Annotated in this window: 123 protein-coding genes, 3 tRNA genes and 2 pseudogenes (1 of these 128 running past the window's edge); 82 read left to right on the forward strand and 46 right to left on the reverse strand. The window is 41.7% G+C overall.

Features of this window, described 5'->3' with window-relative positions; genetic code table 11:
- The first annotated feature begins 129 nt into the window (after positions 1–129).
- The 12 genes from ispH (at position 130) to rplS (ending at position 11,359) form a co-directional block, all read left to right on the forward strand.
- Positions 130–1,080: a 4-hydroxy-3-methylbut-2-enyl diphosphate reductase gene (gene ispH / locus M5E07_RS01325; RefSeq protein WP_252221264.1), complete on the forward strand. Its 951-nt coding sequence runs from the start codon at positions 130–132 to the stop codon at positions 1,078–1,080.
- A 165-nt stretch (positions 1,081–1,245) separates the two neighbouring features.
- Positions 1,246–1,752: a GspH/FimT family pseudopilin gene (locus M5E07_RS01330; RefSeq protein ID WP_252221266.1), complete on the forward strand. Its 507-nt coding sequence runs from the start codon at positions 1,246–1,248 to the stop codon at positions 1,750–1,752.
- Complete coding sequence (gene pilV / locus M5E07_RS01335) at positions 1,752–2,255, forward strand: type IV pilus modification protein PilV (RefSeq protein WP_252221268.1); 504 nt, start codon at positions 1,752–1,754, stop codon at positions 2,253–2,255. The genes M5E07_RS01330 and pilV overlap by 1 nt, the downstream gene beginning before the upstream one ends.
- A 1-nt stretch (position 2,256) precedes the next feature.
- Positions 2,257–3,324 carry a PilW family protein gene (locus tag M5E07_RS01340; protein WP_252221270.1) on the forward strand — a complete coding sequence of 356 codons (1,068 nt, stop codon included), beginning with the start codon at positions 2,257–2,259 and terminating at the stop codon, positions 3,322–3,324.
- The gene (locus tag M5E07_RS01345; protein ID WP_252221272.1) at positions 3,321–4,106 is read left to right on the forward strand and encodes a pilus assembly PilX family protein; all 786 of its coding nucleotides are present in this window, start codon (positions 3,321–3,323) and stop codon (positions 4,104–4,106) included. The genes M5E07_RS01340 and M5E07_RS01345 overlap by 4 nt, the downstream gene beginning before the upstream one ends.
- 14 nt (positions 4,107–4,120) lie before the next feature.
- Positions 4,121–8,074: a pilus assembly protein gene (locus tag M5E07_RS01350; protein WP_252221274.1), complete on the forward strand. Its 3,954-nt coding sequence runs from the start codon at positions 4,121–4,123 to the stop codon at positions 8,072–8,074.
- Positions 8,075–8,084: 10 nt separating this feature from the next.
- Complete coding sequence (locus tag M5E07_RS01355) at positions 8,085–8,582, forward strand: prepilin-type N-terminal cleavage/methylation domain-containing protein (RefSeq protein ID WP_252221276.1); 498 nt, start codon at positions 8,085–8,087, stop codon at positions 8,580–8,582.
- Entirely contained in the window at positions 8,576–9,037 is a 462-nt protein-coding gene (locus M5E07_RS01360) for a type IV pilin protein (RefSeq protein ID WP_252221278.1), read from the forward strand. The genes M5E07_RS01355 and M5E07_RS01360 overlap by 7 nt, the downstream gene beginning before the upstream one ends.
- Positions 9,038–9,183: 146 nt before the next feature.
- Entirely contained in the window at positions 9,184–9,441 is a 258-nt protein-coding gene (gene rpsP / locus M5E07_RS01365; RefSeq protein WP_016168678.1) for a 30S ribosomal protein S16, read from the forward strand.
- Positions 9,442–9,469: 28 nt separating this feature from the next.
- Positions 9,470–10,018 (forward strand): ribosome maturation factor RimM, encoded by a 549-nt coding sequence (gene rimM / locus M5E07_RS01370; protein ID WP_116761012.1) that lies wholly within the window; start codon positions 9,470–9,472, stop codon positions 10,016–10,018.
- A 43-nt stretch (positions 10,019–10,061) separates the two neighbouring features.
- On the forward strand, positions 10,062–10,796 hold the full coding sequence (trmD, locus tag M5E07_RS01375) for a tRNA (guanosine(37)-N1)-methyltransferase TrmD (RefSeq protein WP_252221280.1): 735 nt from the start codon (positions 10,062–10,064) through the stop codon (positions 10,794–10,796).
- Positions 10,797–10,984: 188 nt separating this feature from the next.
- On the forward strand, positions 10,985–11,359 hold the full coding sequence (gene rplS / locus M5E07_RS01380) for a 50S ribosomal protein L19 (protein ID WP_004691454.1): 375 nt from the start codon (positions 10,985–10,987) through the stop codon (positions 11,357–11,359).
- A 60-nt stretch (positions 11,360–11,419) separates the two neighbouring features.
- Here rplS and M5E07_RS01385 read toward each other — a convergent pair whose 3' ends face one another.
- From M5E07_RS01385 to M5E07_RS01395, 3 genes are all read right to left on the reverse strand, one after another.
- A complete protein-coding gene (locus M5E07_RS01385; protein ID WP_252221282.1) occupies positions 11,420–12,391 on the reverse strand; it encodes an esterase/lipase family protein in 972 nt (323 codons plus the stop codon).
- A gap of 166 nt (positions 12,392–12,557) precedes the next feature.
- Entirely contained in the window at positions 12,558–13,541 is a 984-nt protein-coding gene (locus tag M5E07_RS01390; RefSeq protein ID WP_252221284.1) for a lipase family alpha/beta hydrolase, read from the reverse strand.
- Between the two features lie 35 nt (positions 13,542–13,576).
- On the reverse strand, positions 13,577–14,608 hold the full coding sequence (locus tag M5E07_RS01395) for a lipase secretion chaperone (RefSeq protein ID WP_252221286.1): 1,032 nt from the start codon (positions 14,606–14,608) through the stop codon (positions 13,577–13,579).
- 153 nt (positions 14,609–14,761) lie between these two features.
- Here M5E07_RS01395 and truB point away from each other — a divergent pair, with 153 nt between their 5' ends.
- Positions 14,762–15,667, forward strand: a complete 906-nt coding sequence (gene truB, locus M5E07_RS01400; RefSeq protein WP_252221288.1) for a tRNA pseudouridine(55) synthase TruB — start codon at positions 14,762–14,764, stop codon at positions 15,665–15,667.
- 13 nt (positions 15,668–15,680) lie between these two features.
- A complete protein-coding gene (locus tag M5E07_RS01405; protein WP_252223642.1) occupies positions 15,681–16,451 on the forward strand; it encodes a sulfite exporter TauE/SafE family protein in 771 nt (256 codons plus the stop codon).
- Between the two features lie 74 nt (positions 16,452–16,525).
- On the opposite strand, the gene M5E07_RS01410 is transcribed toward M5E07_RS01405, so the two are convergent.
- The 4 genes from M5E07_RS01410 to serA form a co-directional block, all read right to left on the reverse strand.
- Positions 16,526–17,611, reverse strand: coding sequence for a tetratricopeptide repeat-containing glycosyltransferase (locus M5E07_RS01410; protein ID WP_252221290.1), 1,086 nt, complete (start codon positions 17,609–17,611; stop codon positions 16,526–16,528).
- Positions 17,612–17,793: 182 nt separating this feature from the next.
- Entirely contained in the window at positions 17,794–18,684 is an 891-nt protein-coding gene (locus tag M5E07_RS01415; RefSeq protein ID WP_252223644.1) for an EamA family transporter, read from the reverse strand.
- 83 nt (positions 18,685–18,767) lie between these two features.
- Positions 18,768–19,673: an EamA family transporter gene (locus M5E07_RS01420; protein WP_252221293.1), complete on the reverse strand. Its 906-nt coding sequence runs from the start codon at positions 19,671–19,673 to the stop codon at positions 18,768–18,770.
- Positions 19,674–19,958: 285 nt separating this feature from the next.
- On the reverse strand, positions 19,959–21,191 hold the full coding sequence (serA, locus tag M5E07_RS01425) for a phosphoglycerate dehydrogenase (RefSeq protein ID WP_116761030.1): 1,233 nt from the start codon (positions 21,189–21,191) through the stop codon (positions 19,959–19,961).
- Between the two features lie 356 nt (positions 21,192–21,547).
- Between serA and M5E07_RS01430 the strand changes: the two genes are divergently transcribed.
- The 5 genes from M5E07_RS01430 (at position 21,548) to craA (ending at position 27,688) form a co-directional block, all read left to right on the forward strand.
- Positions 21,548–22,957, forward strand: coding sequence for an FAD-binding oxidoreductase (locus tag M5E07_RS01430; protein WP_116761032.1), 1,410 nt, complete (start codon positions 21,548–21,550; stop codon positions 22,955–22,957).
- Positions 22,958–23,065: 108 nt separating this feature from the next.
- On the forward strand, positions 23,066–24,061 hold the full coding sequence (locus M5E07_RS01435) for a hypothetical protein (RefSeq protein WP_252221295.1): 996 nt from the start codon (positions 23,066–23,068) through the stop codon (positions 24,059–24,061).
- Positions 24,062–24,244: 183 nt separating this feature from the next.
- Positions 24,245–24,616: a hypothetical protein gene (locus M5E07_RS01440; protein WP_116761034.1), complete on the forward strand. Its 372-nt coding sequence runs from the start codon at positions 24,245–24,247 to the stop codon at positions 24,614–24,616.
- A 92-nt stretch (positions 24,617–24,708) separates the two neighbouring features.
- Entirely contained in the window at positions 24,709–26,163 is a 1,455-nt protein-coding gene (locus tag M5E07_RS01445; RefSeq protein ID WP_252221297.1) for an AbiH family protein, read from the forward strand.
- 295 nt (positions 26,164–26,458) lie between these two features.
- On the forward strand, positions 26,459–27,688 hold the full coding sequence (craA, locus tag M5E07_RS01450) for a chloramphenicol efflux MFS transporter CraA (protein ID WP_252221299.1): 1,230 nt from the start codon (positions 26,459–26,461) through the stop codon (positions 27,686–27,688).
- A 79-nt stretch (positions 27,689–27,767) separates the two neighbouring features.
- On the opposite strand, the gene M5E07_RS01455 is transcribed toward craA, so the two are convergent.
- The 5 genes and pseudogenes from M5E07_RS01455 to M5E07_RS01475 all read right to left on the reverse strand — a co-directional run bounded on the left by M5E07_RS01455 (position 27,768) and on the right by M5E07_RS01475 (position 33,205).
- The gene (locus tag M5E07_RS01455) at positions 27,768–28,052 is read right to left on the reverse strand and encodes a DUF3817 domain-containing protein (protein ID WP_116761114.1); all 285 of its coding nucleotides are present in this window, start codon (positions 28,050–28,052) and stop codon (positions 27,768–27,770) included.
- 159 nt (positions 28,053–28,211) lie between these two features.
- Positions 28,212–30,366: pseudogene (yccS, locus tag M5E07_RS01460) on the reverse strand (YccS family putative transporter).
- A gap of 251 nt (positions 30,367–30,617) precedes the next feature.
- Positions 30,618–31,166 (reverse strand): superoxide dismutase [Cu-Zn] SodC, encoded by a 549-nt coding sequence (sodC, locus tag M5E07_RS01465; RefSeq protein ID WP_252221301.1) that lies wholly within the window; start codon positions 31,164–31,166, stop codon positions 30,618–30,620.
- A 145-nt stretch (positions 31,167–31,311) separates the two neighbouring features.
- On the reverse strand, positions 31,312–32,442 hold the full coding sequence (locus tag M5E07_RS01470) for an AI-2E family transporter (protein WP_116761042.1): 1,131 nt from the start codon (positions 32,440–32,442) through the stop codon (positions 31,312–31,314).
- 118 nt (positions 32,443–32,560) lie between these two features.
- The gene (locus tag M5E07_RS01475) at positions 32,561–33,205 is read right to left on the reverse strand and encodes a ParA family protein (RefSeq protein WP_252221303.1); all 645 of its coding nucleotides are present in this window, start codon (positions 33,203–33,205) and stop codon (positions 32,561–32,563) included.
- Between the two features lie 111 nt (positions 33,206–33,316).
- On the opposite strand from M5E07_RS01475, the gene M5E07_RS01480 reads away from it, so the two are divergent.
- Entirely contained in the window at positions 33,317–33,787 is a 471-nt protein-coding gene (locus M5E07_RS01480) for a Holliday junction resolvase-like protein (RefSeq protein ID WP_116761046.1), read from the forward strand.
- Between the two features lie 36 nt (positions 33,788–33,823).
- Here M5E07_RS01480 and M5E07_RS01485 read toward each other — a convergent pair whose 3' ends face one another.
- On the reverse strand, positions 33,824–34,456 hold the full coding sequence (locus M5E07_RS01485) for a class I SAM-dependent methyltransferase (protein WP_252221305.1): 633 nt from the start codon (positions 34,454–34,456) through the stop codon (positions 33,824–33,826).
- A 190-nt stretch (positions 34,457–34,646) separates the two neighbouring features.
- Between M5E07_RS01485 and M5E07_RS01490 the strand changes: the two genes are divergently transcribed.
- Positions 34,647–35,168 carry a GAT domain-containing protein gene (locus M5E07_RS01490; RefSeq protein ID WP_252223646.1) on the forward strand — a complete coding sequence of 174 codons (522 nt, stop codon included), beginning with the start codon at positions 34,647–34,649 and terminating at the stop codon, positions 35,166–35,168.
- Between the two features lie 87 nt (positions 35,169–35,255).
- Here M5E07_RS01490 and M5E07_RS01495 read toward each other — a convergent pair whose 3' ends face one another.
- Positions 35,256–35,588 carry a HopJ type III effector protein gene (locus tag M5E07_RS01495; RefSeq protein ID WP_252221307.1) on the reverse strand — a complete coding sequence of 111 codons (333 nt, stop codon included), beginning with the start codon at positions 35,586–35,588 and terminating at the stop codon, positions 35,256–35,258.
- 163 nt (positions 35,589–35,751) lie between these two features.
- Between M5E07_RS01495 and crcB the strand changes: the two genes are divergently transcribed.
- Complete coding sequence (crcB, locus tag M5E07_RS01500) at positions 35,752–36,135, forward strand: fluoride efflux transporter CrcB (RefSeq protein WP_116761116.1); 384 nt, start codon at positions 35,752–35,754, stop codon at positions 36,133–36,135.
- Between the two features lie 88 nt (positions 36,136–36,223).
- Here crcB and M5E07_RS01505 read toward each other — a convergent pair whose 3' ends face one another.
- The 4 genes from M5E07_RS01505 to M5E07_RS01520 all read right to left on the reverse strand — a co-directional run bounded on the left by M5E07_RS01505 (position 36,224) and on the right by M5E07_RS01520 (position 40,042).
- Complete coding sequence (locus tag M5E07_RS01505) at positions 36,224–36,478, reverse strand: type B 50S ribosomal protein L31 (RefSeq protein WP_116761055.1); 255 nt, start codon at positions 36,476–36,478, stop codon at positions 36,224–36,226.
- Positions 36,479–36,575: 97 nt separating this feature from the next.
- Positions 36,576–37,880: an ABC1 kinase family protein gene (locus M5E07_RS01510; RefSeq protein ID WP_252221309.1), complete on the reverse strand. Its 1,305-nt coding sequence runs from the start codon at positions 37,878–37,880 to the stop codon at positions 36,576–36,578.
- Positions 37,881–38,189: 309 nt separating this feature from the next.
- A complete protein-coding gene (locus M5E07_RS01515; RefSeq protein ID WP_286675274.1) occupies positions 38,190–39,488 on the reverse strand; it encodes an MATE family efflux transporter in 1,299 nt (432 codons plus the stop codon).
- Positions 39,489–39,580: 92 nt separating this feature from the next.
- Complete coding sequence (locus M5E07_RS01520; protein ID WP_116761061.1) at positions 39,581–40,042, reverse strand: DMT family transporter; 462 nt, start codon at positions 40,040–40,042, stop codon at positions 39,581–39,583.
- A 124-nt stretch (positions 40,043–40,166) separates the two neighbouring features.
- Here M5E07_RS01520 and hemW point away from each other — a divergent pair, with 124 nt between their 5' ends.
- Entirely contained in the window at positions 40,167–41,321 is a 1,155-nt protein-coding gene (gene hemW, locus M5E07_RS01525; RefSeq protein WP_252223648.1) for a radical SAM family heme chaperone HemW, read from the forward strand.
- 623 nt (positions 41,322–41,944) lie between these two features.
- Positions 41,945–42,814 (forward strand): glyoxalase III HchA, encoded by an 870-nt coding sequence (gene hchA / locus M5E07_RS01530; protein ID WP_252221313.1) that lies wholly within the window; start codon positions 41,945–41,947, stop codon positions 42,812–42,814.
- Positions 42,815–42,881: 67 nt separating this feature from the next.
- Here the strand turns inward: hchA and M5E07_RS01535 are convergent, their stop codons facing one another.
- Entirely contained in the window at positions 42,882–44,705 is a 1,824-nt protein-coding gene (locus M5E07_RS01535; protein WP_116761067.1) for an acyl-CoA dehydrogenase C-terminal domain-containing protein, read from the reverse strand.
- 333 nt (positions 44,706–45,038) lie between these two features.
- Here M5E07_RS01535 and M5E07_RS01540 point away from each other — a divergent pair, with 333 nt between their 5' ends.
- Complete coding sequence (locus M5E07_RS01540; protein WP_252221315.1) at positions 45,039–47,399, forward strand: hypothetical protein; 2,361 nt, start codon at positions 45,039–45,041, stop codon at positions 47,397–47,399.
- Between the two features lie 67 nt (positions 47,400–47,466).
- Here M5E07_RS01540 and aroE read toward each other — a convergent pair whose 3' ends face one another.
- From aroE to hemF, 3 genes are all read right to left on the reverse strand, one after another.
- Positions 47,467–48,255, reverse strand: coding sequence for a shikimate dehydrogenase (gene aroE / locus M5E07_RS01545; RefSeq protein ID WP_252221318.1), 789 nt, complete (start codon positions 48,253–48,255; stop codon positions 47,467–47,469).
- Positions 48,256–48,351: 96 nt separating this feature from the next.
- On the reverse strand, positions 48,352–48,558 hold the full coding sequence (locus tag M5E07_RS01550) for a hypothetical protein (RefSeq protein ID WP_116761073.1): 207 nt from the start codon (positions 48,556–48,558) through the stop codon (positions 48,352–48,354).
- A gap of 285 nt (positions 48,559–48,843) precedes the next feature.
- A complete protein-coding gene (gene hemF, locus M5E07_RS01555) occupies positions 48,844–49,785 on the reverse strand; it encodes an oxygen-dependent coproporphyrinogen oxidase (protein ID WP_252221320.1) in 942 nt (313 codons plus the stop codon).
- 234 nt (positions 49,786–50,019) lie between these two features.
- Here hemF and hemN point away from each other — a divergent pair, with 234 nt between their 5' ends.
- Entirely contained in the window at positions 50,020–51,390 is a 1,371-nt protein-coding gene (hemN, locus tag M5E07_RS01560) for an oxygen-independent coproporphyrinogen III oxidase (protein ID WP_252221322.1), read from the forward strand.
- A gap of 57 nt (positions 51,391–51,447) precedes the next feature.
- On the opposite strand, the gene ribA is transcribed toward hemN, so the two are convergent.
- A complete protein-coding gene (gene ribA, locus M5E07_RS01565; RefSeq protein WP_016168634.1) occupies positions 51,448–52,050 on the reverse strand; it encodes a GTP cyclohydrolase II in 603 nt (200 codons plus the stop codon).
- Between the two features lie 302 nt (positions 52,051–52,352).
- Between ribA and dxs the strand changes: the two genes are divergently transcribed.
- The 8 genes from dxs (at position 52,353) to M5E07_RS01605 (ending at position 61,181) form a co-directional block, all read left to right on the forward strand.
- Complete coding sequence (gene dxs / locus M5E07_RS01570) at positions 52,353–54,260, forward strand: 1-deoxy-D-xylulose-5-phosphate synthase (protein WP_252221324.1); 1,908 nt, start codon at positions 52,353–52,355, stop codon at positions 54,258–54,260.
- A gap of 116 nt (positions 54,261–54,376) precedes the next feature.
- Entirely contained in the window at positions 54,377–55,207 is an 831-nt protein-coding gene (locus tag M5E07_RS01575) for an inositol monophosphatase family protein (protein WP_116761081.1), read from the forward strand.
- A gap of 440 nt (positions 55,208–55,647) precedes the next feature.
- Positions 55,648–57,567 carry a DEAD/DEAH box helicase gene (locus M5E07_RS01580; protein ID WP_252221326.1) on the forward strand — a complete coding sequence of 640 codons (1,920 nt, stop codon included), beginning with the start codon at positions 55,648–55,650 and terminating at the stop codon, positions 57,565–57,567.
- A 402-nt stretch (positions 57,568–57,969) separates the two neighbouring features.
- Positions 57,970–58,788 carry an ABC transporter ATP-binding protein gene (locus tag M5E07_RS01585; RefSeq protein ID WP_116761085.1) on the forward strand — a complete coding sequence of 273 codons (819 nt, stop codon included), beginning with the start codon at positions 57,970–57,972 and terminating at the stop codon, positions 58,786–58,788.
- Positions 58,785–59,564 carry a lipid asymmetry maintenance ABC transporter permease subunit MlaE gene (mlaE, locus tag M5E07_RS01590; RefSeq protein ID WP_116761088.1) on the forward strand — a complete coding sequence of 260 codons (780 nt, stop codon included), beginning with the start codon at positions 58,785–58,787 and terminating at the stop codon, positions 59,562–59,564. The genes M5E07_RS01585 and mlaE overlap by 4 nt, the downstream gene beginning before the upstream one ends.
- Positions 59,564–60,232, forward strand: a complete 669-nt coding sequence (gene mlaD, locus M5E07_RS01595; RefSeq protein WP_252221328.1) for an outer membrane lipid asymmetry maintenance protein MlaD — start codon at positions 59,564–59,566, stop codon at positions 60,230–60,232. The genes mlaE and mlaD overlap by 1 nt, the downstream gene beginning before the upstream one ends.
- 19 nt (positions 60,233–60,251) lie before the next feature.
- The gene (locus M5E07_RS01600; protein WP_252221330.1) at positions 60,252–60,884 is read left to right on the forward strand and encodes an MlaC/ttg2D family ABC transporter substrate-binding protein; all 633 of its coding nucleotides are present in this window, start codon (positions 60,252–60,254) and stop codon (positions 60,882–60,884) included.
- A 12-nt stretch (positions 60,885–60,896) separates the two neighbouring features.
- Positions 60,897–61,181 (forward strand): STAS domain-containing protein, encoded by a 285-nt coding sequence (locus tag M5E07_RS01605; protein WP_116761093.1) that lies wholly within the window; start codon positions 60,897–60,899, stop codon positions 61,179–61,181.
- 102 nt (positions 61,182–61,283) lie between these two features.
- On the opposite strand, the gene M5E07_RS01610 is transcribed toward M5E07_RS01605, so the two are convergent.
- The gene (locus tag M5E07_RS01610) at positions 61,284–62,297 is read right to left on the reverse strand and encodes a CorA family divalent cation transporter (RefSeq protein WP_116761095.1); all 1,014 of its coding nucleotides are present in this window, start codon (positions 62,295–62,297) and stop codon (positions 61,284–61,286) included.
- A 154-nt stretch (positions 62,298–62,451) separates the two neighbouring features.
- Here M5E07_RS01610 and M5E07_RS01615 point away from each other — a divergent pair, with 154 nt between their 5' ends.
- Complete coding sequence (locus M5E07_RS01615) at positions 62,452–63,051, forward strand: LOG family protein (RefSeq protein WP_116761097.1); 600 nt, start codon at positions 62,452–62,454, stop codon at positions 63,049–63,051.
- Complete coding sequence (locus tag M5E07_RS01620; RefSeq protein WP_252221332.1) at positions 63,051–63,452, forward strand: NUDIX hydrolase; 402 nt, start codon at positions 63,051–63,053, stop codon at positions 63,450–63,452. The genes M5E07_RS01615 and M5E07_RS01620 overlap by 1 nt, the downstream gene beginning before the upstream one ends.
- 39 nt (positions 63,453–63,491) lie before the next feature.
- Here the strand turns inward: M5E07_RS01620 and M5E07_RS01625 are convergent, their stop codons facing one another.
- Positions 63,492–64,130, reverse strand: coding sequence for a ComF family protein (locus M5E07_RS01625; protein WP_252221334.1), 639 nt, complete (start codon positions 64,128–64,130; stop codon positions 63,492–63,494).
- Entirely contained in the window at positions 64,117–66,162 is a 2,046-nt protein-coding gene (recG, locus tag M5E07_RS01630) for an ATP-dependent DNA helicase RecG (protein ID WP_252221336.1), read from the reverse strand. The genes M5E07_RS01625 and recG overlap by 14 nt, the downstream gene beginning before the upstream one ends.
- A gap of 33 nt (positions 66,163–66,195) precedes the next feature.
- Here recG and M5E07_RS01635 point away from each other — a divergent pair, with 33 nt between their 5' ends.
- Together M5E07_RS01635 and M5E07_RS01640 are read left to right on the forward strand one after the other, a co-directional pair.
- Complete coding sequence (locus tag M5E07_RS01635; protein WP_252221339.1) at positions 66,196–67,005, forward strand: NAD(P)H-binding protein; 810 nt, start codon at positions 66,196–66,198, stop codon at positions 67,003–67,005.
- A 196-nt stretch (positions 67,006–67,201) separates the two neighbouring features.
- Positions 67,202–67,429 (forward strand): DUF6500 family protein, encoded by a 228-nt coding sequence (locus M5E07_RS01640; RefSeq protein ID WP_165815699.1) that lies wholly within the window; start codon positions 67,202–67,204, stop codon positions 67,427–67,429.
- A gap of 453 nt (positions 67,430–67,882) precedes the next feature.
- Here M5E07_RS01640 and M5E07_RS01645 read toward each other — a convergent pair whose 3' ends face one another.
- Genes M5E07_RS01645 through M5E07_RS01665 form a run of 5 tightly spaced genes read right to left on the reverse strand, consistent with a single transcriptional unit; the run spans position 67,883 to position 70,350 of the window.
- Complete coding sequence (locus M5E07_RS01645; protein ID WP_252221341.1) at positions 67,883–68,299, reverse strand: NF045616 family extracytoplasmic (lipo)protein; 417 nt, start codon at positions 68,297–68,299, stop codon at positions 67,883–67,885.
- 3 nt (positions 68,300–68,302) lie between these two features.
- A complete protein-coding gene (locus M5E07_RS01650; RefSeq protein WP_252221343.1) occupies positions 68,303–68,971 on the reverse strand; it encodes a zinc protease in 669 nt (222 codons plus the stop codon).
- On the reverse strand, positions 68,964–69,485 hold the full coding sequence (locus tag M5E07_RS01655; RefSeq protein ID WP_252221345.1) for a PAAR domain-containing protein: 522 nt from the start codon (positions 69,483–69,485) through the stop codon (positions 68,964–68,966). Before M5E07_RS01655 ends, M5E07_RS01650 begins: the two co-directional genes overlap by 8 nt.
- A 51-nt stretch (positions 69,486–69,536) precedes the next feature.
- Entirely contained in the window at positions 69,537–70,007 is a 471-nt protein-coding gene (locus M5E07_RS01660) for a transposase family protein (RefSeq protein WP_252221353.1), read from the reverse strand.
- The gene (locus tag M5E07_RS01665) at positions 69,955–70,350 is read right to left on the reverse strand and encodes a transposase family protein (RefSeq protein WP_252221355.1); all 396 of its coding nucleotides are present in this window, start codon (positions 70,348–70,350) and stop codon (positions 69,955–69,957) included. Before M5E07_RS01665 ends, M5E07_RS01660 begins: the two co-directional genes overlap by 53 nt.
- A gap of 207 nt (positions 70,351–70,557) precedes the next feature.
- Here M5E07_RS01665 and M5E07_RS01670 point away from each other — a divergent pair, with 207 nt between their 5' ends.
- Positions 70,558–70,782 (forward strand): SMI1/KNR4 family protein, encoded by a 225-nt coding sequence (locus M5E07_RS01670; protein WP_252221357.1) that lies wholly within the window; start codon positions 70,558–70,560, stop codon positions 70,780–70,782.
- Between the two features lie 358 nt (positions 70,783–71,140).
- Here M5E07_RS01670 and plsB read toward each other — a convergent pair whose 3' ends face one another.
- Entirely contained in the window at positions 71,141–73,723 is a 2,583-nt protein-coding gene (plsB, locus tag M5E07_RS01675; RefSeq protein WP_252221359.1) for a glycerol-3-phosphate 1-O-acyltransferase PlsB, read from the reverse strand.
- 290 nt (positions 73,724–74,013) lie between these two features.
- Between plsB and M5E07_RS01680 the strand changes: the two genes are divergently transcribed.
- The 3 genes from M5E07_RS01680 (at position 74,014) to M5E07_RS01690 (ending at position 76,957) form a co-directional block, all read left to right on the forward strand.
- Positions 74,014–74,886, forward strand: coding sequence for an acyl-CoA thioesterase (locus tag M5E07_RS01680; RefSeq protein ID WP_116761987.1), 873 nt, complete (start codon positions 74,014–74,016; stop codon positions 74,884–74,886).
- A 63-nt stretch (positions 74,887–74,949) separates the two neighbouring features.
- Complete coding sequence (locus M5E07_RS01685; RefSeq protein WP_252221361.1) at positions 74,950–75,588, forward strand: ComEA family DNA-binding protein; 639 nt, start codon at positions 74,950–74,952, stop codon at positions 75,586–75,588.
- Between the two features lie 124 nt (positions 75,589–75,712).
- Positions 75,713–76,957 (forward strand): dicarboxylate/amino acid:cation symporter, encoded by a 1,245-nt coding sequence (locus M5E07_RS01690; RefSeq protein WP_116761982.1) that lies wholly within the window; start codon positions 75,713–75,715, stop codon positions 76,955–76,957.
- Here M5E07_RS01690 and M5E07_RS01695 read toward each other — a convergent pair.
- The 7 genes from M5E07_RS01695 to M5E07_RS01725 all read right to left on the reverse strand — a co-directional run bounded on the left by M5E07_RS01695 (position 76,954) and on the right by M5E07_RS01725 (position 84,211).
- Entirely contained in the window at positions 76,954–77,373 is a 420-nt protein-coding gene (locus M5E07_RS01695) for a VOC family protein (RefSeq protein WP_252221363.1), read from the reverse strand. The genes M5E07_RS01690 and M5E07_RS01695 overlap by 4 nt on opposite strands.
- A gap of 95 nt (positions 77,374–77,468) precedes the next feature.
- Positions 77,469–78,413, reverse strand: a complete 945-nt coding sequence (locus tag M5E07_RS01700) for a metal-dependent hydrolase (RefSeq protein ID WP_252221365.1) — start codon at positions 78,411–78,413, stop codon at positions 77,469–77,471.
- Between the two features lie 123 nt (positions 78,414–78,536).
- Positions 78,537–79,403 (reverse strand): ribosome biogenesis GTP-binding protein YihA/YsxC, encoded by an 867-nt coding sequence (gene yihA / locus M5E07_RS01705; protein WP_252221374.1) that lies wholly within the window; start codon positions 79,401–79,403, stop codon positions 78,537–78,539.
- An 87-nt stretch (positions 79,404–79,490) separates the two neighbouring features.
- A complete protein-coding gene (locus tag M5E07_RS01710; RefSeq protein ID WP_252221376.1) occupies positions 79,491–79,937 on the reverse strand; it encodes an RrF2 family transcriptional regulator in 447 nt (148 codons plus the stop codon).
- An 85-nt stretch (positions 79,938–80,022) separates the two neighbouring features.
- Positions 80,023–81,231: an NO-inducible flavohemoprotein gene (gene hmpA / locus M5E07_RS01715; protein ID WP_252221379.1), complete on the reverse strand. Its 1,209-nt coding sequence runs from the start codon at positions 81,229–81,231 to the stop codon at positions 80,023–80,025.
- 210 nt (positions 81,232–81,441) lie between these two features.
- Positions 81,442–82,992: a helicase HerA-like domain-containing protein gene (locus M5E07_RS01720; RefSeq protein ID WP_252221381.1), complete on the reverse strand. Its 1,551-nt coding sequence runs from the start codon at positions 82,990–82,992 to the stop codon at positions 81,442–81,444.
- 19 nt (positions 82,993–83,011) lie between these two features.
- Positions 83,012–84,211 carry a PLP-dependent transferase gene (locus tag M5E07_RS01725; RefSeq protein ID WP_116761968.1) on the reverse strand — a complete coding sequence of 400 codons (1,200 nt, stop codon included), beginning with the start codon at positions 84,209–84,211 and terminating at the stop codon, positions 83,012–83,014.
- Positions 84,212–84,357: 146 nt separating this feature from the next.
- Between M5E07_RS01725 and M5E07_RS01730 the strand changes: the two genes are divergently transcribed.
- The 30 genes and pseudogenes from M5E07_RS01730 to M5E07_RS01875 all read left to right on the forward strand — a co-directional run bounded on the left by M5E07_RS01730 (position 84,358) and on the right by M5E07_RS01875 (position 100,585).
- Positions 84,358–85,092, forward strand: a complete 735-nt coding sequence (locus tag M5E07_RS01730) for a type 1 glutamine amidotransferase (RefSeq protein ID WP_116761966.1) — start codon at positions 84,358–84,360, stop codon at positions 85,090–85,092.
- A 260-nt stretch (positions 85,093–85,352) separates the two neighbouring features.
- Positions 85,353–85,664, forward strand: coding sequence for a 30S ribosomal protein S10 (rpsJ, locus tag M5E07_RS01735; RefSeq protein WP_000070912.1), 312 nt, complete (start codon positions 85,353–85,355; stop codon positions 85,662–85,664).
- A 59-nt stretch (positions 85,665–85,723) separates the two neighbouring features.
- Positions 85,724–86,362, forward strand: coding sequence for a 50S ribosomal protein L3 (gene rplC, locus M5E07_RS01740; RefSeq protein WP_116761964.1), 639 nt, complete (start codon positions 85,724–85,726; stop codon positions 86,360–86,362).
- Positions 86,363–86,373: 11 nt separating this feature from the next.
- Positions 86,374–86,976, forward strand: coding sequence for a 50S ribosomal protein L4 (rplD, locus tag M5E07_RS01745; RefSeq protein ID WP_016168601.1), 603 nt, complete (start codon positions 86,374–86,376; stop codon positions 86,974–86,976).
- A complete protein-coding gene (rplW, locus tag M5E07_RS01750; protein WP_131325405.1) occupies positions 86,973–87,293 on the forward strand; it encodes a 50S ribosomal protein L23 in 321 nt (106 codons plus the stop codon). Before rplD ends, rplW begins: the two co-directional genes overlap by 4 nt.
- A gap of 11 nt (positions 87,294–87,304) precedes the next feature.
- The gene (gene rplB / locus M5E07_RS01755; protein ID WP_116761960.1) at positions 87,305–88,129 is read left to right on the forward strand and encodes a 50S ribosomal protein L2; all 825 of its coding nucleotides are present in this window, start codon (positions 87,305–87,307) and stop codon (positions 88,127–88,129) included.
- Positions 88,130–88,142: 13 nt separating this feature from the next.
- Complete coding sequence (gene rpsS, locus M5E07_RS01760; protein WP_116761958.1) at positions 88,143–88,418, forward strand: 30S ribosomal protein S19; 276 nt, start codon at positions 88,143–88,145, stop codon at positions 88,416–88,418.
- Positions 88,419–88,427: 9 nt separating this feature from the next.
- Positions 88,428–88,757: a 50S ribosomal protein L22 gene (rplV, locus tag M5E07_RS01765; protein WP_004691320.1), complete on the forward strand. Its 330-nt coding sequence runs from the start codon at positions 88,428–88,430 to the stop codon at positions 88,755–88,757.
- Between the two features lies 1 nt (position 88,758).
- A pseudogene (gene rpsC, locus M5E07_RS01770) lies at positions 88,759–89,578 on the forward strand (30S ribosomal protein S3).
- Entirely contained in the window at positions 89,518–89,931 is a 414-nt protein-coding gene (rplP, locus tag M5E07_RS01775) for a 50S ribosomal protein L16 (RefSeq protein ID WP_016168597.1), read from the forward strand. The pseudogene rpsC and the gene rplP overlap by 61 nt, the downstream one beginning before the upstream one ends.
- Positions 89,931–90,128 (forward strand): 50S ribosomal protein L29, encoded by a 198-nt coding sequence (gene rpmC, locus M5E07_RS01780; RefSeq protein ID WP_004650482.1) that lies wholly within the window; start codon positions 89,931–89,933, stop codon positions 90,126–90,128. The genes rplP and rpmC overlap by 1 nt, the downstream gene beginning before the upstream one ends.
- On the forward strand, positions 90,125–90,382 hold the full coding sequence (rpsQ, locus tag M5E07_RS01785; protein WP_016168596.1) for a 30S ribosomal protein S17: 258 nt from the start codon (positions 90,125–90,127) through the stop codon (positions 90,380–90,382). The genes rpmC and rpsQ overlap by 4 nt, the downstream gene beginning before the upstream one ends.
- Positions 90,383–90,471: 89 nt before the next feature.
- Entirely contained in the window at positions 90,472–90,840 is a 369-nt protein-coding gene (gene rplN / locus M5E07_RS01790; RefSeq protein WP_001982634.1) for a 50S ribosomal protein L14, read from the forward strand.
- A 9-nt stretch (positions 90,841–90,849) separates the two neighbouring features.
- Entirely contained in the window at positions 90,850–91,167 is a 318-nt protein-coding gene (gene rplX, locus M5E07_RS01795) for a 50S ribosomal protein L24 (protein ID WP_116761954.1), read from the forward strand.
- Positions 91,168–91,182: 15 nt separating this feature from the next.
- A complete protein-coding gene (rplE, locus tag M5E07_RS01800; protein ID WP_116761952.1) occupies positions 91,183–91,719 on the forward strand; it encodes a 50S ribosomal protein L5 in 537 nt (178 codons plus the stop codon).
- 9 nt (positions 91,720–91,728) lie between these two features.
- Positions 91,729–92,034: a 30S ribosomal protein S14 gene (gene rpsN, locus M5E07_RS01805; protein WP_004754234.1), complete on the forward strand. Its 306-nt coding sequence runs from the start codon at positions 91,729–91,731 to the stop codon at positions 92,032–92,034.
- A 13-nt stretch (positions 92,035–92,047) separates the two neighbouring features.
- Entirely contained in the window at positions 92,048–92,443 is a 396-nt protein-coding gene (rpsH, locus tag M5E07_RS01810) for a 30S ribosomal protein S8 (RefSeq protein ID WP_116761950.1), read from the forward strand.
- A gap of 13 nt (positions 92,444–92,456) precedes the next feature.
- On the forward strand, positions 92,457–92,990 hold the full coding sequence (gene rplF, locus M5E07_RS01815; RefSeq protein ID WP_131264509.1) for a 50S ribosomal protein L6: 534 nt from the start codon (positions 92,457–92,459) through the stop codon (positions 92,988–92,990).
- A gap of 14 nt (positions 92,991–93,004) precedes the next feature.
- Positions 93,005–93,355, forward strand: coding sequence for a 50S ribosomal protein L18 (gene rplR, locus M5E07_RS01820; RefSeq protein ID WP_016168591.1), 351 nt, complete (start codon positions 93,005–93,007; stop codon positions 93,353–93,355).
- 2 nt (positions 93,356–93,357) lie between these two features.
- Positions 93,358–93,855 (forward strand): 30S ribosomal protein S5, encoded by a 498-nt coding sequence (gene rpsE, locus M5E07_RS01825; protein ID WP_004657688.1) that lies wholly within the window; start codon positions 93,358–93,360, stop codon positions 93,853–93,855.
- 6 nt (positions 93,856–93,861) lie between these two features.
- Entirely contained in the window at positions 93,862–94,038 is a 177-nt protein-coding gene (rpmD, locus tag M5E07_RS01830) for a 50S ribosomal protein L30 (protein ID WP_000849088.1), read from the forward strand.
- Positions 94,039–94,041: 3 nt separating this feature from the next.
- Positions 94,042–94,482 (forward strand): 50S ribosomal protein L15, encoded by a 441-nt coding sequence (rplO, locus tag M5E07_RS01835; RefSeq protein WP_016168590.1) that lies wholly within the window; start codon positions 94,042–94,044, stop codon positions 94,480–94,482.
- Positions 94,483–94,527: 45 nt separating this feature from the next.
- Complete coding sequence (gene secY / locus M5E07_RS01840) at positions 94,528–95,847, forward strand: preprotein translocase subunit SecY (RefSeq protein WP_252223650.1); 1,320 nt, start codon at positions 94,528–94,530, stop codon at positions 95,845–95,847.
- A gap of 20 nt (positions 95,848–95,867) precedes the next feature.
- Complete coding sequence (rpmJ, locus tag M5E07_RS01845; protein ID WP_000867907.1) at positions 95,868–95,984, forward strand: 50S ribosomal protein L36; 117 nt, start codon at positions 95,868–95,870, stop codon at positions 95,982–95,984.
- Between the two features lie 107 nt (positions 95,985–96,091).
- Positions 96,092–96,448: a 30S ribosomal protein S13 gene (gene rpsM / locus M5E07_RS01850; RefSeq protein WP_016168588.1), complete on the forward strand. Its 357-nt coding sequence runs from the start codon at positions 96,092–96,094 to the stop codon at positions 96,446–96,448.
- Between the two features lie 19 nt (positions 96,449–96,467).
- Positions 96,468–96,854, forward strand: a complete 387-nt coding sequence (gene rpsK / locus M5E07_RS01855) for a 30S ribosomal protein S11 (RefSeq protein ID WP_004281491.1) — start codon at positions 96,468–96,470, stop codon at positions 96,852–96,854.
- 12 nt (positions 96,855–96,866) lie between these two features.
- Positions 96,867–97,490: a 30S ribosomal protein S4 gene (rpsD, locus tag M5E07_RS01860; RefSeq protein WP_016168587.1), complete on the forward strand. Its 624-nt coding sequence runs from the start codon at positions 96,867–96,869 to the stop codon at positions 97,488–97,490.
- A 17-nt stretch (positions 97,491–97,507) separates the two neighbouring features.
- The gene (locus M5E07_RS01865; protein ID WP_116761944.1) at positions 97,508–98,515 is read left to right on the forward strand and encodes a DNA-directed RNA polymerase subunit alpha; all 1,008 of its coding nucleotides are present in this window, start codon (positions 97,508–97,510) and stop codon (positions 98,513–98,515) included.
- An 18-nt stretch (positions 98,516–98,533) separates the two neighbouring features.
- The gene (rplQ, locus tag M5E07_RS01870) at positions 98,534–98,899 is read left to right on the forward strand and encodes a 50S ribosomal protein L17 (protein WP_116761942.1); all 366 of its coding nucleotides are present in this window, start codon (positions 98,534–98,536) and stop codon (positions 98,897–98,899) included.
- Positions 98,900–99,094: 195 nt separating this feature from the next.
- Positions 99,095–100,585, forward strand: coding sequence for a flavin-containing monooxygenase (locus M5E07_RS01875; RefSeq protein WP_252221384.1), 1,491 nt, complete (start codon positions 99,095–99,097; stop codon positions 100,583–100,585).
- A gap of 54 nt (positions 100,586–100,639) precedes the next feature.
- Here M5E07_RS01875 and M5E07_RS01880 read toward each other — a convergent pair whose 3' ends face one another.
- Positions 100,640–101,812 (reverse strand): acyl-CoA dehydrogenase family protein, encoded by a 1,173-nt coding sequence (locus M5E07_RS01880; protein WP_252221393.1) that lies wholly within the window; start codon positions 101,810–101,812, stop codon positions 100,640–100,642.
- 186 nt (positions 101,813–101,998) lie between these two features.
- Between M5E07_RS01880 and M5E07_RS01885 the strand changes: the two genes are divergently transcribed.
- The 6 genes from M5E07_RS01885 (at position 101,999) to M5E07_RS01910 (ending at position 107,442) form a co-directional block, all read left to right on the forward strand.
- The gene (locus M5E07_RS01885; protein WP_116761936.1) at positions 101,999–102,256 is read left to right on the forward strand and encodes an FAD assembly factor SdhE; all 258 of its coding nucleotides are present in this window, start codon (positions 101,999–102,001) and stop codon (positions 102,254–102,256) included.
- Positions 102,249–102,632, forward strand: coding sequence for a hypothetical protein (locus tag M5E07_RS01890; protein ID WP_252221395.1), 384 nt, complete (start codon positions 102,249–102,251; stop codon positions 102,630–102,632). The genes M5E07_RS01885 and M5E07_RS01890 overlap by 8 nt, the downstream gene beginning before the upstream one ends.
- A 130-nt stretch (positions 102,633–102,762) precedes the next feature.
- Positions 102,763–103,068: a hypothetical protein gene (locus M5E07_RS01895; RefSeq protein WP_252223882.1), complete on the forward strand. Its 306-nt coding sequence runs from the start codon at positions 102,763–102,765 to the stop codon at positions 103,066–103,068.
- 221 nt (positions 103,069–103,289) lie between these two features.
- The gene (locus M5E07_RS01900; protein WP_252221397.1) at positions 103,290–104,354 is read left to right on the forward strand and encodes a hypothetical protein; all 1,065 of its coding nucleotides are present in this window, start codon (positions 103,290–103,292) and stop codon (positions 104,352–104,354) included.
- A 58-nt stretch (positions 104,355–104,412) separates the two neighbouring features.
- Positions 104,413–104,994, forward strand: a complete 582-nt coding sequence (rrtA, locus tag M5E07_RS01905) for a rhombosortase (RefSeq protein ID WP_116762001.1) — start codon at positions 104,413–104,415, stop codon at positions 104,992–104,994.
- Positions 104,995–105,156: 162 nt separating this feature from the next.
- Complete coding sequence (locus M5E07_RS01910; protein WP_252221399.1) at positions 105,157–107,442, forward strand: TRAP transporter large permease subunit; 2,286 nt, start codon at positions 105,157–105,159, stop codon at positions 107,440–107,442.
- A 37-nt stretch (positions 107,443–107,479) separates the two neighbouring features.
- Here M5E07_RS01910 and M5E07_RS01915 read toward each other — a convergent pair whose 3' ends face one another.
- The 6 genes from M5E07_RS01915 to rnr form a co-directional block, all read right to left on the reverse strand.
- Entirely contained in the window at positions 107,480–108,355 is an 876-nt protein-coding gene (locus M5E07_RS01915; RefSeq protein ID WP_252223652.1) for a DMT family transporter, read from the reverse strand.
- A gap of 58 nt (positions 108,356–108,413) precedes the next feature.
- Positions 108,414–108,857, reverse strand: coding sequence for a hypothetical protein (locus M5E07_RS01920; RefSeq protein WP_252221401.1), 444 nt, complete (start codon positions 108,855–108,857; stop codon positions 108,414–108,416).
- A gap of 16 nt (positions 108,858–108,873) precedes the next feature.
- Positions 108,874–109,080 (reverse strand): YheV family putative metal-binding protein, encoded by a 207-nt coding sequence (locus M5E07_RS01925; RefSeq protein WP_016168574.1) that lies wholly within the window; start codon positions 109,078–109,080, stop codon positions 108,874–108,876.
- 38 nt (positions 109,081–109,118) lie between these two features.
- Positions 109,119–111,158 (reverse strand): M3 family metallopeptidase, encoded by a 2,040-nt coding sequence (locus tag M5E07_RS01930; RefSeq protein ID WP_434087791.1) that lies wholly within the window; start codon positions 111,156–111,158, stop codon positions 109,119–109,121.
- Between the two features lie 82 nt (positions 111,159–111,240).
- A complete protein-coding gene (locus M5E07_RS01935; protein WP_252221405.1) occupies positions 111,241–112,104 on the reverse strand; it encodes a VanW family protein in 864 nt (287 codons plus the stop codon).
- 53 nt (positions 112,105–112,157) lie between these two features.
- The gene (rnr, locus tag M5E07_RS01940) at positions 112,158–114,593 is read right to left on the reverse strand and encodes a ribonuclease R (RefSeq protein ID WP_252221407.1); all 2,436 of its coding nucleotides are present in this window, start codon (positions 114,591–114,593) and stop codon (positions 112,158–112,160) included.
- A gap of 265 nt (positions 114,594–114,858) precedes the next feature.
- On the opposite strand from rnr, the gene M5E07_RS01945 reads away from it, so the two are divergent.
- From M5E07_RS01945 to M5E07_RS01960, 4 genes are all read left to right on the forward strand, one after another.
- Positions 114,859–114,948, forward strand: a tRNA-Ser gene (locus M5E07_RS01945).
- Between the two features lie 14 nt (positions 114,949–114,962).
- Positions 114,963–115,039, forward strand: a tRNA-Arg gene (locus tag M5E07_RS01950).
- A 48-nt stretch (positions 115,040–115,087) separates the two neighbouring features.
- A tRNA-Arg gene (locus M5E07_RS01955) sits at positions 115,088–115,164 on the forward strand.
- Between the two features lie 72 nt (positions 115,165–115,236).
- Positions 115,237–115,343 carry the beginning of an HAD-IB family hydrolase gene (locus M5E07_RS01960; RefSeq protein WP_252221409.1) on the forward strand. It continues 508 nt past the right edge of the window, so the window shows 107 of its 615 coding nt (coding positions 1–107); it begins with the start codon at positions 115,237–115,239; its stop codon lies beyond the right edge, outside the window.

The raw sequence follows: 115,343 nt of genomic DNA on the forward strand, positions 1-115,343 counted from the left end.
TTTCCTGATATGATAAAATATCCTCTCTATTTTAGAGTAGATATGTTGCAAACTAAATAGCTAGTCGAATTTTAGTTTGCATAAATTTAGTTTCGCATGACGTGCATTTAAGTGAGCAATGAGGGTCTTATGGAAATTGTATTGGCTAATCCGCGTGGTTTTTGTGCAGGGGTCGATCGAGCCATTGCGATTGTAAATCGTGCACTTGAGTGTTTTCAGCCACCAATTTATGTACGCCATGAAGTGGTACACAACAAATTTGTGGTGGATGATTTACGTCAGCGTGGCGCGATTTTTGTCGATGAGTTAGATGAAGTACCTGATGACAATATCGTGATTTTTAGCGCGCATGGTGTATCTAAAGCGGTACAGCAAGAAGCAGAGCGTCGCGGTTTAAAAGTTTTTGATGCAACGTGTCCTTTGGTCACCAAAGTACATATTGAAGTCACTAAATATGCCCGTGAAGGGGTAGAAGCCATTTTGATTGGTCATGAAGGTCATCCTGAAGTGGAAGGCACGATGGGACAATATGACAAGAAAAATGGTGGTGATATTTATCTGGTTGAAGATGAAGAAGACGTCGCTCAGTTGGATGTGCGTCATCCTGATAAAGTGGCTTTTGTAACACAAACGACGTTGTCGATTGATGACACCGCTAAAGTGATTGATGCACTGCGTAAAAAATTTCCGAAGATTCAGGGTCCTCGTAAAGATGATATTTGTTATGCCACGCAAAACCGCCAAGATGCTGTGCGTGATTTGGCTGAGCAATGCGATGTGGTCTTGGTCGTCGGGTCTCCAAACTCATCAAATTCGAACCGTTTACGCGAACTGGCTGAGCGTATGGGTAAAGCGGCTTATTTGGTCGATAATGCGGAACAGCTGCAGCAAGATTGGTTTGATACGAATACTAAAATTGGTGTGACGGCTGGTGCCTCTGCGCCTGAAATTCTGATTAAACAAGTCATTCAGCGTCTGCAAGATTGGGGTGCGAAAGTTCCTGAAGAGCTTGCGGGGCGTGAAGAAAACATTACGTTTAGTTTGCCGAAAGAGTTACGTATTCCTGTAACACAGGCTTAAAGTGTTGCAGACTTAACATTATATTTTTATTAAAGATTTGACAGATGGTTGCTTTTTGGCAATCATCTGTTTTTTTATGCCATTTATCCTTTTGTGTGTTCGTTTTGTAAAAAAAAGAAATATGATTTTAAATAGGGTAAAGAGAAATTGCCTTGGGGAGGGCGTATGCGAACAAATCGAGGGTTCACCTTAATAGAGCTCATGGTGACAATTGCTGTGTTGGCAATTATTGCCATGATGGCGGCACCTTCTTTTGGGGACATGATGACTGAGCAAAATCTTAATAAAAGTACTCGAGATTTAACCATATCATTAAATGAAGCGCGTTCTCAGGCTGTTACAACGCGTTCACTTGTACAAGTTTATTTTGCTGATGATGTATCTGATAAATATGAAGAAGATATTTTCAAGGCATTACCTTCTGATGCTGATGTAGATAAAGTAAAAGATAAATTGTCCCAAAGAACAGCTTTTATATGGATTCCTTCAGGGAGTGCACAATTGAAGTCAGGCTCTCCTCGCTCTATTACGTTTGATATCACGGGTGTTGTGTCAGGAGCAAATGCCGATACTAAATTTGAAATTTGTGAAAAATCAGGTGGCAAAAAATCAAGAATCATTAGCATTTCAAGAATGGGTACAATTCAACAAATAATAGAGGGGATTTGCTAATGAACTTGGCTATTAATCAAAAAGGTTTCGGTCTAGTCGAGATTCTGGTGGCTCTTCTAATTCTTGCTATTGGTATTCTGGGCTTTGTTGGATTGCAGTATCGTGCAGTTGAGGCAACATCAGAAGCTGGTTCTAGAATTCAGGCAATTAATATTGCGCGAGATTTGTCGGACAGAATTCGAGTAAATCGTTCAGTATTCAATGTTTATCAATCTCAAATAGAAACACCATCCAATCAAAAAACTTATGAAACAAATTGTTTTACATCTAATTGTTCTGAAACAGATTTGGCTGATTTTGATGTTGCTCAGGTTGTAAATAAAGCAGCTTCTTTGGGAATGACAATGAATATTATGGATTGTCAGGATAATAATAATGGTCGTAGTTGTATTTATGTGGCTTGGGGGGATTCAAGTGCTACTAATGGTACAGGCACAGGGGATTGTACTAATGGGACGGCATATAATCCAAATTCAACCTGTGTGATTATGGAGGCATATTAAAATGATAAGACAATCTGGTTTTACCCTGATTGAACTTGTGCTTTCATTGGCATTGGGTTTAATTATTACTGCTGCTGCAATCTTATTATTTCTTACGAGTCAAAGAAGTTTATCCTTGCAACAAGGATTATCTGATGTTCAGGATAATGCCAATTTTGGGTTGAATTATTTGACGAAAGATATTCGGTTGGCAAACTTAAATAATCCTAAATCAATTTTAAATGACGAGACTGCTTACGGTGGAGTAGTTTTAACATCCTCCATTAATGCAACGAAAGACACACAAACAACTCCTCCAACACCATTAAGTAATTTAGTGCATACAATTATTGGTACAACAGCAAATGTCAATTTGGTTTCTAGAAGTAGCGGAATGACAGTTGGCACAGTGCCAGCATGGTCTGGTGTATCGAATGTTCAAGTGAATGGCAGTGATATTTCAAGTGACCAACTGGTTATTCAGTACGTTCCTCAATATTTGACAGATGATAAAGGAACGGCTTCAACAAGTGATGATGTGTTGGTGGGGGGGTATGATTGTGAAGGGAATAAATTAGAATTTCCTGTGAATGACCCTTTGGATGGTAAGCCATTTGGTCCTCAAGTTGTTGTCCAGCGATATTTCTTACGAGCAGATGATAATAATGTGAAAACTGAACCTAATCAGCCATTGGCACTTGCATGTGATGCTGGGCATTACGCCACAACGGGTGATCCTACTGTAGTAACACGTTATGGTGATGCTGGTGAAATTGTAATGAAGCGGGTGGATTATTTTCGCGTACTTTTAGGTGTTCAAAATGACAACCAGCGAAGATATATTTCTGTAAATGATTATATGACACTTGCAACCCCGAGACCGAGAATAGTGTCTCTTCAACTGGGATTATTAACACGTTCAGCTCAAAATGTGGGTAATGATACAGTTACTAAAGATGATCAAGAGTTTGTGGTACTTGATCAAACTGTAAAAGTTAAAAAACCATCGGTTGCTACAACTAAATATGTTCGCCAAGTTGTTTCACAAACAGTTGCTCTAAGAAACTCAGTAGGGGAGCGCGGAGAATGAAAAAGTTTCAATCTGGTGCAGCGCTTATAGTTGTACTTATATTTCTGGTCGTGATTACGGTAATCGGAACAATTGCTATTCGACAGAGTCTTGTTGGATTAAGTGTGGCGACGAATGGGCAAGTTCAACAGCTTCTATCTCAAAACTCAGATTCAGCTTTTTTTAGCACAGAAGACACTAAAAATTTAATTCAGAGTTTAAGTGGTAGCGGGATGTTCGGCTATGTAAGCAATGCCAATGATAAAAACAAGGAGTTGGTATTTTGTTATCGAGGTGATCAGGCTGATTTCTTTGATATTGCAAGAGCCAATATTATGCAATGGGAATCGGGAAAAGCAAAACCAACAAATGATTTGTTTGGTATTGATGGATATTGTGATGCTAGTCAGTCAAGTACAAACTGGTTTACCAGCGGGCGCCGAGCTGTTATGACACAGGTTTCTGTTAAGTTTTCAACAGTAGAAGAGCTAGACCCATTTTATGATCGTACACGTGCGACTGATACCAAAACAGGGCAAGTTGAAGAGACCAAGCGAGTGAAGGTATTTGCTGTTTCTCTTATGCCAAGCTTGAGTAGTGCTTCCTCCACTGACATAAATACTTGTTTAAATAGCCATATGAATGAGGTCACGGTTCCTAGTGATACGACAAAACCATCTATTTCTTCTGGGACTGCTGTGAAAGACAATCCTTTAATGAGTGTTACAGAGTGTTTAACTAGTTTAAGCGTTCCTTTCACAACGCAGGTGAGTGAATACACCATTGCGCAGAACTTTACATAATGGGAGTAAGGAAAATGACTAGATTAAATAATAAAATAATGCTCCAAAAGTATTGTAAAAAAGTATTGGCAACCAGTCTTTCTGCACTATGTAGTGGCTTAGTAATTAGCAGCAGTGTACAGGCAAGTGATATTGATATTTATCAACAGGCGAAGTCGGGGACGATTAGCTTAATGATGATGCTAGATATTTCGGGCAGTATGGGTTATCCGCAATTAGTGGGAAGTCGTAGTGCATGTGATGTACCTTCAGGTGCTACCATTGAGAGTAATGGTTCTGATACCTCGACTAATGGTACGCCAACGTATAAGCGCTCTTATTGTAATGTTATAGAGACAAAGACATATAGATATCGAAGTTACCGCAGCAATAAAACTACGTATTATCAATCATGTACAAATGCTGCGACAAGTATATCAGCTTGTTCATGGGGGAATGCAACAACGTCAACACCGTCTTTGAGTGGGTTGAATAATGAATCCTCGAGTTCTTATACTTATTATTATGAGGGGATGACTCGTAAGTATTATGATCGTATTACGCGTTTAAAAGATGGGATGTTCGATCTTTTGTATGGAAATACGACTAAAGGTATTACTCGAATTGATGATGATAAAGTCATTGGATTAAGCACATTTTCAAGACCCACAAGTTTTAACAGTAGTGGTGAACCTACAGCAGCGGATAATGTGAGTGGACAAGTCCGAATTCCAGCAAGACGATTAGATGCTGTTGTTAACGGGGTAACTCAGCGACAAATATTGCTTAATGAAATTGCAAAATTAGGTGCTAGAGGAGGAACACCTACTGCGGATGCTTACGCGGACACGGCTGCATATTTATTTGGCACGACCACTGGGGGAACTGAAAAAGGAATTATCGGATATACGACAACAACATATCCTAATCGTTTCTATTCATGCGTTACACCAACACTAACTGGTGGATGTAATGGTTATTCTTCAAGTTATACGACAACAATTCCTGCTTATGATACGCTCACACTAAATAACGGTTACTATTATTATTATAAAAACAATATTGCGAGTTCAGCTTCGAGTGGATTCTATTATTCCTATGATGAAACCAAGAATGCAGCAAAAACATTGTATGCAAAACCTGCATCTTTAACTCAGGCTGACGATATTAAAAAATGTAGTGGACAGGGAATTTATGTCTTAACAGATGGTCAGCCAAATAATAATGATTCTGCAAAACTTCTAATGCAGACAGCTTTAACTTCAACATATAGCTCAACTCTAAGTTGCACAGACTCTGACTCAGGTTGGGAGTGTATGCATAATTTTGTCCAAAATCTTTTAACGCCGACTAAGAATCCACTAGGTTTAAAAATTAAAACTGCAGTGGTCGGTTTTGGGCAAGATTTTAATGGTGTGGCATCTTATGATAAGAATAAAACACAAGAGGAGAATATTGCTGCTTTAGGGACAATTGATACTGATGTAAAAAAAGCAGCTTATTGGGGTATTATTGGTGAAGGTGGCTGGTATTCAGGCAGTGAATCTGAAGATGTTGTGAACAGCGTTAATGATTTTATTAGTAGTTTGGGAAGTACGATCCCTGCTGTAACTACAGGCTCTCCTACTGTACCTAAAGATAGTCTGAATCCATCTGTTTTACAGCAAGTGGCTTATTATCCGCAATTTCAACCGACACCAGACAAAACCTATCAATTATGGGCAGGTAATCTAAAAAAATATAACGTAGTTGCTGGGGTGCTGAAAGACAAGGGTGGAAGTAGCATTGTTGATAGTGATGGACGTCTTGTTGATAATTATGATTTATGGGCACCAGCAGTTGATGCAGCTGTTAAAGATTCCGATGAATCTATTTATGGTAGTACTAAATATGCCTTGATGGGCGGTATGAAATCTCAACTTAAATTGCGTACAGATGCAAATACTGAAAACCGTAAGTTATTAACCAATCGTGTAGCGGAAGGCACAGGAGCTTCTGCTGTATTTGTGAATAGTACTAGCCTTCGTCAGGTTAAAATAAGCGATTTAACGGATAGTACTTATCAGAATGATGCAAACAGAGGTTATTTAATTAGTTTACTGGGTTATGGGATTGATGCTACTAATCCGAGTGCAATTAATTTAGCAACCGCCCCTGAACTTCGTCAAGTTGGGGCAGTCATGCACTCATCTCCTATATTATTAACAAATAAAGGTAAGATTACCTATACCGACAATGTTTTAGGTTCCATAAATCGTGAAGACTACGTTTTATTTGGAACAACGCAAGGGCTTTTACATGTTGTTGATGCTGTGACAGGTAAGGAGAAATTTGCATTTGTACCAAATGAAATGGTTGAAAATCAAAAACAAGCATTCTTGAAATACGACAGTACGAGTGGTGGGTTAAGTAAATTATTTTATGGTGTAGATGCACCATGGGCCACTTATACAGAATATGTAGTAGATGCCAATGGTAATTTAACCGTTGGCACCGGACGTAACTCTCAGAAAGGTAAACAAATTGCCTATGGCGGTTTACGTATGGGGGGAAGAAGCTATTACGCTTTAGATTTAGCAAATATAAATGATCCTAAATTGCTTTTCCAAATTTCGCCATCCGACCAAAAAGTGTATTACAACGGTAGCAGTAAAACTTTTTCTCAACTTCAATACATGGGACAGAGTTGGTCTAAACCTGCAATCGCGTGGGTAAAATGGGGTAAAAGCCGAAAACGGGTGATGTTTGTTGGTGGTGGTTATGATGCCGGTGGTGATGATGGTGATGCACATACCAATGGCGTTAAGGGGGCATATGCGGGTTATGAAAGTGATACTTATAATCAAACCAATGCTAAAGGCGGTGGCGTTTATATGTTCGATGCGGATAATGGGGATTTACTCTGGTGGGCGAGCAAGAATGCAACAACGAGTTCAGCAACAACAAATACTGGTGTGATTGGTTTAAATGACGATAATTTGAAATACAGTGTGACCAGTGAAATTCGTACTGAAGACCGAAATAGTGATGGTTTGGTTGATCACTTATACTTTGGTGATTTAGGTGGGCAATTATTCCGTATTGATTTAGATAATAGTGCAGCGACTTTAGGTGCATTTGCGAAAACACCACACCGCTTACTGAATCTTAATGCTAGTGAGAAAAGCCCAAGATTCTATGAAATGCCAGGTTTTTCAATTTATGATTATGCTGGAAAAGCCTTTGCCGTAATCTCTATAGGAACGGGTAACCGAAGTCTGCCTTTAAAAGACTATACAGTTGGTACAACAGGTTATGATTATGATGCGGTCTATAATATTTACGATAAAGACGTAACACGTAAAGACTTATATACCACTACAACCTTTACTAAAACTTTAGTCAAAGCAGACTTGGGTGAAATCACACAAGACAATCGGAATGATGACACGACCTTAGTTGCACCATATACAGCTTATGGTTGGTTCTACCGTTTTAAATCTTCAGGCTCTGCTGCCAAACTACAAAGTGCCAAGGTGTTAGCGACTCCTATTGTTTTAAATTCTCGGATGTTTGTGTCTACTTTTGATGGTAGTAAACCGGGTTTATCTGGTGATTGTGGAGCTGGGGTTAAAGGTGAAAGCTTCCTACAACAATTCTGTATGCCATATGGGCAGTGTGCGAAAGCAATAGCAATTGAATGTACATCTGCTGATGGTTGCTCGGAGGGTCCAGGGATTCAAACACCCGCTGTTGTAGATGAGGAATGTAATCCTGCTATAGAAGATTGTACGAAATGTGATCCATCTGTGGAGAAGTGTGATCCAGATCCAAATTGTGATCCATCCGTGGAAAATTGTGGTGGCGGTGGAGTCACGAATAATTTGAATTACTGTATTTCTACGGGGAACCGTGGTGTGACTAAAATAGGCGGTATTATTAGCGCTGGCAGCAGTAAAATTTGTTTGGTGCCACAGCGTTGGTATGAGCTTTCTGGGCTTAAGCAATAGGGGGGGCTCAATGACTACTAGATTTAAAAAAAAACCAAATAATGCTGGTTTTACCCTCATTGAGTTGATGGTAGTTGTCGTAATTGTTGCAATCATTGCAGCAATTGCGATCCCGAGTTATCAGGAATATGTACGACGTAGTCTTGCTTCGCAGGCTCAGCAGCAGATACAGCAAATATCCAATTCGCTTGAGAAAAATAAAGCACGAAATTTTAACTATTTGGGTTTTACATTGTCGCCAAATCCAACAGTTTTGCCTGTTGGGGCGACTGGAGCATCAATAAAGTATTCTATCACTGTCCAAGATGGTGCAAATACTGCAAGAGCTTTAACAGATAGTTCTGCAGCTGGGCAAAGTTGGGTAATTCGTGCAGAATCTACCGATGCTAAAAACTTTAGTTATCTTATGACAAGTTTAGGGTTTCGTTGTAAAACTAAAACAACTGCGAATATTTCAGCCACCAGTGTAACAAATGCGACTTGTGGAACTGGAGGCGAGTCATGGTAGTGAAAATTAAAGGCTTCACACTTGTTGAGCTTATGATTGTCGTAGCGATTATCGGGATTCTAGCGATGATAGTTTACCCTTCTTATCAAGAGTTTGTTCGTAAAACAAAGAGAGCGGACACTGAAAAGGAGATGATGGAAATTGCATCAAGAATTCAGCGTTATAAAATTGCTAACTTTACTTTTCTGAAAACAGATGGTAATCCAATTGGTTTAACTGATATAGGACATAAGAGCGTAAGTCCTCAGTCAGGTACAGTTTTGTATAATTTAGCATTATCCAATGTCACAGCTGGGACTTGGACATTAACGGCTACACCAGTCACGAGTGCTGGCCAGTATGGTGATGGACACATAGTTTTGAATCATAGAGGTGAGCGTTGTTGGGAAAAAGGATCTGACAAAACAGGCTCAGCGTGCGTACCATCCTCAACCACAAATTGGGGCGGCAAATAAAAGCTAAATTCAAAACTGTGGATAAATCATTTTTTGATCTTTCCCTCATGCTGAATTTAGCGTAGAATGTCGCCCTCTATCAAAGGGGTTTGAAATGTATCGATGGTCGGTACAGGGAAAATCCGTAAAAACTATAAGGTTGTATCATGGTAGTTATTCGTCTTGCACGCGGTGGTGCTAAAAAACGTCCGTTTTATCAAATCATTGTGACTGATAGTCGTAATGCACGTGACGGTCGTTTCATCGAACGTATTGGTTTCTTCAACCCAACAGCTCAAGGTAAAGCAGAAAAACTTCGTTTAGATGCTGACCGTTTTGCTCATTGGGTAGCACAAGGTGCTCAACCTTCTGATCGTGTTGCTTCTTTAGCTGCTCAAGCTAAGAAAGCTGCAGCTACTGCATAATTTTAGATTAAGTAGTAGGTATAAGCCCATGACACCAACACAGAATGTTCCCGAAGATCGTATTCAGATTGGACAGTTACGTTCAGCATATGGATTAAATGGGTGGCTCTGGGTCTATTCCAATACAGAACCTATGAGCAACATATTTGACTACCTGCCTTGGTACATTGAGACCAAAGCAGGTTGGCAAATTGTAGATGTAAAACGTTGGAAACCACATGGCAAAGGTTTGGTTGTTTGGCTGAAAGGTGTGAGTGATCGCACAGCAGCAGATAATCTGGTCGGTGCAAATGTCTGGATCTCAAAATCTCAACTGCCTCAAGCAGGCGTGGACGAGTATTATTGGTCGGATTTAAAAGGCTTAACTGTGTTAGGTTTGAATGATGAAGAGCAAGAAGTGAATCTCGGTCAAATCCATGAACTGTTCGAAACAGGCGCTAATGATGTGATGGTGGTTCGCGCAACTGCTGAAAGCATCGATAGTGAAGAGCGTATGATTCCATGGCATAAAGATGTGATACAACGCGTTGATCTCGAAGCTGGTCGTATCTACGTCAATTGGGGCGTAGATTATTAATCCTGTTTAGGATTCACACAGCAGGAAAATAGAGGAGTCTGCGGTGTTTTTTGCAGTCATTACGCTTTTTCCTGAAATGTTTGAAGCGATTACAGCCTACGGTATTAGCGGGCGCGCAGCAAAGCGTGACATTGTACAAGTCCATTGTATTAATCCACGTGAATTTGCTGAGGGCAACTACAAAAGAGTGGATGAACGTCCCTTTGGTGGTGGTCCAGGTATGGTGATGATGGCGGAGCCTCTGGCAAAGGCCATTCAACGTGCCAAACAGCTTGCAGAGCAAGCAGGAGCCGTTCATGTTCCAGTGGTGTATATGTCGCCACAAGGGAAAACCTTAAATGAGCCTGCGGTACAACAGTTTGTCGAATATGATGGATTGATTGTGTTATGTGGGCGTTATGAAGGGGTAGATGAACGTTTAATCCAAAAATATGTTGATCAGGAATGGTCAATTGGGGATTACGTTTTATCAGGTGGAGAGCTTCCTGCGATGGTGTTGTTGGACAGTATTATTCGACGTTTGCCGAATACGATGTCTGATGAGCAATCGGCTGTGCAAGATTCTTTTGTGGATGGTCTGTTAGATTGCCCACAATATACCAAGCCAGACCATTTTGAAGGTTTGGATGTGCCCGATATATTGAAGTCGGGACATCATGCCAACATTGAAAAATGGCGGTTTTTGCAGCGTTATCAGCGGACTCTTGAACGCCGACCTGAGTTGGTGGAAAAGGTGGAGTTGACCAAGCAGCAAAAAAAATGGCTTAAAGATTTATAAGGCAGATAACGTCAAGTTATTTTCCAAATCCAATACTTGAACGGTTGTGTTGAAGTGTTGTTTATTAGGCTCTTTATGTCTTGAAGCGGTCAAGTATAAAGGGAAAGTCAATCGGGTCTATGCGATTTTAGCCTCTATACCCAGTGGATATCAGACCTCTTCTGACCCACACATATTGGAGATACCCCATGAGCGGTAAGCATCCTTTAGTACAAGCTGTTGAAAATGCACAGCTTAAACAAGACATTCCAGCTTTTGCACCAGGTGATACTGTTATCGTTCAGGTAAAAGTAAAAGAAGGTGATCGCGAGCGTCTTCAAGCATTTGAAGGTGTTGTTATTGCGAAGAAAAACCGTGGTTTGAACTCTGCGTTCACAGTACGTAAAATTTCTAGCGGTGTTGGTGTTGAGCGTGTATTCCAAACTCACTCTCCAATCGTTGCTAAAATCGAAGTGAAACGTCGTGGTGACGTTCGTCGTGCTAAACTTTACTACCTACGTGAATTGTCTGGTAAAGCTGCACGTATTCGTGAAAAATTACCAGCTCGTAAAGTTAAAGCTTAATTTTAAGTTTTTACACGAGTTGAAAAATGCGCCATTTGGCGCATTTTTTATGTTTGATGATTAAAGCCCTTGCAGTTTTAAGCGGTTGGCATGTTGACGATAGACATCGACTGGATCTGGCGAGAATACTGAGCGCAAAGCAAAGAATTGATTAATTACATCTAAATGGTTCCAATTATAATTGTCTCGAATGGTCTTGCCATATTTTGCGCTACAACGTGAAACCAAACCATCATTGTCATTTGGCGCTTGCATCAATAAACCTGTAGCTGCCAATAATGAATCTGGATCAAGAATATTGGTTAAAGTTGAATTACCCGAAAACGAATAGAAGTAAATGCCATTTTCTGTTACAGCACCTTCACCACAATTTGTTTTTGGCATACCTAAAGCATACTTTTGACTAAATGATTTAGATCCTGCCTGACTTAAGCTTTTTCCAGCAGCAAGGGCATCATGCGGGAGTGAATTAGGATCCTGTTGTTGCGCCCATACAATCGCTTTAGAGCCAAAGTTAATCAGGCCAACTAAGGGTTGTTCTAGCGGTGTGCCTTGAGCAGAAATAATCAAATCTGCCACAGGTGAGCCTTTTAAAGGGCTTGAAATTGCAGTGGAAGACGCGACTTTAGATGGGGCAACATTCGAAACATAAGCAATGCTATGTCCGCCGTGACTATGTCCCAGTAGATTGACTTTGCTTGCACCTGTGATGGCTAAAATTTCATCGACTTGTTGTAATAGTTGTTCACCGCGAACTTCCGAGCTATTAAAGGGTGAAACGCGAGTTGCCCATGCATTGGCACCATTACGTGCTAAATCAGGTAAAATTTGATACCAATAATCCACACCCAATTCATCTGTGCCTGCACGAATCCATCCGCCCATCCCATGTGCAAAGACCAATGGATATTTGGTTTTTGCATAGTTTGAGGTGACGTATTTCGCTTGAATTTGTGATGCACTGGCTTGAGTTTGGCTGGTACTCAGCACACAGGTCGATAGCAGTCCAGCTATCAAGAATCCATATTTCATTGATCTTCCTCTATTTTAATTTTTCTATCGACAAAAAGAATTGTCAAAATGAGTATAAAGTTGGAGTGTGGATTGGGCGGACAAATCCGATTAAATTAAATACAATTTGTAACTTTATAATTCTAAAAAATCCCTCAGAGTCATGTGCCTAGAGGGAGTATTGGCATTAAAGACCTTGAAGTTTTAAACGATTGGCATGTTGGCGATAAACATCGACGGGATCTGGGCTGAACAATCCTCTTAATCCTAAAACTTGGTTCACCTCATCTAGGTGATTCCAATCGTAATTATCACGAATGACTTTGCCGAAATGGGTGCTGCAACGTGCCACCAATCCATCATTGTCGGTACTGAGATAGGAGATTGGAGCCAGTAGTGAAATGGCACTGTCTGCAACATCAATGACGTTGGTCACTTGAGAGGTTCCAGTCCAAGAATAATAATAGATCCCATTGTTGGAGCTGGCGCCGCTTTTACTACAGTCGGATGCTAAGGCTGTGGTTGGGTATTTTTGATTGAAGACTTGAGAGCCTTTTTCACTGATCGAGCTTAGAGAGGCTTGAAGATCACTTTTTAGCGATGGGTTCCCTTCTGCAAAGGTAATGAGTGGTCCAATAATATAATCTGTGGCGATACCCAAAAGCTGTGAACCCGTTGGGTTTGACAGTAAATCATCTGCGACTTTGGAACCTCTAAAGGTAGCACCCACCCCTGTGAGGGAAGCGACATATTGAGGTTTGACTGCTTCGACATAGCGAATGGTCGGTCCGCCATGACTATGTCCAATTAAATTGACTTTGGGTTTACCTGTAATGGCCATCACTTCTTCGACTTGTTGTAACAGTTGTTCGCCACGGACTTCGGTCGATTCTAAAGGTGAGATTTGTGCAGCAAAGGTGGTTGCACCATTACGTGCTAAGTCGGGCAGAATTTGATACCAATAATCTAAGCCGAATTCAGCGACACCAACGCGACTAAAACCAAACATCCCATGGGTAAACAATAACGGATATTTGGTTTTGGCATAGGTACTTTGAGCGGTGGTGTTTACGCTCAGCACACCCGCTGTTACCGAACTGGTAGCAAATCCGAGGCATGCGGCTAAACCCAGCAGTGAAAGGCTATGTGCTATTTTTTTCGTTTTATACATATTTTCATCCTGAAAAATGGTTTGGTTGGACAGAATTATTCTGCGAAAGGAAGTTTCCCTCCTGAGTCATGTGTGGTTTCAAAAGTTCCAAGTCGAAGTTGTTCTTGTGGATTTTTAAATTGTTGTTGGCGCAATTGAGCAATGGCTTGTTGTTGTGCAGATTCACTCATCTGACTCTTTAGAATCTGGTCACGCTGCGTTAAATATTCATTCACACGTGATTTCCATTGGCCTCGATCTTGATCCAATTGCTCCAGTCTAGTGGTTGCTTCTGCACCGACTAAATTCATACGCATTTGGCGAAGCTCTTCAGCAGAGCCGCCGCGAGCTTTAATATCACTGGTCAGTTTGCGTAGATCTTCCAATTTAGACAATTGTTCCAGATTCTCACGCCAATCTTCAGGCAATTGTGCAAAGAGTTCTTTTAGTTTTTGTGCCTTTTGAACTTCATTTAGAGATGGGTCTGCTATGATCGACATACGGTCTAAGGTATATTCGTGGTAGGTATTTTCTGCACCAAATAATCCCTGGATTTCAGCAGAGGAAAAAAATTGTGCGCGCAAGTTGTTCATCAGTGCAAAAACTTTTCGATAGTATTCAGGGTCTTGTTTATCTAGGTTGGGTTCTTTTAAGTTGCCTAGCTGAACTCGATAGTCGATATAACGATTCCATAAATCAATAATTTGGCTTAATGCAGGTTCTTTGTAGCCTTTTTGCATGTAACGCGTGAAGTCTTGCTTAATTTGATCAATCTGTTTTTCCCCATATTGGGTAATGAAATATTCAAAGCAATTCCGTGTTTGTTCATTCACGATTAAATGCTGACTTTGATTTAAACTGAGCTGACAATTCACTTCAGTATCTTGTTGGCTTGTACTGACAAAAGGCTGTGTGGTGCCATGCGATGCCGTATGTCCTGTAAGTGAGGAAGTTGAATGCTGCGCGTCTACGAGTGGATGGGGGGTCGTGTTGGAGCCTGTGGTTGCACTCGGTGCAAGCCACACCAGAAATCCGAGTAGAATAATCACTACAACGGCAAGTATCAGCCATAATTTCTTTTTTTGCATATCCTATGCCTAATATCCATTTTTAATTTTTATGCAGTTCATTTGCTGAACTTGTTTTATTGTGCAATGCAAACGTAAATAAACAACAGAAAAGTTGTAAAACTAGATGAGCGGTTGTTAGTATTGCGGCAGTTGAAATACGTGTTCTGAGTTATGAAATCATCTGCTGCAAAAATCCAGCGCCGCGCGGTTCATGGGGTATTTTTGTTAAATAAACCCTTGGGTATTAGTTCAAATGCGGCATTACAAAAAGTACGCTGGTTATTGAGGGCAGAGAAAGCAGGGCATACAGGTGCTTTAGATCCGCTGGCATCAGGCCTATTACCAATTTGCTTTGGTGAAGCCACGAAGTTTTCTCATTTCTTATTAGATTCGACCAAACGCTATCAAACCACGATCCAGCTTGGACACAGTACGACCACGGGTGATGTGGAAGGTGAGGTACTGCTCGAACAAGCGGTGCCAGTATTGACTGAAGAGAGTATTCAAAATGTATTGAATGAGTTTGTTGGAGAAATTCAGCAAATTCCTCCGATGTATTCTGCACTCAAAAAGCAAGGTCGCCCGTTGTACGAATTGGCACGTAAAGGGATTGAAGTGGAACGTGAAGCACGTCCTATTACAATTGAGGCGATTCAGCTACTTTCATTTACCGAAAGCAGTATTACGTTGGATGTGACTTGCTCTAAAGGCACCTATATTCGTGTGTTGGGGGAAGATATTGCCAAAGCTTTAGGGACGCAAGGGCATTTGACCTATTTGCACCGTATTCAGACCGGTCATTTTGAACTGATTCCAAGTTACACGATTGATTACTTAGAAGGCTTAACTGAACAAGAGCGCGAAGCACTGTTGTTGCCTGTGTATGCACCTGTTCAGCATTTTACTCAAATTCAAGTTCCTGAAGGTCGGGCAGAATATTTTAGTCGTGGCATGGAAAGTAATATTGATCATGCTGCGGAAGCCCAAGTGCTGGTGTTTGATGGTGAAAAGTGCCTCGGATTAGCCGAAATTAATGATCGAAAGCGTTTAATTCCTAAACGTGTTTTGAATCTGTAGGTGGCTGACAATGATGGAACTCGATCTGATTCTGAGTCTGGTCTTCTTTGCTTTTTGTGCAGGCGCCATTGATGCTGCTGTGGGTGGTGGTGGACTCATTCAAATCCCTGCGATTATGGGGGCAATGCCACAGTTGGCACCAGCCACAGTTTTTGGCACCAATAAACTTTCTTCTATTTTTGGTACGGCATCTGCGGCGTTTTCATTTATGCGTCGCGTATCATTGTCGTGGAAATTGCTGTTGGTGATTGGGGTAGGGGCTTTTATTAGTTCCTACTTGGGAGCAGCCTGTGTTTCCATGATTCCCACCCAAGTACTGAAACCCTTTGTGCTGTGTATGTTGATTATTATCGCAATTTACACATTCATGAAGAAACAATTTGGTCAGGTACATTTTCAACAGGAAATCACCACTAAAATACTGGTACTTGCAGCGATTGGGAGTGTCTTGATTGGCTTTTATGATGGAATTTTTGGACCAGGAACGGGCAGTTTCTTTATTTTCTATTTTATTCGCTACTTAAAAGTCGATTTTCTTCATGCTTCGGCGCTCTCCAAAATTGCCAATTTCATGACCAATTTTGCTGCATTGAGTTTTTTTGTGCCCGCAGGTCATGTGTTATTTGGCATTGGTTTAACCATGGCCGCTGCCAATATTGCAGGTTCTTTGGTTGGGGTTAAACTCGCTTTAAAATATGGTAGTGGTTTTATTCGTATTATCTTTTTAATATTGGTGTCTATTTTAATTGTCCGATTAAGTTACCAAATTCTCTTTCCTGCTTAATAGCTCAACGCATCTATGTTGTATCAATAATTAAATCCAATTTCTAAGCTTACCCTTGCCTCAGCAAGGGTTTTTCATTTATAGAAGCGTAGATTGGTAATGAGTCGTGCTTCTTCAGAAACTGCATACTTTTGCTCCATCAATAATTTGAGGATGGCTTTTTTGCCTTCCTCTTTATAGTGTGGGCAATAAGATGCTGCAACACTCAGTTCATCCAACGCTCGCCATGTGTAGACACTGTCATTAACAAATAGAATATCGCTCGGACGTTTGATCTGGCAAGCTTGTAAAGCAAATTGACATGCTGTTTCAAATTGCATTTGTTCACGATAGTAGCGTGCTAGTTCATATAATGGCTCTGCACGTTGTGGACGGCTGACCCAAGCTTGTAAATAAGCAGTGCGAATACTTTCCGCAGATTGCTTTAATTGTTCGGTTAATTGTGCTGCTCTAAATTGTGCCATCCAACGCTCTTCTTCCCAGCCATTCGCATTGGCACGTCGTTGATAGGCTTCTAGTGCCTGTTGAGGCATGTGTGCATCTTGGTAACTTTGCGCAAGATAAAATTGATAACGCAAATTTTCTGGTTCATCCAGAATACCTTGCTTTAAAAGGTCAATATCTTTGAGATAGGTTTGTGGGTCATGTCCGCGGGCACTGTCATGCTGCACAAAAATTTGAGGACCTTCAAGAGATGTCCATTGATGAGGCGAAGTAGAATCAAGATATTCATGTAATACCCCTTTCCAAACCCAAGGGAGTTTGGTCGAGATCATGGCATTACGTTGATAACGTAAATGATCATAGATGCATTCAAAATAATACGCTGTACCCGATAATGTGCCCCATTGAAATTCTGGTTTTACCAATAAGCTTTCATCGGCATCGATAAACATTAAATAGTCGGCATGGGGAAGGGAAGAATCCTGAGCCAATTGTAAAGCTTCGGTACGATTGAAACCAAAATTGTGCCAAGGGCGTTCAAACAGCTTGCCAGGCAAATCCTGCATAAACTCTTGAATCAGTTTTTGTGTACCATCGGTTGAACCCGTATCGACAATCACCCAAGAATGAATCCACGGTTTGACCGATTTTAAACATCGTAAAATCACAGCGGATTCGTTTTTGACAATCATATTGAGGCGAATATGTGGTTGCATTGTTGTTCTTATGTTCCCTTTAATTCTTTTGATTATAGTAGTTTTTCAGCAAATTGAATTCAAGGGTATTCCAGTAAGCGCTATTTTAGTTGAGGATACTTGGCTGGATAAAATTCTATCGTTTAAAGAGCAGTTGCTGATATTAAATACAGCAACTGCTTTTGATGGATTAAATCTGGATTTTAAGAGGTCGATGTTTCTGCATTCGCTTCTGGTGCTGTGCGACTGGCACGATAGGTGACGCCGACCGAAGCGGTCATAATGCACATGAGGGCTAAAGTTTGCCAAAGGGTAATGTGTTCTTTTAATAACAGCATACCGGCAATCGCTGCTAAAGCAGGAGATAAACTGGACAGTGTGCCATAACTGAGTTTACTCAGACGTTTGAGTGCCATTAAATCAAGTGTATAAGGAATTGCAGTGGCTAGGAGGGCAATCATTAAGGCTTGTGGCCAGTATTGAAATTGCAACATCGCTTCAGGATTACGAATACTGTTAATGGGTAATAAAATGAGGGTCGACAGTACGATGGCGATACTCAACGCATGCATCCCTATATTCTGGCGTGCAACTCTTTGACCAAAATAAATATAAAATGCCCAACAAATACCTGCACCTAATGCATATGCTGCACCAATATAAGAAAAATTGTGGGCGTGTGCATCTTGCCAAGGCACCATCAGGGCAATCCCTGCAATCGCGAGTCCGACCCAAATATAATCACTTTTGTGTTTAATCGAGAGCAGCGCTAAGGTCAAAGGTCCTAAAAACTCTAATCCAACGGCAATGCCTTGTGGCAACTTACCTAAAGAGGCATAGAACAAAACATTCATGACGCAGACAGCGGCGCTGTAAAACAGTAAATCACGCCATTTTAAATCCGATAGGTGCTGGATGATTTTCCATGAACGGAACATCAATACCACCAAAATAGAGGCAAAACTGAGACGTAAGGTTACTACGGTAAAAGGGTCTAATGCTTGCATGAGCTGCTTGGCAAATGAGGCACTGACTTGATATGCCAACATGGATAACACCATGAAAAATACGGCACTCAGTTGACTGTTTAGCATATCAGTTGTGGTCTCCATGACAAAGAAAGCAAAAAGAAGATTAAGTGAAGTTAAAACATAGTTATGATGAATATTTTAGCGAATCATATTGATTCACTAGATGATTTTAAGTTGGCTTCGGTACGGCATTTGGCTTGTTGTGTGGTATAAGTACAGCCAATTGAAGCGGTAATAATGGTGCCAAGTGCTAGCCACTGTGTCCAAAGCAATTGCTCATTTAAGAATACAAAGCCAGACAGTGCCGCAATTGCAGGTTCAAGGCTCATTAAGGTCCCAAAACTCAATGCAGTTAAATTACGTAAGGCAATCATTTCTAAGGTAAAGGGTAAAGCACTTGCCAGAACGGCCAAACCGATAAAATAGAATAAATTGGGGGGCTGGAAAACATGACTGGTCATGCCTGAAAATAAGGCGACGGGTAGTAAACACAGCATGCCGACAAACATGCCCAAACACACCGTATGATTGCCTGAAATACCCGAAGGACGTTGACCTGCAATAATATAAACTGCCCAACATGCCCCTGCGCCAATCGCGAAGGCAATGCCTATTAAATCGAGCGATTGTGTGGCTTGGTCAAAAGGAAACAGCAGGACTAAGCCTAAAATTGCCATACTGACCCAAAGTAAATCGTATTTTTGCCGCGCATAGTACAAGGCGACGCTTAAGGGTCCAATAAACTCAAATGAGACGGCAATACCCAGTGGGAGTCGTTCAATCGATAAATAAAACAGTCCATTCATGCCTGCCAGTGCAATGCCATAACTTAAAATAGAAGACCAACGCACACTTTTAAAATTAATTTTCCAGATTTGAAAAATAACCGCCAGAATCAGCGCACCGAGCAGCATACGCATGGCAGAAACGGTAAGAACTGGAAATTGCTGAAACAGAATTTTGGCCAATGAACCGCTACTTTGCACACAGAGCATGGCAATAAAGAGCAGGAAAACCGCTTGTAAATAGGAGGGGGTTTTAAAGTTCAACATGAGTTAGGACATTTTGTTTTATATCAGATGATCAATTTGTATATTTTTTTCAATCATAACACTGTGCAGGTGAAATAGCTTGTAAGGGATGAACTAAATTAGTGCAATAGATGCAGAACAAAACTAGAGCGTATTGGAATGCTGAATTGAAAAAAAACCGATCTATTCCCCATAGGCAATAGATCGGTTTTGAGCTGTGAAATGCGCTTTATTGACCCAATTAAGCGGAGGATGGATCAATAAAAAACCACAGACACAAGTCTGTGGTTTCTCACATCGAATAACTTAGAACAATACGCGAACGCGGATTGTACCTTCAACGTCTTGTAATGTATCAAGTGCTTCTTGAGATGCAGTTGCATCAACATCCATGACTAAATAGCCTACATCACCTTTGGTCATTAAAGACTGACCAGAGATGTTGATGCCGTGTTCAGCAAACAAGTTGTTGATTTTTGAAAGTACGCCAGGCACATTCTTGTGAATGTGAAGTAGACGGTGTTTACCTTCAGTTAATGGCAATGCAATTTCTGGGAAGTTTACAGCAGAGAGGGTCATCCCTTTATCTGAGTAAGAAACGAATTTCTCAGCAACTTCTAAACCAATGTTTGCTTGCGCTTCCATAGTCGAACCACCCACGTGTGGGGTTAAGATCACGTTTGGAATGTTACGTAGTGGAGAAACAAATTCTTCACCATTGGCTTTTGGTTCTTTCGGGAACACGTCAATCGCAGCACCAGCTACATGACCTGATTTTAAGGCATCTGCTAAGTCTTCGATGATGACACATGTACCACGTGCAGCATTGATGAAGATAGAACCTTCTTTCATTTGTGCAAATTGGTCTTTACCGAAGAAGTTACGTGTAGACGGAACATCTGGTACGTGTAAAGAAACCACGTCAGCATTGGCAAGAAGTTCAGCCATACTGCCGACTTGACGTGCGTTACCTAAAGGTAATTTAGTGACTGCGTCAAAATAGATGACTTTCATCCCCATGCTTTCAGCTAAAACTGAAAGTTGAGAACCGATTGAACCATAACCCACGATACCTAAAGTTTTACCGCGTGTTTCAAACGAACCTACAGCAGATTTGTTCCAACCGCCCGCATGTGTATCTGTTGATTTTTCAGGTACACGGCGAAGAAGAAGAATTGCTTCTGCAAGTACAAGTTCAGCCACTGAACGAGTATTTGAATATGGTGCGTTAAAAACTGGAATACCACGAACCATCGCAGCATTTAAGTTCACTTGGTTGGTCCCGATACAGAAACAGCCCACAGCAATCAATTTGTTTGCTGCTTCAAAAATTTCTTCAGTCAACTGAGTACGGGAACGAATACCAATGAAATGTGCATCTTTGATCGCTTCTTTCAACGCTTCACCCTCAAGCGCAGTTTTACGATAATCGATGTTGGTGTATCCAGCAGCATTTAAAGTGTCGACTGCGTTTTGGTGAACGCCTTCTAACAACAAGAAACGAATTTTATCTTTAGGCAGGGAAAGATGTTGGCTCATTACGGCTCCGCTACAAAGGCCAAATTTGGTCGCGGTATCATAACATAGGACTTAGGTCGATATACATTTCCTTTATGACGCAACGATCAGGTATTTTGGCGAAATATACGTCACAACCTGTCGTTATTGGTCTAACTAAGCCTGTAATTTACAAGGTAACCTTGTTAAAACGCGATTTTCTGCGGGTTTTGACGAAAAATGGCATATAATAATGCTCCGTGAAAAAATACGGTGCAGATGGACTGTCCGTTACTTCACGCGCTGTCTAGTTATTGTTCCTTTGTTACCGCTGTTTCAGTTGAATAATGCATTAGATTCGACACCACTTGTTTACTTCATTGCAAGGTCTGAAAACGATGAATGCTCCAGTCGCTTTAACCCCAGAGTTGTTGACCCAATTGACCGAAATTGTTGGCGAAAACCGTATTAAAACGGATACCGATAGCCTGCAAAATTGGGGTCGAGATCATACTAAACACTTTGACCCAAATCCTTCCGTTGTCGTTTTCCCTTCAAGCACTGAACAAGTTCAAGCTATTGTTAAACTCGCAAATCAATACAATGTTGCGGTGACACCATCGGGTGGTCGTACAGGTTTATCTGCGGGTGCTGTGGCAGCCAATGGTGAAATTGTAGTCAGCATGGACAAAATGAACCAGATTCTGGAATTTTTCCCTGCTGACCGTATGGTACGTGTACAAGCGGGTGTAGTGACTGAACAATTACAAAATTATGCTGAAGAACAAGGTATGTACTACCCAGTAGATTTTGCTTCTGCGGGTTCTTCACAAATTGGCGGTAACATTGGCACCAATGCGGGCGGTATTAAAGTCATTAAATATGGCATGACGCGTAACTGGGTGCTGGGCTTAACCGTGGTGACGGGTAAAGGCGACATTTTGCGTTTAAACAAAGGCATGATTAAAAATGCTACAGGTTATGCGCTACAGCATTTATTTATTGGTGGTGAAGGTACTTTAGGTTTAGTGACTGAAGCTGAAATTAAATTAGAGCGTCAACCGCAAGACCTACAAGTGATGGTGTTGGGTGTGCCTGATTTTAATGCGGTGATGCCTGTATTACATGCGTTCCAAGCTAAAATTGATTTAACTGCATTTGAATTCTTTGGTGAATTGGCGATGCAGAAAGTTTTAGATCATGGACATGTACAACGTCCATTTGAAACACAATGCCCATTCTACGTATTACTTGAATTTGAAGCGCCGTTTGAGCCAATTATGGACAAGGCGATGGAAATTTTTGAGCATTGCATGGAACAAGGTTGGGTGCTGGATGGCGTGTTGAGCCAAAGCCTTGAGCAAGTCGAAAGCTTATGGCGTTTGCGTGAAGACATTTCTGAGTCGATTGCGCCATTTACTCCATACAAAAATGACATTTCAGTTTTGATTACTCATGTGCCTGCATTTATTCAAGAAATTGACAGCATTGTGTCAGAAAACTATCCAGACTTTGAAATCTGCTGGTTTGGTCATATTGGCGACGGTAACTTGCACTTAAATATTCTTAAGCCTGCCGATTTAAGCAAAGATGAATTCTTTGCGAAATGTCAGGTGGTGAATAAATACGTATTCGATACTGTGAAAAAGTATGATGGTTCTATCTCTGCCGAGCATGGTGTGGGCATGACCAAAAAGCCGTATTTGGAGTATTCACGCAGTGCTGAAGAAATTGAATACATGAAAGCTTTGAAAAAAGTATTCGATCCAAACGGGATTATGAACCCTGGTAAATTATTCGATCTTTAATCTGAATCATGTAAAAAAAAGCGTACTTTATCGTGCGCTTTTTTTATAAATTGCTAAAAATAAAAGAATTTGTATAATAGAAAACATTAAAAAAACAAAGTACATAATATGAACAATAAAATTTTATATTTCATTATTGCTGGGCTAGTTTTGGTGGTTTTATGCCTCGTTTTTTATCGAAATGATAAACTATCCGACATGGTCAGCGCATTGAATTCAATTGATACCGAAATATGTGGCTCTCAAGTTTCCTTGCCTAAGGAGTATCAAGTTTTAGCAGCCAGTGTTTATGCAGGTTCATCTAGTCATAATTTCCCCGCAGAATATAATGGCTATAAAGCAATTGATGTGATGGTGACAGTTACTCAGCCTACCGTGATTGTTTTAAGTGGTTATGAACAAAATGTTTGGAATATTAAAGCAACACAGCCCAATTTAGTAAAAGCCATCTTACTTGCAGGATATTATGATCAGAAGGTAATTTTAAATGACATTAAAGCCAAAATTTTAGGAGGGAAAGGTTCTGCCTGTCAGGGAAGCTATTATGATGAGCAGGAGATTAATCAGTTGAATCACTATAGTCAGTCGCACCTTAAAAGAAATGTAGATGCACTATATGTATTGGGAGGCACTCAATACATTAATATGGATGACAGTTTGGTTGCCCCATTAAAGAATAAGCTAAAAGAACATTTGCAAGCCTATAGTACAAAAACTGCACCTGTACTCACCAGTGAACATTATATGCAATTGCCCGAAAGTGATGAAGGAATGCAAAAAGCGTTGCAATTGGGTTTAATTCGACCAGCAACTTATGCTGATGCTAAGCAATTTGATTTAGCTCAAATTAGACAAAACAATGGAGATAATCCAGAGTTGACAGTAATAGTGGGGGCGGGTGACGACGAGTTAAGACATGAGTTTTATTCAGACCATAGTTATGTCATTTTGAAACCTTTTAAGTTCCCAGAGGATATGTATGGTGCACATTCCGCGACATTTTATTTGCCCCAAGGGGTTGCCTATCCAATAGGTGAGTTATCTCATTCAACACTCTATAACATGAATGATGGAACCTGTAGAGGCGCAGGATGCGGGCACTAGCTTTTGAACGGATAATTTAAGTCAAGCACCGTAATGGCAACATTGTGGTGTTTTTTATTGCTTGAATAAAAAGGGATACATATCTCTGACCAAGAAAAACAAACGCTACATTGTTGCCATAGAGTTATGTGGCTAAGCATTGCATCATAACGGGTATGTAATGATATCTATGGGGAATTTGTCATGTTGCGTTTAGTTTCGGTTTCAGCCTTATGCTTAGGATTATTGGCAGGCTGTGCCACCACACAAAATTTAGTCAATAAGGTCAGCAGTCCAGACACACCTTTGGCGCAAGTATTAAAACAACGTCCTGATTTAGTCAAAGAATTATCTACCGTAGAAATTCGTCAATTTTTTAACAGTGTAGAAGCACCAACGGCTGCACAAGTGAAAGTGACGGAAACAGGTTTAATGGACGATTCAGTCCGTTCGATTCGTACCATCTATAGTTTTAAACATATGGATAATGACTGGAAATTGATCGAAACTGAAAAGTCGTATCAATGTATGCGCGGTAAAAATACCAAGAATTTCCAAACTGCGAAGTGTTCTTAATAAATCTTTGATTTATGGTTGAAAATTAGGCTGTTTTGCTTCATAAAAAGCGTATCTATTGATGCGTTTTTTTTATTTTGGACTTTATAAAAATGAATATTTTAATTGTGGGGAATGGTTTCGATTTGTCGCATTATTTGCCGACTAAGTACGATCATTTTATGGATGTGATGGGGGCAATAGAAGCAAAAGATACAGGTGGTTTACCTGCAAATTTGTCTGAAAGAAAAATAAACGAATGGTTAGAAGAATTAGACAAAATTTTCCAAAAGCGAAATAAAATGGAGTCCCTACCTTATCATATGAAGTTTGATGAATTATATGCTCAAACTCGTGATCCAAATTTTATAGATAAAACTAAAGAATACTATTTAACAGAGAAAATTTTTCTTCCGGCACAAGATGTTATTAAAATTCAATATAGATTAGCTCTTAATTCGTGGTATCAATATTTTAAAAATCATGTCGTGGAGATCAAAACATGGATTGATTTCGAACAAAAAATTGAAAATGTTTTAACTTTAGTTGGGAAGAAAATTCAAGAGATTGAACATATTGAAACAGAAGAAGAAATAATAAATTATTTTAATGGTACCGATAATTCCAAACCAAAAATTAATAACAAAAATTTGAACACATTGAATTTCTTTCATCTAACAGTCAAAGAACATATGAGTAGAGTTCTATCAAGAGATTTACGAACTGGAAAGCCATTTAAAACTGCAACGGGAATTTTTATTAACATTCATAAGGAATTTTGTAATGGTGCCAACAGGTCTAATGGTTTTAGCCCTAGCTACTTTATTGATTATCTAGCTGAACAGTTAGAAGATTTTATACAATTATTTAATCTTTATTTGGAAGCAATCATAAAGAATTTAAAAGAAAAAAATCAATTTATCATCAAGTCTGAAAGTTGGTTGGATCCAGATAAAATTTATTCATTCAATTATACAAACACATATCAACGAATTCATAAAAATGTTGAAGTGGACTATTTGCATGGTTCATCAGTAGAGAAACAAAATATTGTTTTAGGTGTATCTGATTTAGAAGATAAATCTTTAAAGAAAATTAAAGCGTATGGATTTACGAAATATCATCAGAAACTTTTTAAAGATACGGATTATTTATTTTTAGATGGATATAAAAATAATATTTCAAAAAATGAAGAAGATATTTTGGTTTTAAAAAATGAATTGAAGGGTGAAAATAGAGCAGCTTATCGTGATAGTTTAAATAATAAGATTAGGTCAAAACAGAATGAGTGTAAATTGAACTTAGATATAACAATTTGGGGGCATTCATTAGATGTTTCAGATAAAGATTATATTATCGATCTGTTTAGTTTAAATGATGATATGGATCGTAATGTTCGAGTTACGGTTTACTATTTCAATAAGCCAGCAAAGTTTGCATTATTAAATAATTTATTGGCAATTATAGGCAAAGATATAGTTGAAAAATGGATGAAAAATAAGTGGCTGCAATTTAAAGAAAATCCAGAAATTAAATTTATAGAAGCTGAAAATCAAAAAATTGCTTAATATAGATTTTGATCTTTTACTTAATGTAAAAAATTACAATTCCCAACCGATAAACTGCTAAACTACACCCACTTGACCTAGTGGGTGTACTAGCTTGAGTGATAAAAATCTCACAACTGAAATTACTTAAACTGTCTTAGACACCTTGTGAATACGGTGTATTAAGCTGCTAAACCTTAGCGCATTCAAAAAAAACGTAATTTAAATAAATCTCTCAGTGCTGGTCATTGGGCTGACGCTTATCTCCCAAAAATAGCTTCCAGCCTAGATCAGACCATAATGATATGTAGAAAAAATGCAAAAAGTTCAAACGACCCCATTGAATCGTGCCACGCTGATGTTTCCTTTAGCTTTGGTGCTGTTCGAATTTTCCGTCTATATCGGAAATGATTTAGTCCAACCTGCCATGCTAGCCATCACTAAAGAATTTGGTGTCAGCAGCAGTTGGGCACCATCATCCATGTCTTTTTATCTGTTGGGTGGAGCCTGTGTCGCTTGGCTCTTGGGTCCCTTATCGGATCGACTTGGGCGTAAAAAAGTACTGTTAACAGGCGTACTGTTTTTTAGCGTCTGTTGTTTACTGATTTTACTCACTCACAATATTGAGCAATTCCTTGCCCTACGCTTTTTACAAGGCATTGGATTAACCGTGATTTCAGCCGTGGGTTATGCTGCCATTCAGGAAACTTTTGAAGAGCGTGATGCCATTAAAGTCATGGCACTGATGGCCAATATTTCCTTACTTGCACCTTTGCTCGGCCCAGTTTTAGGGGCATTCCTGATTGACCATGTGTCATGGCATTGGGGTTTTATCGGGATTGCTTTATTGGCCTTTTTGAGTTGGTTTGGTTTAAAAGCAAAAATGCCTGCAACACAACCAACCGTGGTGAAACAGCCATTACGCTATATTTTTTCGGACTTTAAACGAGTCTATCAAAATAAGCGTTTTCTTGGTTTAACCTTGGCATTGCCTATGGTCAGTATGCCTTTGATGTTATGGATTGCACTTTCGCCAGTCATGTTGATAGAAGAGCTTGGACTGAGCAGTTTGCAATACGGTCTAGCGCAATTTCCTGTATTGGGCGGGTTGATTGCGGGCAATTTGGTGTTGATTAAAATCATCGATCGGTTGGCTTTGGGCAAAACGGTGATGATGGGCTTACCGATTATGCTGTTGGGCACGTTGCTGATTCTGGCGGGTATCTTCTGGCGGGATTATTTCCTGCTGTGTTTAATTATCGGTATGACCTTGATCAGCTTTGGTGAGGGGATTAGTTTTTCAGTGCTGTACCGTTTTGCTTTAATGTCTTCTGAGGTGTCGAAAGGCACTGTGGCTGCTGCCGTGTCGATGCTGTTGATGTTTAGTTTCTTTTTTATTATTGAAGGGGTGCGCATTCTGTATGAACAGTACCATTTACTGGCCTATGGTTTGGCATGTTTTGTTTTGATTGCGCTATGGTTTAGTTTTCCACGACGCATGTTGCAACAAGTCTTGTTGGAGCGTAAAGCCAAAGGCGAGTTTTAATTCGCTTAAAACTTTTTTTGTTCAAACAGGCAGATTGATGCCTGTTTGATTCATTTGGATGCTGTGAAAATGACATTGCTTAAGATTCAAATTTCTTTAATTTGTGATCAAAAACAAAGGGACCGAAGGGTAAAATTGAGGCGATAAAACCGAGAATAAACATTTTAATCGACCATTTCTGTTTTTCGCAGACAACAAATAGCACGGCCAAAAATAGAATAAACAGAATACCGTGTCCCATTCCAACGAATTTCACTAAGATTGGATTGCCCCAAATATATTTTAAAGGCATGGCAATAAATAGGAGAAGCAGAAAAGATAAGCCTTCCAGAAAACCAACAACACGCAAGGTTTTAATAGTCATATTCAAAACAATAAAATTGAGAATGAATCTCGATTCTAGCGGAAACAGGTGAATCTTTATACATAAAAAATGGGTGCAATCGATAAAATTTTGCATGGTATGAGTGGCTGGTCATTATCAATAGGCACACAAGGTTTGGGTGCTTTGCATAATTTATATTCATTTAATTTCTAATGCCAATAAGCGTTGTTTCAGCCTTAATAATTCAGGCAAGGTTTCGAGTAACAGGCTCATTTGCTTGAGCACCAATTGCCAATGTTCCGAAAGCTCTGTTTTGTTGCTGATCTGCTGAATTTCATCCAGTTTGTTTTGTATCAGTTGAGGATCTAAAGCTTGCTGTTGGATCAAGCTGCTATTTAAAGTCTGCAAGCACCATTGCATCAGCTCCAAAATTTTAGGATCTTGAACCTGCTCACGATGGCTGCCCAAAGCAGCAATATAACTGAGTTGGCTATGGCTATAGACCAGATAGCGAAAGGCATGTTGAATCAGTTCAGGATTTGGCTGTGGTTCAGCACTTAGACTGGAAATCATGCTAGACAGTTCAATTTGCGCGTCATGCGCTAAGCGGCGTGCTTTGCGGTAAGCCATACTGTTGTTTTTACCCTGTTGATACTGCTCCACAATTGCGGTGAAATAATCCAAAGTCGCTTGGCTGCTGTTGAGAATATTTTTAGAAATGTTACGAAAATTCCAGTCTGGCCAAATGGTGTTGACTGCAAACCATGCAATGAAACAGCCGAGCAAGGTATCAATAATGCGTGGCAAAATGATGTCATAACCTGCACCTTTGAGATTGAAAATCAGTAGCACCATTAAGGTTGCCATGAGGGTGGCTATGGCATATTTTTGCGAGCGTAAATAGAAAAATGCCACCCCAGATAAAATGGTCAGGATCAGTTGTCCTTCAATACTGGGCACAAAATATAACAGTGGAACACCTAAAATGACTCCCAACAGTGTACCGAGGGTTCTGAGCTTTAAACGACTTTTGGTGGCAAAATAACTGATTTGGCAGACAAATAAACTGGTGAGTAAAATCCAGTAACCATGTTTGGCAAATGGTAATAAAGAAATGGCATAGCCTACTGCAAAGACAAAGGCGATACGCACGGCATGACGAAACAGGGCAGATTGTGGGGTTAAATGTTGACGGAGTTTAAGCCACAAGTCTGGTATGCCATGAATGTCATCATCCAGCAGATTTAAATTGTCCTGATGTACAGAATAATGTTGTTGGTAATGGTCTTGTTCAATGGCTAAATTGGAAAATTGTTCTTGGACATTGCGTAAATTTCGCAGAACCAAGCTCAAGTTTTTCACTTCAATATTGTGTGGATGGATGATCTAAAATCCAATGGTGCATGGAATCTTCTAGGTATTGCAAAGCCGAGGCATGTGTCGAGTCCATTTCAAAAGCCTCTTGCTGCAATATACATTCCGCCAATTTTTGACAGGAGTTGGCTTGCAAACGAATATTCTTTTGAATCCGAAAGATTAAATCGGTGCGACTAAAGTTGCGATGAAGGTTTTCATAGTGCAAATAATTTGAGGTGGCTTGCTCGTGAATGTCTTGCGCCAGAAAATATAGATTGAGCCAATAAATCGTTTTTTGATTGGCACGTGAGGCTTTTAAACGGGTCAGCAGCGAGGCTTTGCAATGATTTAAGCGTTGCACCACTTGCGCATTTTGTTGCGAAACATCGAACAGCAGCATTTCAACATTATCAATATTATCGGGATCAAACAACCGCGCTTTCGCCTGAAGTAATGTCGAAAGTTGTTGAAAGCTTTGCGCTAAATTATCTTGGACAGCCTGAGTGGGTTTGAGTAAATAAAACAACATGGAACTGAGTCCGTACCACACCGCACCTAAAACAAAATAACTGGGCTGTTGATACCATGCTTGATATTCACCCAGTCCGAACATGGTGTAAATCGACAGTAAAATGGTGCCAAAGGAAATGGCGGCATAGCGTTGCCCCAGTGCACCCATCAAAATCAGGAAGGCACTGGACAAAGACAAATACAAAATAAACAGCAGTTTATATGGGGCAAGAAATTCGAGAATGCTGCTGACACTAAAAAATAAAATACAGACATAGAGCAGATTACGCAGGCGAATACTGAGTCGATCATCAAAATCGGTCAGTGCGGCAGCAATTGCACCTAGCGTTACGGGAACGATAAGCAGTTGATGGCCTGCATAGAACAAACCCAATGTTGTTCCTGTCAACACAATCAAGATTTGTAGGCAATAGACCCAAATTGAATTGGAGAAAAAAGCACGCAGAAACTGACGTAAAGGATTCACAATGTTGTTCTTTATAGAGTGTTATCGTTTTCAATGAGCCTGATCTTTTTTGGTCTAGCTGTCAATTCTTGATTGATCTTTTAGTTTTGCTTTAAACGGCAGTTCTGTATGAAGACGCAGCAGTTAAAGCAAAAATTTTCATTGATTAAGGTATGTGTAGGACAGAATTGTGGATAAGTTTGGGTTTATCAACAGTACATTTATGCTTTGTACGGCATTGTGTATAACCTTGAACTTATCCACAGTGGGACTTAAATGACGCCACAGGCAATGCGTTCTCCACCACCGCCCAAAGGTTTAGGTTGATCGGCATAATTATCACTACCCGCATGAATCATCAGGGCATGCCCTTGAACATCTGCCAGTTTTAAGCGTGGTGCAATCAGTTTAAGTTGCGATTGTCCCGCAGAATTAACATGTAACACCGGTAAATCACCCATATGCCCCGTCATTGGGGTTCCATGGTGGGCAACTTGAGTTGGATTGTAATGTCCGCCCGCGGCTAAAGCAGCCACCATTTTGCCGTCTTTTTCAGCAGGTTCGCATGAACCTTTTTCATGGATATGGAAGCCATGTGGGCCAGCAGGCAGGTTGGTTAACTGTGTTTGAATGATTAAGCCGACTGGGCTGTCTTGTAAGGTCACGCTTCCGACCGAAGCACCAATGCCTTGGGCAGAAACACTGTTTAACTGAACAGTACGCACATTGGATGTGGATGGGGTTGGTGTTGTGCTACAACCCGCAATCAGCAGAGCAGTACATAGTGAAAGTACCCCAGTATTGAAGTAAGAAGTTCGCATCGATGTTCCTTATTCTGTGATATATGAAAATGATCACTATTTAATCAGAGATTCAGCCTGAATAAGGTATTGATTGCGTTTGAGAATGTATAAGTTTTATCAATAAAAAAGCCAGTTGGTATATCACTGGCTTTAAGATGAGATCTTATTGAGGAGGATCTTTGGGGGGATCAAAGTCATTATCCAGATCGTAAGCGAGACTTGCTTTAGGCATCATGAGTGCTACTTCTTCATGGGTTTCATGTAGCCATTCACGCCAAATGGCGAGCAACACCGCTAAAATTACGGGGCCAATAAAGAGTCCAACCAAACCGAAGCTGGCAATACCACCCAATACCCCAAACATAATGAGTAAGAATGGAATTTGGGTTGCACCAGAAATGACCAAAGGACGAATGACATTGTCCGCAGTACTCACAATACAGACCCCCCACGCCATAACACCAATCGCTTCAATGGTTTGTCCCTGAGCAAACAGCCATAGAGCAACAGAGGTATAGGCCAAAGGAGGACCGAAGGGAATGAGTGCCAATAAGAAGGTAATAATGGTCAGTACCATTGGATTTGGCACACCTGCAACCAAATAGCTTAGACCTGCTAAAAATGACTGTGCAACGGCAGTTAAACCCACACCATAAACCACAGCACGTGTGGTTTCGGAAATGGTGTCAATATAATGGTGTACGCGTGGACCAATGACCATTTCCAGCGCTTTACTGACTTGATTTAAAATGGTTTGTCCATCACGGTAAAAGAAAAACAGCGACATGATGGCGAAACACAGTTTAATAATATTTTTACTAATTTCATTCAGTACAAATTTGCCATAATTCAGATGACCTTGAATCCAATTGGAAATATTCTGAATAATACTGTTTGGGTCTTGATTTAATTCTTTGAGAGTCCGTGTAATTTCTTTGCCAATCACAGGCAGGTCACGGATAAATTGAGGCACATTAAAATGCCCAGAAAAAACTTGTTTTTGTAGTTCGTAATAAAGATTACGTCCTTCATGCTGCAAAATAAAAATGGCAAAGGTGAGTGGAATACCAATCACCAAAATAATGAATAAGATCATCAGTGTTGCGCTGAGGGTAGAGCGTTGACCACAGGAACGGTAAATGGACTGGTACAGGGGCCAAGTCATATAGGCAATAATCGTGGCCCACAGTACAGGCACAATAAAGTATTTGAGCACATGAAAGCCCAAAAACATCAGGATAAAAAACAATCCAAATAACAAGACTTTCTGTATTGTAGGCGCGTATTGTTGCACTATCTTCACTGATCAATATTAAGGGTCAAACTCATCTTAACCGAAAACAGCACACTCGAAAATGAGTGCTCGGTAAGTTTCACATAATCTCGACGGGGTCGCGTATTATCCTGAAAAATCAGAACCACTCGCTTGGATCATCAATAATGGCGTTCAATACAGGCTGCCATTGACTTTGCAGGGTTAAATAGTTTTTCTGAGATTTATCAAATACGGTTAAACCTTGCATAGCCAGTTGCCCATAAGCGGTACGTTCTGAAATCCATGCGACAGGTTGTTGCTCAATTTTGCTGAAAAAATCCTGAATTTCTTTTGAACCCGATGTATTGGCTTTAACGCGGTTTGCCAACAGTAAAATCTGCACTTTACCTTTACGAATCCGCTTGATCTCTTGTAAATGTTTTAAGAAACGACGGGTACTGTCAATGTCGAAAAATGAAGGCTGCAATGGTGTGATAATCGTATGGGCTTCACTGATCAGTTGTTCAGCCTGACTATCTGATAATGCACCCGGTGCATCAATCACCAGATACTCAATATGTTTTGGACTTTCACCGACGGATTTGTCCTGACGCCAATCCAGACTTTGAATGTTGGCAGCAGTTTCAGGGCGTTGTTTCAGCCACTGACGCGCCGATTTCTGATTGTCAGCATCGGCCAGAGCAACTTTATAGCCTTTTTGTGCTAATGCTGCGGCAAGACTAATCGCTGTGATAGTTTTCCCACAACCCCCTTTCTGATTGGCAATTAAAATTGTTTTCATGACCCTAGAGATTTAATTTTGTTCAGTCCTAGCATATCATTCTTTTGTGCGAAGACTAGGGCACAGGACAAAAGTTGTAAGTCAAAATTTATTTGAAGTTAGGAAGAATGCATGTCGATTTGGATGGCTATGCTGATAGGGGCATGTATTGGTGTTGTACTGACGACATTAATTTTAAGTCAAACCCGTAACGGTAAAATTAAAGCTGAATATGAGCGCTATATTGCAGAGTTACAACTGGAGCATCAGCAAGCATTAATCAATGCACAAAAACGCAGTGTGAATACCAGCCGTGCGGTGTTAAAAGGCAAAATGGCGGAACAATTTGCGCCCATTTTGCCCGAATTTCAATACTTACCCAGTGATGCCAAGTTTTTAGGTGATCCTGTAGATTATGTGGTCTTTGATGGTTATACCGATTTGCGCGATGGGCAAGGCAAAGTCGATGATATTGAGATTGTGCTGATTGATATTAAAAGTGGCGGTGCGCGCTTAACCAAAGGTCAGCAGGCGATTGCACAAGCCATTCAGCAAGGTCGAATTCGTTTTGAGACTATTCGGATTGACTTTGAAGATAGCTAAACTCGACATCCTCAAATAATACTAGACTGATAGCATTTAAGAAGACGAAGCTTTTTGTGCATGTGCCAACAACATTTGCTGCCCAATTTTGGGAATGCCTTCAGCATAAAAATAGTCATATTGGGTCAGGCTAAAACCAGCTTTGAGCAATGCCAGTTCAATATTACGATTTAAGCGACAACCATCTGCTAAACGTTTTTGCATAGGCGTGATGAGATGTTGTAATTGGCGTATGCCTTTTTTCTCAGTATTGAGCACATGCTCGACCAAATGCAGCGTACCATTGGGTTTGAGTACGCGTTGAATTTCTTGCAAGACTTGATCCAGTCGCTTTACGCTACACAAGGTCCACGTGCTCACCACATGGTCGATAGAGTGATCGGCTAAGGGAATATGTTCCGCACGGGCTTGTAAATGCTGCACTTCGATATCACTTGCAAAAATTCGGCTTGATGCCAATTTAAAAATATCTTGATTCGGCTCGAGGGCGTAGAGTAAATCTACATTTTGATAAAACGGTAAATTGATACCTGTCCCAAAGCCAATTTCGAGTACTTCGCCTGCAACGGGCAGCAAAAGCTCGCGCCGCTTATCCATTAAACTGGCCGTTTGCATGACCTGATTCAGCAAGTGAGGGAAAATCTGTTGTTGATAAAACTGATAAAGCATGGCGGTATCTGTTCACTCTAAATAGCGGTTGAATTGGGTGGTTGTGACCAAACTCTTCTATATTGTTACCAATTCTGCAAATTTTAAGCTTGGGTTCAGGCGTAAGATTGACACTAGAACAGGTTTAAATGTATTGCAAGAGGTAGCCATGAACATTCGACTCATTGCACTGTCATTATTGGGTTTGAGTATGTTAAGTACAGGCTCAATGGCATCTTCGATTGAATATAATATTGCCAAGGGTTTGGCACCGATTGTTAAAGATCAATCGATTTCTGTGTTGCAGCCATTTAAGGGGGATTTCCGAATTTTGGGGTCTAAAACCTATAGCGATGATGAACAAGCCAAGTTTTCACCGATTGATTATGCGGTCAGTTGGGGATTATTTGCCGAACCTGAAATTGCCCGTCATATTTCAGTCAATCAATATGACCGTTACCTAAATTGGAAAATGGATAAAGTCCCTGTGTCGACAGTACAAGCCATGCAAATGGTGTCGAATATGCATATTATTCCTGCCAATCCGCAGGTTGCACAGCAAATTCAAAAAGTAAAACGAGGGGATTTAGTGCGCTTACAGGGAGATTTGGTCGAGATTAAAGACAAAGATCTGGTTTGGCGCTCATCTTTAACGCCGACGGATACCGGCGATGGTGCATGTGAATTGTTTCGGGTGAAATCGATTGTTTGGATTGAAAAAGTCAAAGCATAATTGAATTGGTTAGGGCACTGTTCTGTCTTTATTTCATTGTGAAGTGAAAGACAAATTTGAACAGTGCTTTTGCAGATGAATGCGCAATTATTTTGCAGTTAACGCTTGCCCTTCAAACTCAATACCTGCCCAGCCATTTTGCATGAACTGGCGAATGTTTTGATGATCTGTTGCTTCAGGTGTTGCCAATACCGCAGCATAGTGCTCTGCGAATAAAGACAAGGTTTGCTCAGGGTTTAAATCATTGAGCTTGGCAAAAGAAAAAACTTTAGCACTGCCTTGGTTTTCGCTTGCCGCATTGTTGTGTTGTCCATTTTTAAACGCAGTTGGGGTGTGGGTATAACGTGCTTCGATATAAGCCAATACATCTGCAAATTTAGCTTCGCCTGATTGTAATTGCGCCAGTAGGTCCTGAGCCATAATGTCCTCAAACACAGTAGAAAATGGGTTCTGACTATAGCAAGTTTTGCCTAAATTCGGATGATTTTTATGTGGGCTCTGCCATCATTTTATCAGAGCGAGCGTTGACAATACGGGGCGGGAAGAGGATAACAAGGTTTATTTGAATGAAGATGATCAAGGCATGAATTGGCTATTAGTGGCACTGGGTGGAGCAATCGGTGCTGTTTCTCGTTATGGTTTGGGCAGTTATTTCATTAAGTCCAGTGCGACCTTTCCGTGGGCAACATGGTGTATTAACTTGCTGGGTTGTTTTTTGGCAGGTGTATTTTTTGCCTTTAGTCAGCAATATCCAACTTTACAGAATAATGCACGTTTATTTTTAATGGTGGGTATTTTAGGGGGCTTCACCACATTTTCTAGTTTCGGCTTAGAAACCTTTAATTTATTGCGCGAAGGACAAGCTCTGTGGGCAATTGGCTATGCTGTTTCGAGTGTAGTTCTTGGGGTGATTCTTCTGGCGGTGGGTTATGTTATTTTTTCACATCTATTACCCTTAAAAACTTAAGTAAAAAAAGAAGCCTAAGTGGAGGATAGAGACTTAGACTTCTGAATAGTTGTAGTTTAGAACATCAAACTTAAAGCAAAATTAATTTTTAATGATTCCGTTGAAAACGTGCAAAACGTTTGTTGAAGCTGGCAACGCGACCTTCATTGCTGGCTTGACGGACTTCACCTGTATAAAACGGATGTGAGGCGCTAGAAATATCTAAGCTGACATAAGGATATACTTGTCCCTGATATTCTTTTTGCTGCGCGGTATGCATGGTACTTCCAATAATAAAGTAAGCATCTGCATTGGTATCATGGAACAGGACTTCACGATATTCAGGATGAATGTTTGGACGCATTTTTAGACTCCTTATTGAATTCGAATTGATATGTTATAATATAACATAAATAATCTAAATAAAAAGACTGATATCGTGATCAGTCTTTTATGGCGTTTTATTGGATATGCGGGGAAGGGACAAGTTCTTCAAAAACATCATTTAAATTGTCATTCACTTTTAAATGAATCAGATTCCAATAATGTCCAGAAATGGTGCGATTGACCATTAAGGTGTCAGGAGAAGGTTTAAATACATCCCAATATTTCAGTGATGATTTCACCAGTTCCATGCCATCATGATGCGCTGAATTTTCTGCAAAATCATACTGTGTCGTCAGTGGACGCATCAGTACTTCTAACCACGCTTGATAGAGCGGTTCAGGAAATTTTCCTTGTTCAGCAATGGCGTGTAAGGCATTCAGTTGCTGTTCAATTTCGGAAATATCCTGTCGACGTGAGGCTTGGATCAATTGTTTGAAATGATGCACGATTTCATTAGACAGTACTTTCACACCGCCGTAATCATAAATAATCACGCAGCCATCTTCACGGAAGGCGAAGTTGCCCGGATGTGGGTCGCAGTGAAAGCGTTTCAGATAGAAAATTTCCTGCCCAATCGCACGTAGTAAGCGTCGTCCCAATTCATTACGGGTTTGTTGTGGCCAAGTGCTGGCAGTTTCAATACTGTCACCAGCTTCTAGGCTTAAGGTCAGGATATGCCGAGAAGAATAGTCTGGATAGACTTTGGGAATAATAATTTTACTGTCGAGTTTTTCATGGAAGGTACGTGCGACTTCCAAGTTCTGTGCTTCAATTTGGTAATTCAGTTCATTGTCTAAGCTGGTTTGAATTTCTTGAAATAAACGATCCTGCAATTTGCGGTCGACCTTTAATACCCCCATCAGACGCAAGGCGAGTCTCACTTGCTTGAGATCACTCTCACAGGCTTCATCGACCCCTGGATATTGCACCTTTACCACCACTTGTTCACCATGCGGTAAGGTGGCTTTATGCACTTGACCAATCGAGGCCGCGGCAAAAGGCTGTTCATCAAAGTGTTTAAAGATTTGATCTAAAGGTTTGCCCAGTTCTTTTTCGAGTTGTTTTTTGATTTCGGCAAAAGGCATGGCTGGGGCTTGGCGTTGCAGTTTGGCAATCGCTCGTGACACTTCAGGCGGGAAAATATCTTTATATTGTGAGGCAATTTGACCGACTTTCATCACGGCACCTTTCATCTCACCGAGTGTGTCCGCAATTTGAATGCCTATATCCTGAAACAATTGGCTACGTGCCGCATTTTTTTGTTCTTCATCGGCATTAAAGTTTCTAATCGAATTGGACACGGTTTTGGTGGCAATACTTGCAGTCATACTGGCAAGTTTCATAAAGCGACGACCAGGTGTACGAGTCGTTTTGGCCATGCAGTGTTCCTCGGAAAGATCTCGGTCTTGAGTGTTTTTGATCATAGGCGTTAAAACCCAGTTTGCCTATTTTAAATTGTTAAAAATGCGTGAAGATGCTTAGACATTGGGTTTAAATCAGCAATTTTTATGGTTATTGTTGAGTGAAAAATGCCAAAAAGCATTTCATCAATTGAGATCAGTACAAGATGAAAAAAAGATCAATAGAATGCTGAAAGCTGTGACGAGTTTGATTGGAGCAATAGGTTGATAGTTTTAAAATAGGAAGTATTCCCTTGCATTTGAGCTACAAGGGAATACAGTCATTGATTAAGCTGACTGTTTGAGGCGGTGGTTATTGAGATATAAACGGCTGAGCAACAGCACACAAGCAATACTTAAACCGACAATCAAGCCTACCCATACGCCTGCTGCTTGCATGGGGGTAAAGCGTGCCAAATAAATACCTACTGGGAAAGCCACTACCCAATAGGCAATCATGGTGATCCACATTGGACCTTTGGTGTCTTGCATACCACGCAAGCACCCCGCGGCACTGACTTGCCATGCATCCATGAGTTGGTAGGCAATTGCGAACAAAACCAAATACATCGCAATTTGTGCAACATCATAGTCCGACGTATAAATCGCAATAATTTCAGCGCGAAACACCCAGAGCAGCAGCATGGTCATCAGCGCCAAAATAGTTCCTGTTGCCAGTCCGAGTTTTTGTACTTTGCGCATGGCTGCCCAGTTTTTCTCACCATAATAGGTTCCCACGCGGATGGTGAGTGCAATTGCTAAGGACATTGGAATCATAAACAATTGTGAGGTAATAGAGATCGCAATTTGATGGGCGGCGACAATGGTATCGCCCAGTGGACTCAGAATAATGGCTGCGGTACTGAAAATACTGACTTCAAAGAAAATCGCTAAGCCAATCGGTAAGCCCAATTTTACAATACGTTTGACCCAGTAAGGGTCTATCTTTTCCCATAAAGCAAAGACTTGTGTGGTTTTATATGCGTTGCTTTTAAAAATATACGTCGCAAGGGTCAGGAACATGAGCCATTGTAAAATGGCTGTTGCAAAACCACAGCCTGCACTGCCCAATTCGGGCACAGGCCCTAAGCCATACATAAACACAAAGTTTAGTGGAACGAGCGCGACCAAAGCCAAAAGGCTAATTGCCGTCACAGGTCGTGGATAACCTAAAGCCTCGGAATAACCGCGCAGCGCCGCATACATGGTCACGGCAGGCATGCCAAAACCAATTGCATGTAAAAACAGGCTGGCTTTAGGTTGCAGGCTTTCAGGCACACCAAACAGTGGTAGTAAAAACGGCATGACTTGTAAAATTAGCCCTGCAAGCATTCCTAAAATAAAAGCGACCCATAAGGACTGTCGGGCAATGGTGGCAATTTTTTCAGGCGTACGAGCACCTTTGGCTTCCGCCACCAGTGGTGTGGTCGCAATCATGATGCCACTAAACAGCAGCATGATAGGAATCCATAATCCCACACCGACTGCAATGGCGGCCAAATCTGTAGCAGATAAATGACCTGCCATAATGGTATCAATCAGACCCAAACCAGCTTGGGCAAATTGTGTGATCAAAATAGGCAACATCAAATGGAAAAGTTGTTTTAATTCATAACGGGTAGATATGACATTCGACACAAAAATTACTCATCTTCATTATGTGCTTGGTCAGAATAAATTTAGCGTTGTAAAGTGAGAAGCACACCAATAAAAATTACGACGCCACCAAGTAAACGCTGCCAATTCACAGGCGTTTTGTCGGTACCAAGTAGACCGAAATGGTCAAAAATCATCGATGTCAGGATTTGACCAAAAATAACCAAACCTGAGAACGTGAGAAAACCTAATTTAGGGGCAGTATAGATGCTTATACTGATGGCATAAACCCCTAAGCATCCACCCACCCATAGGTATCCAGGAATACTGGAAAAATCTTGTAAATTGGGTTTAGGCACGGGTTGCAACAGCACCAACAGTGCTAAGACTATTGTCCCCACAGCAAAGGACAACAAAGCAGCTTGAAATGGTGAATGCAAATGTTCTCTTAATTGGCTGTTAATTACGGTTTGAAAGGTCATGGCAATGCCAACACCGAATGCAAGTGGTAAGAAAAACAGCAACTGGCTCGATATTTTCATCATTTTAAACCATTCATTCTTCTTGTCTTTTTATCAGTCTAATCCAAATACACACAGATTTCATAAGTGTCTTGATGCAGTCATGTTAAAATATGCAAGATTACCGCTGTGCTTTAGAGTCTTTTCCTTGGCTGATTTACATCCTGCAAATATTCCCTTGTCTTTATACATTCATATGCCGTGGTGTGTGCGTAAGTGCCCCTATTGCGACTTTAATTCGCATGCGGTGCCAGATGGCAAACTATCTTTGGATTTGGAACAACAGTATTTACAGGCTTTGGTGGAGGACTTTAAGACTCAAGTTGAATTTGCTCAAGGTCGAACCATTCATAGTGTATTTATTGGCGGCGGAACGCCCTCGCTGATTTCTGCGCAAGGTTATCAATGGTTATTTAGCCAATTAAAAGCCTTGCTGCCTTTTGAGGCCAGTTGTGAAATTACCTTAGAAGCCAATCCGGGTACGGTTGAGCATGACCCTTTTGCTGATTATTTGGCGGCAGGCATTAATCGTCTATCGATTGGGGTTCAAAGTTTTAATACCGAACATTTAACCAAGTTGGGACGAATTCACAGCAATGCCGATGCCATTTCAGCGATTGGTCTTGCGCGTGATGCAGGCTTTCAGCGAATTAATGTCGACCTCATGCATGGTTTGTCTGAGCAAACTTTAGAGCAAGCTCTACTGGATTTAAAACTGGCGGTGGACAATGGTGCAACCCATATTTCATGGTATCAACTGACCATTGAACCGAACACGGTGTTCTTTAGAACCCAACCTGTTTTGCCGGTTGATGATGTGTTGGAAGAGATTCAAGCACAGGGTGAAGCGTATTTAAAAGCACAAGGCTTTATTAACTATGAAGTTTCGGCATGGAGTAAGGAATTACCTTCGGCACATAATTTGAATTATTGGCAGTTTGGCGATTATTTGGCGATTGGGGCAGGGGCGCACGGCAAAGTTACACAGCCTGATGGTGTATATCGTTTCCAAAAAACTCGGTTACCTAAGGATTATTTAGCCAAAGTTCCTGCTGAGCATGTACAGTTTAAGCGCATTGAAGCAGATGAATTGCCGTTTGAGTTTATGATGAATGCACTCCGTTTAAACCAAGGCGTTGACGCGAAACTGTATGCAGAACGGACTGGTTTGAGTTTTACTGGCTTGGATGAGCTTTTAAGTTCTTTACGTGCACGAAAGTTGATGGTTGAAGATCAAACTCGAATTTCATGTACCGAGCAAGGACATGTGTTTTTAAATTCAGTCTTGGAAGAGTTTCTTTAGTTTGAATAAATCATTATTTTTTTAGTGACAGGCATCACATCTTATTGAAACTAAAAATGATTGGTCAAGTTTGAAGGTTCTATCTAGCAGTCCAATTCAAGATGAACTGGACTTTTTGAGGATCGTCAAAGGTTAAATTAAACTAGTTTTTAAACGTGCAATGTCCTTTCAATCGTTTAAGACACGACTTGAGGATATTTTTAAAGAAACTTTCTAAATATCCCAATTTTTATTGTATTGGTAAAATATCTTATGCGACGATTTTTTTGACTTTGTACGAATTGGCTTACATCAATTCCCACTTTTTGCGCCTATACGCCTCATCATAATTTTCATAATATAGAGCCATAGAGAGCAGGATGCTCCAATAGAATAACAATAAAGATCTGCACAAGGACGAAGGTACGACAGGAGTCATACCTCAGCATTGAATATGAAAAACCCCGACAGGATGTTGGGGTTTTTTATTGGCTAAATTTTATTTGTTGTAAAGAAAACCTTCGAATTACATCTTAAAACAGTGCCACTGTGAAACTTTGTTATGCTGAATAAATGAGCTGTATTGCAGGATTTTAGGTTTCAAAAAATTGAAAATAACCACGCAATAATAAAGGAGAATTTGTATGGCACAGACCAGCCAAGAACGTAATCCAACCCCTGATTTAGCTGAAGACAATGCCTTTTTCCCTTCACCTTACTCACTTTCTCAATACACTGCCAGTAAAACTGATTTTGATGGCACCGACTATCCGATGCCTTATACTGGGCATAAAAAAATTCTGATGATTGCAAGCGATGAACGCTATTTGCTCATGAAAAATGGCAAATTCTTCTCTACGGGCAATCATCCTGTAGAAACTTTGTTGCCGATGTATCATTTAGATCGAGCTGGTTTCAAAATTGATATTGCGACCTTATCGGGCAATCCCGTCAAGCTTGAAATGTGGGCGATGCCCCATGAAGATGCAGTTGTGCCAGCAACATTCCAAAAATATTTAGCCCAGTTTAAAAAGCCTTTAAAACTTGCAGATGTATTGAAAAATAGTTTAGGTGATGACTCTCCCTATTTGGCTGTCTTTATTCCCGGTGGGCATGGCGCTTTAATTGGTCTACCTCAAAGTGAAGACTTAAAAACTTTACTGAAATGGGCAGTAGCCAAAGATAAATTTGTGATCTCTTTGTGCCATGGACCAGCAGGATTATTGGCAGCGGCTGTGAATGAAACACCAGAAGATTATATTTTTAAAGGTTATAAAATGTGTGTTTTTCCTGATGCACTTGATCAAGGGGCAAATCTAGAGATTGGCTATATGCCTGGGGAGTTACCTTGGTTATTGGCGGAACGTCTCGAACAATTGGGTGTTGATGTGGTTAATAAAGAGATGTCAGGACAATGTATTCAAGACCGTAAGTTAATTACAGGTGATAGCCCGTTGGCATCAAATACCTTGGGTAAAATGGCAGCTCAGGCTTTATTGGCAGAAGTTCAGTAGAGAAATGAAAAGAGATGCAAAGAATAAAAAAGACCGCCTTAGCGGTCTTTTTTATTGAATTCATGACTTAATAATCAAAACTAAAGTGTTCCGCAGCCAAAGAAGTCATGGTACGTGAAGGATTGACCATTGCTTCAGCATGACCTTGTGTACGAGGTAACAAACGCTCAAAGTAGAAGTCAGCGACTTTGATTTTGGCCTTATAGAATTCAGGCGTTTCTTGACCTTCACCCGCTGCAAGTTTGGCAGAAGCCACCGCTGCTTGTTGTGCCCAGAAGTAAGCCATCATCACATAGCCCGAGAACATTAAGAAGTCTACTGAAGCACTTGATACAATGTCACGGTCTTTACGTGCTGCAAGCATAATGCGGACAGTCAACGTATTCCACTGTGCACAAAGCTTGGTTAAATCCCACGCAAAACGGCGCATATATTTATTTCGTGCATGTTGACCACAGAATTTTAAAATTTCAGCCGTATAGTCACGAATCACTTTACCTTTAGAGGTCAGTAAAACTTTACGACCAATCAAGTCCAGCGCTTGCACACCCGTGGTACCTTCATACAAAGTTGCAATACGTGCATCACGTGCAATTTGCTCCATGCCCCATTCTTTAATATAACCGTGACCACCATAAACTTGCATACCATGGTTGGCTGCTTCTAAGCCTAGTTCGGTCAGAAAACCTTTTAAAATTGGGGTATAAAATCCTAAATGATCATCTGCTGCTTCAAACGCGGCTGTATCACCCAGAGTTAAAGCATCCGCCATTTTATCGGCAATTTGTGCAGCATGATAAATCATGGCACGACCACCTTCTGCAATGGCTTTTTGGGTCAGTAACATGCGACGGACATCGGCATGGTGAATAATTGCATCAGCGACTTTTTCAGGATCTTTCTTGCCCGAAAGAGCACGCATCGACATGCGTTCTTTGGCATAAGGCAGTGCGCCTTGGAAAGACAATTCGGCATGTGCAATGCCTTGAATCGCTGTACCAATACGTGCGGTATTCATAAAGGTAAACATGGCATGTAAGCCTTTGTTGGGTTCTCCAATTAAATAACCCACAGCATTGTCAAAGTTCAAGACGGCTGTTGCAGAAGCACGGATCCCCATCTTATGTTCAATCGAACCACAAGTCACAGGGTTGCGTTCACCGAGGCTGCTGTCCTCATTCACCAAGAATTTAGGCACAATGAACAGAGAAATTCCTTTGGTACCAGCAGGTGCATCTGGAAGACGCGCAAGCACGATATGAATGATGTTTTCAGTTAAATCTTGCTCACCCGCAGAGATAAAGATTTTGGTGCCTGAAATACTATAAGTGCCATCGGCATTTGGTTCTGCTTTGGTTTTGACTTGCCCCAAATCTGTACCACATTGTGGCTCAGTTAAACACATGGTGCCTGACCATGTTCCTGCAACCAAATTCGGCATATACAGATTTTTTTGTTCATCTGTACCAAACTGTAAAATGGTGTTCATACAGCCAACACTTAAGCCTGGGTACATTTGAAATGACCAGTTTGCCGTCCCCATCATTTCTGATTTAATCAGGTTTAAAGATTGCGGTAGGTTCTGACCGCCAAACTCTTCAGGGAAAGACAATCCTTGCCAACCACCTTGAACAAATTGGTCATAGGCTTCTTTAAAACCTTTTGGCGTTTTTACTTCACCATTGTCAAAATGACAGCCTTCTTCATCACCAGATTGGTTAATTGGAGAGAGTACGTTTTCACAGAAATCCGCTGCACCTTCTAGAATCATGTCTACAGTGTCAGCATCAGCAAGTTCGCCGTTGGATAAAGTTTTGTAATGTGCAGGGTAGTCAAACACTTCATTCATTAAAAAGCGAATGTCGTGTAAAGGAGCTTTATATGCTGGCATGATATTAATCCTAATTTAAAAATAGTTTTGGATTATCTGAATCGATAATTTGATTATTCACATTAGTTATAAAAATACATTGATAGTGTAGCCCAATAAAAATGTCAGAAAGGCTAATTAAGGTAAAAATTGTTATCAAAATATTGTATTTTTTTGCTACAGTATCTGCGGTCTTTTGATCATTTAATCAATTTTCTTGATGTCTTAAAGTATAAATAAATAAGGGGTTTAAAAAAACCTATGCGTTTAAAATATTTAAGTTGCTGTCTTTTAAGTTTGAGCATGGTCGGTTGCTCTCAGCATGTCATAAAATCCAATTCGAATGCATCTTCTTTGGACAATACCTCTTTGGAACAACAAGCGGTCACTGGCGTCAATGCGATGTATGAATATCCGAGTTACGATTATCGCGGTAACATGGGTTTCCAGTTCGATACCAGTAAAGGCAAAGTTACTAGCACTCAACCGGCCTCGAACTCAACACAGAATTTAGACCCTGCCATTCAAAAGCAGTTAGATCAGTACTTAAAACAACAAAAGTTGTCGTTGAGTAAACAAGAAAAGCAGGCCTTGTATGAGGCCATTGTTACGGAACAAAACCCGTATGCTTACAGTAAAGGTTCGGATTCATCGTCCGCGCGCGTTGCTGCTGGTCTCATGAATTTCATGAATGATTTAAAAATTAGCTATGATGGTTCGGTACATTATCGAGACAAAATGGCCTCGTTAAATCTGGTGGCCAAATATCAAAAACCAACGCTATTGGTTGAAGCCAAGCTCCCAATGGTGGTGGATTTTCAAAACTATAAGTTCTATGCCAATTATTTCGCTTTCATGCCGTACTTGGTCAATAAAGACAGTCAGGCATCTTATGCATATTTAGATTTTTCCAAATATAAACAAGATCTTGATCGTGTCAATGTGCCTAAACTGGTCGATTACCTGAAACAGATGAATGCGTTGCCTTACGCACTGGCAGATACTAAACAGTTACAGCGTGTGCATGTCTCAGCATCAGAAAAACAGCAGGGCATCCGCAACAAAATCCGCTACCAAGGTGATTTGGGCAATTTAATGCTGCAAATGAGTTTGTTTGAGCAGATTAATAAACCATACCTTACTCAGCGAGTCATGGGTTTGGTTGAAACTGATACCGTCAGTGAAGATGCTTCAACTGTAGCAGAAGAGGCCGCAAAAGCTGCGGAAGCGGCGGGTGTAGCAAGCAGTGAATTAGTGAGTGCACAAGCCTATGCATCTTCAGAGCGTGTAGCAACCTTAATCAACAATCGTTTGGATGAGTTGCTCTATTCAGGACAAGATGCAGCAGATGAGGTGGTTGAGGCTGAAGAAGCAAGTTGTGGGGGTGATCAGACCACCTGCGATATCGCTGAATCCGCGTATACTGATGCTGAGGATGCCGTCGAAACCGATGTAGATGCCCGTGCAGTCGATGCGGATGCAGAAGATGTTGCTACGGGTGCAGTTGCTGCAGCCTCATCAAGTCAACTTTTATCGGAACAGGCATGCGAAGCGTTGTTGGGCAGTAAAAAGCATCTCGCAATTGGTGATGTGACTTACTGTCAAGATATGTACGGCGTCAAGTTGCTACAACCAGCGCAAGGCAATGCGAAATCAACAGCTTCCGCTTCTGCACTGGAGCAAAAAGTGTTGGCGATGCAAGAAGTACAGCATATTTTTGAACCTTATGTCAGCGATCAATTAACCGATGTGCAGGCGTTTAAAGCGCTTTGGATCAAGCATCAACCTGAAATTCAGGCTGCTTTAGCGGAAAGTGGGCAGGCTATGCCAGTCACTATTGATGTGGCGTTGGATAATCAAGGTCGTGCAGTAGATTTGGCATATCAATTACAATTTGCTGATGAGACCATTGGTAACTTCGGTATCAATCTCGATATGCAAGTTTCGAATTATGGACATGCCACACCGATTGATAAAAAAGCATTACGCGATGCCAAATCGGTTGAGGAAGTCACCAAAGGCTCAATGTTAGAAAATATAGTGACTGGCTTTACCAAGTCTTTAGGCATGTCTGAAAGTGCTGTGGATGGGGAGCAGACAGATCGTTTAAGCTTCGATCAGCAGTTGTCGGATTTGGCAGAAAAAACCTTTGCAAGCACAGGTTCTTATATTAAGACCTACCAATCCGTCTTTGTCTTGATGTTGTCTGCAAACCGTCCTGAAGTGGTGAAGCACTATAGCAATAGTGAATTAAATGAAATTGCAGAAGTTTATGCTTACCGTTTCAATGACCGTTTAGAAGAACCGAAAGGCAAAGCTTTAACTCGTTTGAATAACCTGAAAGAAAAGCACAAATTGCTTGAGCCAGACCAGTTTGATGAGTTGGGCTATAGTGCTGCGCGTATTGTTCAGGAAGCTTCGGAAGGTGCGAAAGAATATCAGGCATGGAACAAGCGAATTCAGCAGTACAAAACGCCGCAAGCTGTCTTTGCAGATTATTATATTGAGTTATTTAAGGATGACTATGAGCTCAATGCTGAGCAAACTACAAATTTAAAAAGTGCGGCAGCCGTACTGGGGCAAGCATTTGCTGATGATCGTAAAAATAAACTTTCGGAAAAATCCATTGCCAAGTTAAGCAAAGACCACGATGGCTTCATGGATTATGATCTGTATGAAAAAGCCTATGTGGATGTGGTTAATCACCTGAAATAAAGCGATAGATCAAAAAAAGGCCAACCCCAGTCGGTTGGCTTTTTTATTTGTTTTGGTTATTGAGTGATTAAAGGAAATCTTTTAACTCAGGCTTCACTCCATTCCAAATTGAAAAGGCTTCAATGGCTTGTCCGACTAACATGCCAAACCCTTCAGAACTTGGAATACCGCGTGCTTTGGCTTGATCAAGAAAACTGGAGGGTTTGCCGTAAGCCATTTCGTAGGCATGCTGAAAGATCAGTTGTTCTGGAAGGATTAAGGCTTCACCACTCAAACTGGCAGAAGTGGCATTAATTACCAAATCAAATTCTCCAGTTAATGCGGTGAGCGCTGTCGCACTGAGCTCAGCTTGCGGGACATGCTGCTGTAAATCTGTCACCAGTTGTTCTGCCCGAGCTAGGGTACGGTTGGCAATCACGATTTTTTTCGCGCCTGCTTGTACCAAAGGATAGATTACACCACGTGTTGCTCCACCTGCACCTAAAATTAAGATGCGACTTTGCGTGAGTGACCAACCCAAAGCATGGATGGCATCGACCAGACCTTGACCATCGGTATTGTCGCCATAGAGTATGCCATCTTGCATCCATAGCGTATTGACGGCTTTGGCAATTTTGGCTCGCTCGGTCAGTACCTGACATTGCGCAAAGGCTTGCTCTTTAAATGGAACAGTGACATTCATACCACAGCCACCTTTAGCGAAAAAATCTTGCACACTGGCTTCAAAGCCATCTAGAGGGGCTAGGCGTTTGCTGTAATGGAGATCGATACCTGTTTTTGCTGCAAAGGCATGATGAAGTTCAGGAGAACGAGACTGTTCAATCGGGTTGCCGATGACAGCGAATTGTTTGCTCATCGCACAAAATCCATGTGAGAAATGCCGTTCAATATACGGCAAATTGCACTCAGGCTAAAGCGTTAACCCATTTTTTCTGGGGTGGAAATCAAGTGCTTATGGATTACAAATATTGTGAATTGTATCAAAGATGAGTTTTGCAGTGGTCAGGGCTAAGCCAATCGCTGCAAGTACGGCAATACTGATCGAAGTATTATCATTGAACGCACTTTCAGAAAAAATAGTCGTACTGATTGAGCTGAGTAAGACAATAGTAAAGCAGAAAAAAACCATGATGGTTGAACTAACTCTTTTTGTGAACATGTTAAAGACCTTAGATGACGGCACAGAACGATACGAGATTTTCATGTCATTAAAATGAATATATTAAAAATACCTTCTTTTAGTTTACGTATTTTTAAACCGTAAAGAGTGCGAATGCTGTTTTAAAGCGGTGACAGTATTTTTGATAAATGCAAAGAATAGACTTTTTTTGTAGAAGACATTCTACGGGGAGTCTGTAGGGAAATATACCAATCTAACCTATAAGTCGCCCTGATCTGGTAAAAAAGGGCGTACTTAAGGTGTCAAAATTGTAAGTGCGTGTGTCTATTTGCGTAGATTGAGCCAATCTTGTGGCTTTAAATAATAATCCGTGAGTTTTTTCTCGGCAGAGTCTGCCTCCCATTCAGGGCGATATGACCAACCAGCTAAATTAGGCAAACTGACCAAAATCGATTCAATTCGTCCACCTGTTTGTAGCCCAAATAATGTACCGCGGTCATAAACCAGATTGTATTCTACATAACGACCACGACGGTAAAGCTGAAATTCACGTTGTGCTTCAGTATAAGGTTTATCTTGATTCTTTTGGAAAATTGGCAAGATCGCGTTTAGGTAACCATTGCCCACGGCTTGAATGTAGTTAAAACAGGTTTCAAAGTCCCATTGATTTAAATCATCAAAGAATAATCCACCAACACCGCGTTGTTCATCACGATGCTTTAAATAGAAATAGTCATCACACCATTTTTTATGCTCGGCATAGACACCCTCACCAAATGGAGCACATAAGTCATACGCCGTTTGATGCCAAGACAGTACATCTTCATCATTAGGATAAAATGGGGTGAGATCAAAGCCCCCTCCGAACCACCAAATCGGGTCTTGTCCTTCAGGCTCTGCCACAAATAAACGGACATTGGCATGTGAAGTCGGCACATTCGGGTTTTTAGGATGAATCACTAAAGACACGCCCATGGCTTGCGCTTTTGCACCTGCAATCGAAGGATGACGTTCGGTGGCAGAAGCAGGCAGTTTGGAAATGTTGATGTGTGAGAACATCACGCCGCCTTTTTCAATCACCGTACCATTTTGTAATACGCGTGAACGTCCGCCACCGCCTTCAGGGCGTTGCCAATCATCAATCACAAATTCAGCGGTTCCACCACCAGCACGTTCTTGTTGTTCTAGACTGGCGCAAATACGGGCTTGTAAATCGAGAAGAAAATCACGAACACGTTGAATATCTGTGGACGTTGGATGCTGCATCTCAACCCTCTAAAAAGAATAATAAAAGTTGTCTTAACGTGTAACATAAAATCATAAAAAACTTAAGGATTTTTTCTTATTTGGGTGAGTGGAGTTGTGTGTTTAAAGGGGAGTATCTATCTGATCTCATAGAAATTATCCCGACTAAAAGGCTAGGTTGAATTCTGAATTTAAGCTCCGCACAATAGGAGGCTCAAGCCTGTTGTATCAGGCAGAGATTCTGATGGGGCATCCATGACTCAAGCCAATTCCCTTATTCAAAAGTACAATGTTGCAGGTCCACGCTATACCAGTTATCCAACTGTGCCGTATTGGGAAGAGCAAGATTTTAGTTTGGCGCAATGGAAGCAAAGCCTAAAACGGGCATTTAATGAATCTAATGCCCGTGAAGGTATGAGTTTGTATATCCATCTGCCATTTTGTGAAAGCCTATGTACCTTTTGTGGATGCCATAAACGCGTCACCAAAAAGCATGAGATGGAGCAGCCTTACATCCAAGCGGTGTTAAAAGAATGGGACCTGTACTGTCAATTATTGGTGGAAAAACCCATCATCAAAGAAATTCATTTGGGCGGTGGCACACCGACTTTCTTTTCGGTCGAACATTTAACCCAACTGATTCAAGGCATTTTGGTGCAAGCGGAAATCGCGGAAGAGTACGAATTTAGTTTTGAAGGGCATCCGAACAATACCACGCGAGAACATTTACAAGCTTTGTACGACTTGGGCTTTCGCCGTGTTAGTTATGGGGTGCAGGATTATAACGAAAAGGTGCAAAAAGCTATTCATCGCATTCAACCCTTTGCCCATGTACAACAAGTGACGGATTGGGCGCGGGAAATAGGTTATACCTCTATCTCGCATGATTTGGTTTTTGGTTTGCCTTTTCAAGATTTAGCCGATGTATTACACACCATTGATCAAACCAATCTGTTACGTCCAGATCGCTTGGCATTTTATAGTTATGCGTATGTGCCTTGGATTAAGGGCAACGGACAACGCGGTTTTAAAGATCACGATGTACCGAAAGATGACTTAAAGCGTCAGCTCTATGAAGAGGGCAAGAAAAAACTGCTGGCACAGGGATATTATGAAATTGGGATGGATCATTTTGCTTTGTCACACGACAAAATGTATCAAGCCTTTCAACAAGCCAATTTGCACCGTAATTTTATGGGGTATACCTCATCGAAAACCCAAGTCATGATTGGCTTGGGACTTTCATCCATCAGTGATAGCTGGTACAGCTTTGCGCAAAATGAAAAGACTTTAGAAGATTATTACGCACGTTTAGAACAGAATGAAATCCCTGTCTATCGTGGGCATATTTTAAGCAATGAAGACTTGGTCATTCGGCAACATATTCTGAATTTAATGTGTACCTTTACGACGTCATGGCAGGGTCAAGCTCAGACATTTCCTGAATTACCGCAGGTGTTACAACAACTGGAAGAAATGCAAAAAGATGGTTTGTTAACGATTGAGGCCGATCACATACAGATTACCGAGCAAGGCAAACCTTTTGTTCGAAATATTTGTATGGCGTTTGATTTACGTTTAAGTCGGAAAATGCCGAATAATCGTATTTTCTCAATGACCATCTAGTTGATTTTAGTGTTGTTGTTGGTTGGAAAGTGTGCAAACAAATAAGGTAAGGATGACTTAAAAGTCATCCTTTTTATACATGTGTGCCATGCGTTCGTGTTTAGTTTTTAAATAATCTTCATTGAACGGATTTAAACCCACCGTTAACGGCACGCGATCAATCACATTAATGCCAAGATCGGTTAATGCTTTAATTTTGAGTGGATTATTGGTCACTAAGCGGACTTCTTTAATATTCAGATGATCCAACATAATGCTACACATATCATAGCGACGTGCATCAGCAGGTAAATTCAGCATGAGGTTGGCATCAACGGTGTCATGTCCTTGATCTTGCAGGGCATAGGCACGTATTTTATTGGTAAGACCAATGCCACGACCTTCCTGACGCAAGTAGAGAATGACGCCTTGTCCTACTTCATTAATCAGTTTCTGGGTGGCTTGTAATTGTGGGCCACAGTCACATTTTAATGAGGCGAAAGCATCGCCAGTCAAACATTCCGAGTGAATACGAACCAATACTGGACCCGTTGGTGGTGTATCGAGTCCTTTAGAGAGCGCCACATGTTCTTCACCCGTTTTCGGGTCTTGGAAGACCGTAATTTTAAATTCACCAAAAGCAGTGGGAAGGCGAGACGTTGCGACAAATTCTATAGGCACTGTTTAACCCGTTAAATAGTTTATAAATTGACTAAAGTATAGCGTAATGCTTGGACATTAGTAGAATAGTCACGTTGAAAATGTGTGCAAGATTTTCTTTTTTGTAGAAAGCGAACGATAATAGTTGATAAATAGCTATATTATTCAGGATAATCTAGGCACCAAAAAACGCCAATTGAGTTTTGTACTCAAGTACGCATCGCCAGAAATGTGGCTGATTGAAGGTGATATCATCCCACGATGATCGAGTAACCCATTTACCTAGCTTAGGATTTGCCAGGCTTTAGAAGGCTTTGCCACATATGTTGTATACAGAAATACCAACTCAACGCCCTGTAACACCGTTGCTGGATACGATCGATCATCCACAACAACTGCGTTTGCTCGCGCGTGATCAACTACCACAAGTGGCGGATGAGTTACGTCAATTTATTTTGTATGCAGCTGGGCAAAGCGGCGGACATTTTGGCGCAAACTTGGGTGTCATTGAGCTAACAGTTGCCCTACATTATTGTTTTAACACGCCAGATGATCGCCTAATTTGGGATGTGGGGCATCAAGCCTATCCGCATAAAGCTTTAACAGGTCGTCGTGAGCTACTAACGACCATTCGGGCTAAAGATGGTTTGGCGGCATTTCCTGCGCGTGAAGAATCGATTTTTGATACTTTTGGGGTAGGCCACTCATCTACTGCAATTTCAGCGGGTCTGGGAATGGCCTTAGCACGTCGCTATCAACAAAATCCTTGTGATGTGGTCGCGATTGTGGGTGATGGTGCAATGACTGCTGGAATGGCCTTTGAAGCCATGAATGATGCAGTTGCTCACAATGCTGACTTGATGGTGGTGCTCAACGACAACGATATGTCGATTTCATGTAGTACGGGTGGTTTTGCCAAACATTTGGCTGCCATTTGGGAAAGTGGTCAGTCGGTACATATTTCAGAACAAGGTGAAGCCTATGTTCAGCCGCATCCAAAATGGTCGTACAATTCACGGTTGCATCAATCCGCAACGGAAGCTGCGGACAATCTATTTAAAGCGATTGGTTTTGATTATTTTGGACCCTTTGATGGTCATAATGTCAAAGAATTGGCACATGTATTTGAAGCTTTGAAAAAGCGTAGTGGCCCACGTTTAATTCACGTTTATACCAAAAAAGGCAAAGGCTTTGCAGCTGCCGAAGCAGAACAAATTAAATACCATGCCATTAGCAAAATAAATGCCAAGGTAACGCCGCAAACCGCGCCTAAATATTCAGATGTATTTGGTCAATGGTTGTGTGACCAAGCGGCACAAGATTCGCGTTTACTGGCAATTACCCCTGCCATGTGTGAAGGTTCTGGCATGGTCAAGTTTGCGCAGCAATATCCAGAACGTTTCTTTGATGTGGCGATTGCGGAACAGCATGCGGTGACTTTAGCTGCGGGCATGGCCTGTGAAGGTTTAAAACCTGTAGTCGCGATTTATTCGACTTTCTTGCAGCGCGGTTATGATCAGTTGATTCATGACGTGGCATTACAAAATTTGGATGTGACGTTCGGTATTGACCGTGCAGGTCTGGTGGGCGAGGATGGCCCGACCCACGCAGGTGCCTATGACTATGCCTTTATGCGTACTGTACCGAATATGGTGATTATGGCGCCGAAAGATGAAAATGAATGTCGTCAAATGTTGCATACCGCCTATTTATATCCAGGACCCGCTGCGGTACGTTATCCGCGAGGCAATGGCTTAGGGGTAGAAATACAACAGCACATGACTGAGCTTGAAATTGGCCGCGCTGAAATCATTTTGCAATTGAATGAAACTGCCGATGAACAAATCAGTATTTTGGCCTTTGGTAGTCGTGTTGCTGCATCTGTAGAAGCCGCACATCGTCTGGCACAGCAACTGGATGTTGGCGTGCGTGTGGTCAATATGCGCTTTGTGAAACCTTTAGATGAACAGATGTTGTCAAACTTGGCCGATCAAACACAATTGTTTGTCACCGTGGAAGAACATGCGGTGATGGCTGGTGCGGGTAGTGCAGTCAATGAATATTTGGCACAAGCACAGATTGTTAAGCCGATGCTGAATTTAGGTTTGGCAGATAACTTTATGCATCAGGCAACACACAATCAGATGTTGCAGCAAGCAGGCTTGGATGCACAAGGTATTGTTAAATCAATAGAATCTGTATGGTTAAAGCTTGTGCAAAATATAAGCTGATCAAAAGCTAAATTTCCGAAACATTTTTTCCCTAAAAGCACTTATATTTGTTAAGATATAAGGGCTTTTATGCATTATTCTTTAATCAATATCTTCAAATTTGTAGTGGGTGTTCAATGGAACCTATGGTGGTGATGGCTGCGCGTGCGGCTCAAACAGTCGGTCAAGAGCTTTTAAAAGCGCATCAAAATCGTCATAAACTTGATCTACAAGTCGAAGAAAAAGGAATTGATGGACCAGTAACGCGTGTAGACCGTTATTTGGAACAATTGACCATCGATACGCTACGTAAAAGCTATAAAAACCACAGTTTCCTTGGTGAAGAGTTTGGTCTTCAAGAAGGCAAAGGTCACGACGCAGATTGGTGTTGGATCATTGACCCACTTGATGGCACCTTAAACTTCATTAATGGTGTTCCTCACTTCTGTATCTCTATTGCAGTTCAACATAAAGGCATTACTCAACACGGCGTAATTTACGACCCTGTGAAAGATGAATTGTTCTCTGCAAGTCGTGGTCGTGGTGCCATGATGAACCAACGTCGTATTCGTGTAAATGTGAAAGACAGCCTTGAAAATACATTCATGTCTGTGGGACATGCTTACCGCGCAAAACGTAATGGTGAAGTGATTTCTTATGCAAAAAATCATTTTGCTTCATTGTTAAATGTAACTGAAGCTGGTGCGCAATACCGTCGTACAGGTTCAGCAGCATTAGATTTGGCGTATGTAGCAGCAGGTCGTTTCGATGCTTATTTCGAACTCGGCTTAAAGCCTTGGGATATCGCAGCAGGCGAGTTGATTGTGAAAGAAGCGGGCGGTACTGTGGTTGATGCGCGTGGTGGCAGCGACTCTATGGAAAATGGTCAAGTACTTGCATGTTCAATGAAAATGTTAAAGCCATTAATGCAGGCTGTAGTGCCAGCATGGGGCGAAGCTGCAAAGTAGTCGAATGATGACCTGATCAAGTGATGATAAAAAAAAGCTCTCAAAATTGAGGGCTTTTTTTTATATAGAATTCCAAGGCTTAATTGCATCTTTGAATAATATTTTGTAAAAAAATAGTAAAAGTCGATTAAAATAGGTGACTTTTAAAAATATGCTGTTATAATCTCGCCACGCACTAAATTTCGTTCATTACCTGAACATTCTCTTCTATCATTGTGTATGCGCGTCCGGTCCAAAGAGAGGACATTATTTCGCGCCCCACCCAATCGCTTAAGCGATTCCTTCAGGTTGCGGCTGTAATCAAATGTGCGTTATACGCATCGTCGTTCTCGGATCGCCGCTGATTCTATATTTTCAGCGATTATTGCTGTGCCGCTTTTTGCCGATGTCCATCAGACCATATATTTAATGGAGCACCCATTTTTCGGGTGAAATACTCTATGAGCAAAACTTTTGCTGATTTTCCTTTACATGAATCGTTACAACAAGCTTTACAAAGCCTAGGTTTTACTTCTCCTACGCCTGTACAGGAACAATCGATTCCTGCAGCTTTAGAAGGTAAAGACCTTTTAGTATCTAGCCAAACAGGTTCAGGTAAAACTGCGGCGTTCTTACTTCCAACGTTAAACGCACTTGCAGCCCAAGAGACTTTCGTTCCGTTCAAAGAACGTATGAAAGCAATTACTCAACCAAATATTTTGGTTCTTTGCCCAACTCGTGAGTTGGCGCAGCAAGTAAGCCAAGACGCGATTGGATTTGTTCGTCACATGAAAGGTGCACGTATTGCAGCGATCATGGGTGGTATGCCGTTTGGTAAGCAAATCCAACAGTTAAAAGGTGCACAAGTTGTTGTTGCAACACCAGGTCGTTTACTTGACCTTGTAAACCGTCGTCAAATTAAATTAGACCAAGTTGATGCGCTTATTGTTGACGAAGCAGACCGTATGCTTGATTTAGGTTTCTCTGAAGACTTAGAAGCAATCAGCGATCTTGCTGCAAACCGTAAACAGACTTTAATGTTCTCTGCAACATTTGCTGGTCGTATCATTACACTTGCTGAACGCATGATGAATGATCCACAACGTATTGCAATCGAAACTGGTCACTCTACAAACACTGACATCACTCAAACTTTGCATTGGACTGATGGCTTTGAACACAAGAAAAAATTACTTACTCATTGGTTAAACGCTGAAGACGTTGATCAAGCTGTAGTATTTGCTTCTACTCAAGAAGACACAGATATGTTGGCTGAAGAACTTGCTGAAGCAGGTTTATCAGTTGTAGCGCTTCATGGTGCTATGCCACAAACTGTACGTAACCGTCGTTTACGTAGCATTCGTGAAGGTCGTGCAAAAATCTTAGTTGCAACAGACGTTGCTGCTCGTGGTCTTGATGTACCAACAATTTCTCACGTAATTAACTTTGGTCTTCCTATGAAGAACGAAGATTATGTACACCGTATTGGTCGTACAGGTCGTGCGGGTCGTACAGGTAAAGCAATTACACTTGCAACTTACCGTGAACGCGGCAAGATCCGTGCTTTAGAAGACTTCTTAGATGCTCGTTTAAACGTATCTGAGATTGAAGGTCTTGAGCCATCTCCACCTCCTGCACGCGGTAGTCGTGATGGCGGCGGTCGTGGTCGTGATGGCGGTGGTCGTGGTCGTGGCGGTTTCGGCGGTGGTCGTGGTCGTGATGGCGGTGGTCGTAGCCGTTTTGAAGGCGAAAGCAATTTTAAACGTCGTGAAGGCGGTGATGATCGTCCACGTCGTAGCTACGATGACAAACCACGTGGCGAACGTCCTGCTTTTGGCGGTGAAGAGCGTCCACGTCGTGAGTTTAATAATGATCGTCCACGTCGTGAAGGCGGTTTCGGTGATCGTCCACAACGTTCTTTTGATGACCGTCCAAAGCGTGATTTTGGTGATCGTCCAGCGCCACGTCGTGAAGGCGGTTTCGGTGATCGTCCGCAACGTTCTTTTGATGACCGTCCAAAGCGTGATTTTGGTGATCGTCCAGCGCCACGTCGTGAAGGCGGTTTCAACGATAAGCCACGTTTTGAGTCGAATGATGACAACCGCGGTAACCGTGTAGACTACAAACCACGTCGTGAAGGTTCTTTTGGTGACCGTCCAAAACGTGATTTTGGTGATCGTCCAGCACCACGTCGTGAAGGTGGTTTTGGCGACCGTCCACAACGTTCGTTTGGTGATGACCGTCCAAAACGTACTTTCGGTGGTGAAGATCGTCCTAAGCGCACTTTCGGTGGTGAAGACCGTCCAAAGCGTGAATTTAATTCAGATCGTCCACGCACTGAAGGTGGTTTTGACCGCCCACGTCGTAAGTTCAACGACTAAGTCATACCTTCTAAAAAACCAGCGCAAATGCGCTGGTTTTTTTATGCTTAACGATTTTGTTTATTGTTTAAAAAATGTATACTAAGTCAAATTTATGTTGAAATATGACAAATATGAACAACAATATAGAACAACAACCTATGTTAGGGTATTCGCTAAAAGAGGTGGTTATGCCTTATCTGAGTTTTATTCTTTTTATGAGCAATCTGATCTATTTCTTTTACGCTCAATTTATATAACACAGCGTTCTAATTTTTATGCTGTGTGAGTAGTTTCATATAATTAAAATGACAGAATCAAAAAAACAAATTGCACACAGTTTACCCGACGCAACTAGGTAACATTTTATAGTTCAATCCTTTATAGTATGCGTGCTGGAAAATTGCAGGAACTTTCTCCGCTATGAATAATCAAGCACCCCTTGAAAATTCAGCTTTGATTGAAGTCAAAGATCTGAGTTTTAAGCGAGGGGAACGAATCATTTATGAACAAGTCAGTCTGAAGATTCGACGTGGTCAGATTACCGCCATTATGGGGCCATCTGGAACAGGTAAAACTACACTGCTACGTTTAATTGGGGGACAATTGACCCCAGATCATGGGCAAGTGCTACTTGACGGTAAAGATATTGGGCAGATGTCGCGACATGAGTTGTTTGCGGCACGGGCGCGTATGGGCATGTTGTTTCAAAGCGGTGCTTTATTTACCGATATGAGCGTTTATGAAAACGTTGCATTTCCTTTACGTGCACATACCCAATTACCTGAGCATTTGATTGCAGAATTGGTCGCACTAAAGTTGGAAGCGGTAGGGTTGCGTGGAACAGAGCAACTCATGCCTTCTGAGCTTTCGGGTGGGATGAACCGACGTGTAGCATTGGCACGTGCCATTGCATTAGATCCAGAATTAATTATGTATGATGAGCCTTTTGCTGGTCAGGACCCGATTGTTAAAGGGGTGCTCACGCGATTAATTCGTTCTTTGCGTGAGGCATTAGAGCTAACCACAATTATTGTATCGCATGATGTGTCAGAGACCCTCTCCATTGCAGATTATATTTATGTCGTTGCAGAAGGGAAGGTGCAAGGTGAAGGCACACCAGCAGAGTTGCAAGCCAATGCATCGCCATTTGTACGTCAGTTTCTTACGGGGGCTGCTGAAGGTCCTGTAGAGTATCAGTTTAGTCATCAAGCGTATTTGGCAGGCGAGGTTGGTTCATGAATGCTATTGCCTCATTAGGTAGACGCGTTATTCAAAGTGTTCAGGGTGTCGGTGTTGCAACCATTATGTTGTTGCAAATTCTATGCTCCATGCCGACATGGTTAGGCGTCAAACTGTTTGTTTACCAAATGTACCGTGTCGGGGTGATGTCCTTACTGATTATTTCGGTGTCAGGTTTGTTCATCGGTTTGGTTTTAGGCCTACAAGGTTATTCCATTTTGGTCAACATTGGTTCAGAAGCCATGTTGGGTACCATGGTGTCGTTAACCCTATTGCGCGAATTGGCCCCTGTGGTTGCAGCATTATTGTTTGCTGGGCGTGCAGGCTCTGCACTGACCGCAGAAATTGGGTTAATGAAAGCCACTGAACAATTGTCCAGTATGGAAATGATCGGGGTTGATCCCTTAAAACGTATTGTTTCACCACGTTTATGGGCTGGGATTTTTAGCTTGCCGATGTTGAGTGTGGTGTTTGCTGCGATTGGTATTATTGGCGGTAAAATGGTCGGCGTAGATTTTCTGGGCGTAGATGAAGGTTCTTTCTGGAGTGGCATGCAAAGTAATGTGCAATTCTATAAAGATATCTTTAATGGCACGATTATTAAGAGTATTGTTTTTGCCATTTTGTGTACTTGGATTGCGGTCTATCAAGGTTATACCTGTGTACCGACATCGGAAGGCATTGCGACATCCACAACGCGTACCGTGGTGTATTCATCGCTTTGTGTATTAGGTTTTGATTTTGTGTTGACTGCGGTCATGTTCGGAGGGGTTTAATGAAATCACGTGCAAGTGAGCTGGCCGTAGGATTATTTGTCATTGTCTTCGGTGTTGCATTGTTTTTCTTGGCAATGAAAGTGAGTGGCTTAGTTGGCACCAACTTACGTGATGCGTATAGCATGACGGCACAATTTGATAATGTGAATGGCTTAAAGCCTCGTGCTAAAGTTACCATGAGTGGTGTGACCATTGGTCGTGTGACGGATATTACCTTAGATCCTGTTACGCGTTTGGCAACCGTGCATTTTGAGTTAGATGGTAAGTTAACGTCTTTTAATGCAGAGCAGTTGAAGACGGTTGAAAACAATGCGTTGGATGAGTTGCGCTATAGCACAGAATATACGGAAGCTACACCAGCGAAACAAAAAGAAATGGAACAGCAACTTATTGCGAACATGAAATCCATCACCAGTATTGATGAAGATGCTTACATAATGGTAGCAACCAATGGTTTGTTGGGTGAGAAGTATTTGAAAGTTGTTCCGGGTGGTGGCTTGAATTATGTTAAGCGCGGTGCATCCATTGCCAATACTCAAGGTACGATGGATCTTGAAGATTTGATTAGTAAATTTATTACAGCAGGTGCAGGTAAGTCATCGACTCCATCGGCAGAAGCTGAGGCACCAACTGACAAAACAGATGCTGAACCAGCATTTGTTGAATAATTGAAAGAGGAATTTAGAAGTGAATATGTTGTTGAAACAAACATTAACGGCAAGCATTTTATCAACCATGATTGCAGGTACTGCATTTGCTGCGCCAACTGAAGCTCCTCCTGCATTTATTAAGCGTGTGGCGGATGGTTTAATTGGTCGCTTAAAAGCAGACCATGCAAAATTGCAAAATAACCCAACGGCAGTAAAAGCCATTGTACGTCAAAACTTAGACCCATATGTGGATTCACAAGCGTTCACTCGTATTGTCATGGGGACTTATGCAACCAATCAGTACAGTACAGCAGCACAACGTGCACAGTTTGAAAAGAACTTTCGCGAAACACTGATTGAAAATTATGGCACTGCATTTGCGAAATTCAGTAACCAAACCTACACTGTTCGCCCTTATAAAGCGACTGGTAGCGCTAACCCTGTTGTGACCATTGACTTTAATAACAACGGTGAAAAGATTCCTGTATCGTTCCAGTTGGCGGATAAAGGTAGCCAATGGAAGATTCGTAACATCAACGTTTCTGGTATTGATTTAGGTCTACAATTCCGTAATCAGTTCGCAGCGACAGTTAAACGTAATGGTGGTAATCTGGATAAAGCGATTGCTAACTTTGAACCAGATGCTGATGCAGCTGTAAAGAAAAAATAAGATAGGTGAAAGGTGATTAGTCTCGTCAATCAGGAATTACAGGTCACTGGAAAAATAGATTATGACAATGCTGAACAATATTATCAGCAGGGTTTGGCATTGATTCAGAAACAACCCTTGCCTATGGTGGTAAATTTGGCACAGTTACAACAAGGAAGTACCTTGGCTTTAGCTGTGTTGGTGCGTTGGTTGCGCCAAACGCCACATGCACAAGGTTTACAGTTTAAGGCTGTGCCTGAGAAAATGATGAAGATTATTCAGGCTTGTCATCTGCAAGATGATCTGCAGATCATCTAAAAAAAGCACCGCAATTGCGGTGCTTTTTTTATGTTGAATCTTATGCTCAAAAAGACGATATTCTGTTGCACATCGCTGATCACACCATTCAAAAAATAATATTCAGATCCATTTTTTCCAGCGGAAGTAAATCAGCGGGCCGATAAAGAAGCCGACAATAATCATGCTGACGGCGATAAAGCTGGTGGTGCCATGGGCAAAAGGTAAAACATCCGTATTCATGCCGTAAATACTTGCCACCAACATTGGGGGTGCAAGCATACTTGGTAAAATCGAGAAGCGACGAATGGTGTCATTCTGTTCAGTATTAATGAATCCTGATGTGGTATCTAGCAAGAAGCGCACTTTCTGGAACAAGAAGGCATCATGTTCGACCAGTGAGCGTACATCTTCACTCAACTCTCGAATGTCTGCATCATAGATATGACTGCCTAGGGCACGCGGACGGGATAAAAAGGTCAGTACACGACGTAAGTCAATCAAACAGAGTTGTGCCTTACCCAACATATCTTCTAACTGTGCCAGTCGGGTAATCATGTCATCAAGGTCGAGAATTTGTTCACGATGACGGTTATTCAGTACCTCTGTGGAGTATTTTTCCAAGTCCTTGTGGATATCTTCTAAGATATCCGCAAGCTCATCCAGTTTGGCTTCGAGTAAACCTAACAGGACCCAAGTCGGGTCTTTATAGTCAATTTCGTAGTCATTGCGACGTGCACGTGCGCGAAAGGCACGGAAAGCCACCAGCTTTTCACCACGCAGAGTAAACAAACGTTCTCTATGCAAAATAAAAGCGACAGTTTGTACTGTGGCTAAAATACTAGAATTATCATCTGCCTCACCATCCACCTGATAATTTTTATTTTTCGTTAAAAAATACGTGCTGATATGCAAAATACCATCATCATCACGGTAGAATCGGGCAGATGAAGAGATGTCTTCTAATGACTTTAATGTAGGTAGGTTTTGATCATACGCATCTAAAACCCATTGCTGTTCTTCTTGTGAAGGTGCAATGAGGTCGACCCAGACCAATTCTGGGTGTAAATCAAAACCGCCATTAATGGTGGCATCTTCTAAACTACCGCGCTCTGTGGCGTAAAAGGCTTCAAGCATGGATGTCTTTTCTCCCTTACGCAGTATGGGTTAAATCGATGGGTGTATTTTAGACAAGGATTTCATGAAAAACACTGCTTGGATTGCTAATTTATGAAAAAATCTCCATCTAGTTTACGTTCGCGGTATGACAAGATCATAACATGGTGAAATAATGACACATTCTATTGCAGTTTTTTGTGGTTCAGCCGTTGGTACAGACACAATTTTTTTAGAAACAGCGCGTCATGTTGGCAAAACTTTGGCTCAGCAGGGTAAAACACTGGTCTATGGTGGTGGGCGCTCGGGTTTGATGGGGGTCATTGCAGATAGTGCCTTGCAGGCGGGTGGACGAGTGATTGGGGTTATTCCGCATGCCTTGGTGGATCGTGAGTTGGCACATCCTGATTTAACGGAACTGCATGTGGTGAAAAACATGCATGAACGTAAAACTAAAATGTCCGAACTTTCCGATGCATTTATTGCATTGCCAGGGGGAGCGGGAACTTTAGAAGAGATTTTTGAGCAGTGGACTTGGGCGCAATTGGGCATTCATCTCAAACCATGTGCCTTTTTAAATGTCCACGGCTTTTATGATGACCTGATTAAATTCATCAACTTAACGACCGAAAAAGGCTTTACGCATTCACGTTTCACAGAGACCTTAATTGCTGAAAACTCAGTTGAAGCGATTCTACAGCAGTTTGATGTATTTACTGCACCTACCCCGAAATGGGGTATGAGCGAGCAGCAAGACTTGGTGAAACACGGCTAATGAAAAAAATTACTGTCGCTGCGGGTATTGTATTGAATACACAACAGCAGTTGTTATTGGTGCGTAAGCACAACACTCGTTTTTTTATGCAGGTGGGTGGCAAGCTAGAACCAGATGAAGCGCCTGAAGATTGTATCTTGCGTGAAATCGCGGAAGAAATTGGTTGTCAGGCGAAAATTATTCAGTACGTTGGACGTTTTGAAACCGCTGCGGCCAATGAATCCGATCATTTATTGATAAGCCATGTATTCCATGTGGAGCTAGACACTGCACCACAAATTGCGGCTGAAATTGCAGAACTGAAATGGATTGATTGGGATGAACAAACGACGCCATTGGCCCCGTTGACTCGAGAAATTGTGTTGCCGTGGGTGCGTGAGCAATTCAAAACTCAAGCATAGTGCATTTGATCTGAGTGGCCGTTTAAAATTTGGCGAAGGTCAGGCTTGAGCTGCTGCAATACAGACCGCTTCAATTTTTCGGCAGCCCAATTCGGCAAGTGCTCGTTCTAAGGTTTTGAGCGAGCTACCTGTCGTCACTACATCATCCAGCATTAACACGCGACGAAAACGCTGTCGATTTGTCGGGGCAATTTTAAATTGCTGTTCGATTTGATCCAGCCGTTCTAAACGGCTTAAGCCTTTTTGTGCATGTTGATGCTGCCGTTGAATGGGTTGCCAGACTGGAATGTTTAAGTGTTGTCCCAAACGTTGTGCCAGAATGATACTTTGGTTATAACCCCGTTCGGCTAAGCGCTGAGTCGAAATCGGCATAGGGACAATCGCCTGAATTTGTCGATATTCGAGCTGCTTCAGTAGTCCAGTCAGCAAGATTTGGAAATGTAGTTGTTGCTCGTATTTAAATTGCTGAATCACACGATCAATGGGATAGGCATAATGGCAGGCGACTTGAACCTCAATTTCTTGACGTTGCACGGATTGTTTGAACCAAGGTAAATGGTTCCAGCAATCTTGACAGAGGCTGGCATGACGACCACGCTCAAGACCACAAAACTGACATGGGAGTACTGAATGCAGCCATTGCTGAGCGCTAGATAAAAAAGGTTTAAACATAGGCATAGCGCGGGGCTTCAGGCAGCCAGCGTTTGAGTAAGGCATTTGCCTGAACTGGATAGTCTTTCAGGATTTGCTGTGCGACATAATGTGCTTGATTGAGCAAATGATCATCCCGTTCTAATTTGGCAACGCGAAAGCCCATATCTCCCGTTTGTTTGGTGCCGAGTAATTCCCCAGGACCACGAATTTCTAGATCTTTCTCTGCAATGATAAAGCCATCATTGGTTTCACGCATGATGCGTAGCCTTTCTTGTCCATTTTGCGACAGTGGATTTTTATACAGCAGGGCGCAAAAACTGGCCTTGGCACCACGCCCGACACGACCACGCAACTGATGCAGTTGTGATAAGCCTAGACGCTCGGCATTTTCAATGACCATAATAGAGGCATTCGGCACATCCACCCCGACTTCAATCACTGTGGTCGCAATGAGCAGTTGTAGTTCATTGTTCTTGAATTGTTGCATGACGGCTTGCTTGTCATCGGCTTTCATTTTGCCATGTACCAGTCCGATATTTAGTGTTGGAAAACGGTGTTTAATTTCGGCATAGGTGGCTTCCGCGGCTTGAGCATCTAAAGTTTCCGACTGTTCGACCAATGTACAAACCCAATAGGCTTGTTTGCCTTCGGCACAATTACTGGCAATCCGTTGTAAGACTTCTTCACGACGATCCAAAGGAATGGTCACGGTTTGAATCGGGGTTCGACCAGGTGGCAATTCATCAATCACTGAGGTATCTAAGTCCCCATATGCTGACATGGCGAGAGTACGCGGAATAGGGGTTGCAGTCATTACGAGTTGATGGGGCGTGGTTTGCTGTGCGCCTTTATTACGAAGTGCCAAACGCTGATCAACCCCAAAGCGGTGCTGCTCATCAATAATCACCAAACCCAATTTGTGAAAGGCAACACTGTCTTGGAACAAGGCATGGGTACCGATGACCAGTTGAGCCGAGCCTTGTTGAATTTGTTGCTCTGCCAAGGCACGGGCTTTACCTTTTTGCTTGCCTGATAGCCATGCCACATTTAAGCCTAAAGGTTCAAACCAGCGTTTAAAATTCAAATAATGTTGTTCTGCGAGAATTTCAGTCGGTGCCATTAAGGCAACTTGCCAACCTTCTTCTAAAGCATGACAAGCAGCAAGTGCTGCCACAAGCGTTTTACCCGCACCAACATCGCCTTGTACCAGACGTAGCATTGGCTTGTGTTGCTTTAAATCATCGGAGATTTCTTTAGACACACGTTTCTGTGCTGCGGTCATTTTAAAGGGCAACGCAGTCAGTAATTGTTTGGCAAAGGTTTTACTATTAGTAAACGAGGGGGCTGCAATTTGCTGAATGTAGGCGCGACGGGTCAGTAGGCTGACTTGATGAGCCACCAATTCCTCAAAAATCAGGCGTTGCTGCGCAGGGTGTGAGCCTTGGCTCAACTGCAACATATTGGCATCCAGTGGCGGTTCATGGATGTAATGCAAGGCTTGTTTTAAGGCATAGCCATTGGTGAATTTCTGTGGCAGCAACTCTGGCAAATCATCACTGTGCTGTTTTAAGGCATGTTTAACGTATTCACGCAGCTTGGTTTGGGTCAGTCCATCGGTTGCAGGATAAATGGCTGTGAGCTGAGTTTGCGGTAGAGGCGTATGTTCAGTAATTAACTGAATTTCAGGATGATACATTTCCAAGCCACGCGCACCGACACGGACTTCACCAAAAACCCGTAAACGGTTGCCCACCTTACCGCGATCGGTCAAGGCTTTATATAGGTGATAAAAACGTAATGTAACTTTACCGAGTTCATCATCCAGTAAAATGGCCATGGATTTGCGCTTTCCTGGCGGAAAGTCCACTGATTTCACCGTACCTTCGAGCAGATAGCTACGCCCAACCTCCAATTGGTTCATTGGAATGATCGTGCTACGATCTTCATAATCCCGCGGCAGATGAAACAGTAAATCATCCGTGGTGAAAATATTCAGTTTTTCAAGTAATGCAGCAGAGGCACTTCCAACCCCTTGCAATTGTTGGACTGCGGCCATGTCCCCTCAACTAAAGTGCTCATTAGGTGCTAAATGCATATTTTATTTATAGGTTATGGTAAAACATCTCAACGGGTTGCTAAACAATTATTTCAACAAGGCCACCAAATTACCACAATTAGCCGTACTGCCAAACCGCAGGATTTTGCTACGCATTTGATTCAAGATATCCATCAACTTGATTTGAGTCAGATTGCCCCTGTCGATATCGTCTATGTATTGTTATCTCCTGCATCGAGTACACCTGAAGGCTATCAAGCGACTTTTGTTGATGCGATTCCTGCGATGCAGAAGGCCTTACAAGCTCATCCTGTAAAAAAAGTCATCGTAGTATCTTCAACGCGAGTTTATGGTGAGCAAGCAGGGGAGCGAATTGATGATGCTAGTGTGCCTAAGCCGATCGATGCACAAGGCGAGATTCTACGGCAGATGGAATTGTTGTGGCAGACTGCGTATCCTGAGCAAAGTATTATTATTCGCCCGACAGGCATTTACGGGGCTTCTGTGGCACGTATGGTGAAGATGGCGCAGCAGACCTCGACCTATCCGAACATTCATTATAGCAATCGCATACATATTGAAGATTTAGCTCGTTTTCTGGCGCATTTGATTCACGTGGAACATCCTGAAAGTTCCTATATTGTCACAAATAATCAGCCGATTCCTTTACATGAAATTATTCAGTGGTTTCAGCAGCAACTTGGGTTACCTGAGTTGACCTTAGAGAGTGAACAGCTTTCAGGTAAGCGAATTTATGCGTCTAACATGCAGCAGACGGATTTTGAATTACAACATTCAGATTGTTTTGAGGATTATTCGGCATTGTTAGCGAAGAGTCAGTGAAGAATATTTTGTACTTTGTTGAATGAAAGATGTGGAACATTGACTGGAAAATAGTCGTGGAATGTGAAAAATAATGTAAAAGCCATTCTAGTGTACTGATCACTAGAGTGATCTGATTTAAGATTATGATTTATACAAAATAAAAGAAGGTATTTTGCATAAGTGGTTTATGCTAATTTTAGGAAAAGTTAAAAATATGAGAAAAGAGCTAAGAGAATTATTTATCAGTGGGTGTAATGAGAAAATTCAAAAAAAGGGAGATAGCGTAGGTTTATCTTTCTATGCTTTTTTCAAAAATAAAAATGATAATCCTGAGCTTTTAATGGAAGCGGCGACTTGGTGGATCATGCAACATAAATTAGATCATTTTGAAAAAGCCGTAAAAATTAAAGCCCTTGTTTTGAGAGAGTCTTCTTCCATTTAACATCATGGCTATTGTAAGAAATAAAAATCCTAGATTGAGATCTAGGATTTTTAAATTTTAAAAATATATAAAAATTAAAGCCATAGCCTCAATTTTCACGTTGGTATAAGGTGTATTATGTTAATTTAGAGCAACTGAATCCTAGCACATCACTATCAACCAATATTTCAGTACTAAGCATAAAACTAAATCCATCTGATATTAAGAACACAAGTGCTGCAATTTTTGGATTAACTAAATTGAACTGCCTTTTTATGAATTAAAACTTGGTTTTTTGTGCTACAAAAAAGCTCTAGGCCTCATCCGGTAATCCCTCCTAAAAATGAACGAGATCTACCTGAAATATGGGCAGAACCATTAACAGGAACGAGATCAGCTTAAGTAAGATCAGCCAAAAAGTCGTGGTTATGGGATGAGTCGATAGGTAAAAACTTAGTCATGACTAAATATCTATTACTTAGAACACACAGCTTCCCCTGGGCTAAGATAGCTTACAGGCAGAATCTTTCCAGCTTCAGAAATACATATTTGCGTTGCAAAATTTTTATTTGATTCCAAATTCACATCATATGGTTTGTTTATTTTAAAAATATTTAACGGAATTAAGGCACAATCATCCTCTAATATAGGAAATTTTCCTTTACTGTATGTCTTTTCATACACAGTTTTATAATCTTTACTATCTGTTATTTCTGCAACAAAAACTAGATATGAGTTTTCAACATCGGAATAGGTTTTTTCATTATTTGTGAAAATACATACATTATTATCTTTAATAGTGGATTCAAGATTTCTACTAATAGGTTGTGCACAACTGTTTATAGTAAGTAAACTAAGTAAAGACATTAATAAAACAGGATTTTTTTTCATGATTTAAGCTTTAGGTAACAAAGATTTATCTTTAGGGTTTAACAAAAAATCTCTTAATATTTTTTCAACATACCCTAATAATTTTAGACTTTTTTGATGGTGCGCTCGTGATGGGCTAATTTTTTGTAAATATATTGCATCAAACCAAAACTCAATGATACGACCTTGCTGCTCAAAATTAAAATCTTGAAATTTTTTATTAAGATCTCTGCCCATTAAGTCTGTATCGTAAGCTTTTAACTCATTTTGACCTGAATCAACTGAATTTACTTCGGAAGTATATCCACCATTACAAAGTTGCTTTATGCCAAGCCAACCATTCGTTGCACCCATTTGATATTGCCAAACATGAGTCATTTCATGAATAAACCAATGTCTTACATTTGGTTTAGCAATACTAAAGTCTGTTATTTTTAAATAATCATCTTTAGGTAAATATATTTCTCCAGCAGGCGTCATCGCATTGCCAGTTCTTGTGTGTATCAATCCACCTAAATGTATCCAAACTTTAGAATAATCAATAGAGTCCTTGAATACCAATTGAGACATTGCTATCTCACCAGATGTAAGTTTACGTTTAGTCCCTATTTTGATAGCAACAGCAGCCTTTGCTTTCATATCTCCATCAATTTTTTTTAATTTTGCAGAAAATGTTGCAATAACATTAGTCATGATTATGCTCCTTCGAAATAATTTTTAATTCAACTTCCTCATCTTCAGTTCCTTTTATAAGTTCAGTCAAACCGTCTTTATCCGTAGTTCCATGAATAACTTCACCATTTTTATGAACTTCATAACAAATTTCAGCCAGTGGCTCACCTGTTAACTCATCTTGTAATAAAAATCTTTGACCATACTGAAACTCAGGTTTAGATATAAAGTTATTAGTATTTTTTGATGATGTTTCGAATCTACCTGATCCATTACTCATAACAGCAAGATCAGAAATTTTTAAATATCTTGAACCACAAGTAGAAGTATCACCTGCAGCTACAATGCTTTTTCCACCAACAATCATAAAGCCTTGATTCGAAGCTATTGCACATGATTGAACTTTACACAGAGGACAATAATGCGTCATACCATCTAAATGGACAGCTTTACCTTCAACTAAAAAAGACGAATCACCTAAAATAATGATTCCACCATGATCCGTTTTACAACCAACGGTAATTAATGCTTTCATTTATAATTTTATGTTTAATTAATAACAGCGCCATTAGACCTCTTTCATAAATCATTTTTTACTCAGTTCCAAGTTGTAGATTCCAGCGATTAAATTGAATCTCAAACCAAGTCTCTTACCTCTATTTCGATAACGCTCAGTAAGGATTTTAAAGGTCTTCAAACTACCAAATACATGCTCAATCCCTATTCTTCTTTTATTGATTTCATGATTATAGATTTTTAGTTCAGGATCTAATTTACAGTGCCTTTTCGCTTTTAATGGCAACAGGCTATTGGGATACAACGTATAAATCCCTTGATAGCCTTTATCTGCAAGAATAAAAGCTCCTGAAGGAATCTTGCTTAAATTGCGTTTGAATAACTCAAAATCATGCACCGCACCGCGATCAGTACATAAGCTCAGAATTTGCTGAGTTTTATAATGAATTATGGCCTGTACTTTAAAGGTGTGTGTCTTTTTCTTGCCACTATAGCTTTTCTTCTGTTTTTTTAGGCCTTTGTATTGGAATTTCTGTGGCATCAACGATCACCACATTCCAGTCTATGCCTTCACCTTCTGGCAAACTCTTCTGCAAATTAAATAGATTGGACTTGATCAGGCAATCTTCAACATGACGTACAATTCTTGAGGTTGTTGGCTCTGAAACTCCGTAACTCGTCGCAACGTGAAATAAAGTTCGGTATTCACGCCAATAGCTTAGGCAGAGTAGAACCTGATCCTCCACGCTTAATTTGGGCCGTCTGCCTTTAGTTGCAACATGCTTCTTTAATTGCTCAACCATTAAATAGAAGGTTGACCATGAGATGCTCGTATATCGCTTAAGCTGTGTTTCAGAAAGCTTCTTTGAATCGATGTATTTCATCTACAGATTATGCACGATAGCTCTGAAATATAGGGTATAAATATCAATCAAAAATATGGTCGTTTTTTGATTTATGAAAGAGATCTATTAAAACACAAGAATTAAACGATACAAAGTTTGAAAATTTCATTCTTTTTTCTTTTTCTCCATTTAAAATAATGGCGGTTATAGGAAATTGAGTTTCTCTTAATTAGGTAAAAACATCAGATGCCTTATCAAAATTTAAATGTTATGTATGATTTCGGATCAATCAGTTTAGAGGTTATAGAAAAATTTGAGCAAGCTTATGAAATTAACTTACCTTTAAATTATAAAAAGCTGATTACATCTCATAATGGGGTGCAATTTATTGAGAATAGCTTTGAATATACTGATTCTAACAGTGAAGTAGGAGAGTCAGGCATAGCGTTCTGTTGTTTTGGAAGGAGATAGGAGGTGATCATATTGAAAACTATCAAGATCAAGATATATATGGCCATGATAGGATAGTCGTCTTTGGACTAAATGGTTGTAGTGATTATATCGGATTTGACTATAGGCCTGACGTTAATAATCCGAAAATAGTTCTTATGTACCATGATCAATATATTAAAGACCAACATGGAAACCCTAAGTTAAAATTAATAGAAGTATTTGATAATTATTATAATCTTTTGAGTTTACTAAGCTAGCTTAAATTATTAACCTGAGCTTTATTTAACATAATGGCGATTATTCAGAATCTGAAAAACTTTCTTGTTATACATACAGCATAGGTATCTAAAATCGCAGATACCTATGCTTCTTAAAATTACTTCTTCTTACGCTTCAAACGACGTTTCGCTTGCTGTGCTGCAACAGCATCTAACACCTGTTTTAACTCTTCATCGCTAAAAGTGGTAATGTGTTGCAACATTTGTAAAGTCACATCATCTAGGACCAAATTGGCATTGGCAGCAATATTGCTAAAGTTGCTGTCAAACACAATCGAGCCTTCGGCATTGGTACTGATATAGCCTTGTTGAGTCAGTACACGAATAAAACTTTGGAATAGGGCTTTATCAAAGAACTCTGGTGAATTGAACTCATACAATACGGATAAGCGCTGACCCACCAAGTGGCTCAACTCTTCCACTTGACGCGTCGAGATGTTGCCAGAACCACGCTGCGTAATCAGCGCTAAGGTCATGTAATAGCGCTCTAGGCTTTGCATTACAGGACCCGCGAGCACTAACAATTGATTATGTTCTTCAGTATTTGGTGCAGGAGAAATCAAGTGTCCATCGGCATCTTCAGTAATCAGTTTTGTACTGAGTAAAGCATCTGCGTAAGCGGAAATTTGCGCTTTTAAGCTTTCGTCATCCCATTTCAGGAACAACTCAGCTTTCAAGAATGGATACAGGGTACGAATCACATTGCATAAATCTTGACGCTTGATGATGCCGTTATGTTCCACCAATGCTGCAATTAAAGATGGCAAGACAAAGGCATGCACAATGTTGTTACGGAAGTAGGTGAGTAATACGGCTTGATTGTCTTCAATTGCGATAATGTCACCCAGAACGTGTTTCACGCGCTTAATCAGTTTGAGTTTTAAACCATAGGCAATAATTTCTTTGCCAGAAAGTGGTGTAACTTGCGTGCGTTCATCATAAGGCAATGCAGTCAGCAAATTGCGGTAAGCATCTAACTGTTTAATGCACAGTTCTTCATCCAGTGTATGTTTTGGTGTCGCCAATAAAATTAAAGACAACAAAGATACAGGGTTAATCACTACGGCACGGTTGATGTTTTCCAAAATGGTATGCGCAGCACTACTCACAGCATCGGAGACTTCATTTGGAATTGGATCGTCATTTTTCTCAATGCGAATATTTTCAGCACCAAAGGCTTTAAGTTTGTCGTCAAGGAATACAGGTTCACCAAAGTTCACATGTACTTTACCGAAGATACGTTCAATTTTGCGCAGGGTTTTGACAATCCCAAGGACTGATTCTGCTTCTTTCGGTTTGCCTTGCATTTCACCAACATAGGTTGAGCCTTCCATTAGGCGTTCATAGCCAATATAGGTGGGAACAAACACAATCGGTTTTGCACGTCCACGAAGATGGCTGTGCACCGTCATGGCGAGCATACCTGTTTTTGCGGGCAATAGACGGCCTGTGCGTGAACGTCCGCCTTCAATGAAATATTCCAAAGGCGTGTTACGCGACAGAATACTGTATAAATATTCTTTAAATACTGTGGTATATAAGCCATTGCCACGGAAAGTTCGGCGAATAAAGAACGCACCGCCACCACGTAATAATTGACCCACAAATGGCATATTCAGGTTATCACCCGCCGCAATGTACGGCACCATCAAGCCACGTTTATAAATCACATAAGACAGTAGCAGATAGTCGATATGACTACGGTGGCATGGGGTATAAATAATTTCATATTCTTTCGCCAGTTCACGCACCGTGCTGAAGTTATGCACTTCAACGCCATCATAGAGCTGCGTCCATAAACGCGTCAGCGCCATATCAGCAAAGCGTACCGCAGAAGATGAATAGTCCGAGACAATTTCATTTAAATAACTAATCGCACGACGCTCTGCTTCTAGCATACTGATTTTGCTGCGAATACTTTCCCGACGAATGGCATCTTGTACATCTTTTGCCTTAATCAGGCTGTGCATGACGTTACGACGGTCTGACAAATCAGGACCAAGCACCACTTCACGCTGCGCATCCATATAGTTATTTAAGCTGCTAATAATATACGTCGCAGGCGATAAATTTGGATGGGTGGTTTTGGCATACTGGATCAGGTCACGTAAGGATTGGGCTTCGTGGAATTCCAGATAAGATTCACGTCCATGCAAGCCAATATTCACCAGTTGTTTCACACGGCTTGGTGTTGCCCACGTATCGGTAAATAACAGTTTAAACCAAGAGTCTTCTTTATCTGGTGAACGACCCCACAGTACCGTTACAGGCACCAGTTCAATATCTAAGTCTGGATGCTTTTCGAGTAAGTCGATGAAGCGTAATAGACGGGGTGGAAGCGTATTGGGTGGTGGGCTCAGTAAGTTCTGCTCATCATGATGTTGCAAGAATAAGATCGAGGCTTTTTCTTTATGTTCACCAATCAAGAGTGAGTCTAATGCGGCTGGTAATTGTAAACGACGGGTTTCGCCATCGACCACCAAGGCATTGCTACGCGAATAGTTTTGTAAGACGTAACACACCACTTTTTTGCTCGGTGTACTAGCAACATTTGGGTCTTCGCTGGTTGTTGGAGTTGTCGGGTTGCTGGGTACTTCACCCAAAATATGAGGGGTTACCACAAGGTCAAGCAGCTTGCTGGAAAGCTGGCGATACATTTGACCAAAGCCACGCTTGGACATAAATACTCCTAATACGGTACGAAGCCCCAAAATGTGAAGGGGGAATTATTCTGCGTAATTGTAATCAAAAACTAGAGGTCATTTTCTGATAAATTCACTGCTTATGCCAAGATTCTAGCCTTAAACCACATATTTTTAGCAATTAAATTTGAAAATTACAGTGACAGTACAGTCAATTAATCTCTAGGGGAATGGTCAACATTTAGGTAATATAGTTTTAGAGCGAGCGCTCTATGGTCTTTCTAATCAACACCAACATGGGTGTGTCTAAAATTTAAAACAGGTCTGCTATGAATGCCTTAACTCAAGAATTGGTTGAACTGCTTAGCCTTGAAAAAATCGAAGAGAATATTTTTCGCGGTCAAAGTCGTAATTTGGTAGGTAAGCGTGTTTTTGGTGGGCAAGTTTTGGGGCAGGCTTTACGTGCCGCTTCCTACACGGCAGATCGTCCCGCACATTCCTTACATGCTTATTTCCTCTTCGGGGGCGATGTGAATGCACCCATCATTTATGAAGTGGATCGTTTAAGAGATGGGAAAAGTTTTGTCAGCCGTCAAGTGCGTGCCATCCAGCATGGACGTACCATTTTTACCGCGATGGTTTCTTTTGCAGAGCCAGAAGAAGGCTTGAATTATCAGATTCAGGAACCTGATTATCCAGCACCGCTGCAAGTGAAATCGGAAGCTGAATTGAAGACAATGTTGGTCGAGTTTGTACCTGAAAATGTACGTGCCAGCTTTATGCGTGATCGTCATGTCGAGATTCGCCCGATCGATCCAGCAAATCCGTATCAGCCACAACCTGCTGCACCTTCTTATGCGCACTACATTCGTACCCATGACCCAATTACGCCAGAAATTGATGAGGTTTCACTGCATCAAGCCATTGCCGCATTTTATTCAGACTTTACGTTAATGACCACGGCATTACGCCCACATGGTTTGAGTTGGTTATCTCCAAGTTTGCAATGTGCCAGTATTGACCATGCCATGTATTTCCATAAACCTTTCCGTGTGGATGACTGGATGTTGTATGACATGGATGCAACAGTAAGTGCGAATTCGCGTGGACTGAATTTTGGACGCATGTGGCAAAATGGCGAGTTGGTCTGTAGTACCACCCAAGAAGGCTTGATTCGGCTCAGAGAAATTGAAACGCAGTAAGAAAAAATAATTAAAATAGTGATAGGTGAGTTTGCTGTGCTCAAAAATTCAATGGTAAGACTATTGCGAACTCACCTTACGGCGTCGATGATGACCGTCAGTATATGTTTCTCTATTTCGAGTTGTTCAAATGATGCATCGACTTCACAAGAATACCAAAATGCCTGTTATGGTGAACCCTTACTTACAATAGAGCAGCGCAATCAGGCATTAGAAGATGGCTATACGATTAATCAACAATATAAATGTATTGATCTAAACTCTTATCGTGCCATGCAAGAAGCTCAAGCTCAAAGAGAGGCGGCAAGGTCGCCAGAAGCTTTAGCACAAAAAAAAGCTGAAGATGAAGCTCACGATGCTAGAAATGCCCAACAACGTCAAATAAGACAAGCAGAGAAAGACGCTAAACGTGCTTTGCGCTATGAATTGCGTCTGGTGGAAATTAATACCGCATCAACTGCTGAGTTAGCAAAAGTGTGTAGTATCCGTGAGGAAACAGCCGAAAAAATTGTGAAAGAACGTATAAATGGTGGGCAATTTAAGGATTGGGTTGATGTTATGCATAGAGTAATTGCACTTAGTTCAGCACAAAATGTTTTATATGCTTCTACCTGTGGCTTAGTTGTCAATGGTGCTAGCTTTGATGGCGTACCAGCAAATGAAGAAAAAGCTCAAATGATCTTCCAACAATATCTTCGTTGAAAATGCGATGGGTAAGTGAATCATTTATTGGCTTTTTTATCATAAGGTTGTGACAAAAAATTGCTCGATTCTTCAACATCAGCATGACATAGTAGTGTTAAGTTAAAATGCTTTATCAATCATAATGAATTTAAACACACAGATTTTAATTGCTGCCATTCTGGGGATTGCTTTTGGTTTTCTACTCAGTGTCTTTCCACAGAGTAGTTTCTTTAGCACCAGTTTATATGGCTTGGGCATTATCAGTAGTATTTTCATTGGTCTACTGAAAATGCTATTAATCCCTCTGATTTTTAGCTCGATCGTGGTTGGGGTATCTAATTTACAAGCAGGTGGGCAACTTGGAAAAGTATGGAAAATCACGGTCGCCTGCTGTGTCACGACCACCACTTTAGCCTTAATTTTAGGGATTGGCTGTGCACATTTATTCGATGTGGGTAAAGGGGTAGATATCGCCTTATTCCAGAATGATATGAATCAATACCAAACCCCTGACACTTTAACGCCATCTTCTTTCTTTACCAATTTTATTCAGAATACGTTAATCAATCCATTTAAAGCCTTTGCAGAAGGGAATGTCTTGGCAGTGGTGGTATTTGCGCTCTTCATTGGTGTGGCATTGGTACATGGTGGTGAGCGATTTAAAGCGGTGCGTCAGCTTGCAGGACAGTTCTTTGAAATCATGATGCTGATGATTCGTTGGGTCATGAAACTGGCCCCATTGGGGATTTTTGCATTACTCGCCAAGCTAATTGCCACGGAAGACCTTTCTGTATTGAGCCGTTTAGCCGAATTTGCTGTGGTGGTGACAGGAACCACCATTTTTCATGGCGCAGTGGTGTTGCCGTTGTTGTTATGGATTTTTGGCAAGATGGATCCCGTGACGTTCTTTAAAGGTACGCGAGCTGCGCTGATTACCGCATTTGCAACCAGTTCCAGTTCAGCCACCATGCCGCTATCCATGAAATGTGCACAAGAAAATCTCAAAGTCAGTCCCGCAACCGCAGGCTTTGTGATCCCGTTGGGTACACAATTAAACATGGATGGCACAGCGCTATATGAAGCTGCTGCTGCGTTGTTTGTCGCCAATCTGATTGGTTTGGATTTAAGTTTAGGTCAACAACTGATTGTCTGCTTAACCGCAATGATTGCATCTTTGGGAGCGCCAGGTATTCCAAGTGCTGGGATGGTCACTATGATTATGGTTTTGCAATCGGTGGGTTTACCCGCGGAAGCCATTGCAATTTTATTGCCGATCGACCGCTTGCTGGATACGGTGCGAACCGTGGTCAATGTGCAAGGCGATATGATGATTAGTGTGGTGGTCGATCGCCATACCCGTGAAGCTGTCACGGAATTAAATAGCTAGCTGTTTTCCCAGCAGGGATTCCAGACAATTTCCCAGAGGTGTCCATTAGGGTCTTGAAAATAGCCTGCGTAGCCGCCGTAAAAAGTGGCTTGTGCAGCTTTGGTAATGGTCGCGCCAGCCTGTGCAGCTTGGGTCATAATGGCATCGACTTCGGCTGCTGAGCCGACATTGTGTCCTAGCGAAAATCCAGTCGGACAGATTGGTGTTAAAGCCAAACCTGTATCTGCACTTAAACTCTGTTGCGGCCAAAGTGCCAGTTTTAAACCTGATTGCAGTTCAATAAAGGCGACCGCGCCGTTTTCAAATTCTTGACCGATAATTCCCTCACTTTCAAAGCCTAGACCTTGGCAGTAAAAATTGAGCGAAGCTTGTAAATCATGAACCGCAAGGGTGAGTACACTAAGATGGGCGTGCATGGCGAGAGCTCAACATCTAAACATGATGTTTTAGAATGAGCAAAAAAGCAGGCCTATTCAGCCTGCTTTTTGTAGTGTTTGGATATTTTCGGGTTTTAGGCGATTTTGAGCATGGCACGCAAGGCCGCAGGCGATTGATTCAGATACGCAATTGCATCTTCAGTTTTGGCTTCATGTACAGGGTCGTACCACGGCATTAAGTAGCCCAGTTGTTGGGAGATGAGCCAGAGTGGGTTTGGCAACAAACCATTGTTGCGTTGAGAAATGGCATACCATTCACGCCAAATCCACGGTTTGTAGATGGCAGGGCGGATCGATTTAAAGCGTGGGTCTTGCTGCATGATATGTGCTGTACCATCCACCCACAGTCCAAGTACCGCAGCGATCACTACAATACTAAGGTAATAACGTGCGAGATAGCTGCCACCCAAATGGTGGTACAAATCGAATGCCACGGTGCGGTGTTCAATTTCTTCAGCACCATGCCATTTTACTAAGTCGAGCATGGCAGGATCTGCGCCACGTTTTTTCCACTCGGTATTGTAGAGTGCATATTTACCCAAGACACAGGTCATATGCTCAACAGTGGCAACAATCCCTAAACGGAACAAGTCCCATTGATGTTCTAGCGGTTTGGGAATATTTAAGCCCAGAGGTTGGTCTGCCAGTAGTTTTCCAAACAGGAAATCCATCAGATCCAGATTACGTTGAATGTCGATTTGACGTTCGCGTAAATATTCTTTGTTGGCAGAATTGTGTGCTTGTGCATGCATGGCTTCTTGGCGAATAAAGGCTTGTACATCTTGTTTAAGTTTTTCATCTTGAATTTGCGATAGGACTTTATTGTACAGACGGCAAAACCAGAACTCGCCTGCCGGTAAAATCATATTAATTTCATTAATAAAATAGCTGACAAAAGGTTGTTCTGGCACCCAGTCCACGGGTGTATTTTGCCATTCAAACTTCACTTTGCGCGGTTGAATACAATATTGAATTGAAGAGCCATTTTTTGTTTTTTTCAGGCGTTGTAACAGTTTCATACTACGGTCTCAAGCATTTTTTGATGCATTCAAAACAGTATGAAAAAAATGTCCCGCAATATGTTTAGCAATGCGGGACATTTCAATGTCAATTCATGAAGAATTGATTGGGTTGAATCGCACTTAATCTGGTTTCGGTGCTTGCTCAGGGGGATCTACTTCAATTTCCTCGGCATCGAAAGCTTCGCTCTCATCATCTTCTTCAATGCTGTCTTCGGCTAAATCATCTGCTTCCGCTTCAGGAATAAGCGCTAGGTCAAACTCGGCAGATTGTTCAAGGGTGAAATTCAGACGACCACCCATAACACTGGCAAGCTCTTCTAAACCTTGTTTGTTTAATGAAGAAAACAATTGAATCGAGAAATCGAGTTTCATTTTCTTCAATTGTTGTTTGACGTCTAATAAGGCTTGGTTGGCAGGACCACGGTTCATTTTATCTGATTTGGTCAACAACACATGCACAAACAGTTTACGTGAGTAAGCCCATTCCAGCATCATCACATCAAAATGTTGTAAAGGATGACGGATATCCATCAACAATACCAAGCCTTGTAGGCTTTGACGATGAATCAGATAATTTTCAAGCTCTTTTTGCCACACAATTTTCATGGCTTCAGGAACGGCTGCATATCCATAGCCAGGTAAATCGACCAGACGTTGATCTGGATTACCCAAACTAAAGAAGTTGATCATTTGGGTACGCCCTGGTTTTTTCGAGGCGCGTGCCAACTGCTTTTGATTGGTTAACGCATTAATTGCACTGGATTTACCTGCATTGGAGCGTCCAGCAAAAGCAATTTCGTAACCAGTATCTTCTACACAGATATCGAGCTTGGGTGCACTCATTAAAAAAGCGGCTTTACGTAGCCAGTTGAGTGCGCGTACAGCATATTCAGTAATCACAGGATCAAGCTTTTTCTCGTAGCTGATCTTTTGCTTAGGCGCCTGCGCGATTTTACTGTTTTTTGATTTTCCTCTGCTGTGGTGCATAACTCAACTTCATTCACTTATTTTCAAGTGCCTAGTATAAAGGAAGTCGCCCACGCACGCGAATTTTCCTCTTGTAACCTGAAAATGTTATAGGTTGAGTAGTTCAATGCCATTTGTAATGGTCTTGGTCTTTTTAGCATTTGAGTGCGCAAGTACTTCACCTAAGGTGTATTGGTTTAAATGCTGATAAAACTGATCGAGTGCTTGATCTAAAATACTCTTTAGACCGCAATGACTTCTAAGTACACACGGAGGATTGTTGCATTCCACAATCTGATTTTCACCTTGTAGGGTTCTGACTGCGTCACCGACTTTAAGGTGGACCGCATCGGGGTTTAGCCGTATACCGCCGCCTTTACCACGGGTGGTGATCAACCAGTTTTGCTTGCCCATAAAGTGCACAATTTTAACCAAATGGTTTTGTGATACCTGAAGGTCTGCTGCAATTTCAGCAATGGTATAAGCATTGTCTCGTGGTCGTGAAATATACATGAGTATGCGTAGGGCATAATCGGTAAATTTGTTTAGTTGCATGATTGTGCTCATCTTTTTTTGAGATGAATAGATAAGGCTAGTCTAACATAGACTAGCCTTATACGGTACGCATGCGAGAGCAGGTTTAGATGCGAACCCCACCTGTACCAAATGCTTCACTATGAATTTGTTCAGGTTTAATGCCGCGAGCGACGAGGGCTTTATGCTGTTCTGCCATAAATGGCATTGGACCACATAGGTAGTAATCGGCATTTTTTGGTAACAATGCTGCATCCACTGTGCCCAAGTCTAAGCGCCCAGCCACATCATAATCATCACCTAATACATCGCCTTCATGTGGGAATTCGTAGGCAGTAAACGTTGTTAGGCGAGGGAATTTTGATTTCTGCTCATGAATATGTTGTTTCATGGCATGGACTTGGCTGCTGCGACAAGCATGAATAAAGCTGACCGGTTGTGGCATATCCAGTGTAACTAATTGATTAAGCATGGCAATCATTGGGGTTAAGCCGACACCACCACTGATAAAGACATTGCGTTTGCTGCTATCAATTAGATAGAAGTTACCTGTTGGTGCAGAGACTTCAATTTCAGCACCTTCAGCCAAACCATGCAGTGTGCTTGATACCCAACCACCCGCTAAATCACCTTTCTCATCTTCACGTTTTACCGAAATGCGTAAATAGTCGGCTTGCGGGCTGGTCGATAAAGTGTATTGGCGAGGTTGTTTTAAACCTAACTCTTCGACAAATACGCGAACTGAAATATATTGACCTGCTTCATATTTTGGTAATGCACCACCGTCGACAGGCGCGAGATAGAAAGAGGTAATTTCATCACTTTCTACCACTTTCTTGGCAATTTTAAAATTACGCCAGCCTAACCAACTGCCTTGTGTTTGTTGATGCAGATTATAAATGGCTTTTTCAGTGCTAATAAATAGATCTGCCAACTGCCCATAAGCCGCTGCCCACGCATCAATTAATGGATCTTCCATTGAGATGTTAAGGACTTCACTGATGGAATAGAGCAAGTTTTCACCCACAATATTGTAGTCAGGGGCTTGAATATTCAGGCTGACATGTTTGTGTGCGATTAATTCAACCACAGGCAAAAGAACAGAAGGGTCTTCAATATTTTCTGCATAAGCCAATACGGCACCCGCAAGTGCTTGTGCTTGAGCGCCGCTACGTTGGTGTCCCATATTAAAGGTTTCTTTTAATTCAGGGTTGTTCCCTAACATGCGGTTATAAAAATAGCCGGTTAATGCAACGCCATTTTCACGAAGAACAGGGACAGTGGCTTTTACAAGTTCAATTTGCTGCGGAGTCATGATGTGATCTCACTTGGCTGTTATTTATAAGATGTATTTAAAATACATATTTAGTATTTTAATTGCAATCTATTTTTAACACAAAACCCTATTATTTTTATGGAATAAATAGTCGAAAGGTTTTTGGCGAAAAAAAGACGATAGACATGATTGAAAATCTAAGGTCGGTATGGGTATCTTGATATGTCGATAGCGCTGCACATTGGAACGCTATTTCCCACCAAATAAAGAGCCAAGTAAACCACGCACAATTTTTTGCCCTGTAGAGCCGCCTAAACTGCGGGCAGCACTTTTGGCAAAAGTTCCCACAATATCTTCAGTAAGTTTTTCCCGCTGCTTGGCAGCACGATCGGCTTCTTTTTGTTGTTCTCGCGCTATACGTTCTTGTTCTTTGGCCTGTTGTTTGGCAAGGATTTCTTGTTGTTTAGCTTGTTCTTTCGCAAGCATATCTGCTTGAGCTTGCTGTTGGCGTTCAACCACTTTTTGCTGTAAGCGCTCGTAAGCACTGTCGCGGTCTACACTTTGTTCATATATGCCTGCCACGATACTTTTGCTCATTAATGCTTTGCGGATTTCGGGTGAAATTGGGCTAAAAGCAGAGTAGGGAGGCATGACCCAGCCACGCTCGACAATTTGTGGTATGCCTTGTTCATCGAGGCAACTGATTAGCGCTTCACCAACGCCCAGTTCGGTAATGGCTTGCTCGACATCAAATTCAGGATTGGCACGAAAAGTTGTGGCTGCGGATTTAACTGCTTTTTGATCTTTAGGGGTAAAGGCACGTAATGCATGTTGTACCCGATTTCCTAGTTGTCCTAATACGGTTTCAGGTAAATCCAGTGGATTCTGGGTCACAAAATAAATCCCGACGCCTTTGGATCGAATTAAGCGCACCACTTGTTCAATTTTTTCTTGCAGTGCAGCACTGGCATTGTCAAAAAGTAAATGGGCTTCATCAAAGAAGAACACCAGTTTCGGTTTATCCATGTCGCCAACTTCAGGTAACTGCTCGAATAACTCAGAGAGCATCCAGAGAAGAAAAGTGGCATACAGCTTCGGGGTATTCATCAATTTATCTGCTGCAAGTAAATTGATGTAACCTCGACCATCGGCATCGGTTTGAATAAAATCAAGAATATTCAAACTAGGTTCACCAAAAAACTGATCTCCTCCCTGATCGGCCAGTGCCAGTAAGTTGCGTTGAATGGCCCCTAGACTGGCAGGGGAGAGATTGCCGTATTCAGCTTTAAAGTCTGCGGCATGTTCGCTGACATAACCGAGCATGGCTTTTAAATCTTTAAAGTCAATCAGCAGTAGCCCCTGATCATCTGCAATCCGAAAAACTGCCGATAAAACCCCTTCCTGTGTGTCGTTTAAATTCAACATTTGTGCCAGTAAAAGTGGTCCAATTTCGGAAACCGTGCTACGAATTGGATGTCCTTGCTCACTAAATAAATCCCAGAAAACCATAGGTGAGGCAGCAAAGGGAATGGAATCAATTCCTAGGTTTTTAATGCGTTCATCAAGTTTTGGATTGCTACTGCCGGCTTGAGCTAGACTAGAAACATCGCCCTTGGCATCGGCAAGAAAAACGGGTACACCAATACGTGAAAAACTTTCGGCCAATACCTTTAGGGTTACAGTTTTACCAGTTCCCGTTGCACCCGCAATTAAACCATGTCGATTGGCAAATTGAGAATGTAAAACAATAGCTTGTGTTGTATCCGTGGTTTTTTTTGCAATGACAATTGGTGTACTCATTTTTCACCTATTTTAGAATTTATTCGAGCTGTTTTAATGCGTTTTGAATATCTTGGACTAAATCGTCAGCATCTTCTAGTCCTATACAAAAACGGACCAATAAACCTTGTTGTAAATGTGTATTTTTCAGTGAACGCATGTGGTTGAGTTCATACAGCATGACCAAGCTGATTGGGCCACCCCAGCTAAATCCGAGCTTAAATAAATTCAGATGATCACAAAATTCACGCACTGCTTTTAAGTCATATTCGGGTTTAAAAATCACACTCACCAAGCCTGCACTTTTGCCTGTTAGGCAGACTTGTTTCCAGTGTGCATGCCCTGCAGCATCAGGATCACTCGGATGTAAGACTTGACTAAATTGCGGTTGTTGTTTTAACCATTCGAGTAGTTTTAAGGCTGATTTCGCTTGTTGTTCGTAACGTATGGACATGTGAGCCAAGCTACGCTGAATCTGGGCGGTGTCATCGCCAGAAACGGCAATACCTTGTATGGCATGCATACGGAATAATTGATGATGTAGTTGCTGATTGCGTGTCACCACAGAGCCCATCAAAATATCACCACCACCACTCGGATATTTGGTCAAGGCATGTACACTGACATCTACGGCTAAGTGCTCATCGGCAAAATCAAAAGGATTAAAGGCTAGGCCTGCCCCCCAAGTATTATCCAATACGGTCAAAATCTGTTGAGCTTGCGCTTTTTGAACCAAGCCGACTAAATCAGGGAATTCTAAGGTGACGGATCCTGCGGCTTCGAGCCAAAGAAGTTTGGCATGGTGGGATGGGGTAAAACTTGTAACATCTATAGGATTGTAAACTCGCACTTGAATGCCGTAGCGTTTTTCCAGATTGCGCAGATGCTCCATATTAGGACCATAGACATTATCGGGTACCCAGACTTCATCACCTTGCGCGAGTAAAGCGGAATTGACTAAATTAATTGCAGAAAGTCCACTGGGTGCCAATAAACAATATTCCCCACCTTCAATTTGAGCAATCTGGTCTGCGAGGGTAAATGTCGTTGGTGTGCCATGTGTACCATAACTATAGTCATACGGGTCAGTCCAGTGGCGATTAAATAGTGCATCGGTATTCTCAAAGATAATGGTGGATGCACGAAACAAGGGAGGTTGAACGCTGGAAATATACTGTGGTGCTTTTCTTGGTGCATGAATTAGCGCAGTTTGAGGTTTCTTGTTCAAGATGTGACTCATGTAAAGCGTAGGATGGAACCTAGATTAAGAGAATATGTCAATTTTCGCTACCGAATTAGGAAGAACTGTAAAAACAAGCAACCAAATCAAAAGTTGGCTTCAATTTTGCTAAATCTAAGCAAAGCTACAACAATAGGTTACAGCGCATGAAGTCGCATTTAAAAGTACATTATTTTCAGCATATTGCTGGTGAAGGGTTCGGTAGTTGTTATGAGTTTTTAAAAGCGCATCAGGCACAAATTACAGCCACAGAATTTTTTGCCTTACCTGTGGATTTACCTCTGGAAATTGAGGCTTTACCGCAAATTGAAGAAGTAGATCTTCTCATCATCATGGGAGGAACCATGAGTGTAAATGATGAAGTAAATTATCCATGGTTAAAAATCGAAAAGCGCTGGCTCAGACGTTATTTGGCATTGGGTAAACCTGCTATTGGTCTGTGCTTGGGTGGGCAATTGATCGCGAATGCTTTGGGTGCTGCGGTCAGTAAGAGTGGCATGCAGGAACTGGGTTGGACGACGGTACGTAAAGTACAACATGTACCCCAAGATTGTTTTGAGTTGCCTGAGCATTTTAATGTCATGCAGTGGCACAGTGAGACCTTTGAAATTCCGAAAGGCGCGATTCATTTGGCAGAAAATGATGTATGTCGCAATCAAATGTACCAGATTGGAAAGAATGTATTGGGCTTTCAGTTTCATCCCGAAATCACGCCAGAAACACTGAGTTTATTTTTAGAAAATGATGATGAACTGGCTCACTTTTCAGGTGCCTTTGTGCAAACTGAAAGTGAATTGAAACATTCGCAGAAAGCACATTTTTTACAAGGGAATCAGTTGCTCAATCAAGCCATTGAGTATGTCTTGCAAAAAACAGCGTAACGGTTAAATAGTAAACAATGGAAAATCATGGGAATTTGAAAAAAAAGGAAAATGGATTTGCTTAAGCGTTAAACAATGGCTATAATGGGCGACCCTTTAATGAAAGGGGGTTAACTGCGAAGAAAGTAGTTAACATCGTGACAGTCGTGGCATCGATCATGACCTTAGTGATATTTCACTGCTCTTGACACTTACCTTATTTAGTGGGGTGAGATGCGTCAAGGGTGATTCTTTATATATTTGGCTTGGAGTTAACTGGTATGTCTAACCAGAGAATTCGTATCCGTTTGAAGTCTTTTGATCACCGTTTAATTGATCAATCTGCTCAAGAGATCGTAGAAACAGCAAAACGTACTGGCGCACAAGTTTGTGGTCCAATCCCGATGCCTACTCGTATCGAACGTTTTAACGTTTTAACATCACCACACGTTAACAAAGATGCGCGTGACCAATATGAGATCCGCACTTACAAACGTTTGATCGACATCGTTCAACCTACAGATAAAACTGTTGATGCATTGATGAAGTTAGATCTTGCTGCTGGTGTTGATGTTCAGATCGCTTTGGGTTAAGACTTTCGGTTAATTAACGCTTTTAAGTTAATTAGGCCGCTTTTTTAGAGGTTATGCACATGGCTATTGGTTTAGTCGGTCGCAAGTGCGGTATGACCCGTATCTTTACAGATGCTGGTGTTTCTGTGCCTGTAACAGTGATTGAGGTTGATCCTAACCGCATCACTCAAATCAAAACGCTTGAAACTGATGGTTATCAAGCGATTCAAATCACTACTGGTGAACGTCGCGAATCTCGCGTAACTAACGCTCAGAAAGGTCACTTTGCGAAAGCGGGTGTTGCTGCTGGTCGTCTAGTTCAAGAATTCCGCGCTACAGAAGCTGATCTTGAAGGTCGTGAAGTTGGTGGTGTTCTAACTGTTGATTTGTTCACAGTTGGTCAAATCGTTGACGTTACTGGTACGTCTAAAGGTAAAGGTTTCCAAGGTGGTGTTAAGCGTTGGAACTTCCGTACCCAAGATGCTACTCACGGTAACTCACTTTCTCACCGTGTTTTAGGTTCTACTGGTCAAAACCAGACTCCTGGTCGCGTATTCAAAGGCAAAAAAATGGCTGGCCATTTAGGTGCTGAACGCGTAACTACACAGGGTCTTGAGATCGTTGCTATCGACACAGAACGTTCAGTTCTAGTTGTTAAAGGTGCGATTCCTGGTGCTACTGGTGGCGACGTTACCGTTCGTCCTACGATCAAGGCCTGAGGGGAAATAACGTGAATTTAAAAACTGTTTCCGGCTCTGCTGTTGAATTATCTGAAGTTGCTTTCGGTCGTGAATTTAACGAAGCACTTGTACACCAAGTTGTTACAGCTTACTTAGCTGGTGGTCGTCAAGGTTCGAAAGCTCAGAAATCACGTGCTGACGTATCTGGCGGTGGTAAAAAGCCATTCCGTCAAAAAGGTACTGGTCGCGCTCGTGCCGGTTCTATTCGTAGCCCAATCTGGGTTGGTGGTGGTAAAACTTTTGCTGCTCGTCCACAAGATTGGTCTCAAAAAGTTAACCGCAAAATGTATCGCGGTGCAATGCAATGTATCTTAGCTGAACTCGTTCGCCAAGATCGTCTTGTATTGGTTGAAGAGATTGCTGTTGCAGCTCCAAAAACTAAAGAATTGCTTGCGAAACTTAACGACTTGAATGCTACTCGCGCATTGATCGTTACTGATGCTGTAGATGAGAATCTATATTTAGCAGCGCGCAACATTCCACACGTTGATGTGGTTGATGCTACTGCAATCGATCCTGTTAGCTTGATTGCGTTCGATAAAGTTGTTATGTCTGTTGCTGCTGCTAAGAAAATTGAGGTAGAACTCGGATGAACAACGAACGTATCTATCAAGTCCTACAAGGACCTGTATTCTCAGAAAAAGCACAAGTTTTAGGTGAGACTGCTGGTGTTCAAGTTTTTAAAGTTGCACTTGATGCAAATAAACTTGAAATCAAAAAAGCAGTTGAACAACTCTTTGGTGTTCAGGTTGTTAAAGTTAACACAACGATCACTAAAGGTAAGTCTAAACGCTTTGGTAAAACATTAGGACGCCGTTCTGATGTTAAAAAAGCATACGTCACCCTGAAAGCTGGCCAAGATGTTGAAATGGCTGACTTGGGCGATACCGCTGAAAGCGCAGCGGAATAAGGACGAGAATTATGCCAATTCAAAAATGTAAGCCAACGTCTCCTGGACGTCGCTTTGTAGAGAAAGTCGTTCACGACCATCTTCACAAAGGCGCGCCTTATGCTCCGTTGGTTGAAGCTAAAAAACGTACTGGTGGTCGTAACAACAACGGTCACATCACGACTCGTCACGTTGGTGGCGGTCACAAGCAGCACTACCGTCTTGTTGACTTTAAACGTAACAAAGATGGCATTCCTGCGACTGTAGAGCGTATTGAATACGATCCTAACCGTACAGCACACATTGCACTTGTATTGTATGCTGATGGTGAGCGTCGCTACATCATCGCGCCTAAAGGCCTTCGCGCTGGCGATAAAGTTCAATCTGGTAACGATGCTCCAATTCGTCCAGGTAACTGCTTACCGCTTCGCAACATGCCAATCGGTTCTACTCTTCACAACATCGAACTTAAAATCGGTAAAGGCGCGCAATTAGCTCGTTCTGCTGGTACTTCAGTTCAGTTGTTGGGTCGTGACGGTTCTTACGCCATCGTTCGTTTACGTTCTGGTGAAATGCGTAAAATTCACGTTGAGTGCCGTGCAGTTCTTGGTGAAGTTTCTAACCAAGAAAGCAACCTTCGCTCACTTGGTAAAGCAGGTGCAGCACGCTGGCGTGGCGTTCGTCCTACCGTTCGTGGTATGGCGATGAACCCAGTAGATCACCCACACGGTGGTGGTGAAGGGCGTAACAAAGGTATTCAACCTGTAAGCCCATGGGGTCAAAAAGCTAAAGGGTACAAGACACGTACCAACAAGCGTACGACTAAGATGATTATTCGCGATCGTCGCGTCAAGTAAAGGAATCTGACTAATGCCTCGTTCATTGAAAAAAGGTCCATTCGTCGATGCGCACTTGTTCGCTAAGGTTGAAGCTGCTGTTGCTGCTAACAATCGTAAGCCGATCAAGACTTGGTCACGTCGTTCGATGATCCTCCCGGATTTTGTTGGTTTAACAATCTCTGTACATAATGGCCGTAACCATGTTCCAGTAATCGTATCTGAACACATGGTTGGTCACAAACTTGGTGAATTCGCGCCAACTCGTACCTATCGCGGTCACGGTGTTGACAAGAAATCTAAACGTTAAGGTGCTATGATGGAAGTTACTGCTAAATTACGCGGTGCCGCTATCTCGGCACAAAAAACTCGTTTGGTTGCAGACCTAATCCGTGGCAAATCTGTTGCTCACGCGCTTAATATTCTTAACTTCAGCAACAAAAAAGCTGCAGTTTTGGTTAAAAAAGCATTGGAATCTGCAATTGCAAACGCTGAACACAATAACAGTTTAGATGTAGACGACCTTAAGGTAACTACGATTTACGTTGATGAAGGCACTAGCCTTAAACGTATTATGCCACGTGCTAAAGGTCGTGCAGATCGTATTACTAAGCGTACTTGTCACATTACCGTTAAGGTAGGGGTTTGATATGGGTCAGAAGGTTCATCCAATCGGTATCCGCCTTGGTGTTGTAAAACGTCATAACGCCAACTGGTATGCGAGTCCGAAACAATACGCTGAATATTTGCTTAAAGATCTTCAAGTTCGTGAGTTTTTAACTAAAAAACTTAAGAATGCAATGATCAGCAATATTCTTATCGAACGTCCTACGGGCGCTGCTAAAGTAACGATTAGCACTGCACGTCCTGGTATCGTGATCGGTAAAAAAGGCGAAGACATTGAGAAATTACAGCGTGAACTTACTCAAATTATGGGTATTCCAGCGCAAGTAAGCATCAACGAAATCGATCGCCCAGACTTAGACGCTCGTTTAGTTGCTGAAGCAATTGCTTCTCAATTAGAAAAGCGTGTTATGTTCCGTCGTGCTATGAAGCGTGCGGTTCAAAACACGATGCGTGCTGGTGCTAAAGGTATCAAAGTTGAAGTTTCTGGCCGTTTAGGTGGTGCAGAGATTGCTCGTACAGAATGGTATCGTGAAGGTCGTGTACCTTTGCATACGCTTCGTGCGGACATCGACTACTCAACTATGCGTGCTGAAACGACTTACGGTACGATTGGTGTTAAAGTGTGGATCTTCCGTGGTGAGATCTTGGGTGGCATGAAACAAGTCATGAACCCAGCTCCAGCTGAAGAACGTCCAGCTAAACGCGGTCGTGGTCGTGGTGAAGGTCAAGAGCAACGTCGTGGACGTCGTAATGACCGTGCTGCTGACAAGGGAGAATAATCCATGTTGCTACCTAAACGTACCAAATTCCGTAAAGTGCAAAAAGGCCGTAACACTGGTCTAGCGCACCGTGGTAGTACAGTATCATTTGGTTCAATCGCGCTTAAAGCAACTGAACGTGGTCGTATGACTTCACGTCAAATTGAAGCTGCGCGTCGTACCATTAGCCGTCGTGTTAAGCGTGGTGGTAAGATCTTTATTCGTGTATTCCCAGACAAACCAATTACTGAAAAGCCATTAGAAGTTCGTATGGGTAACGGTAAAGGTAATGTGGAGTACTGGGTTTGTGAAATCAAACCAGGTAAGATCCTGTACGAAATGGAAGGTGTGAACGAAGAATTGGCGCGTGAAGCATTTACGCTTGCTGCTGCTAAGCTTCCGTTTAAAACCACTATCGTGACTCGGACGGTAATGTAATGAAAACTAAAGATCTACGTGAAAAATCGGTAGAAGAGTTGACAGCTTTGCTTGATGAGCAACAGCTTAACCAATTCCGTCTTCGTATGGCTAAAGCAACTGGTCAATTGGGTAAATCGCACGAAGTTGCGCTTACTCGTAAAACTATTGCTCGTATTAAGACCCTCCTTACCGAAAAACAGGGGAACGGACAATGAGTGAAAAAACAGTCCGCACGTTAACTGGCAAAGTAGTAAGCGACAAAATGGACAAGTCTATTGTTGTGCTTATCGAACGTCGTGTTCAACACCCGTTGTATGGCAAATCAATCCGCCGTTCAACTAAATTACATGCTCATGATGAGAACAACACTGCTAAATTAGGCGACGTTGTGACAATCAAAGAAAGCCGCCCAATTTCTAAAACTAAGTCTTGGACTTTAGTTGAAGTTGTTGAAGCTGCTGCTGAGTAATTAAACGTTCTTGCATCATCGGTCAATTTCGAGTACTCTTTGAGCCTTTCGAAATTGCGACCGGTGATGCACGGTTTTGGAGTAGGGCAATGATTCAAACCGAAACTATGCTCGACGTAGCAGACAACAGTGGTGCTCGCCGCGTACAATGTATTAAAGTACTTGGTGGTTCGCATCGTCGTTATGCTTCAGTTGGCGATATTATTAAAGTTACTGTAAAAGAAGCTATTCCTCGCGCACGTGTTAAAAAAGGTGACGTGATGAATGCTGTGGTTGTACGTACAAAATTCGGCATCCGTCGTCCAGATGGTTCAGTGATTCGTTTCGACGATAACGCAGCTGTTATTTTGAACAACAACAAAGCGCCGATTGCAACTCGTATTTTCGGACCAGTGACTCGTGAACTTCGTACTGAACAGTTCATGAAAATCATTTCATTGGCTCCTGAAGTTCTATAAGAGGCACTCATGGCTAAGATTAAAAAAGGCGATCAAGTAATTGTGATCGCAGGTAAAGAAAAAGGCAAACAGGGTACTGTTCTGTCTGTTTCTAATGACCGTGTTATGGTTGAAGGCCTTAACTTGGTTAAGAAGCATCAAAAGCCGAACCGTGCAACAGGTGCTGAAGGCGCTATTGTTACACAAGAAGCTTCGCTTCATATTTCTAACGTGGCAATTTTTAATGCTACAACCCAAAAGGCTGACCGTGTTGGTTACCAAGTGACTGAAGGCGTGAAAACTCGCGTTTACAAATCAAATGGTGAATCAGTGGCGGTAGCGAAGTAATAGGTTGAGAAGGCAATGGCCAGACTTAAAACGCGTTACAATGACGAACTTAAAGCTCAGTTACAAGAGACTTTAGGCGTTAAAAATGTGATGGATATCCCTCGCATTACTAAAATCACGATCAATATGGGTGTTGGCGCAGCAGCTGCTGACAAAAAACTCCTTGATGGTGCTCTTGCTGATATGCAAGCAATTGCTGGTCAAAAACCAGTGCTTACGTTAGCTCGCAAATCAATCGCTGGTTTCAAAATCCGTGATGGTTGGCCGATCGGCTGTAAAGTTACTTTACGCGGCGAACGTATGTACGAATTCTTAGACCGTTTGATCTCGATTGCGATCCCTCGTATCCGTGACTTCCGTGGTTTCTCTGCGAAATCATTTGATGGTCGTGGTAACTACTCTATGGGTCTTAAAGAACAAATCATGTTCCCTGAGATCGATTTTGATAAGATTGATCGTATTCGTGGTATGGATATTACCGTTACTACGACTGCTCGCACCGATGACGAAGGCCGTGCGCTTATGCGTGCATTCGGCTTCCCGTTCAAATAAGAGGTCGATATGGCTAAGAAAGGTATGATTAATCGCGAATTGAAACGCGAAAAGACAGTTGCTAAATTTGCTGCAAAACGTGCTGAATTAAAAGCTACGATTGCAAATGTAAATGCAAGTGACGAAGAGCGTTTCGAAGCGATGATGAAGTTACAAGCATTACCACGTAATGCATCTCCAGTACGTCTTCGTAACCGTTGTGGTTTAACTGGTCGTCCTCATGGTTACTTCCGTAAGTTCGGTTTAAGCCGTAACAAATTACGTGACACAGTAATGCAAGGTGATGTACCGGGCGTTGTTAAGGCAAGCTGGTAAGGAGCGACTAGAAATGAGTATGCAAGATACCGTTGCCGACATGTTAACTCGTGTTCGTAACGCACAAATGGCAAAGAAACAATCTGTTTCTATGCCTAATTCTAAGTTGAAGGTTGCAATTGCAAACGTACTTCAACAAGAAGGTTATGTTTCAAATGTAGAAGTTGCTGAAGTTGAAGGCAAAGCTACTTTGACCATCACTTTAAAATATTTCGAAGGCAAACCAGTTATCGAAACTGTGAAACGCGTAAGCCGTCCTGGTCTACGTCAGTATCGCGGTAAAGATGCACTTCCGAGCGTTAAGCAAGGTTTAGGTATTGCAATTGTTTCTACAAGCAAAGGCATCATGACTGATCGCGCTGCACGTGCTGCAGGCGTTGGTGGTGAAGTTGTTGCTTTTGTTTCTTAATAGGTGATTCCTCATGTCTCGTGTGGCTAAAGCCCCAGTAACTGTGCCTAACGGTGTTACAGTTACTCAGAACGGCCGGCAGGTCGAAGTGAAAGGCAGTAAAGGTACATTGTCTTTCAACCTGCATGCGCTGGTCGAGCTTAAACAGGAAGACGGTATTGTAGCTGTTGCTCCAAAAGCTGAGTCGAAAGACGCTTGGATGCAAGCTGGTACCGCTCGCGCTGTTCTTAACAACCTTGTTAAAGGTGTTAGTGAAGGCTTTGAACGTAAGTTGCAACTTATCGGTGTTGGTTACAAAGCTGCGGTTAAGGGTAACATTGTTAACCTTAACCTTGGTTTCTCTCACCCGATTGACTATACGCTTCCTGAAGGTGTAACTGCTGAAACTCCTACTGCAACTGAAATTATCCTTAAATCTGCTGATAAAGCACGTTTAGGTCAAGTTGCTGCAGATATCCGTGGTTACCGTCCGCCAGAGCCTTATAAAGGTAAAGGTGTTCGTTATTCTGATGAAGTTGTACTTCGTAAAGAAGCTAAGAAGAAATAAGGCGCGAGGTTCTTATGAACGAAAAGAAACAATCCCGTTTGCGTCGTGCGAAAAGCACACGCTTGCACATTCGTGCATTGGGTGCGACTCGTTTGTGTGTAAACCGCACTCCGCGTCACATCTATGCTCAAGTTATCTCAGCAGATGGTGGCAAAGTTTTAGCGCAAGCTTCAACTTTAGATGCTACTTTACGTGCTGGTGCAACTGGTAATATTGAAGCAGCGACTAAAGTAGGTGCTTTAATCGCAGAACGTGCTAAAGCAGCTGGTATTACTAAAGTTGCATTTGACCGTTCTGGTTTTAAATATCATGGTCGTATCAAAGCCTTGGCTGATGCTGCTCGTGAAAACGGCTTGGAGTTCTAATCATGGCTAAAGTTGAACAAAACGAAGGTCTTGTTGAAAAGCTGGTTGCCGTTGATCGTGTAGCCAAAGTTGTTAAGGGTGGTCGTATCTTCTCTTTCACAGCATTAACTGTTGTGGGCGATGGTAACGGTCGTGTAGGTTTTGGTCGTGGTAAAGCACGTGAAGTTCCAGCTGCGATTTCTAAAGCACTTGAAGCTGCACGTCGTAACATGATTACTGTAGACCTTGCTGGTACTACTTTACAACACCCTGTGAATGCACGTCATGGTGCAAGCCGTGTGTACATGCAACCTGCTTCTGAAGGTACTGGCGTAATTGCTGGTGGCGCTATGCGTGCCGTTCTTGAAGCTGCAGGCGTACATAACGTACTTGCTAAATGTTACGGTTCTACAAATGCTGCGAACGTTGTAAACGCAACTTTCAAAGGTTTGCGTGATATGACTTCTCCAGAGAAAGTAGCTGCTAAACGTGGTCTTTCTGTAGAACAAATTCAAGGGTAATCAATCATGAAAACGATTAAAGTTACCCAGACTAAATCCTCTTCTCATCGCTTGAAAAATCACAAGCTTTGTTTACAAGGTTTAGGTCTGCGTCGTATTGGTCATACTGTAGAAGTGCAAGATACGCCTTCTAACCGCGGTATGATCAACAAAGTCTACTATATGGTTAGTGTAGAGGAATAAGCCATGACTCTGCGTTTAAATGAACTTGCACCTGCAGAAGGTGCGAAGCGTGATAATCTTCGTCTAGGTCGTGGTATTGGCTCTGGCGTTGGTAAGACTGGTGGTCGTGGTATCAAAGGTCAAAACTCACGTAAAAGTGGTGGTACTCGTCCAGGCTTTGAAGGCGGTCAAACTGCGTTATATCGTCGTTTACCTAAATTCGGTTTCACTAGCCAAATCGCTTTAAAAACTGCTGAAGTACGTTTATCAGAGCTTGCTAAAGTTGAAGGTGATATTGTTTCACTTGAAACTTTAAAAGCAGCGAATGTTGTACGTAAAGATATGCTTCGTGCTCGTATCGTACTTTCTGGTGAAATTACTCGTGCATTCACTGTACAAGGTGTTGCATTGACTAAAGGCGCTAAAGCTGCTGTTGAAGCTGCTGGCGGCAAAGTCGAGGAGTAATCGCGAGTGTCTATGTCTCCTAGTTCTTCAGGTCATGTTCACATGATGAAAGGCCAACCGTTTTACGTGAAATATCGTGAAATTATTCGCCGAATGATGTTTCTCTTCGGTGCATTGTTGGTTTTTCGACTAGGAGCGCATATTCCAGTACCGGGCATTAATAATGCTGCACTTGAAAACCTTTTTAATGCAAACCAGGGCACAATCCTTGGTTTGTTTAATATGTTTTCAGGTGGTGCCTTAGAAAGAATGTCAATTCTTGCCTTGGGGATTATGCCGTATATTTCTGCATCAATTATTGTGCAGTTAATGTCGACTGTGATTCCATCACTCGAAGCTTTGAAAAAAGAGGGAGAGCAAGGGAAGCGCAAGATTAATCAATATACACGTCAAGGTACGTTGCTTTTAGCTTTAGTGCAAGCAACTGGAATGTGTGCAGGTTTGATCAGCCAAGGGATTACCTTGTCAGCTGGTTTAGCCTTTTATGTTCCTGCTGTAACCTCATTGGTTGCAGGTACTATGTTCTTAATGTGGTTGGGTGAACAAATTACCGAACGCGGAGTGGGTAATGGTATTTCCATGATCATTTTCGCGGGTATTGTTGCTGGATTGCCTAATTTAATTATGCAATCAATCTCATCAGTAGATAATGGTCAAACAAGTCTGATTGGCTTGGTTATTTTTGGCTTATTGTCTCTAGGTGTTTTGGCAGCAATTGTGTTTATTGAGAAAGCGCAGCGTCGTATTCCAGTAAACTATGCTCAAAAACAACAAGGTCGTCGTGTATTTACTGCACAGCAGACACATTTGCCATTAAAAATTAATATGGCAGGTGTAATTCCAGCGATCTTTGCAAGCTCTTTACTCTTGTTCCCAGCGAGTTTGGGGCAGTGGGTGGGAAGCTCAGATCCGAGTGCAGGAATAATCAAACGTAGTCTTCAAGATTTGGCTCTTTTATTGTCGCCTGGACAGCCGTTGTATTTGGTGCTCTTTGGTGCGTTAATTATCTTTTTCTGTTATTTTTATACGGCGCTCGTATTTAGCCCGAAAGAAGTATCGGAAAACTTAAAACGCAGCGGAGCTTATGTGCCTGGTATTCGCCCAGGTGAGCAAACTGCTCGTTATTTAGATCATATTCTCAATCGTTTGACGTTTATTGGTGCGATTTATATTACGATCGTGTGTTTAATGCCAATGATTTTGCAAAGTTCTTTTGGTATTCCATTCTATCTGGGTGGTACATCTTTGCTGATCGTAGTCGTTGTTGTTATGGATTTCATGGCGCAATTGCAAGCACATCTCACATCTCATCAATATGATAATCAAACGTTAATGAGAAAAACGACTGCTCATCCGAAGGGATAAGCGCACTTAGAGGTTTCATCATGAAAGTACAAGCTTCTGTAAAGAAAATTTGTGGTAGCTGTAAAGTTATCCGTCGTAATGGGGTTATTCGCGTAATTTGCAGCGCAGAACCTCGTCATAAGCAGCGTCAAGGTTAATCTGATCAAGACCTGTTGATTTCAGTAGGCTAATTAGGTTATTATCCGCCCCTCAAGATTTTTGTGGGGCGGTTGATTATCTCTACTGCCTTTTTGGAGAAAATTGAATGGCTCGTATTGCCGGTGTAAACATTCCGGATAACAAGCATGCTGTTATCTCTCTCACGTATATCTTTGGTATTGGTCGCCACACTGCTAAGAACATCTTAGCTGCTGTAGGTATCGCTCCAACGACTAAGATTCGTGAATTAGATGATGCTCAGCTTGATGCGATTCGTGCAGAAGTTACTAAGGTTCCGACCGAAGGTGATTTACGTCGCGAAATTTCCATGAACATTAAACGTTTAATGGATTTAGGCTGCTACCGCGGTCTTCGTCATCGTCGCAGCTTGCCTGTCCGCGGACAACGCACCAAAACTAACGCACGTACCCGTAAAGGTCCGCGCAAACCTATTAAGAAATAAGATTTCTGGAAGCTAAAAGATGGCTAAAGATACTCGCGCACGCAAGAAGGTCACTCGTACCGTCTCTGAAGGTGTTGCACACATTCACGCTTCTTTTAATAACACCATTGTAACGATCACTGATCGTCAAGGTAATGCATTGGCTTGGGCTACTTCAGGTGGACAAGGCTTCCGTGGATCACGTAAATCAACTCCGTTTGCTGCTCAGGTAGCTGCTGAAGTTGCTGGTAAAGCTGCTTTAGATTACGGTTTGAAAAACTTGGACGTCCTTGTAAAAGGTCCTGGTCCTGGTCGTGAATCTGCGGTTCGTGCTTTAGGTGCAGTGGGTTATAAAATTAACAGCATTACCGATGTGACGCCAATCCCGCACAACGGTTGCCGTCCACCTAAAAAACGTCGCGTGTAAGGAGAAACATTCATGGCTCGTTATATTGGTCCAAAATGCAAACTCTCTCGCCGCGAAGGGACAGACCTGCAATTAAAATCTGGCGTTAAACCATTTGACGTTAAGACTAAAAAACATGCTAAAGCTCCTGGCCAACATGGTCAAAGCCGTGCAAAACAATCTGAGTATTCACTACAATTACGTGAAAAACAAAAAGTACGTCGTATGTACGGTGTTTTAGAGCGTCAATTTAGTAACTACTATAAAGAAGCTGCTCGTGTTAAAGGCGCAACTGGTGAAAACTTGTTGAAATTGCTTGAAAGCCGTCTAGATAACGTTGTTTATCGCATGGGTTTTGGTTCTACACGTGCAGAAGCTCGTCAGCTTGTATCTCACCGTTCTATCACTTTAAATGGTCGTCGTGTTAACATTGCGTCTATCCAAGTTAAAGCTGGTGACGTGATTGCAGTTCACGAAGGTGCTAAGCAACAATTGCGTATTAAAAATGCAGTTGAATTAGCTGCTCAACGTGGTATTCCTTCTTGGATGGAAATTGATCATTCTAAGTTGGAAGGTACATTTAAAGCTGCACCAGATCGTTCTGATTTACCTGCTGAAATCAACGAAAGCTTGATTGTAGAATTGTATTCTAAATAATCCTTGAGGTAGCAATAATGACGCGTACTGCAAATGAGTTTCTAACTCCGCAAGCGATCAAGGTCGAAGCGGTTAGCGGGACCTCGGCAAAAGTTATTCTAGAACCCTTAGAGCGTGGCTTTGGTCATACTCTGGGCAATGCTTTACGTCGCATCCTTCTTTCTTCTTTACCTGGCGCTGCTGTGGTTGAAGTTGAAATTGAAGGTGTTGAGCACGAGTACAGTACTTTGGAAGGCTTGCAGCAGGACATCGTCGAGCTCTTGCTGAACCTAAAAGGATTGTCTATTAAGCTGTTCGATCAAAATGAAGCTTATTTGACATTAGAGAAACAAGGTCCTGGTGACGTTACTGCCGCTGACCTTCGTTTACCTCATAATGTTGAAGTGGTTAACCCTGAACATTTGATCGGTACTTTAAGTGCTTCAGGCTCATTAAAAATGCGCCTGAAAGTTGCTCAAGGTCGTGGTTATGAGACTTCTGACTCACGTTTCCCAGAAGGCGAAACTCGCCCGGTGGGTCGTTTACAGTTAGATGCATCTTATAGCCCAATCAAACGTGTGTCTTACATCGTAGAAAATGCGCGTGTAGAACAACGTACTGACCTTGATAAACTGATCATTGATCTTGAAACCAATGGTACAGTTGATCCTGAAGAAGCAATCCGCAAAGCGGCGACAATTTTGCAACAACAAATTGCAATTTTTGTTGACCTTCAGAAAGATCAAGCTCCTGTTGCTCAAGAACCTCGTGAAGAAGTTGATCCAATTTTGCTTCGTCCAGTAGATGATCTAGAGCTTACTGTTCGTTCTGCGAATTGTTTAAAAGCAGAAAATATTTACTACATTGGTGATCTTGTACAGCGTACTGAGGTTGAGTTACTCAAAACTCCTAACCTTGGTAAGAAATCGCTTACTGAGATCAAAGATGTTCTGGCTTCTAAGGGCTTACAGCTCGGCATGCGTTTAGAGAACTGGCCACCAGCTAGTCTCCGTATGGACGATCGTTTCGCCTATCGTAGCCGTTAATTAAGTAGGACTATCACCATGCGTCATCGTAATAGTGGTGTGAAATTAGGCCGTACAAGCAGTCATCGTAAAGCGATGTTTCAAAACATGGCTAACTCTTTGTTTGAGCACGAGTTGATCAAAACAACTGTGCCTAAAGCAAAAGAGTTACGTCGTGTAGCTGAGCCTTTAATCACTTTAGCTAAAAACGATACTGTTGCAAACCGTCGTTTGGCGTTTGCTCGTACTCGTTCAGCAGCAACTGTTGGTAAATTATTTACCATTCTTGGCCCTCGTTACAAAGAGCGTAACGGCGGTTATCTACGTGTTCTTAAAGCGGGCTTCCGTGCGGGTGATGCTGCACCGATGGCTTACGTTGAACTAGTAGATCGCGAAGTTAACTAATTTCGCAGGATAACTCAGTTGTTCTTAAAAAAAGGTCGGTTTTTAACCGACCTTTTTTATTGTCTTTTGTTTGACAATATTTACTTTTGTCCTGAAATGACATGATTTTTATCTGAATTTACTCAACTTGACATTGATCATTGTCAAATTTGTGTTTTAATAAAATAGAATTATCAGTCAGGTTATAAAAACAATATGGAAAAGCAAATTGATATATTGATTATTGGAGCAGGTATTTCAGGGATTGGTTTAGCTGCACATTTATCTAAGAATAATCCAAATCGTTCTTATGAAATTATCGAGCGTAGAGAGAGTATTGGTGGCACATGGGATTTGTTTAAATATCCTGGGATTCGTTCGGATTCAGATATGTCCACCTTTGGTTATAATTTCAAGCCATGGCAGCAATCAAGTGTATTGGCGGATGGCGCTGCAATCAAAGGTTATTTAACGGAAGTTGTAGAAGAATATCAACTTGCTTCTAAAATTCATTTTAAACACAATGTCGTTTCTGCGAATTATGATTCGACCATTCAAAAATGGGTGGTGGAAATTGAAGATCATAAGCAAAAGAAACAGACTTGGGTAGCAAACTTTATTCTAGGCTGTACGGGTTATTATAATTATGATCATGGTTATCAACCTAAATTCCCAAATCAGCCAGAATTTAAAGGTGAGTTTATCCATCCGCAGCAGTGGCCAGAAAATTTAGATTATCGTGGGAAAAAGGTGCTTATCATTGGTAGTGGCGCTACCGCGATTACTTTAGTGCCCGCTATGGCAAAAGGTGGGGCAGCACATGTGACCATGTTGCAACGTTCACCGACTTATATTGCTTCGGTTCCTTCGATGGATTTTATTTACGATAAAATGCGTAAAATTTTACCTGAAGATATTGCATATAAACTGACCCGTGCACGTAATATCGGGATGCAACGTGGTATCTATGCCTTGGCACAAAAGCAACCGAAACTCCTACGTAAATTCCTATTAAAATCAATTGAGTTGCAATTGAAAGGTAAAGTGGATATGAAACACTTTACCCCAAGTTATAATCCTTGGGATCAGCGTTTATGTGTGGTGCCTGATGGTGATCTGTTTAAAATTTTACGCTCTGGTCAAGCCAGTGTAGAGACAGATTTAATTGAACGATTCACAGAAACAGGTGTCTTGTTAAAGTCAGGTAAACATCTCGACGCTGATATTATTGTTTCAGCGACAGGCCTAGATATTCAAATTTTAGGGGGCTTAAAGGCAACTTTAGATGGTCAGCCTATCGATACCTCAAAGCATATGCTTTATCAAGGTGTGATGGTGAGTGATGTTCCGAATATGGCGATGATTATTGGTTATATTAATGCGTCATGGACATTAAAGGTGGATATTGCGGCTGACTATATTTGTCGTTTGATTAACTATATGGATCAAAAAGGTTATGTGCAGGTGATTCCGCAAAGTGATCCAACTGAACTGTTGGAAGACACGGTGATGGGAAGTTTAACGTCTGGTTATATTGCCCGCGCTGCCAATGTGATGCCAAAACAAGGCAAGCATGCACCATGGAAAGTCACCAATAATTATTTGGCTGATCGTAAGGCATTGAAACATGCAACCTTTGAAGATGCTGTATTAAAGTTTAAGAAAGCATTACCGCATGATCAACGCAAGCCTAAATTGGTTTCTTGAGCTAAGAAGTAATGAAAAAGGAGCATTAAGCTCCTTTTTTATGATTCTTAGATTTTATAAGGTACGTGAAATGAGTTCTTTCATAATTTCATTGGTGCCTGCATAAATGCGATTGGCACGGTTATCGATATATGCGCGCGCAATTGGATACTCCAGCATGTAGCCGTAACCACCATGCAGTTGTAAGCATTCATCGACCACTTTAGAAAACATTTCTGAGATTTTGTATTTGGCTGCTGCTGCGGCATCGACAGCTAATTGCTCTGCAAGTTGTAGTTGCATACAGCGATCAAGATAAACACGACAAAAGTCAATTTCGGTGCGGAGTTCAGCCAATTTAAAGCGAGTATTTTGAAAATCAGAAATGCGCTTGCCAAAAGCTTGACGTTCTTTCGTGTATTGTACGGTATGTGCAAATGCTGCCTCGGCACCAGCTTGGCAGATAATTGCCACTAGCATGCGTTCCCATGCCAATTCTTTCATCAGCATCATAAAGCCCATTCCCTCGGCTCCAAGTAGATTTTGCTTGGGTACACGCACGTCATCAAAGAACAACTCGCAGGTGTCTTGACCTTTCATGCCGATTTTATTCAGTGGCTTGCCTTTGCTGAAACCGACACGGTTGGCTTCGACCATAATGAGTGAGAGATTGGCAGAACCTTTGTCGCTGTGTCCCGTTTTACAGACCACAATGGCCATATCACACAAGTAACCATTGGTGATAAAGATTTTGGAACCATTAATAACATATTCATCCCCCTCGAGGACGGCAGTCGTCTTGATGGCTTGTAGGTCTGAACCTGTGCTGGGTTCGGTCATTGCAATGGCAGTGATCACTTCACCTGATGCCATTTTGGGTAACCAGTGCTGCTTTTGTGCTTCATTACCAAAGTTGTTTACGTAATTGGCAACAATATCAGAATGCAGAGAGAATCCTGTTGCGGAGTCCATTGCATAGGCTTGTTCTTCAATCAGGATCATGCTGTATAGACGATCAACACCAGAACCACCATAAGCTTCGGGCATGGTGGCACAGAGTAGGCCCAGTTGACCGGCTTTATTCCATAAATCTCGATCAACATGTTGTTGTTGTTCATATTTTTCAGTATTTGGTACAACCTCTTGAGTATAAAACTTGCGCACCATGTCACGGAAGGCTTCGTGTTCCGAATTGAACAGTTGTCTTGGTAACATGTGGGTCAGTGGGCGTATAGCTCCAGATTGCATGATTATGATGTCCATTAATTATCATTGTGAGGTTGAACTTAAAAGATCTGTGGTGACTTGGGCAATGTGAGTAATGCTCAATTCCATAAAAAAAATGGTAGATTTGGTCATTCATGGGAAATGTCTCGAAACTTCGCCAATGATTCGGTTAAACTAAGGCACTTCTGTTTGGTCTAGGGGAATACAATGAGCGAAGAAATGACGCTTGAAGAACGCAAAGTGATTTATCGTGCACGTCGTGGTTTAAAAGAAATAGATGTGTATTTTGACCCGTATGTTCGAACTTATTATTTAGCGGCATCTCCTGAAGAAAAAGCGTTATTTGCAGAATTAGTTGAACAAGAAGACCCTGATTTACTCGATTGGTTTATGGAAGTTGGCGAACCGCCACGTGCTGAAATTAAGACGTTTATTCTTAAATTAAAGCATTACGTTCATGGCTAACACCGCATATTATTTGAAACGCAGTCGCGTGGCGATTGTGTTTCAGATCGGTCTATTGTTTCTGATTCAATGTTTAGTTTCGGTTTTATTGCCCGTGTGGTTGGCAGTGCTTATTTTGACTATGCTGCTATTTTCATTTTGGATGCAATTGAAGCGCGCTACACTGCATTATTTTGAAGCATTTTCGATAGATGAGTGGTCTATTCGGCCAACCGATCAAGGTGTGCAGCACATGCGACTTACGCGAGTGGTTGATCATCATTTTTATATTGTGCTTTATTTCCAACAACAATCATCTTGTAGCTATGTCATTTGGTATGACCAGTTAACACTCAAAGACTGGAAAAAACTGAAATTGTTGGCAAAAATGTTCTGATTGTTAGACAGTTAATAATTTTATTAATTTAATTAAAATATATAAAACAATAATTTAATATTAATTCGTTAATGCTTTGTCTGACAAAAAATTAATTTATTGGCATAAAGTATAAATTGTTAGACAATTTTTGCAGATACATCTGTGTTTTCTTTGTACATTAAAAGCACCAAGCACCAAGCACCAAGCACCAAGCACCAAGCACCAAGCACCAAGCACCAAGCACCAAGCACCAAGCACCAAGCACCAAGCACCAAGCACCAAGCACCAAGCACCAAGCACCAAGCACCAAGCACCAAGCACCAAGCACCAAGCAGCGAACGAGGAGATCAGTATGATTTTTCCAACGTGGTTGTTTCTAATGGTAGCGATTGTTTTGGCAATTGTTATAGGACGTTTAGGAACTGTGCTGAAGGATCGATTTGCACAAACATAAAGCCCATTGGGCGTTCATTTAATAGGTAGCATGTGCTGAACCGTCGCAATGCTACTTTTTTTTGCCCAAAATTTAACAATCCTGCTGCTAGAGTCAATTTTTATCTTTATTTTTCATGGCAAAGTAATCCTTTGAATTAGAGTAAATACTCTTTTATTCGAAAATAGCTTCTGCTATGTTTACTGCGAAGGACACAAACAAAAAATATAGAGGACAGGAAGATGTCGCAAGTCCAGAAAATTGGCCAAGGTATGGCGATTTTAATGATTACAACAACTGTACTTACAGGATGTTCGCATGTAGTGAAATCTGGCGCGAATGTCGCTTTAGGATTTAGCGAAAAGCATATTGTTCCGCCCATTTTAGCCATGGAAGATGCGGATATGGTGTGTAATTCGGGGAATGCGTTAACGCCTGCAATTATGTCAACCCAAGATATGGGGGCAGACCCGACGCGTATAGCAATTTTACTTTATTCTGCTGCGGGTACATGTGCTGAAAATAGAGCACTCGATGCTGAACTCCGTTATTTACGTGCGTCTAAAGCAGGACAGGTCACAGAAGCTCAAGATGCGCGTATTGAGCAAAAGCGTTGGTCGGCTGTAGCAGCACAGCGTCAATATGCCGGTTATCAACTTTTAGAGAAGCGTTGGCAAGCCAAGTATCAGCAAGAACTGGGTGAGAGTTGCCCAAAAATGAAAAGTGATATTGATCAGACCGTGTATTTACTGGGCTTGATCAGTGGCGTACAAGCCATGACCAATGACATTAATGCAGGTGGTTCTGTCAATGTACCGAAAGATATTGCCGCAATTGTAGAGCGCGGTATGGTGTGTTTGAACAATGAAAAGTTCTGGGGGGCACCTGAGGCAACACGTGCGGCAATTTGGACTTTGCTGCCAGGTGCTGGAGATGGTAAACCAGATCCATACCAAACCCTAAAACAATCCATGCAAATTGGTGAGCAAAAAGGTGTACGCTTATCTCATGCCTTATATGCGGTAGCAGCCCAAGCCAGTGGTGATGATGCCAAAATTCGTGATGCCTTAAAACAGTTTGCAGCGGCACGTTCAGATGAAAAGCCTGTTAATCCCCAGTTCAAGTTGATTGACAGTATGGCGGCCAGTATGGTGCAAGGTATTTCAGACCGCTATTGGACGGAACACACAGGAAAACGTACAGCCGATGATGGTATGCAGAAATTCTGGGATGAACAGGAAGATAGTTCGGGTCTGGATGATTTATTCAATGCCTCGGAAGGTACAGCAAGTACTGCAAAAGAATAGACCGTGGTGTGAAATAGCATGAAGCAAAGGATTTGCTGAGAAATTGAGGGAGATGCTGATGAATGTCCCATATTTTGTTCGAAAGGTGCTCTTTATTGCAGGAGTTGCCTCAATATCTGCTTGTTTACAGATTTTTGCAGACTATTTTATCTATTGGCGCCCAGATTTGTTGGAGCAATTCTGGCGTCTTTGGACGGCACATTGGGTGCATGTCGGATGGATACATTATCTGCTGAATATGTTTGCCTTTGCTTGTTTTCCTTTTATTTTTCCTCATGTTCGAATTTGGCAATTGGCTGCATTACTACTAGTGCTTCCAGTGTGTATTAGCTTAAGTTTCTATTACGCTTTTCCTGATATTGAAGCTTATGCAGGACTTTCAGGTGTATTACATGGCGCTTATGTTGCGGTAGCACTTGTCCATTTAAGTTATGCACATGAACGTAAGTTTGCTGCGGGCGTGTTGGGGCTGATTGTGTTGAAGTTAATTTGGGAAAATACAATAGGCAACACCAGCACCGCAGAATTGATAGGAAGTCCTGTTCTGATTGAAGCCCATTTGTTAGGCGCACTTTGGGGTATGCTATTAGCCGCCGTCTATTTCCCTTTTCATTTACAGTTACTTAAGCCAAAGAGTTGACATTTTAAGCAGAAAGAAAATAAAAACAGTCATTCTTTTCAATCTGAAAGTCATGCAGAGTGAAGTTGAAAAATAAAGATAGAGCAGAATATGGAGATGTTCTGTTCATAGAGGATCTCTACGTCATCATTGATGATGAGTAAAATAAAAATAGGAACGTATATGTATGATGCAGGACAGAAACGGTCTGGATTAGACCTGTTTAAATATATCTGGACAGAATGGATATCTGCCTTTGTGATTTTGGTGTTACTGGTTTTGACACTGATTATTGGCACAGGTGAAATGATTCATGGACAATTATTGCGCATGGGTGAAAGTCTATATGGTGACCCTGCCAAGAGCATGCAATATTCTTTTTTGAGAGCTGAGCCAAGTAAACCTGATTGTGACCGAAATCCGAATGTAGATGTGTTGGTTCAAACACAAATGAAAACCAACGCCGCTGATGAATTTGCTGATATTTTTGGTACAGCATCTGAGTCGGATGTCAGGGCTTCGATTATTGCGGCACGAAATCTATGTGAAGAAAAATATCAGTTTTATGATAAAGCAATGCAACATATGCAGGCGCATCCAACCTTAAGAACCTACCGTACCGTGGAAACAACTTTCTTTGGTGTGTTTAAATTTGGTAGTGAGAATCGCGCCATTTTATTGGTATTGATGGTGGTATTTGCGGCAATCAGTGCAACGCTAAAAACGCATCATATTGGCTTACGTAGCCCGACAACTAAAATTGATTTTCGGGTTTATAGTCTATTTATGTTGCTGGCAAATGGTTTTTTGGTGGCTTCTAGTTTAAGTCAGTATCACTCTGTCCAAAACTCTGGTGTTCCAATGACAGGTGAAATGTTCAGTATTTATTGGATGTGGATCATTTTATTTGGTGTGTTGACGGTCATCAGTTTATTCCAAGTCGTGAAACAGCCCCAGCCGACGCAAGAGGGTGGGCGTTTGAGCATGGCATTTCTGAGCGTCCCTTTATATGCCTACATGGCGGTCATCACAGGGGTTGCCTTTACCGTCTTCATGGATTACCCGATGGGGCAAGGGATTTACTTAGGACAACTGGTCGAGTTTTCCAGTATCTTCCTGAATCTTGCGCTCTTTATCTGGGCCGGGATGCTGTTAAAGCAAACTCGAATTGTAGATTTATTCCTGAATATTTTACGTCCATGGAATCTGGCACCTGAGACTTTAACTTGGCTCATTCTGATAGCAGCAGCATTACCAACGGCCTACACAGGGGCATCAGGAATTTTCGTGATTGCCGCAGGGGCAATCATTTATAAAGAAGTCTGGAATGCAGGTGGACGTCGCCAATTTGCTTTGGCCGCAACAGCCATGTCAGGTTCTTTAGGGGTGGTATTAAGACCATGTTTATTGATTGTCGTAGTCGCATCACTCAATAAAGAAGTCACCACAGACTGGTTATATCAATACGGCAGTTATACCTTTTTACTCACATCGACGTTGTTTTTAGTGGTGTCTTTGTTCCTTGCAGAGCAGAAGTTTCGTATTGCACCCTTAAATATTGCTGCACCCAAGTCGGTGCGTGCGATTGCACCAGTCATGCCTTATATTTTAATTTTTGTACTGATCTGGCTGTTTTATAAATATGCGCTATCGACAGATTTGAATGAATTCACAGCCCCAGTCATGATGCCAATTATTCTATTGATTATGGTGTTATTCGATAAATTACACCATGAACCAGCCCCGATTCAAGCTGTAGGGCATTGGGATGAAACACTGGATTTGAATTATACATCGTCTACGCAACCTGCAATGGCTGGCGCAGATTTACTCAATACAGCAGAATATCGAGAGGGGATTTATTCTGCACATGCAGCAGATGAGCTTGTTGTCAATCATACGGTTCAGCATTCAGAAAAATTAACCCCAATGCGTCAAGTGGGTTTCTGGAAAGCGATGCACATTTCGACCAGTGAAACGGTTGGGCATATTGGGGCGTTGGTCATTCTCATGGCGTTGTCAGTCAGCATCGGGGGGTTCCTTGAACGGGTGGAAGTCATGAGCCTGTTTCCAACGGATATTGGTAATATTTATTTGGTCATTACCATGATTGTAGCTCTGATGATTGTTGTGGGTATGATCATGGATCCGTTTGGTGCTGTTATTTTGATTTCTGCAACGGTCGCTCCCGTAGCCTATCAATATGGTATCCATCCTGTACATTTCTGGATGATTACCTTGATTGGTTTCGAGTTGGGTTATGTGACTCCGCCAGTGGCACTCAATCATTTACTGGCACGTCAGTCGATTGGTGATGCAGAAGTGGCTGAAGCCGATGCAGAAGTTCGACATGAATCATTCTATTATCGATATGAACGTTGGATTTTACCGTTATTGGTATTATTCCCTGCCATGCTGATTATTGCTTATATCCCTTACTTGTTTAAATTGTTCGGTTGGTATCATTAAGCGATTCAAATAACAGAATAAAGCACCTTCGGGTGCTTTATGTTTTTTTGCGTTGTTGAAATAGGGGACTACAAAACAGAATGCCAGCTAAGATTAAGCTGAAGCCAATTAAACTGTAATGATCAGGAACTTCCTGCCAGAAAATATAACCCCAAGCCCCTGCAAAAATAATGGCAATATAGTTCACGGGACCAATCTGACCAGCGGGTGCCAATTGGTAGGCTTTAGACATAAAAATCTGACTGATGTTTGCTAATAGGCCTGCGGTTATTAAAAAACCAAGTTCGTACAGTGTATAAGGTCGCCATAACCAAAACATTGGCAGCATGGAAATGAGCGTGCCGATGAAGCAGAAGTAAAACACAATTCGTTCTGGTGGTTCGGTGCTGGTCAGCGCACGCACGGTGACAAATGCCATTGCGGCTAAAAAGCTTGCGATTAAGCCAATTAGGGAAATTTGGTTAAATAGCCCTGAATCTGGCTTTGCTACAAACAAAACGCCACCTAGCCCAATTGCCGCTGCCAATAACATGGAGCGAGTAATTTTTTCTTTTAAAAATAGCCATGCAATCAGTGGAATAAAGATGGGGGAGGAATAGGTAAAGACCATCGCATTGGAGAGTTTTAAGTGGGCAATCGCATAGAAAAAGCCATACATGGCAATTAGACCAACGACCGCGCGCCAAGTGTGCATCCAAATTTTGGTGGTTTTAAAAAATCCCAATCCTTTATTGAACATGATCGGCAGAAAGACGAATAAGCCAATAAAATTTCGGAAAAAAACGATGGTGGGATTATCTACGCTATGAGATGCGTAACGAATACAGACTCCCATCAGCGAAAATAAAAAAGCAGAGAGGGCAAGAAAACCAAGCGCTTTGACCAAATTGCGATTGGTTGGAGAGAGGTTCATGCGAAAATTCGGCATAATCATAAATTGATCTATTCTAGCCGAATTTGATCAGAATATTTTATTGAGCCTTGGCGAGTTGAGCTTCGAGTAATTTCACCTGTTCTTCTTTCAAAGCAATTAAGTCATCTGCATCAGCATGTTGTGCTTTCAGCGTTTTCTCTTGTTCATCTAGTTGTGTCTGAATGTCATCCAGTTTGGCAATCTCTTCTTTGGCCAAGCTGGCATTTTTCGGCACATCTTGTTTTAAAATGGCTTCATCGACCAATTGAATCGGTGCTTCAGTAGTCGTATTTGCAACCGCCGTAGAAGCCGAATTGTCCACCACAGGAGCAGCCTCTTTCACCACGGGTTTTGCAGGTGTACGTACAATTTGCTGTTCGACCTCATGTTTGGGTTGAGGGCTCGACATCCATTGGTAAGCTAAAAAAATAGCCACCAATACCACCAGTCCAGCAATAATCCCCACTAAAAGTTTTGAATTTTGTCTTTGATCTAACGTCATGACTTAAACCTTGTTGTTATTCAGGCTGACGAGGTTTGAATTGAATGACCCCAATTTCGTCTGGATGTTCAGGTTCAGCAGACTCGACATGAGTCGGGCGCTTTTCTGTATATTCACACGTTATACATTCAATCCACTCGTCATCCACAGTGATGATTTTAACCACACGATCCAAAGCTCCGCATTTAGGACATTTTGCGCCTGCGATAAACTGTCTTTTCATGTCAGTTAATAACACCCTGTGAACAATAATGACGTAGTTTAAGCGGTTTTATCTGCGTTCGTCCAACCCTGATGACGTAATAATGCATCTATTTTGGGTTCGCGACCGCGGAAATTGATAAATGCATCAAGTGCCGTATCTTTTCCGCCAACTGCTAGAATAAACTGTCGAAACTCTTTGCCAGTCTGGGTGTTGAAAATTCCTTCTTTTTCGAAACGATCAAAAGCATCACTGGCTAGAACTTCCGCCCATTTATAAGAATAATAGCCCGCAGCATAACCTCCCGCGAAAATGTGACTAAAACTATGTTGGAAACGGTTATAGATAGCCGTAGGGGCAACGGCATAGTTTTGGCGAATCTGATCCAAAGTCGCTTGAATGCCTGTTGCTTCTAGGGCAGGTGTAGTACGATGAATATTCAGATCAAATAAGGCAAACTCGATTTGACGTAAGGTTTGCATACCAGACTGGAAGAAACGGGCATCGAGTAATGCTTTGAGTAAGGATTCAGGGAGAACTGCTTTACTTTCAATATGCTCGCTGAGCAAATCTAAACTTTCTTTGTCCCATGTCCAGAACTCCATAAACTGGCTCGGTAATTCTACCGCATCCCAAGCAACGCCATGTGTCCCTGCCACAGAAATATGATCAACTTCGGTCAGCATGTGATGCAAGCCGTGCCCAAATTCGTGGAATAGCGTGGTGACTTCATCATGGGTGAGCAAAGCCGCTTGTCCTGCAACAGGTGGAGTAAAGTTACATACCATGTAGCAGATTGGTTTTTGTAAACCTTGTGCGGTTTGCATGCGTGAACGGAAGCCACTCATCCATGCGCCACCGCGTTTGCCGCTCCGCGCATAGAGATCGAAATAGAATCCACCGACCACTTTGCCTTGATCTTCCAGTTCAAAATATTGTGCATCTGGATGCCAAACTGGGGCTTCACGTTGCACAACTTGAATGCCATATAAGCGTTCAACAATGCTGAATAAGCCTTGTATGATTTTCGGTGCTGGGAAATATGGTTTTAAATCTTCCTGAGACAGATTGAATTGCTGAACTTTGAGTTTTTCTGAGTAAAACCTTGTATCCCAATGTTCTAGGATTTGAACCCCATCTTGTTGTGCAATCGCTTTCAGCTCGGCAATTTCCTGCTCAGCAGGTTGACGTGCATGTTCTGCCAGCTCGATTAAGAAGTTGGCGACGGTGTCAACATCAGGTGCCATTTTGCTTGCAAGGGACAATTCTGCATAGTTATTAAAACCGAGCAACTGCGCCATTTCCTGACGTAGGCTCAAAATTTCTTCCATCACCGCCGTATTATCAAATTCAGCTTGTTCTGCCTGATCGGAAGCGCGAGTGGTATAAGCACGATATAATTCTTCGCGCACAGTACGATCTTCTGCATAGGTCATAATTGCCAAATAAGCAGGAATATCTAAAGTGGCAACTGCTTGTTCAAGTTCACGTTGTTGACCATATTGTTTTAATAATTCAATGCTGCTGGCAGGTAGACCTTTGAGTTGCTCTTCGCTTAAAGGCTTGAAATAAGCTTGAGAGGCATCCAACACATGGTTGGAGAAGTCCGAAGACAACTGCGATAAACGTGCTGAGATTTCAGCATAACGCTTTTTCGCTTCACCTTCTAAGGCTACGCCCGAGAGTTTGAAATCACGTAATGCCAGTTTGATGGCACTTTGCTGTGCCGCAGGCAGTTGATTAAATTCTGTCGAATCTTGGATCTGTTGATAGGTCTGGTATAGCGCCGTATGTTGCCCGAGCGCTGTGTAATATTCACTCAGTGCAGGCAGTAAAGACTGATAGACATCACGGGTTTCAGTATTATTCATCACAGCGTTCAAATGGGATAACACTCCCCAAGATTCGCTCATGCTATTTTCAAGTTCATCGACTTGGCTCAAGACGTGTAGTTGTGCTGCATGTTGTTCAGGTACGACAGTAAGTTCAGCTAAAAATTGCTGACCGTGTTGAATGGCTTGTTCGATTTGTTGTTTTAAGTCGCTAAGTTGAATTTGATCAAACTGAGGAACAGGTAGAGTTGCTTGATCTAAGTGCATGTGCATTCGCCATTTCATTTTAAACTTCATCTAGATGTAGGGGCTCTTGCGCGGGAAATCAAGTTTTAATTGATTGAGTTTGCTATTCAGACCTAAATTCAGCCCAAGAGTTAAAGGATTGATCTATGCGCTGAGGAATATATAAGACTTTGGCAAAGTTACGGGTCATACACTCTGTTTCCAGAATTTCGCCACTTTTATATTTCTCTTTACGATGGCGCCAGATTTCATTCTGTCGATAATAGTCTTGACCAATTTTTAAGAAAGCATGCTGCTGTTCAAACACATGATAGACATAACCCAAGTCTGCCGAACAGCGAAGTTCTCCTTCCAGACATTTATCACTAAACCACAGGCGAATCTGAAAGGTATGCGGCGTCGGATTATAAAATTGATAATCAATATAGTTATAAAAGATCGCGGCACCGCTACCAAAAGGTAAAACCCGTCCTTGATCGGGGAAGGGATCAAATGAGTGCTGTGCGCGTTGTACCACCTGTAGTGGGCTATGGAGGACCAACCAATGAATCAGATTGGCAATTTGGCAAATTCCACCGCCAATCCCGCCTCGTGCTTGGCCAAAACTCAGCTCCATTCCTTCAACATAGCCTTTGGCTTGTGTAGGTTGTCCAACCAGTTGGCAGAAAGAAAACGTTTGCTTAGGATGAATGAGAATGCCTGAAATACAAGGGCTGGCTATTTTTAGATTGATGACTTTGTTGTGTTGCCAGTGCTGCTCACTGTCACCTAATTTTCGGATTAAAACCGATTGATGTTTTTTAACCCGATAAGGCAAGGGGGTTGAGCACTTCTGTTGGGCATAATCTTGACCATCAGTTTTCCATTGCCAATAGCGTAACGCCCGTCGGGTACGGGTCGATAAAAAGTAAAACAGTGGATGATACTGGCTAATCGGTTTATTGATAAAACGTCGAATGAATTTCATGATATTTTTATAAAAAAGGGTGTTAAGGCGAGAAGCCTTAACACCTTATAGGTTTATTCACTACGCACTTTTGCGTTGGCTTTTTTCTTTTTCACTTTATTTTTTTTCTTGGCTTTGTCTTTGTTTTTAGCATCGGTTTTACTGGATGCTTTCTTATCGGCTTTTTTACCATAAGAATTAGACTTGGCTTTCTTCTTCGTGACTGGCTGATCGCCAGATTCACGGGCTTCCGTTGAAGCTTTCGCTGCACGTGGGATGAACGTTTCTTCTTTTACCTGAACTGTTGCTGTTTTGGCAATACGTGGAGCACGGCTACGAATCGCACGTCCTGCATGGCTCAGTTGTTGAATCAGTTCAAAATCAATCTTGCGTTCTTCTAAGTTGACTGCTGCAACTTTAATTTTAACTTCATCGCCTAAACCAAAAGTTTGCCCACGGTTTTGTCCCACCAGACTTTGGCTGACTTGGTCAAACACAAAAAAGTCATCGCCTAGTTTACTGACATGCACCATACCATCGACATACAGGTCTTTCAGGGTCACGAACAAACCAAATTCTGCCACAGCGGAAATCACCCCGACAAATTCATCCCCTAGATGCTGTTGCATATAGTGGCATTTTAACCACATGGTCACAGAGCGAGATGCTTCATCTGCACGACGTTCAGTCTGAGAGAAATGTTCACCTGCATCATCCAGTGCTGCGCCTGAAAGTGGGAATGGTTTTCCGGCTAATTTTGCTTTAATGGCACGATGCAGCAGTAAATCTGGGTAGCGGCGAATTGGCGAAGTGAAGTGGGTATACGCTTCATAAGCCAGACCATAGTGTCCTGCATTTTTTGCGCCGTAATACGCTTGCATCATAGAGCGTAACAACACTGCATGAATACTTGGTGCATCGATACGATCTTTGGTCGCTTCAATAACCGCCTGATAATCAGCTTGAGTGGGTTGGTCAGAGAATTTCAATCCTAATAATTTGACAAAATCACGGACTTTTTGAATGCGAGAGAACTCAGGTGGTTCATGCACACGGTACAGCATTGGAATATCATGCTCGAGAGCAAACTCAGCCGCAGCCACGTTCGCCAACAACATACATTCTTCAATCAGTTTATGTGCATCGTTACGCGTACGTGGCAGAATTTCATTAATGCCGCCCAAATCGTCAAAGGTCATGTAGGTTTCGACGGTTTCAAATTCCATGGCATGACGTTTGCCGCGTAAGTCTTTAAGGACTTGATACAGTTGGAGTAAAGTATTCAGTGATTTACGTACTTCACGGTCTTCAGGAACCGCAGCGCTATCGCCATCAAAATATTGGGCAACTTGTGTGTAGGTCAGACGTGCTTTGGAATGCATGACTGAAGGGTAAAATTCAAAGTCTGTCACGCGACCCGCACGGGAAAGTTTTAAATCACAGACCATACATAAACGGTCTACATGTGGATTTAAAGAACATAACCCATTCGAGAGGGCTTCGGGTAACATTGGCAGCACAAAATGTGGAAAATAAACTGACGTGCCACGTTCTTGCGCTTCATCATCCAGCGGTTTGCCAATACGCACATAATGACTGACATCGGCAATCGCCACGACTACACGATAGCCTCCGCCAGAACGTTTTTCGGCATAAACGGCATCATCAAAGTCACGAGCATCTTCACCATCAATGGTGACTAAAGGCAAGTCACGTAGGTCGATGCGACCTTCACGGTCTTTGGCCGTTGGTTCTTTAAAGCTTTCGGCCTCTTTGATGACTTCTTCTGGAAACTCGTAAGGTAAACCAAATTCTAAAATGGTTTGTGGAATAATGATTTCAGTATCCGCTTTGTCCGCCATGGACTGGATCACGTGTCCCGTCGCGAATTCTTCACGAGTTGGATAGTCGTCAATCGCAATACGGACTGAATCACCCAGTTTGAGTTTTGCGTGCTCAATCAACTCTTTTTCTAGTGTAATGGGTTGATGTGCATTCGGATTGGCAGGTTGAATAAAGTATTCACCTTCATGTTGTGAGACTTTTCCGATGATTTGCTTGACGCGACGTTGCAAAACTTCAGAAATAAAGCCCCACGCTTTACCTTTGCGATCAACCGAAGTTTGTTGCACTTTAACCCGATCACCATTAAAGACTTGGCGGAGTTCACGTTCAGGTAAAAATAGATCATCATGACCTGCAATACTGGCTGTACCAAAGCCTTTACTGTTGATATAGACCGTAGCTTCATAGCTCGGTTGATCGGCCATACGTTGAAATTTAAAACCATCTTTCATCAGTTGACCATCACGCACCATAGCGATAAGGCGGTGACTTAGCGCATCAATGCTCTTTTGATCGGCAATTTGGAAATGTTCCACTAAATCAGCATGCGATTGTGGCGAGTTTAATTGTTCTATGGTTTCTAAAATGAGCGTACGGCTCGGAATAGGATTTTCGTAGCGTTCAGCTTCCGCTTTGGCTTCAGGATCGACCCAATTTTTCATCATGGATTTGGTTTTGTGTCAGAAGATAGGATTAGCATAAGACATGCTGCGTCAGACTGCACGTAAATGATTGCAATAATGTGTTTTTCACGGCGCAATTCAACTTAGCTGGTTGAGTTTTGGATACTAGAAGCTGAGATACCGTATAAATTCCGTTCAAGTTTGGATGAATTGCTTAAAAAGTATTTAAATGAGCAAAAAAAAGTAAAAAATTGATCGTCTTTGCTTGCAGTGCTAGCATGAAGTTTGTATTATGGCGGCACGTTACGGTGAGATGGGTGAGTGGCTGAAACCACATCCCTGCTAAGGATGCGTACGGGTAACTGTACCGAGGGTTCGAATCCCTCTCTCACCGCCAACTTTACTTATGTCGCGCTCATAGCTCAGCTGGATAGAGCACTTGGCTACGAACTAAGGGGTCGGGAGTTCGAATCTCTCTGAGCGCACCAATAAGTAAACTGTATGTAACGTATCGCCTGAATTGGCACACAAGTAATGCGCTCATAGCTCAGCTGGATAGAGCACTTGGCTACGAACTAAGGGGTCGGGAGTTCGAATCTCTCTGAGCGCACCAACTTGAACAATTAACCGCACACGTTGCGGTTTTTTTGTGCGTGAAATTTATAAAAATAGTAGATTAAATAATATGAACCTTGCACTTTTTGATTTCGATAACACCATTACACATTCCGACAGTTTTAGTCATTTTTTAAAATATTCATTGCCCTATCGAAAACAGTTATTCGGTGGTTT

The sequence above is a fragment of the Acinetobacter tibetensis genome (assembly GCF_023824315.1).
Taxonomy (GTDB): Bacteria; Pseudomonadota; Gammaproteobacteria; order Pseudomonadales; family Moraxellaceae; genus Acinetobacter; species Acinetobacter tibetensis.

Coding starts and splice junctions, on each gene's coding strand:
- rpsN (WP_004754234.1), top strand. CDS start 91,729: ATGGCTAAGAAAGGTATGATTAATCGCGAATTGAAACGCGAAAAGACA.
- M5E07_RS01550 (WP_116761073.1), bottom strand. CDS start 48,558: ATGTTCACAAAAAGAGTTAGTTCAACCATCATGGTTTTTTTCTGCTTT.
- M5E07_RS01915 (WP_252223652.1), bottom strand. CDS start 108,355: ATGAACCTCTCTCCAACCAATCGCAATTTGGTCAAAGCGCTTGGTTTT.
- M5E07_RS01670 (WP_252221357.1), top strand. CDS start 70,558: ATGCCTTATCAAAATTTAAATGTTATGTATGATTTCGGATCAATCAGT.
- ispH (WP_252221264.1), top strand. CDS start 130: ATGGAAATTGTATTGGCTAATCCGCGTGGTTTTTGTGCAGGGGTCGAT.
- M5E07_RS01700 (WP_252221365.1), bottom strand. CDS start 78,413: ATGAAACTGTTACAACGCCTGAAAAAAACAAAAAATGGCTCTTCAATT.
- M5E07_RS01415 (WP_252223644.1), bottom strand. CDS start 18,684: ATGCTAAACAGTCAACTGAGTGCCGTATTTTTCATGGTGTTATCCATG.
- M5E07_RS01925 (WP_016168574.1), bottom strand. CDS start 109,080: ATGAAAAGACAGTTTATCGCAGGCGCAAAATGTCCTAAATGCGGAGCT.
- M5E07_RS01440 (WP_116761034.1), top strand. CDS start 24,245: ATGTTGCGTTTAGTTTCGGTTTCAGCCTTATGCTTAGGATTATTGGCA.
- M5E07_RS01665 (WP_252221355.1), bottom strand. CDS start 70,350: ATGAAATACATCGATTCAAAGAAGCTTTCTGAAACACAGCTTAAGCGA.
- hmpA (WP_252221379.1), bottom strand. CDS start 81,231: ATGACTCCGCAGCAAATTGAACTTGTAAAAGCCACTGTCCCTGTTCTT.
- M5E07_RS01655 (WP_252221345.1), bottom strand. CDS start 69,485: ATGAAAGCATTAATTACCGTTGGTTGTAAAACGGATCATGGTGGAATC.
- rplE (WP_116761952.1), top strand. CDS start 91,183: ATGGCCAGACTTAAAACGCGTTACAATGACGAACTTAAAGCTCAGTTA.
- yihA (WP_252221374.1), bottom strand. CDS start 79,403: ATGCACCACAGCAGAGGAAAATCAAAAAACAGTAAAATCGCGCAGGCG.
- rpsE (WP_004657688.1), top strand. CDS start 93,358: ATGGCTAAAGTTGAACAAAACGAAGGTCTTGTTGAAAAGCTGGTTGCC.
- M5E07_RS01355 (WP_252221276.1), top strand. CDS start 8,085: ATGACTACTAGATTTAAAAAAAAACCAAATAATGCTGGTTTTACCCTC.
- rplQ (WP_116761942.1), top strand. CDS start 98,534: ATGCGTCATCGTAATAGTGGTGTGAAATTAGGCCGTACAAGCAGTCAT.
- hemN (WP_252221322.1), top strand. CDS start 50,020: ATGACTCAAGCCAATTCCCTTATTCAAAAGTACAATGTTGCAGGTCCA.
- M5E07_RS01420 (WP_252221293.1), bottom strand. CDS start 19,673: ATGTTGAACTTTAAAACCCCCTCCTATTTACAAGCGGTTTTCCTGCTC.
- M5E07_RS01445 (WP_252221297.1), top strand. CDS start 24,709: ATGAATATTTTAATTGTGGGGAATGGTTTCGATTTGTCGCATTATTTG.
- M5E07_RS01520 (WP_116761061.1), bottom strand. CDS start 40,042: ATGATGAAAATATCGAGCCAGTTGCTGTTTTTCTTACCACTTGCATTC.
- M5E07_RS01640 (WP_165815699.1), top strand. CDS start 67,202: ATGAGAAAAGAGCTAAGAGAATTATTTATCAGTGGGTGTAATGAGAAA.
- M5E07_RS01935 (WP_252221405.1), bottom strand. CDS start 112,104: ATGAAATTCATTCGACGTTTTATCAATAAACCGATTAGCCAGTATCAT.
- M5E07_RS01340 (WP_252221270.1), top strand. CDS start 2,257: ATGATAAGACAATCTGGTTTTACCCTGATTGAACTTGTGCTTTCATTG.
- M5E07_RS01535 (WP_116761067.1), bottom strand. CDS start 44,705: ATGCCAGCATATAAAGCTCCTTTACACGACATTCGCTTTTTAATGAAT.
- M5E07_RS01920 (WP_252221401.1), bottom strand. CDS start 108,857: ATGACGTTAGATCAAAGACAAAATTCAAAACTTTTAGTGGGGATTATT.
- M5E07_RS01490 (WP_252223646.1), top strand. CDS start 34,647: ATGTTAAGTACAGGCTCAATGGCATCTTCGATTGAATATAATATTGCC.
- M5E07_RS01345 (WP_252221272.1), top strand. CDS start 3,321: ATGAAAAAGTTTCAATCTGGTGCAGCGCTTATAGTTGTACTTATATTT.
- M5E07_RS01360 (WP_252221278.1), top strand. CDS start 8,576: ATGGTAGTGAAAATTAAAGGCTTCACACTTGTTGAGCTTATGATTGTC.
- aroE (WP_252221318.1), bottom strand. CDS start 48,255: ATGAGCAAACAATTCGCTGTCATCGGCAACCCGATTGAACAGTCTCGT.
- M5E07_RS01910 (WP_252221399.1), top strand. CDS start 105,157: ATGTATGATGCAGGACAGAAACGGTCTGGATTAGACCTGTTTAAATAT.
- rplX (WP_116761954.1), top strand. CDS start 90,850: ATGGCTAAGATTAAAAAAGGCGATCAAGTAATTGTGATCGCAGGTAAA.
- M5E07_RS01475 (WP_252221303.1), bottom strand. CDS start 33,205: ATGAAAACAATTTTAATTGCCAATCAGAAAGGGGGTTGTGGGAAAACT.
- M5E07_RS01385 (WP_252221282.1), bottom strand. CDS start 12,391: ATGAAATATGGATTCTTGATAGCTGGACTGCTATCGACCTGTGTGCTG.
- M5E07_RS01485 (WP_252221305.1), bottom strand. CDS start 34,456: ATGCTTTATCAGTTTTATCAACAACAGATTTTCCCTCACTTGCTGAAT.
- rpmC (WP_004650482.1), top strand. CDS start 89,931: ATGAAAACTAAAGATCTACGTGAAAAATCGGTAGAAGAGTTGACAGCT.
- rimM (WP_116761012.1), top strand. CDS start 9,470: ATGACACCAACACAGAATGTTCCCGAAGATCGTATTCAGATTGGACAG.
- M5E07_RS01515 (WP_286675274.1), bottom strand. CDS start 39,488: ATGTTGCCTATTTTGATCACACAATTTGCCCAAGCTGGTTTGGGTCTG.
- M5E07_RS01390 (WP_252221284.1), bottom strand. CDS start 13,541: ATGTATAAAACGAAAAAAATAGCACATAGCCTTTCACTGCTGGGTTTA.
- M5E07_RS01455 (WP_116761114.1), bottom strand. CDS start 28,052: ATGACTATTAAAACCTTGCGTGTTGTTGGTTTTCTGGAAGGCTTATCT.
- rplO (WP_016168590.1), top strand. CDS start 94,042: ATGACTCTGCGTTTAAATGAACTTGCACCTGCAGAAGGTGCGAAGCGT.
- hchA (WP_252221313.1), top strand. CDS start 41,945: ATGGCACAGACCAGCCAAGAACGTAATCCAACCCCTGATTTAGCTGAA.
- plsB (WP_252221359.1), bottom strand. CDS start 73,723: ATGTCCAAGCGTGGCTTTGGTCAAATGTATCGCCAGCTTTCCAGCAAG.
- M5E07_RS01875 (WP_252221384.1), top strand. CDS start 99,095: ATGGAAAAGCAAATTGATATATTGATTATTGGAGCAGGTATTTCAGGG.
- M5E07_RS01350 (WP_252221274.1), top strand. CDS start 4,121: ATGACTAGATTAAATAATAAAATAATGCTCCAAAAGTATTGTAAAAAA.
- hemF (WP_252221320.1), bottom strand. CDS start 49,785: ATGCAGCATCCAACGTCCACAGATATTCAACGTGTTCGTGATTTTCTT.
- rpsP (WP_016168678.1), top strand. CDS start 9,184: ATGGTAGTTATTCGTCTTGCACGCGGTGGTGCTAAAAAACGTCCGTTT.
- recG (WP_252221336.1), bottom strand. CDS start 66,162: ATGGCCGCAGTCCAACAATTGCAAGGGGTTGGAAGTGCCTCTGCTGCA.
- serA (WP_116761030.1), bottom strand. CDS start 21,191: ATGAGCCAACATCTTTCCCTGCCTAAAGATAAAATTCGTTTCTTGTTG.
- craA (WP_252221299.1), top strand. CDS start 26,459: ATGCAAAAAGTTCAAACGACCCCATTGAATCGTGCCACGCTGATGTTT.
- M5E07_RS01710 (WP_252221376.1), bottom strand. CDS start 79,937: ATGCAACTAAACAAATTTACCGATTATGCCCTACGCATACTCATGTAT.
- rpmD (WP_000849088.1), top strand. CDS start 93,862: ATGAAAACGATTAAAGTTACCCAGACTAAATCCTCTTCTCATCGCTTG.
- M5E07_RS01725 (WP_116761968.1), bottom strand. CDS start 84,211: ATGAGTCACATCTTGAACAAGAAACCTCAAACTGCGCTAATTCATGCA.
- pilV (WP_252221268.1), top strand. CDS start 1,752: ATGAACTTGGCTATTAATCAAAAAGGTTTCGGTCTAGTCGAGATTCTG.
- M5E07_RS01880 (WP_252221393.1), bottom strand. CDS start 101,812: ATGCAATCTGGAGCTATACGCCCACTGACCCACATGTTACCAAGACAA.
- M5E07_RS01505 (WP_116761055.1), bottom strand. CDS start 36,478: ATGCGTCCAAACATTCATCCTGAATATCGTGAAGTCCTGTTCCATGAT.
- rpsD (WP_016168587.1), top strand. CDS start 96,867: ATGGCTCGTTATATTGGTCCAAAATGCAAACTCTCTCGCCGCGAAGGG.
- M5E07_RS01510 (WP_252221309.1), bottom strand. CDS start 37,880: ATGGCCAAAACGACTCGTACACCTGGTCGTCGCTTTATGAAACTTGCC.
- rplV (WP_004691320.1), top strand. CDS start 88,428: ATGGAAGTTACTGCTAAATTACGCGGTGCCGCTATCTCGGCACAAAAA.
- mlaD (WP_252221328.1), top strand. CDS start 59,564: ATGAAATCACGTGCAAGTGAGCTGGCCGTAGGATTATTTGTCATTGTC.
- M5E07_RS01645 (WP_252221341.1), bottom strand. CDS start 68,299: ATGAAAAAAAATCCTGTTTTATTAATGTCTTTACTTAGTTTACTTACT.
- M5E07_RS01865 (WP_116761944.1), top strand. CDS start 97,508: ATGACGCGTACTGCAAATGAGTTTCTAACTCCGCAAGCGATCAAGGTC.
- M5E07_RS01900 (WP_252221397.1), top strand. CDS start 103,290: ATGTCGCAAGTCCAGAAAATTGGCCAAGGTATGGCGATTTTAATGATT.
- crcB (WP_116761116.1), top strand. CDS start 35,752: ATGAATTGGCTATTAGTGGCACTGGGTGGAGCAATCGGTGCTGTTTCT.
- rplF (WP_131264509.1), top strand. CDS start 92,457: ATGTCTCGTGTGGCTAAAGCCCCAGTAACTGTGCCTAACGGTGTTACA.
- M5E07_RS01610 (WP_116761095.1), bottom strand. CDS start 62,297: ATGCTTGAAGCCTTTTACGCCACAGAGCGCGGTAGTTTAGAAGATGCC.
- rplP (WP_016168597.1), top strand. CDS start 89,518: ATGTTGCTACCTAAACGTACCAAATTCCGTAAAGTGCAAAAAGGCCGT.
- rpsJ (WP_000070912.1), top strand. CDS start 85,353: ATGTCTAACCAGAGAATTCGTATCCGTTTGAAGTCTTTTGATCACCGT.
- M5E07_RS01635 (WP_252221339.1), top strand. CDS start 66,196: ATGCATATTTTATTTATAGGTTATGGTAAAACATCTCAACGGGTTGCT.
- M5E07_RS01930 (WP_434087791.1), bottom strand. CDS start 111,158: ATGCACTTAGATCAAGCAACTCTACCTGTTCCTCAGTTTGATCAAATT.
- rrtA (WP_116762001.1), top strand. CDS start 104,413: ATGAATGTCCCATATTTTGTTCGAAAGGTGCTCTTTATTGCAGGAGTT.
- rplN (WP_001982634.1), top strand. CDS start 90,472: ATGATTCAAACCGAAACTATGCTCGACGTAGCAGACAACAGTGGTGCT.
- M5E07_RS01690 (WP_116761982.1), top strand. CDS start 75,713: ATGAATTTAAACACACAGATTTTAATTGCTGCCATTCTGGGGATTGCT.
- rnr (WP_252221407.1), bottom strand. CDS start 114,593: ATGATGAAAAATTGGGTCGATCCTGAAGCCAAAGCGGAAGCTGAACGC.
- mlaE (WP_116761088.1), top strand. CDS start 58,785: ATGAATGCTATTGCCTCATTAGGTAGACGCGTTATTCAAAGTGTTCAG.
- M5E07_RS01480 (WP_116761046.1), top strand. CDS start 33,317: ATGTCGATTTGGATGGCTATGCTGATAGGGGCATGTATTGGTGTTGTA.
- M5E07_RS01730 (WP_116761966.1), top strand. CDS start 84,358: ATGAAGTCGCATTTAAAAGTACATTATTTTCAGCATATTGCTGGTGAA.
- secY (WP_252223650.1), top strand. CDS start 94,528: ATGAAAGGCCAACCGTTTTACGTGAAATATCGTGAAATTATTCGCCGA.
- M5E07_RS01495 (WP_252221307.1), bottom strand. CDS start 35,588: ATGGCTCAGGACCTACTGGCGCAATTACAATCAGGCGAAGCTAAATTT.
- rpsM (WP_016168588.1), top strand. CDS start 96,092: ATGGCTCGTATTGCCGGTGTAAACATTCCGGATAACAAGCATGCTGTT.
- M5E07_RS01885 (WP_116761936.1), top strand. CDS start 101,999: ATGAGCGAAGAAATGACGCTTGAAGAACGCAAAGTGATTTATCGTGCA.
- M5E07_RS01395 (WP_252221286.1), bottom strand. CDS start 14,608: ATGCAAAAAAAGAAATTATGGCTGATACTTGCCGTTGTAGTGATTATT.
- M5E07_RS01585 (WP_116761085.1), top strand. CDS start 57,970: ATGAATAATCAAGCACCCCTTGAAAATTCAGCTTTGATTGAAGTCAAA.
- M5E07_RS01650 (WP_252221343.1), bottom strand. CDS start 68,971: ATGACTAATGTTATTGCAACATTTTCTGCAAAATTAAAAAAAATTGAT.
- M5E07_RS01625 (WP_252221334.1), bottom strand. CDS start 64,130: ATGCCTATGTTTAAACCTTTTTTATCTAGCGCTCAGCAATGGCTGCAT.
- rplC (WP_116761964.1), top strand. CDS start 85,724: ATGGCTATTGGTTTAGTCGGTCGCAAGTGCGGTATGACCCGTATCTTT.
- M5E07_RS01580 (WP_252221326.1), top strand. CDS start 55,648: ATGAGCAAAACTTTTGCTGATTTTCCTTTACATGAATCGTTACAACAA.
- M5E07_RS01405 (WP_252223642.1), top strand. CDS start 15,681: ATGGAACTCGATCTGATTCTGAGTCTGGTCTTCTTTGCTTTTTGTGCA.
- rpmJ (WP_000867907.1), top strand. CDS start 95,868: ATGAAAGTACAAGCTTCTGTAAAGAAAATTTGTGGTAGCTGTAAAGTT.
- M5E07_RS01620 (WP_252221332.1), top strand. CDS start 63,051: ATGAAAAAAATTACTGTCGCTGCGGGTATTGTATTGAATACACAACAG.
- M5E07_RS01430 (WP_116761032.1), top strand. CDS start 21,548: ATGAATGCTCCAGTCGCTTTAACCCCAGAGTTGTTGACCCAATTGACC.
- rpsH (WP_116761950.1), top strand. CDS start 92,048: ATGAGTATGCAAGATACCGTTGCCGACATGTTAACTCGTGTTCGTAAC.
- truB (WP_252221288.1), top strand. CDS start 14,762: ATGAAATCATCTGCTGCAAAAATCCAGCGCCGCGCGGTTCATGGGGTA.
- rplR (WP_016168591.1), top strand. CDS start 93,005: ATGAACGAAAAGAAACAATCCCGTTTGCGTCGTGCGAAAAGCACACGC.
- M5E07_RS01435 (WP_252221295.1), top strand. CDS start 23,066: ATGAACAATAAAATTTTATATTTCATTATTGCTGGGCTAGTTTTGGTG.
- M5E07_RS01890 (WP_252221395.1), top strand. CDS start 102,249: ATGGCTAACACCGCATATTATTTGAAACGCAGTCGCGTGGCGATTGTG.
- M5E07_RS01575 (WP_116761081.1), top strand. CDS start 54,377: ATGGAACCTATGGTGGTGATGGCTGCGCGTGCGGCTCAAACAGTCGGT.
- M5E07_RS01410 (WP_252221290.1), bottom strand. CDS start 17,611: ATGCAACCACATATTCGCCTCAATATGATTGTCAAAAACGAATCCGCT.
- rplW (WP_131325405.1), top strand. CDS start 86,973: ATGAACAACGAACGTATCTATCAAGTCCTACAAGGACCTGTATTCTCA.
- rplB (WP_116761960.1), top strand. CDS start 87,305: ATGCCAATTCAAAAATGTAAGCCAACGTCTCCTGGACGTCGCTTTGTA.
- M5E07_RS01720 (WP_252221381.1), bottom strand. CDS start 82,992: ATGAGTACACCAATTGTCATTGCAAAAAAAACCACGGATACAACACAA.
- M5E07_RS01680 (WP_116761987.1), top strand. CDS start 74,014: ATGAATGCCTTAACTCAAGAATTGGTTGAACTGCTTAGCCTTGAAAAA.
- dxs (WP_252221324.1), top strand. CDS start 52,353: ATGTTGTATACAGAAATACCAACTCAACGCCCTGTAACACCGTTGCTG.
- M5E07_RS01660 (WP_252221353.1), bottom strand. CDS start 70,007: ATGCCACAGAAATTCCAATACAAAGGCCTAAAAAAACAGAAGAAAAGC.
- M5E07_RS01695 (WP_252221363.1), bottom strand. CDS start 77,373: ATGCACGCCCATCTTAGTGTACTCACCCTTGCGGTTCATGATTTACAA.
- rplS (WP_004691454.1), top strand. CDS start 10,985: ATGAGCGGTAAGCATCCTTTAGTACAAGCTGTTGAAAATGCACAGCTT.
- M5E07_RS01615 (WP_116761097.1), top strand. CDS start 62,452: ATGACACATTCTATTGCAGTTTTTTGTGGTTCAGCCGTTGGTACAGAC.
- sodC (WP_252221301.1), bottom strand. CDS start 31,166: ATGCGAACTTCTTACTTCAATACTGGGGTACTTTCACTATGTACTGCT.
- rpsQ (WP_016168596.1), top strand. CDS start 90,125: ATGAGTGAAAAAACAGTCCGCACGTTAACTGGCAAAGTAGTAAGCGAC.
- M5E07_RS01330 (WP_252221266.1), top strand. CDS start 1,246: ATGCGAACAAATCGAGGGTTCACCTTAATAGAGCTCATGGTGACAATT.
- rpsK (WP_004281491.1), top strand. CDS start 96,468: ATGGCTAAAGATACTCGCGCACGCAAGAAGGTCACTCGTACCGTCTCT.
- rpsS (WP_116761958.1), top strand. CDS start 88,143: ATGCCTCGTTCATTGAAAAAAGGTCCATTCGTCGATGCGCACTTGTTC.